The following is a 113404-nucleotide window of genomic DNA, read 5'->3' as shown; positions in this document are numbered from 1 at the left end:
GGCATCCGGGGATTGCGGATTGGTGCCGCAAAAGGAGCGCGCTGACGGTTCACAGACCCGGCCGTCTGTGGTCACATAGGGAGATGGGTCCGTGAAGATTGGGGTCTGGCGGACATATTGCGGGAGTCACATCGTGGGAAAACACTGGGGAAACTCATCGAGTGAGCAGGCAGTCAGGGCACGGACTATTGCCGCGCGCTGTGTATCCGGGGGTCTTTGCCTGTCCCTGGCCGTTCTTGCGTTCGGCGGCTTTCAGGGGCTGAGCGCACAAGCGCCCTACGGGGCCTCCGCCGTCATTGCGACCGCGACCATGCAGCCTTCTGGAGCCGTGGGACCTGAAACCCTGGACCCGCTGGCCGCCACCGGCGCGACGAATGCCGCGGGGTCCCCGGGGTCCCCGGGGGCCGTCACTGCGGATGCCCAGGCGCTCCTGGCCTTCAGCAGGACCACGGTGGGCACGGTAAACCGTGAAGGCGTGGGCGGCGAGCTCAATGTGGCCTCGGCGTCGCTGAGCCGGCCCGCGGCCGGTTTCCTCATGGCCCCGCTGGAGTCGCTGGTGCCGTCGTCCCCGTTTGGGCTGCGCACCAGCCCCCTGACGGGGGTCGCGGGCGAATTCCACTGGGGCCAGGACTTCGCGGCGCCCTGCGGCACCCGGGTCTACGCGGCCGACGCCGGTGTGGTGAGGGCCGTCGGGTGGCATCCGTGGGGCGGCGGAAACCGGGTGGAAATCGACCATGGCAACGGTCTCATCACCACGTACAACCACCTGGAGGCGATTGCGGTCCACAAGGGAGACTCCGTGCGGGTGGGGGAGGTCATTGCCCGGGTGGGGACCACCGGTTCCTCCACAGGCTGCCACCTTCATTTCGAAACGATCCTCAACGGCTCCCACACCGATCCGAGGGACTGGACGTGGCTCCCGATCAAGCAGGTGGACCAACTCGGGCCGATAGAAATGACCAGCTACGCGCCCGACGCCGGTAAGGAAACCAACGCGGGGATTGGCTGGGCGATCCCTGTCCGCGAGGACCTGACCCACGTGGTGGCCGGCGGCGTTCAGGAACAGCCTGCCGCGGTGGCCGCCAAGCCGTCCGCGAGTGCCTCGGCGGCAGCCACCGAAGCCGCGGCCAACAAGCCATCCGGCAAACCATCGCCCACGGCTAAGCCAACCGCTTCGGCCACACCGACGCCGACAGGCACCGTTTCCGCGAATCCGACGCCGACGCCGACGGCATCGCCCTCCGCATCGCCGACCGGATCCGCCGCGCCGACGGGACCCGCCACCCCGACTGCGACGCCGACTGCGACGCCGACGCCGTCGGCAACACCCTCCGCCACAGCAACGAAGGCGACGACTCCGAAGCCGACACCAACCCCGACACCCACGCCAACTCCAACCCCGTCGGCAACGGCTTCCGCCAAGCCAGCCCCTCCGGTGGCCGCAGTGCCATCAGTCACCATGTCTGCACCCGCGAAGGCGACGGCCTCTGCGACGGCGACAGAGGCTGCCAGCCGGTCGACGGCCACGAAGACGGCCACAAAGCCGGCGACAACAAAGCCCTCGCCCACGGCAACGCCTAAGGCAACGCCGACAGCAACGTCGACCCACTAGCCGCCACGAGGTCCTTGCCGGTAGGCAGGCAGGCCCGCCCGTCCGCGACGGCAGCCGGGTGCCCGCGCGGCCCCTCTGCGATCCGAACCCATACTGTCGCGCCTCTGTGACGAATAATGGAAGTGACCAGTTCCGGACAATTGCTCCAGACCACAGACATCGCGAGGACACGCCCCATGACAGCTCTGCACTCCATCCCCCTGACCCTCATCGACGGCACCGAGACCGACTTTGGCCGCTTCAAGGGAGAGGTGGTGCTGGTGGTCAACGTGGCGTCCGAGTGCGGTTTCACGCCCCAGTACTCAGGACTCGAGGCGCTGCACAACAAATTCCGCGAACAAGGGTTCCAGGTCCTCGGCGTCCCCTGCAACCAGTTCGCGGGGCAGGAGCCCGCCGGCGACGCCGAGATCGCCGACTTCTGCCAGCGCAATTTCGGCGTGACCTTCCCGCTGACAGCCAAGGCCAACGTCCGGGGAAAGAACCAGCACCCGCTTTACGCCGAGCTCACCAAGTTCAAGAACGGAATCCTTCCCGGCCTGGTGAAGTGGAACTTCGAGAAATTCCTCGTGAACCGCGACGGCGAGGTCATCGCCCGCTTTGCGCCCACCGTGGAGCCGGACGCGCCGGAAATCATCGAAGCTGTTGAGGCTGCCCTGAAGTAGGCCCGTCCGCCCAGTCCCTGAAGCCACTATCCCTAAGCATGCTTAGCGTCTAGACTGGCCGAACCCTCCACCAATCCGGGCATACCCGCGGCCTAGTCATCCCTGACGGCGGCCGGTCGGCAGTGCTGCCGAGGTGTCCGTGCGGAGGGCGCATCAAAGAACTTCGTCAATCACATCAGGGCCCCGCGTGCGGCCCGTGAAAGCAGGAGGAACGAGATGACAGGGAACAAGGCCGTTGCCTACAAGGGGCCGGGAAAAGTCGAACTGATCGACATTGACTACCCCAGCTTTGAACTCAAGGATGGTCCGGGGGTCAACCCCGCCAACGTGGGCCGGCAGGTGCGCCACGGCGCCATCATCAAGACGGTAGCCACGAACATCTGCGGCTCGGACCAGCACATGGTCCGGGGGCGCACCACGGCCCCCACTGACCTGGTACTTGGACACGAAATCACCGGCGAAGTAGTGGAAGTTGGCCCGGACGTTGAATTCATCAAAGTGGGGGACATCTGCTCCGTCCCGTTCAACATCGCCTGCGGACGCTGCCGGAACTGCAAGGAACGCAAGACGGGGATCTGCCTGAACGTCAATCCCGACCGGCCGGGAAGCGCCTACGGGTATGTGGACATGGGCGGCTGGGTAGGCGGCCAGGCCAACTACGTCCTGGTACCGTACGCCGACTGGAACCTCCTGAAATTCCCGGACAAGGACCGGGCCCTCGAAAAAATCATGGACCTGGCGATGCTCTCGGACATATTCCCGACCGGATTCCACGGAGCGGTCACCGCGGGCGTGGGAGTCGGCTCCACCGTGTATGTCGCCGGCGCGGGACCGGTGGGCCTGGCGGCGGCGAGCAGCGCCCAGCTGCTGGGCGCCGCCGTCGTGATTGTGGGGGACATGAACGCGGACCGGCTGGCCCAGGCGCGCAGCTTCGGCTGCGAGACCGTCGACCTGAGCAAGGGCGGGCCGGCGGAGCAAATCGAGCAGCTCCTCGGCGTCCCGGAAGTCGACTGCGGCGTTGATGCTGTGGGATTCGAGGCCAAGGGCCACGGTGCCGGAGCCCAGGAAGCCCCGGCCACGGTGCTGAACTCCCTGATGGAAGTGACGGCCGCCGGCGGAGCCCTGGGCATTCCCGGGCTGTACGTCACAGGGGACCCGGGCGGCATAGATGAGGCGGCTCAGAAAGGCTCGCTGTCCCTGAGCCTCGGAACGGGCTGGGCAAAGTCGCTCAGCTTCACCACCGGACAGTGCCCGGTCATGAAGTACAACCGGCAGTTGATGATGGCGATCCTGCACGACAAGGTGCACATCGCCAAGAACGTCAACGCGAAGGCCATTGCCCTGGAAGACGCGCCGAAAGGTTACGCAGAATTCGATGCCGGCGCGGCGACCAAGTTCGTGCTTAACCCGAACGGCTACCTCAGCTAGCGGAAGGCCGGCCCGGCGGAGCTGCCGTCCCCGCTGACGTGGGGATTCGGGGTGCGCCGCCGGGCGGGGGCGGCCCGCATATGCCGGCAGGAGCATGTGAGGGTGCGCCACCTGTTAACGCCCATTTTTCCAATATGCCTGTCCCAGTTTTAACATTGTTTGCCTAATGTCTGATTGGATAGTTCTTACTGAGAGGGACCCTGGGAGCACCGCTTCCACCCAACCAAGAAGGCAGCAATGGAGCGCATCGAGGCCGAACACCCCCGGCCACGTCATTTCCTACTTCACCTGAGTGACCCCCACTTGCTGGGGGGTCCGCAACCGTTGCACGGCGTCGTGGACAGCGAAGCCCTGCTCAGGCAACTCTTCGACGAGGTCCATGCCTCCGGTGCCCGCCCCGAAGCCGTGATCTTCACCGGCGACCTGGCTGACCTGGGGGAACCGGAAGCCTACGCCAAGCTCCGCGCGATCGTTGATCCGGCCTGCAAGGCCCTCGGGGCGAAGGTCATCTGGGCGATGGGCAACCACGACGACCGGGCCAATTTCCGCGCCGGGCTCCTGGACCAAGCCGACAATGACGCGCCGGTGGACCACAGCTACTTCGTCAACGGGCTGCGCATCATCACCCTGGACACCTCCGTTCCCGGCTTCCACCATGGCGAATTGAGCCAGGACCAGCTGGACTGGCTCGCCGCCGAACTGGCCACCCCGGCCCCGGACGGGACCATCCTTGCCCTGCACCACCCGCCGGTGCCCTCCGTGCTGGATCTTGCCGTGCTCGTTGAGCTCCGCGGCCAGTCGGCGCTCGCCGGCGTGCTGCGCAACTCCGATGTCCGCGCCATCCTGGGCGGCCACCTGCACTACTCGACCACCGCAACGTTCGCGGGCATCCCCGTGTCCGTGGCCTCAGCCACCTGCTACACCCAGGATCTAAACGTTCCCGTGGGCGGCACGCGTGGCCGGGACGGCGGCCAGGCGTTCAACCTGGTCCACGTCTACGAGCACACGATCGTGCACTCCGTGGCGCTGCTCGGCGACACGCCGGTCGTCGGCGAGCTTGTCTCTCCCGAGGAAGTCCAGCGCCGGCTCTCGGCCGCGGGGATCGTCATCCCGGAAAAGGCCAAGCTCGAGGCGCCGGCCCGTACGCCGGCACACCGCCGGTTCACCACCCTGAACTGAGTCGCACCCTGAACTGACCTGAATTGCGACCGGGACAGTTCCGTGACCTGGTCACGGAACGTTACTTCTCCCAGGGCGCCTTGATCGGGTAGTACTTCTCCAGGAACCCCGTGACCAGTTCGGCCCGCTCTTCCGCCGGGACCTCCGGGAAGCTGCCGTCGTTGAGGCAGAAGAAGTCCATGTTCCGCTTGGCCAGGAGCTTGGGCAGGTAGTTCAGGCCGGCCCGCGCCGTGGTGTCCACGTATTTCACCCTGGCCGCGGTCTGGGTTACGGCCCGGCCGGTGAGCAGCGCGTAGTAGTGGTAGAACGAGTTGGTCACGGAGATGTTGTCCGCGGCCCGGAACCTGCTCGCGGCGGTCTTGGCGAACTCGGCCGGGAACTCCTGTTCCATCTGTTCCACCACGCTGCGCCGCAGCGGCGCCGCCGTGTGCTCCAGGTGCCGGGTGGTGATCCGGCCGAAGCGGTTCCAGAGCAGCTTGCGGTTCACCCGGGCGGCGTTCTCAAAGCCGCTGCGTTCGGCGTCGTTGTCGCCCAGCCCGATCCGCGTCTCGGCCTCAATGAACTTCGTGATGCCGCCCGGGGTGAAGAACATGTCCGGCCCGACCGCGCGGCCAAAGAACATGTCGTCGTTGGAATACAGGAAGTGCTCGGAGAGCCCCTCGATGTGGTGCAGCTGGCACTCCACGGCCTGCGAGTTGTGTGTCGGCAGGACCTCAGGATCGGCGAAGAACTCTTCGCTGCGCACGATCGTCACGCCCGGGTGGTCCGCCAGCCACGAGGGCGTGGGGGAATCGGTGGCGATGAAGATCCGGCGGATCCACGGCGCAAACATGTAGATCGAGCGCAGGGCGTACTTGAGCTCATCGATCTGGCGGAAGCGGGCCTCGTGGTCATCTCCCTCGCCCACCACCACGCCGGCCATGCGCGCGCGGCGGGCCGCGATGTACTCCGGGGAGCTGCCGTCAACCCACGAGAACACCAGATCGACGTCGAAGCTGATGTCGCTGGCATGGTCCGCGAACATGTTCTCGATGGTGGGCCAGGTGTGGCCGTAGCGTTCCACCGTGCCGCGCACCGCGTCCTGGGCGAGCATGGTGCGGCGCGTCAGGGAGTTCTCGATCGGCAGGATCAGTTGGTCGCCTTCGAAGCTCCAGAGCTCCAGCTGCACGCCGGCCGAAGCACCGAACTCAAGACCGCCCTCCGGCTCCACCCTGGGCCGGTACAGCCGGAAGATCCGGGCCTGGCGGTTCGGCGAAAGCTCGCCGTCGGCCACCAGCACGGAGGACTTCTTCTTGGCGTCCACGCTCATGGAATAGAACGGCTCGTTGCGGCACGCCTCCACAAGGGCGTGGCGGAGTTCTTTGCGGTCTTTCCAGTCGACTGCCACGACCGGGCGGTGGTTGTTGCCGCGGACCAGCAGGTAGCTGATGCCGGCGTCGGCCAGGACGGAACGCAGGAACATCAGGTCCTCGACCATGGCCTGGAACGGCGTGCGGTTCTCGTTGATCAGCGCGAAACGGCCGCGGTGGCGGACAACGTCGGAGCGGGTCCGGAATCTGGCGACGGCGGCCGCCGACGTGATCTCGGCGTGGGCGTCCGCGGATGCCTGGCTGCCATAGTAAATCTCGTCTTGGATCGCTGCGTCGGTGATGTCTGGATCTCCCGTTTCTTTGAGTGCGTTGGCGTCTACTTGCATGATAACGCGGGCCTCAAAATTGTTGCGGATAACCGGTCGCCGCCTGGCGTGTGTGACGGCGGAATGTGACGGCAGAAGGCGCCGGCGAACGAGCCGCCGGAACCGCCGGCGGAACCTGGCGGCGGAACGGGCCTCAGCCGGTGACGACGGCCAGCCAGCGGTGCAGGAAGGCGGCACCGGCGTCGTCGTGGATCACGTCCTCGCCGAGCCCCAGATCGGCGGCGGTGAGAACCTCGTAGGGTTTCACCGGGATGCCGTCCGCGGGCCGGACGTCCACGTGCTTCACGGCGTGGTCGTTGTGGTGCAGCCAGTCGGCCATGGCGTAGTCGGTGCGGGAATCGCCCACCGTCCGCCAGGCCTGCGGCGTGATGCCCTGTGCGGCCAGGAACTCCACCGCCCGGCTCGCGCCCAGGTCCTTGCCCAGCCGCACCGACTCGATGTCGGTGGAGATGATGGTCGGATCGACGCGGAAATCGACCTGGTCATCAGAATCGGGGACGTGGTGGTCCAGCCGCACCACGCCGAGTCCGTGCCGTGACATCAGGCCCATGGCGTCGGCGTCGAAGAGTTCCTGCTCGGCCCGGTAGTCCGGGTTGGCGACGGCAATGTGCTGCTCCACGGAGACCATGGCGCGCTTGGTTTCGTCGTAGAACATGTGGGCGGAGTAGTCCTCGGCCACCAGGCGGCGGACGTCGTCGCCGAAGGCCTGCGGGATGGCGAGCTCGTGATCCACGTGGACCGGGCCGGGGCCCTCGGCGGTGTAGCTGAACCAGACGGCACCCTTCTCGCAGATGGCGTGGATGAGCGTGCCGGCGGGCATGCCGGCGGCGATCATCGGGTCCATGACCTGCTCGCGGATGAACGCATCCGACCGGCCCGTGTTGAAGATGACCGGCACCCCGGCGGCGGCCAGGGCCAGGAGGTCCGCGATGATTCCGGGCTGCACATCGCGGGTGACCGGGCTCGCGATCGGACCGTCGACGTCGAGCAGCAGCGCCAGCAGAGGGGCCGACGGCGACAGAACAGGGGCAGTCTCGGGTGAAGTCATACGGCTATTCTGACAGCCGTCCGGGGCCTTTGCGTGAACTGTGCAGAAGATCGCAGGCCTGGTGCCGGATGCGAGCGGTGGCGGCCGTGTGACAAATGGTTACCGTTTGGCCACAACCTCACGCCGCCCGTGGACATTGATTCCTTCGGGCGGCCAAGTTCCCTAGGCTGGCATGGTGATATTCAAAGCTGTGGGCGAGGGACGCCCGTACCCCGACCATGGTTACACCACGCCCAAGGACTGGGCCGCCCTGCCGCCGCGCCCTGTCAGGCTCGATGAGCTGGTGACCACGAAACGCACGCTGGATCTGGAGGCCCTGCTGGCCGAGGACTCCACGTTCTTCGGTGACCTGTTTCCGCACGTCGTGGAATATCGCGGAGTCCTCTATCTTGAAGACGGCCTGCACCGGGCGGTCCGCACCGCGCTGCACCAGCGCACCGCAATTCACGCCCGGGTCCTCGTGATAAATGGCTAGGAAGCCGCGAGACATCACCGTCCTGCACGGGCACCGCGTGGTCAGTGGCTCCGAGCTGCGGGCCACGTTCGTGGAGCAGGAAAATGCGGCGGACAACCCGGTCCGGCTGCGCCGCAGGATCGTTCATGGCGTTGTCCTGGTGATGCTTGTGGGCCTGCTTGCGGCGGCGATAATCGTGGCCGTTGCCATCATGAACGGCCAGATCAAGCTTCCCGTGGCGGAGCGGAGCAAGGCGGCGGTCTCGGTGTGCCCGGCGGCCACGTACGACTACACCCCGCCGGAGAAGGTCAACGTCAACGTCTACAACTCCACAAGCCGTCCGGGCCTGGCGCGCAGCGTCGCGGACCAGCTCGCCGCCCGGAAATTCGTTGTCGGCGCCATCTCGAACACGACGTCGAGCTACCGCGGCGTGGCGCTGGTCGTCTCCGGTGCTGCCGGCCAGTCGGCTGCCTTCAGCGTCCAGCGCAATGTGCCGGGTTCGGACTATTTCCAGGACGGCCGCACGGACCCGAGCGTGGACGTCATCATTACCGGGGACTTCAAGGAACTGGCCAAACCGGAACTCGTGGACCAGACGCCGGGCCGGCTCAGCTGCCCTCGCGAGGAGCGGCGGATCGTCGATGACTCCACGGTGCCCCTCTCGCCGACGGCGACACCCACCGGGGGCTAGCCGCGCACGTCCGGCGCTCCGCAGGTCGTGGCGGGCCGGGACCCCAGCTTAGCTGCTGGCTGCCCCGCGGACGGGCCGGCCGGCGTCGTCGAACCTGGCCCCGGCCCCCAGCTGGATGAACCGCACTGTCCGGGCGACCCGCGCCTCCGCCTCGGCGTCCTGGCCGGCCCCGTCGCCCCGGGCGGCACTCGAGGAGAGCGTGCCGTGGATGAGCTGGGCGAGCTGGGCGATGTCCGACTCGGGCAGGTAGCCCTGGGCCATGCCGTCGCGCAGGATCCCCCGCAGGAGCACGCTGAGCTCGCCCACGTGGTCGGCGAGCTTGGCGAACGACGACGGCGAAAGCACTGCCGCCATGGCCGGCCCCGGCGGCAGGTGGCGCCGGCTCAGGTCCTCCACCTGGGCCCGGACGTAGACGGCCAGCCGTTCCACCGGGTTCTCCAGTGCCTCGAGCGATTCGCGCAGATCGAGCAGGAACCGCTCCGTCTCGTCCAGTGCGTAGGCGATAAGGAGCTCTTCGATGTCTGCGTAGTAGTTGTAGACGGCGGTACGGCCGATCCGGGCATGGCGCGCGACGTCCGTCATGGTCAGGCCGGGCAGCCCGTGGGTGAAGAGGAGTTCCCCGAAAGCGGTCAGGATGCGGCGCTGGGTCTCGGCACGTTGGGCGGCGTTACTCGCGGCCGAAATCCTAGGCATACGGACACTTTAGCGCGATCTGTCACTAAATCAGGCGGGTGGCGGACTGTGACACGGCCTTCGCGGCTCGGCTCAGTCATCGCTCCCTGAATGCTTGTCGTCGCCCGGCTCGGATTTGCCGTGGCCGCCGTGGTCATCTCCGGGTTCGCTGGCCCGGGTGGGAGCCGGTGCCGGGACAGGGGAGCGGGCAGTGGTCTGGTCATCGGGCGCGGGAGGGCTGGTGGGGACGGAAGTGTGGCGGGACCGGTCATCGCTGGCCGAAGGGCTCGGCGAAGGTGCCGGGCTTCGGTCTTCGACGGTCGTCGAAGGGCTGGGCGTCGACGCGGGGGACGCGGACGTGGTGCTGGTGGAGTTCTGCGGCAGAAGGACGGTATTGGCGGGGGAGGTCGTCCCGGGCTGCGGGCCGTTCAGGGTCTGTACGTTGACTGCGAGGGCAGCTGATCCGGTGAGGAGGATCCCCGCTGTGGTGAGGACGATGATTGTTTTTGTTTTCATGACTCAACCCTAGGAATTCAACGGAAAGGACAGGTCTTCGGGAAATCCAAGATCTGTCCAAGTTTGCGCACATGGTCGGCCAAACCGCGTGGATTGCCCCGCGAATGGCAACGGGCAGGAACATAATCAGGTATGCAAATCCTGGTAGTGGAGGATGACGAATCGGTGGCCGCCGGAGTCCTTGAAGGGCTGGGCCGTGCCGGCTTCGGGGCCAGCCACGTCGGAACGGGCGGCCAGGCCCTGGATGTGGTCCGTACGGCCAGCCCGGATTTTGTGCTCCTGGATCTGGGATTGCCGGACATGGACGGAACCGATGTGTGCCGTGGAATTCGTGCATTGACCGCCATCCCGATCATCGTGGTCAGTGCACGGGACGAGGAGATCGACCGGGTGCTGGCGTTGGAACTGGGCGCCGATGACTATCTGGTCAAGCCGTTCGGGATGCGGGAACTTATCGCCAGGATCCGGGCAGTGGCCCGCCGCTCCGACGAGCGGCTCCCGGACGGCCGGACCGGGTCGGTATTGAGCAGGAACATCGGCGGCCTGAGCATTGACCAGCGGTCCCGCCGAGTGGTCCTCGACGGCGCCGAGGTTTATCTGACGGCAAAGGAGTTTGACCTCTTGTACTTCCTTGCGGCGGAGCCGGGCGCAGTGTTCGAGCGGCGTGAGATCCTTCGCGCCGTGTGGGACGGGGACTGGTACGGGACGACGAAGACGGTGGATGCCCACATAGCGGGGATCCGCAAGAAGCTCGGTGATCCCGGCTGGATCGAGGCGGTCCGGGGCGTCGGGTTCAGGCTTGGGGTGCCTGGATGAGATGGAGGCTGATTGGTGCGTTCATGCTCATCACTTTGCTGGTGGTCTTGGTGCAGGACATTCCGCTGGGGAACTATCTGGTCCGCGTTGAGCGTGAGCGCCTGACCACCTCCCTGGAACGCGACGCGTTCCTGTTGGCCGGAAGGGCCGGCGATGCGTTGCGGGCCGGCGGTCCCGTGTCTCCGGAGGTGGCCGCCGACGTGCGCCGGTACGGCGAGGCGGGCGGCGCCCGGGTGGTGATCGTCGACGCCGCCGGGACGGCAGTGGCGACCTCGGATGACGACCAGGCCGCCACCGGATCGCCCTACAGTTCAAGGCCCGAAATTGCCGCCGCGCTGGCCGGACAGATCAACGCCGGGCAGCGGTATTCCCAGACACTCGGCCTGGATCTGCTCTACGTCGCGGTCCCCGTTCTCAGCGGTGAGAAGATCTCCGGCGTCGTCCGCCTGACCTACCCTGCCTCGGTGGTGGCCGATCAGGTGAACGGGCAGCTGCGGACCATCTGGACCGTCGCCGGAACCACGGTTTTGCTCGCCGGCATCCTGGCCTACGTCATGGCCGGTGCGGTGACCAGACGACTCCAGAGGCTGCGGACCGCCACGGAGCTCCTCGCCGACGGGAACCTGGACACCCGCACCGATGAAGGGGGAGCGCCCGAACTCAAGGCCTTGGCGGGATCCTTCAACCGCATGGCAGATCGGCTCAAGGACCTGCTCGAGCAGCAACGAGGCTTCGCCTCCGATGCCTCCCACCAGCTCCGCAACCCATTGACGGGGCTGCGGCTGAGGCTCGAGAACGCGGTCGACACAATCCCGACCGACCCTGAAGCCGGCCGAACCATGGTGGCAGCCTCCCTGGAGGAGACCTACCGCCTGCAGCGCATCATCGACGGCCTGCTGTTGCTCAGCAAGGCTGACGGCAACTCCGCTGTCCCTGTCACCACGGATCTCGTCGCCGTGGCGAAGGCCCGCAAAGAGCAATGGGAAGCGCTCGCGGAGGAGACAGGCGTGCGCCTGAGCCTGGACGGCCCGCCTGCAGCGGACGTCCTGGTCCTGCCCGGGGCCGCTGAACAGATCATCGACAATTTGATCGATAACGCCCTTGCCGTCGCCCCGCCGGGGTCGCTGATCCAGCTCATGGTGTCCCACGGTGAACAGCCAGGCATCATCGAACTGCACATCCTGGACGAGGGGCCGGGCCTGTCCCTGGAGGACTGCCACCGGGCCTTCAGCCGGTTCTGGCGTGGGTCTCAAAGCGGCGAGGGCAGCGGCCTCGGATTGTCCATCGTGCACCAGCTGGCCCGGGCCAGCGGCGCCGACGCTTCGCTGTCGCCCAGAACGGCCGGAACGACTAGAACACCCAGAACGCCCGGAACGCCCGAAACCGGACCGGGAACCGCCGGCCTGGACGCCTGCGTGACGTTCAGATCAGCCTAAGATCACAAGCGGGTCCACCTTGATGCCGGAGCGGCCGGGCGGAAGCTGGCCGCCCGCCATCGGACGCGTCATCCGAGGATTTCGGCACGCTGTTTGACGGCCGCCACGAACCCGGCCAGGTCCTCCTCGGCGCCGAAGGGGGAGAGGATGAAGGCCCGCAGCGGACCGCTGATCTCGTCCCTGACTGCCAGGAGTGTCATGGCGTCCTGGGGCGCTAAGACAAAAGTGCGCTTGAACGCCCCGAGCCGTGGCAGGATGCCCCACGTCCAGGTCATGACCTCGCCGGGGATCTGTTCAACCCGGAAGCGGACGCTCGTGCTGCCAGCATGCCGGGTGCGGACCCGGATGGTTCCTCCGTTGCGGAGCTCGCCCGTCACTTCCGTGATGCCGGATGGCCACACCGCGAAGTTGCCCGAATCGGTGATGATCTCCCAGACGGTGGAGCCCCGGGCATTGATCAGGCTTTGGGCCTCAAGGGGTGCCATGCGCCACAGGGTACCGGGCGCTGGTGAACAGCTGGGGGCAAGGGCGGGCACCAGCCCATCTGCGATGGCGGACGGCTCGAGGGTAGGCGTGACGGCGTGACGGTGGCGGTGGCGTCAGGAGGCCGAGGTCCGTCGTAGGCTGAATCCACACGTGACGGACAGGAGGCTGAGATGGCGGAGACGCTGACGGAGACGACGGTGGCCGAGGTGATGGCCGAGCTGGCCGCGCTCGAGGACCCGCGGGCACGCGCGGTGAACGAGAAACACGGGGACGACCACGGTGTGAACCTCAGCAAACTGCGCGCGGTCGCGAAGCGGCTGAAGACCCAGCAGGAACTCGCCCGGCAGCTCTGGAAGACCGATGACACGGCGGCGAGACTCCTGGCCATCCTGGTCTGCCGCCCGAAGGCGTTCGAGCGTGACGAACTGGACGCCATGGTGCGCGAGGCGCGCATCCCCAAGGTCCACGACTGGCTCGTGAACTACGTCGTGAAGAAGAACCCGCACGCCGAAGCCCTGCGCGTCGCCTGGTTCGCGGATCCGGATCCGGTGGTCGCGAGTGCCGGCTGGGCGCTGACCACCGAGCGCGTGGCGAAGGAGCCCGGGGACCTCGACCTCGCAGGACTGCTGGATGTCATCGAGGCGGAGATGAAAGACGCCCCGGATCGCCTGCAGTGGGCCATGAACCACTGCCTGGCCCAGATCGGGATCGAGCACGCCGGGCACCGCGCCCGTGCCCTCGACATCGGTGAGCGCCTGGAGGTGCTCAAGGACTACCCGACGCCGCCGAACTGCACCTCTCCCTTCGCGCCTATCTGGATCACCGAGATGGTGCGCCGCCAGCAGGACACGTAGGACGGTTCAACGCCGCAGCAGGTAGTTGGCCACGCCGTCGGGGTTTGCCAGGGCGATGAGGTGCCCGCCGGGCACGACGTCAGGCTCCACGCGGAGGCGTTCGCGGGCGATCCGTCGCTGGAAATCCAGTGGAAAGAACCGGTCTGCCTCCCCGGTAAGTACGCTCGTGGGGATATCGGGCCAGCCCGCAAAGTCGCATACCGATTCGAAGACAGCGTTTGCTTCCGGGCGTTGATACGGTGCCCCTTCGGCCGCGACCTCCGGCGGAACGTCGTGCAGGAAGTAGGTGTCTGCGTCGAACTCGGTGCTGTACCCGTGGGCCTTCGCAGCGTCTTGCTGCGCTGCGGCCCAGCCGGTTTCGTCCCACCAGGAGCCGGGGGTCTCGCCCGGTACGGGGATCATCGCATTCACCAGGACGAGGCCTCCGACGGAAGCCCTTTCGCACACGAGCGGGGCGGTGAAGCCACCCAGCGACTGGGCAACGAGGACCACGTCGCGGCGCCCGCCGATGGCTTCGAGAACCAGCCGGGCATACTCAGGGAGCCCCGCGCCTTCATCGTCGCCGGGCAGATCGACCGCCAGGGCTTCGTGGCCGGCCTGCTGAAGCAAAGGAACGACGCGGCTCCAGTACCAGGCTGAGCCGCCCGCTCCCGGTACCAGCACGAACGCGCTCACTGCAGTACCAGCCAAACGCCGACGGCGGGACCCAGGTCCCGGACCAGCATGCGGCGGCCATTGGACCGATTTCGTTTCAACGCCGATCTCATCTCCCCATTCTTACCCCGTTCACAGGGACACCGGCACCCTGTAATCGACTCTGCCCGCAGCGGGGACGCACATCCCGCAACAAGTGACACCACAAATGCTTGACGTGACACCACTCTGGTGTCACCATGGTGTTCATGGAACTCGGACAGTACGTCATCGACCTTCAACGCCAGCTAGTGGATGCCGCGGAGAACGGCACGGAGGACACCCGCGCCGTCGCCGAGCGGCTCGTCGCCGGACTCGATGCCGCGGCGCGGCTCGTGCTGCTGGACGTACTGTCGGCCGCGGCGGGCGAGATCACGCGCGAGCTCGCACCCGGATCGGTTGACATGCGGCTGCGCGGACGCGAGGTCGAGTTCGTAGTTACCCAGCCGAATACCGAAGCTGACAACGACGAGCGGCCCGCTGCGACTGTCGACCTCGACGACGTGAGCACCTCGCGCACCACGCTCCGCCTGCCGGACGCGCTCAAGGCGCGGGTAGACGAAGCGGCAGCAGCCGACGGCATGTCCGTCAACACCTGGCTGGTCCGTGCGATTGCAGCCGCAATCCAGCCCAAGCAACGACGATCCGCGCAGCGCACGCTGCGCACCGGTGACAACTTCGCCGGCTGGGCCCGCTAACCCGCCCAGCACACTCACCACCCACCAACCACGCGAACCCGCGGGGTAGTACGAACACGCGCAGAGAAAGGTAACTTCAGCATGCCCACTTTCAACACCACCGCCCCAATCGACCTGGCCATCAACCTGCAGGTCGGCGGGATCGAAGTCTTCGCCAGTGACCGCGCCGACACGGTCGTGACCGTATCGCCGACCAACCCTGAGAAGGCGGTCGACCGCCGAGGCGCGGAGGAGACCACGGTCGACTTCGACGGCCAGCGGCTCACCATTGTGGGCCCACGGCCCCGCCTCAGCTGGTTCGGCCCCACCGAGTCGGTCGACGTGAAAATCGAACTGCCGGCGGGGTCGCGGCTCACTGCCGAGATCGCCGTCGGCGGCGTGCGCACGGTGGGACGCCTCGGCGCAACCCGCATCAAGAGCTCCATGGGCCGTGTGGATGTCGACACCACCGGCGACCTGTGGCTGCGCGCCTCGCACGGCAACGCGACCCTCGGTACCGCCGAGGGCGGGATCGAGATCACGGCCGACCACGGTCAGATCCGGGTCGGCACCGTCACCGGAGACGCGATCCTCAAGGCCTCGCATGGCACCATCATGGTCGGCCAGTCCGGCGGCGACCTCGACGCCAAGCTCTCCTACGGCGACCTTGAAATCACGAAGGCGCTCGCCTCCGTTGCGGCGAAGACCGCGTACGGCAGCATCCAGCTGGAAGAGGTCTCAAGCGGTTCCATCCAGGTCGAGAGCGGCTTCGGCCAGGTCACCATCGGCGTGCGGCCCGGCGTCCCCGCTTGGCTCGACCTGTCCTCGAAGGAGGGGCACGTGCGCAACGAGCTCGCTGGCGACAGCGCTCCCGACGCGTCCGTGCAGACGGTCGAAGTGCGTGCACGCACCCAGCACGGCAACATCCACATCCAGCGCGCCCGGTGACCCCGGGCATCCAACGGAAGGGAACGAATCACATGAACACCCCAGCAATCGAAGTCCGCGGACTGCGGAAGTCCTACGGCGGAAAGACCGTGCTCGACGACGTCGACCTCACCGTCAACGCGGGCACCGTCACAGCGCTGCTCGGCCCGAACGGCGCAGGCAAAACCACCACCGTGCACATCCTGTCCACGCTCGTGCGGCCCGATGGCGGCACGGCGTTCGTCAACGGGCACGACGTCGTTCACAACCACGACGGCGTGCGCGCCGCGATCGGCCTCACCGGCCAGTTCTCCGCAGTGGACAAGCTCCTCACCGGCGAGGAAAACCTGCTGCTGATGGCACGCCTGCGCCACCTCGGGGCGAAACGCTCCAAGGCCCGGGTGGCAGAGCTGCTCGAGCAGTTCGACCTCGTCGAGGCCGCGCGCAAGCCCCTCGCCACCTACTCCGGCGGAATGCAGCGCCGCCTCGACCTCGCGATGACCCTCGTCGCCACACCGAGCGTGATCTTCCTCGACGAGCCCACCACGGGCCTGGACCCGCGCAGCCGCCACACCATGTGGGACATTGTGCGCAGCCTTGTCGCGGACGGCACCACCGTCCTGCTCACCACCCAGTACCTCGACGAAGCGGACGAACTCGCGGACCGCATCGCCGTGCTCGACGGCGGCCGGATCGTCGCCGAGGGGACGCCCGAGGAACTCAAGCGCCTGGTGCCCGGCGGGCACATCCGGCTCCGGTTCGCGGACGCCGCGGCGCTCGAGACCGCCTCGCGGCTCCTCGAGGGGTCTGCCCGCGACGACGCCGGGCTCGCGCTCGCCGTACCGAGCGACGGCGGGGTGGGCACGCTGCGCACCGTACTGGACCGCCTCGATGCAGCAGACGTCGACGTCGATGACCTCAGCATTCACACCCCGGACCTCGATGACGTGTTCTTCGCGCTCACCGGCCGGATCGACACGAAGGGAACAGAGTCATGACCACCATCACCGCCCAGCGCCAGGCCGCCCCCGGCACCCGCCGGCAGTCGCACGTCGTCGCCGACTCTGCGACCATGCTGCACCGCAACCTGCTGCACATGGTGCGCTACCCGGGCCTGTCCGTGTTCACCATCATGGGGCCGGTGGTGCTCCTGCTGTTCTTCGTGTTCGTGTTCGGCGGCACGCTCGGGGCCGGTCTGCCCGGTGCGGATCCGGCCGGCGGGCGGGACGCCTACGTCGCCTACATCATGCCGGGCATCCTGCTGTTGACCATCGCGGGCAGCGCCGGCGGCACCGCGACGACGGTCGCGATGGACATGACCGAGGGCATCACGGCGCGGTTCCGCACCATGGCCATCTCGCGGGCCGCGGTGCTCGCCGGGCACGTGCTTGGCAACACCATCCAGGCGATCATCGCCGTCGCGCTGGTGCTCAGCGTCGGCTTGCTGATCGGCTTCCGCCCGACGGCGGGACCGATCGAGTGGCTCGCCGCCGCCGGCCTGCTCGTGCTCATCGCGTACGCGATCAGCTGGCTCGGGGTCGCCATGGGCATGCAGGCGAAGTCGGTGGAGACAGCCAGCAACTGGCCCCTCCTTCTGACCTTCCTGCCCTTCCTCGGCAGCGGCTTCGTGCCGACCGAATCGATGCCGGAGTGGCTGCAGTGGTTCGCGCAATACCAGCCGTTCACACCGTTCGTCGAGACCATCCGCGGGCTGCTGCTCGGCACCCCGCTCGGCTGGAGCCAGGTGCTCGCGATCGGATGGTGCGTCGTGATCGCGGTCGCCGGCTACGCCTGGTCAACGGCGATCTACGAACGGAAGTCAGTCCGCTGAACCCAGGTCCCACGAGATACAGGTCCCACCCGATAACAGCGGGCGGTCGCGAGTCCATCGCGGCCGCCCGCTGTGTTGCTGCCTTACTCGTAGATGGTGGGGATGGCCGGCTCGCCCGGTTGCAGCCGGTCCACTACCCGGGGCAGCTCGGCCATGGACGCCGTGTGCCGCTCCCGGGCCCGGTCCACGGCGGCTGGCCCGGTCCAGCCGGGCAGGATTTCGCCGTCCTTCATGAACTGCTGCAGGAGGGGGCGCCCCTTCCGTCCGTCGGCCGGCGGGTGGCCCACGCCGATGACCTCGTGGGTGGCGACGCCGCGGTCATCCAGGCGGCGCACCGCGAACTTGCGGCCGCCCTTGTTGATCTTGTCCAGCGACGTCTTCGCCACAGCCACGAGCTCACCGGAGTCATCGGCCCGGCCCACCAGTTTGTACACCATGCCGGCCGTCGGCGCCCCGGACCCGGTGACCAGCGAGGTGCCGATGCCGTAGGAATCGGCCGGCGCGGCCCGGAGCGCGGCGACGGAGAATTCGTCCAGGTCCGAGGTCACCACAATCCTGGTGTGCACATTGCCCAGACTGTCCAGGAGCTCGCGGACCCACCGCGCCTGGGCCACGAGGTCTCCGGAGTCCAGCCGGACGGCCCCGAGGCCATTTCCGGCGAGGCCGACGGCGGTACGGACAGCCGTCTCGACGTCGTATGTGTCCACGAGCAGCGTGGTTCCGGGCCCCAGCGAGGCCAGCTGCGCCGCGAAGGCGTCCCGCTCGGAGTCATGGAGCAGCGTGAAGGAGTGGGCCGCGGTGCCCACCGTCCGGAGGCCGTAACGCCGCCCGGCGGCCAGGTTGGACGTGCCGGCGAAACCTGCGATCACGGCCGCGCGGGCCGCGGCGGCGGCCGCTTCCTCGTGCGTGCGGCGGGAGCCCATCTCCAGGCAGGGCCTGCCGCCGGCCGCGCTGGTCATCCGGGACGCGGCCGACGCGACGGCGCTGTCATGGTTCAGTACCGACAGGACGTAGGTCTCCAAGACGCAGGCCTCCGCGAAGGTCGATTCGACGATCAGGACGGGGGAGTGCGGGAAATAGGCCTCACCCTCCGGATATCCCCAGATGTCGCCGGAGAACCGGAAGGCGGCCAACCGCTCCAGCGTGGCCTCCTGGACCACGCCGGTGCCGGCGAGGAAATCGAGGTCGTCCTGGTCGAAGCGGAAATCCGCGATTCCCTCCAGGAGCCGGCCGGTGCCGGCAACGATCCCGTACCGGCGCCCTGCCGGCAACCCGCGGGCAAAGGCCTGGAACACGGACCGGCGGTGTGCCGTCCCGGAGTGCAGAGCCGCCTGGAACATCGTCAGCTCATAGTGGTCGGTAAACAGGGAGGTCCGGCGTCCGCCCGGGCCGGCCGATGTGTCCATGATTCACTCTAGGCCGGGGATCGCCGCGAGTTCGCCGGAAAGCTGCAGGGTCGCCGGAAAGCTGCGGGGTCGCCGGAAACTTCCGGCGTACTCGCACGCTTCCGGCGAATTCGACGGCGCCGGGGTTCAGACGCCGGCGGGGCTCAGACTGGGCTCAGACGGGGCAGCCGTCCGGGCCGCACTCGCCGGCCGCCGCAGCGGCCGCGTCCTCGGCAGCACCCACCATCACCAGCGGGTGGCTGTCCTGCCAGGCCTGCTCCAGGGCCGCGGTGAACGTTTCCGCGGGCTGGGCGCCGGAGAGGCCGAACTTCCGGTCGATCACGAAGAACGGGACACCGCTGATGCCCAGGGCGCGCGCCTCTGCGATGTCGTGCCGGACGGCGTCGGCATAGCTCTCCGTGCTGAACAGTTCCGCCAGTTCGCCGGCGTCGAGCCCGAGATCCAGGCCGAGGGCGGTCAGGTAATCCTGGCTGCCGATGTCCTTGCCGTGCTCGAAGTGGTCGCTGAGCAGGCGTTCCTTCGCGGCGTCCTGCTGGCCGTGGGCGGCGGCGAGGTGGATCAGCCGGTGGGCCGTGAAGCTGTTGGCCACCACGACGGCGTCGAACCGGTAGTTCAGCCCCTCGCCTTTGGCCTGGGCCGCCACGTGCTCGAACATCTGCGAGACCTGCGCCGGTGCCATGCCCTTGCGCGTGCTCAGGTAGTCCAGTTCGGTGCCGTCGTAGTGATCGGGGAGCGTGGGGTCCAGCTGGTAGCTGCGCCACTGCACCTCCACCGAATCGCGGTGCGGGAAGGCCTCGAGGGCGGTTTCGAAACGGCGTTTGCCGATGTAGCACCAGGGGCAGGCGACGTCGGACCAGATCTCAATCTTCATGTCGTCGACAACTCCGGCGGCACAGGGTACATTCCCCGGCGGGCGTGTCGGCTTCGTCACGGCCTCTCACAGACCCCAAGGCCCGCGCTCACGGCGCGACCCGGCGCTCCATCACGAAGTCGTGCTCCACGGTGGTACCCAGCTGGAAGGACTTGGTGCCGACCTTGCGGAAGCCGGACTTCTCGTAGAACCGGATGGCCCGGGAGTTCTGGCTGTTCACGCCGAGCCAGAGTCCGCGGGCCCCGGCCTCAGCTGCCGAGCCGATGCTGGCGTGCATCAGTTCGGCCGCGGCGCCGAGTCCGTGGTGGTCCGGGTGGACGTAGCACTTGCTGAGCTCGGTGCACGGCAGTTCGCTCAGGACCGCGGCCACATCCGGGTCCCGGGTGGGGCGGGCCACCAGCAGGCTGTAGCCGCGGAGGTCGCCGTCGGCGTCGATCACCAGCACCGTTACGTCGGGATCGGCCAGGTAGGCCCGGAAGTGGCTCTCGCTGAGGGTGTTGGCCATGTGCGCGGCGATGTCCTCGGGCCGGGATTCGGGCGGGCACGCCAGAGGGAAGGTGATGGCCGCGAGGGCGGCCAGCCTGCCGGCGTCGTCCGCGGTTGCTGTCCTGATCTGGTGCGTCATGGCTAAAACCCTAGCCCGTGCACACGCCCGTGCCCACGGACCTAAACGGCGACTGTCGTGAGGTAGTCCCTGATGGCCTCGATCACGAGCCGGTGGTCGTCGTCGGAGGACAGCCCGGATGCCGTCACGGCGGCGACGACGCCCGTGCCCCGGACGCGGATGGGGAACGAGCCCCCTGCCAACGTGTAGTCCTCCGGGGCGAGCCACCCGCCCTGCGTGGGGTCGAAGTCCTTGGACGCGAACTCCTCGGCGAGCAGGGCCGTGCTGCGCTCAAAACGCAGGGTGCTCGCCGACTTGCGGCGGATCCATTCCTCCTGGTCGGCGGTGGCTCCGGGCAGGACACAGCGGAAGAGGACCAGGTTGTGGCGCCGGATGTCGATGGCCACGGGATGGGCCGCGGCCACGGCCCGGGAGGCGATGAGCGAGCCGAGGCGCCAGGCGTCGTGGTGGTCAAAGCCCGGGAAGACGAGTTCTTCCTCGTGCTGCTGCAGTTCGGCGAGCCGGGATGTGGCCGTGTCAGTCACGGGCGCTCCGCTCCGTTGCGGCGTCGGCGTCGTAGCTGAGGCCGATCTGGCGGCGGATCTCGTCCATTGCTGCCATGATGGCTACCGTTTCGCGGGGCGGAAGGATGGTGCCGGCGGTTGCGCCTTCGCTGACCAGTCGTTCCAGTTCGGCGGCCTGGTACTGCATGCCGCGGCTGGTGACAGGCTGCTCATAGCGTTCAACAACGCTGCCATCCACGGCAAGAACGGTGAAGGGCGTGGGGTTGTACCAAGTGGATTCGATATCGATCCAGCCTTCGGTCCCGATGACCATGGCCCGGTTGGCGCTGGCGGCGTCCAGTTCGCAGTCCACAATGGCCTGCTGACCGCCGACATATTCAAAGATGGCGGCAGTCTGCCGGTCTACCCCGGTAGCGGTCATGGACGCACTGGCGCGAATGGTCTCCGGGGTGCCCAGGATGTCGAACGCAAAGGAGACCGGGTAGATGCCGAGGTCCAGCAGCGCTCCGCCGCCCAGTGCAGGATCGTTCAGCCGGTGGGCAGGGTCCTTGGGCAGGTTCTGGTTGTGGCTGGCGACCACCTTCCGGACCTCGCCGATGGTGCCTTCCCCGATGATTTCGCGGATGCGGATCATGTGAGGGAGGAATCGCGACCACATGGCTTCCAGCGCCACGAGCCCCTTGGATTCCGCCAAGTCAACAATGTCCTGTGCTTCGCGGGCGTTCATGGTGAACGACTTCTCCACCAGCACATGCTTGCCGGCATTCAAGGCCAACAAGGCATTGGCGTGATGGAACGGGTGCGGCGTGGCGATGTAGACCACGTCAACCAGCGGGTCGGCCACCAAGTCCTCGTAGCTGCCGTGCGCGGTTGCCACGCCGTATTCTTCAGCGAACGCCTTGCTCGAATCCAGGGTCCGGGAGCCGACGGCCTGGACGGTGAAGCCGTTCTCGTTCAGGTCCTGTGTTTGCAGCCCCGCGATGAATCCGGTGCCGAGGATTCCCCAGCGGATGCTGCCGTCAGAGGTGCCGGTGGGTTGATTAGTCACGTGCTTGGTCCTTTGGTGTGTCGGTGTTGGCGAGGGGGTAGGCGACGTACGCGAAGCGCGCGGAATCCGGCGACCAGCTGTTGACGTTCATTGTCCCCTGCCCGCCGAACAGCGGCCAGGTGTTGACGGGGGCGGTCCAGTCGCCGGTGGGGACCAGCACAACCTCGACCGGCAGGTCCGCGGGGTGGCCCTCCGTGCCGGCGGGGAAGCGGACGTAGCTGGCCAGTTGCCCGTCAGGAGAGAGATGGGGGAACCAGTCGACGGTTTCGCTCTCAAGGAGGCGCTCGAAACCGCTTCCGTCAACCTGCACGCGGGCAAGCTGCGCGTGGCCGGGGAGCGAGCTGAAGGACTCCGTGTTCAGGTAGAGCCACTTTCCGTCGGGCGAGTATTCCGGCCCGTCGCAATGGCCGGGGCCGACATCGACGCCGGCGGTAGCGCCGCCGTCGGACGGTATGGTCCTGAGGCGGCCCGGCTGCGTAAAGTCGCCGGCCTCGATGCCGACGTAGGCCAGCGCGGATCCATCCGGGCTGACGCCGTGCAGGAAGTGGAAGGAGCCGTCGTCGTCGGTGATCCGCTCCGCCGCACCCCCACTCAAAGCGGCCCGGTAGATGTGGCCGTCGTTCGCCGAGAGGAAGATGCCGGTGCCGTCGGGCGCCAGGACATGGTCGTTGTTGAGGTCGGGGATGCCGGTCAGCGGGACCTGGCTGATGCTCCGGCCGGGCACCTCAAACCGCCACAGCTTCCCGTCCCCGTTGAGGATGAGGGCCGAGCCGTCAAGGGTCCAGTTGGGCGCTTCGAGGAGGAGCTCGTCGGTGCTGTAGACAAGTTCGGTTTCGCCTGTGACGGACGCTATCCAGATCTCGCAGCGCTGGCCGGGCTGAAGGGTACGCAGCATGGTCAGAGCTCCTTGATCCGGATGTTCCGCCACCGGCACTGCGCGCCCTTGCCCCAGCGGGCCTCGCCGAACATGGAGTCGTTGTCGTGGACTTCCAACGCGACGTGCCCGCGCTCTCCGAGAACTCCCAGGACATCGGCCGGGTTGCAGTTCGGCGAGTCCAGCGTAGCGGTGTCCAGTTCGGCGATCTTGAGGCCGTTGACCCAGGTGGTGATGACCGGCAGGGCGCCGACGCAGCGGATGCGCAGTTCGTTCCAGCCGTCCCAGCGCCACACGTTGAGGAAGTCCTCGACGTCGGCCGCGTGGCTCAGCCGGGCACGCTTTTCTTCCGTGACAGGCTCCACCGACGTGGCCGGGTTGTCCGCAATCAAGCCCGTGGGCCGCCCGTCGGCGTCCATGGCCACGTTGACGGCGAAGGGGACGGCGGAGAAGCTCGCCAGCCCGTTGCCGAAGAACCCGCCGATACCCCCGGAGGGACGGTGGTCCACCAAGACCTGGAAGCCTTCCCAGGTATCTGGCCGGCGCCGGATCATCACGCCGGTGTCTGCGGGCCAGTCGGGGCGCATTTCCAGCACGAGTTCGAAGTCGCCGAATGCCTGCTCGCTCACCAGGTAGCCGCCGTAGCCGCTGCCGGGGGAGTCCTGCTCGCCGACCAGGACGCCGTCTTCGACGAACCAGCGGGCCGGGTGCTTCTCGGGTTCCACGGGCGGGGTCAGACCCAGGGCGGCGAAGCGGTCCGAGAGGGCCGGACCGCCCGGATACTCGGTGCCATAGACGCGGGGTACCGATCGCCAGCCAGCCAGGCTGGTGCCGTCGAACAGCGGGACAAAGCCGTCGCCGCCGTCGGGCGTTTCGATGCCTGACATGAACTGGTCCCTACTGCTTGAAGGCGGCGTCGAAGGAGGTGTTCGAGGCCGGGAAGTCGAACTTCTTGAGCGCGGCGAGGGCTTCGGGGGCGCCGTGGAGCCGGTCCATGCCGGCGTCCTCCCATTCGATGCTGATGGGCCCGTCGTAGCCGATCGCGGTCAGGGCGCGGAACGATGATTCCCAGGGCACGTCCCCGCGGCCGGCGGAGACGAAGTCCCAGCCGCGGCGCGGGTCGCCCCAGGGCAGGTGCGATCCCAGGACGGTGTTGCGGCCGGTGGGCCTGAGCTTGGTGTCCTTGCAGTCCACGTGGTAGATCCGGTCCTTGAAGTCCCAGATGAAGGAGACGGGGTCGATGCCCTGCCACATGAAGTGCGACGGGTCCCAGTTCAGGCCGAACGCCTCGCGGTGCCCGATCGCCTCGAGGGTCCGGACGGTGGTCCAGTAGTCGTAGGCGATCTCGGAGGGGTGGACCTCGTGGGCGAAGCGGACGCCGCATTCGTCAAAGACATCCAGGATGGGGTTCCAGCGGTCGGCGAAGTCCTGGTAGCCGGCCTCGATGACCTTCTCCGGGACGGGCGGGAACATCGCGACGTACTGCCAGATGGAGGAGCCGGTGAACCCGACCACGGTGTCCACGCCCAGGGCCTTGGCGAGCCGGGCGGTGTGTTTCATTTCCTCGGCGGCGCGCTGTCGGACGCCTTCGGGGTCCCCGTCGCCCCAGACCTTGGCCCCGACGATCGCCTCGTGCCGGAAGTCGATCGGGTCGTCGCACACGGCCTGGCCCTTGAGGTGGTTGGAAATGGCCCAGACCTTGAGGTTGTACTTTTTCAGCACGGCGAGCTTGGACTCGACGTAGCCGGGTTCGTCCCAGCGCCAGGCGTCCAGGTGGTCGCCGGAGACGGCGATCTCCAGGCCGTCGTAGCCCCAGCCGGAGGCCAACTTGGCGACTTCCTCGAAGGGCACGTCGGCCCACTGGCCGGTGAACAGGGTGTAGGGGCGGGGCATGTCAGGCTCTTTCGGCTGGGGTCTGGATGGCAGGAGATTGGGTGGCAGGGATGGACGGGGTGAGCTGGATGAGCGAGCTCTTGGCCGCGGCGCTCTCTTCGACGGCGGCCAGGATCCGCTGGACGTTCAGGCCGTCCTCGAACGACGGCGAGGGCTGGGTCCCGTTGCCGACTGCCAGGAGGAAGTCGCGGATCTCGTGCGTGAACGTGTGTTCCCAGCCGATCACGTGGCCCTGCGGCCACCACGCGTCAACGTAGGGGTGCTCGGGTTCGTTGACCAGGATCCGGCGGAAGCCCTGCTCGCGGACCGGCAGCGTGGCGTCGAGGAAGCCGAGCTCGTTCAGGTCCTCCAGATCGAACAGCAGGGCTCCCTTGTCGCCGTAGATCTCCAGCTTGAGCGAGTTCTTCTGCCCGGTGGCCACCCGGGAGACCTCCACCGAGGCGATGGCCCCGGAGGCGAGGCTCAGCGTGGCCCAGGCGGCGTCGTCGACCGTCACGTCCTCCAGCCCGGCAGCGCCGGGGCGCTGCGAGGTGAAGGTGTGGAGCCGGCCGGAGACCTCGGTGACCTGGTCGCCGAGGAGGAACAGCACCTGGTCGATCGCGTGGGAGGCGATGTCGCCCAGCGCCCCGGACCCGGCGGTTTCCTTGTTCAGCCGCCAGGTCATGGGCGAGTCCGGGTCCACGAGCCAGTCCTGCAGGTACGCGGCACGGACGTGCCGGACCGTGCCGAGGCGGCCTTCGGAGATCAGTTCCCGGGCCAGCGCCAGGGCCGGGACCCGGCGGTAGTTGAAGCCGATCATGGACTGCACACCCCTGGACCTGGCTGCTACGGCAGCGTCCGCCATGGCTTCGGCCTCGGCCAGGGTGTTCGCCAGCGGCTTTTCGACCAGGACGTGCTTGCCGGCGGCCAGGGCGGCGATGGCGATCTCTGCGTGCATCCAGCCCGGCGCGCAGATATCGATGATGTGGATGTCATCGCGGGCGATCACCGCGCGCCAGTCCGTGGCGGACTCGGCCCAGCCGTACTTCGCTGCGGCCTCGGCCACCCCGTCGGGGTCGCGTCCGACCAGCACGCGCTGTTCGAAGGCCGGGACGTCGAAGTAGCTGGCAACGTTGCGCCAGGCATTCGAGTGGGCCTTGCCCATGAACGCGTACCCGATCATGGCCACACCCAAGCGTGAACCGGCGGGCTGGCCGGGGGTGGTTTCGTGGGGGTTCATTGCGGGTTCCTAGAGTGTGGAGGCGGTCGGGTCCCAGTCCTCGGGGAGGGCTGCGGAGGCGGGCGCGGAGCTTTCGACGTCCACGAAGGTTCCCGATTCCACGGACTCCGAGATCGAGACCATGGTGTCCAGGACGTGGTACGCGAGGTTGCCGGTGGCGCGGTGCGGGACGCCGGCGCGGATGGAGCGTGCCATGTCCAATACGCCCATGCCGCGGCCCTGGCTGGGGCCGGTGGCCGGCATGATGGTCCAGTCCTCGTCTCCGGCGCGCCAGAGCTTGATGTCCCCGTCGAAGTAGTTCGGGTCCGGCAGCGAGAGGGTGGCCTCGGTGCCGGTGATCTCCACGAAGCCCATCCGCAGCCGCGGTGACTCGAACGAGAAGACGCTGTGGGATGACGCGCCGGACTCGAACTGGGCCATGGCGGAGACGTGGGTGGGGACCTCGACCGTGAATTCCTCGCCGGCCTTGGGTCCGGAGCCGATGACCCGGACCTCTTTGGCTTTGGACCCGACGGCGGCGACCTTACGGATGGAGCCGAAGGTCTGCACCAGGGCGGTGAGGTAGTACGGGCCCATGTCGAACAGGGGGCCGGCGCCGTACTGGAACAGGAACGCCGGGTTCGGGTGCCAGGATTCCGGCCCGGGGGTCTGGAACGTGGTCATGGCGGTCAGCGGGGTGCCGATGTCGCCGCGCTCGATCAGCCGCCGCGCGGTCTGCAGCCCGGCGCCCAGGAACGTGTCCGGGGCGCAGCCGAGCCGCAGCCCGGCAGCGTCGGCCGCTTTCAGCAGGCCCAGGCCCGATTCGCGGTCCAGCGAGAACGGCTTTTCCGTCCAGACGTGCTTGCCCGCGTTGACGGCGGCCGTGGCGACCTCCACGTGGGCCGCGGGGATGGTCAGGTTCACGATGATCTCGACGTCGGGGTGATTCAGGGCGGCGTCCACGCCGCCCCATTCGGCAATGCCGTATTCCTTGGCCCGCGCCTCGGCGGCGTCTTCGAAGAGGTCGGCGATGACGTGGACCTTGAGGTCGGGGAAGACGGTCAGGTTGTCCAGGTACTGCTTGCTGATGTTGCCGGCGCCGATGACGGCGACGCCCACGGGGCCTTTCTGCGTGGAAGGGGTGCTCATGCCCGTGCTCCTTCGCTTGCCCCGGCGTTCAGGTAGTCCAGGCTCTGGGTGATGCCGTCGAAGATGTCGCCGGAGTAGTCGTCAAATTCCACGACGCCGACTTCGAGGGACTGCGCGGCGTTGATGACATCCCAGACGGCGATCTTGCCCTGGCCGGCCGGCTGCTGAGCCTTGGTGTCCGTGGAGACGGGGCCGTCCTTGATGTGGATGAACTTGACGCGGTCACCGAGGCGCTTCAGCAGCGCCACCGGGTCCTGGCCTCCGACGGCGGACCAGTAGGTGTCCACTTCCAGGACCAGTTCGGGGTCCAGGAGTCCTTCGAAGTATTCCAGGGCGGTCTGGCCCTCGATGCTGGACTCCAGTTCCCAGGCATGGTTGTGGTAGCCGACGCGGATGCCGTATTCGGCGCCCTTCTTGGCGGCGGCGTTGAGCTTTGCGGCGGTGGCCTGGATGTCCTCGGCGGACTGCCAGTGCTCGGCCGGGAGGTAGGGATCGATGACCGTGGAGATGCCCAGCTCCTTGGCGGCGGCGAAGATCTCGTCCTGGTCCTGGCTCAGCAGCGGGGCGTGGCCGGACGGGGCGGTCAGGCCGTTTTCCTTCAGCGCCGCGCCGAGCACGGCGGCCGTCGCCACGAAGTTGTAGGGCTCAACCTGGGTGAAACCGAGCTCGGCCACCTTCTTGATGGTGCCGGGCAGGTCTTCGGCGATGGCGTTGCGGAGGGTGTACAGCTGCAGTGAATAAGACACGGGAATCCTTTGCTGGGAGTCGGTTGTTTTCAAGTTGGGGAGGGGCCCGCCTGCCGGTGATCCGGCGTCGGACGTGAAGCTGATGTGGAGGAGGCCGCTAGCGGCCGGCGAGGGAGCCGCCGATGCCGCCGACGCTGAAGTATTTGTTCAGGGTGGCGAAGACGATGATGGGCGGGAGCATCATGATCACGGCCAGGGCCATGACCCCGGACCAGTCGGTCTGGTTCTGCTGGAAGAAGGACTGGACGCCCATGGGCAGGGTGAAGATTTCGTTGGAGCGCAGGAACACGATGGCCACGAGGTAGTCGTTCCAGGCAAGCAGGAAGGCGAAGATCGCGGTGGAGAGCACGCCCGGGAGGGAGTTGCGCAGCACCACCTTGGTGAAGCTGCCAAAGACGGAGCAGCCGTCGATCCAGGAGGCTTCCTCGAGGCTGATCGGGATGGAGTCGAAGTAGGCGGCCATCATCCAGGTGGCAACGGTCATGGTGGAACCGACGTAGATGATGGTCAGGCCCATCAGGTTGTCCACCAGGCCCATGCCGGCGAACAAAATGAACAGCGGCACCACCGAGGTGATGATGGGCAGGGACTGCATGACGAACAAGAGCAGGGAATAGCCGGAGACTGCTTTGGACCGGCCGCGGGAGAGGACATAGCCGGCCGGGGCGGCGACGGCCACCGATACCACCACGGTGGAGAGGGTGGTGATGAGGCTGTTCTGCAGCCAGGTCGCGGCGAGGGTCTTGGAGAACACGTTGCTGATGTTCTCAAACGTCAGCCCGGTGGCGGTGCTGTTCGGTCCGGGCGTGAATGCGAGGAGTACGGTCACCATGATCGGGACGAGCATGATCGCGGTGATGGCCAGGATGGCGGTGAACCGCCACCAGCGGCCGCGCAGGCCTGCCTCGGAGAGAGTGCGGCGGGGCTTGCCGGTGTCGGCGACGCCGAGGGCGGGGCCGGACTCGGGGTGGGCGTGGAGGACTGCGCTCATTATTCGACGCTCGACTTTCGGATCTGGCGGTACAGGATGACCGAGACCACTACCAAGGTGATGGTCATGAGGAAGGCGATCGCGACGCCGGGTCCGGTCTGGAAGTCCTGGAAGACGGTCCGGTAGGCCAGGACCACCAGGGAGGTGGTGGCGTCCACGGGTCCGCCGCCGGTGAGCAGGTAGATGGTGGGGAAGTCGTTGACGCAGAAGATCGTCATGAGGATCCAACTGATGTAGGTGGACCGGGCGATCAGCGGAAGGGTGATCTGGCTGAACTGCTGCCAGCGGGTGGCGCCGTCCATGCTGGCGGCCTCGTACACGGTGGAGTCCACGGAGGCCAGGGCTGCCGAGGTCATCATCATCATGAAGGGGAAGCTGACCCAGACCTTGAAGACCATGACCGTGATCGCGGCGAGGGTCGGGTCGGCGAGGAAAAGCGGGGTGCCCAGTCCGAGGTTCCGGAAGATGCTAGGGACGAGGCTGTCCGGAGTGCCCACCAGCCAGTTCCAGGCCGTGGAGGAGACCACGATCGGCACCACCCACGGGAGCAGCAGCAGGACCTTGAAGGTGCCGCCGGCGGGGATTTTGGTGCGCAGCAGCAGGGCCAGGCCAAGGCCCAGGAGCCAGGAGCCGAAGACGCCCACGATCGTGAAGACCAGCGTGAAGCGCGCCGCCTTCCAGAAAGCCTCGGAGGCCAGAACAGTGGCGAAGTTTTCCAGTCCGACGAACTGGCCGGTCTCCAGGAGGGAGCCGTCGTGCGTGGCCTGGATGCCGGCGTAGATGAGGGGGTAGCCGTGGATCAGGATCAGCAGGACGACTGAAGGCAGCAGCAGCCAGAAAAACGTCTTGCGGGTCTGCGAACTGAGCTTGCTCTTGCGGTTGACGGGCTTCCCCGGCCCGCCGGGGGCAACGCCCCGGCGGGCCCGGCTCAGGCCGGTTTGGGCTGTGGTCAATGCCATTGGAACGCCGCTTACTTCTTCAGCACGGATTGCAGCCCGGACTGGAAGGTCTGCAGTGCCGACTTCGCGTCGGTCTTGCCCGTGAGGATGGTCTGCGTGAACTGGTTGAGGGCCTGGCCGCCGTCGAGGACGGCAAGGTTGGCGTTAAGCGTCGTGCCCTGGGCGGCGAACGTCTTCGCGATCGGCACGTACTCCTTGACGATCTTGACGTTGTTGGGATCGGACGTGAACTCGGGAAGCTCGGTGATGGACTTGAACACCGGCAGCGCGTTCATGAGCTTCTGCTGCCAGAGCGTCTTGAGCTGGCCCATGTAGGCCACCAGGAAGGCCTCGGACGACGCCTGGGAGGGGGTGTTGGTGTACATCATGATGTTGTTCGGGAAAATCAGGGCGGCCTTGTCCCCGTGCGGGCCGGCAATGGGGCTGGCGACCACAAGGTCGCCGGAGGTGTCGCCAACACGCTCGGGAACTCCCAGCGTCAACATGCCGTACGCGGCCTTCTTGTTCTTCCACTGGGCGTTGAGGTTGTCCGAGGTGTAACTGACCGCGGCGGGGTCGATGATGCCGTTCGAGACCAGTTCCAGCAGGAATTCGACGGCCTCGACGTTGCGGTCGTTCATGACATCGAGCTCACCGGAGGGGGTGAACACGCCGCCGCCGTTGTTGAGCATCATCATGATCATCAGGTGGTTGCCAATGTTGTTGCCGGCGCCGGAGCCCGTGGCAAAGCCGACGGCGCCCATGCTCTTGAACTTCTTGCCGGCCTCAAGCAGGGACGCCCAGTCGGTGGGAACCGCGACGCCGGCCTGGTCGAACAGCGACTTGCGGTACCAGAGCGGACGGATGTCCAGCTGCCACGGAACGGCAACATAGCCCTTGTCAGCCTTGAACGGCTCCAGGACGCCCGGCAGGAAGTCATCGAACTGGCCGTTCTTCTTCAGTTCCTCCACCACCTTGTCCGCGTAGGCGATCTGGCCCTGCTGCTCGAACTGGAACGCCTGGAAGCCGCCGCCGGTGGACACCGCCGGTCCGGTCTTGGAGGCGATGGCCGAGGAGAACGTCTGGTAGAAGTTCGCCCACTGGATGGTCTGGTAGCTGGCCTTGAGGTTGCCCGAGGCCGGTGCGTAGCCCTCTGCGATCTTCTTAGCGGCGTCGTTGTAGGCCGGCGTGGCCCACGGCATGTCCCAGAACTTGATGACGCCGCTGCCGCCCCCGGACTGGGATGCGGAGCCGCCGCCGCACGCTGCGAGGAGGGGGGCGCTGGCCGCGGCTGCGGCAAAGCCCAGGAATCCCCGGCGGGAGAAAGCGGTGGAGGTAACAGAGGACTTGATCGTCACGATGATTTCCTTTCGTGGCCGGTCCGCGACGTCGCGGGCCGGTCTTCTCGACAGTGAGTTGATGCGGAAGGTGTTGCTGGCGGTGCAGTTAGTGCCTGTGCAGTGATTGAAGTAGTGCAGTGATTGAAACAGTGCAGTTGTTGAAGTGGTGCGGTGGTTGAACTGGTGCGGGTTAGTCGTGGAGCTGCCCGACGAGTGCGGTCAGGGCGGCAAACTGGTCCAGATCGGCTTCCTGGGCGCCGGAGTCGACGGCGGCGCGGAGCCGCCTCCAGCTGTGGCGGTGGGCCGATTCGTAGATGGTGGGGAAGGTGGCGGCCCCGTCGGAGGTGACCGAGCGGACCTCTGCCGGCCAGCCCGCTGAGGCGTCGGGCAGGGTGATGTCCGCCCGTCCCGTGGAGGTCAGGATGGAAACGGCGGCCGTCGCCGGGACCGAGGAAGTAGTGATTCCCTGCAGGGCTGCCGGTGCGCCGCCGGGGAGGCTGCCGATCACGGTGTAACCGTTGGCGTTGCGCTGGATGACGCGCAGGCCGGCCAGTTCGACGCCGCAGGCCAGGACTGCCGCCAGGTGCCGGGTGAGCAGGAGCTCCGGGTCGGTCCCCGGGGCGCCCCACGCCACGGAGTCCAGCAGGACGGCGTCGGCCAGGGCATCGGCGATGGCGGTCCGGACCGCGGCCCGGGACTGGGCGAGGGCGGGGTTTCCGGCCCACACCTGGTCAAGGACAACGGTGGTGCCCGCCTCGGCTGCAGCCGCGGCCAGTGCCGCGGTGTCTTCGACCACGGGGTCAACGACGACGACGCCGCGGACGCCGCTGCGGACTGCTGCGGTGGCGCTGGTGGTCCAGCCGGGGACGCCGGCGACCGCGACGACGTCGGGCCGGCCGTCCGCCGGGGCGAAGGAAACAGGCAGGGAAGCGACGACGGCGCCGACGGTACCGGCTTGTTCGGCGTCGGGGCCGGCCTGGACGAGAAGCGGGGTTGTCATGAGCGGGCCTCCTCGAAAGCGGCGTCGCCGGCATCGACGCGGGCGGCGGCGGCGTCGGCGATCGCGAGGGCGAATTCCAGGTCGTGGATCAGCGTCTCCGGGTCCGGGGCCGTTCCGGTGCCGCGGGCGATGTCGGCGAGTTTGCGCCATTCTCCCTCGTAACCGTTGTGGCCGAACGGGCCGAGGACAGTGGTGCCCGCAGCGGTCCGGATCCGGGCCGTTGCCGAGCCTGCGTGGACGTAGGACGGTGTGAAATCGATGGACAGCGACGCGTCATCGCCGATGGCCTCGAAGGTCCAGGACGGCTCCCAGGTGCCGTTCATGGCGGCGCGCAGTTCAATGACCACGTTTCCCGCCCGGAGGGAGATGACGTAGCCGAACGGCAGGACGGTTTGGGCGTGCAGCACCTCGACGGACGCGAACTCCGGGACAAACCGGCGGACCAGCGGGAGGTCGTGGATGGCCAGGCCCATGACGCCGCCGATCAGTTTGGCCTTCTCGGCGGCAATGTCAGCGGCGTGATCGTCGGCGGGTGCGCCAGCGCTCGCCGACGGCGGGGGAGTGCGGCCCACGATCTCGGTCGCGAAGTCCTCGAACCGGGGGTTGGGCGGCAGGACGATCGAGGACCGGACGGTGTGGACCTGGTCCGGCAGGCCGCCCCAGGCGGCCTCCGCGGCCAGCCAGCCCGGGTCGAAGGTGTGCATGGCGCCGACGATGATCGGCACACCGGTTTCGGCCGACACGGCGGCGATGGCCGCGGCTTCCTCGCCGTTCATGGCGAAGGGCTTTTCACACAGGACGGCTTTCTTCCCGGCGCGGCAGGCAGCGATCACCTGGACGGCGTGGAACTGGTGGGGGCTGCAGATCGCGACGATCTCGACCCCGGGATCGGCCAGCAGTTCGTCCACGCTGGTGCTGAAGCGTGCCCCGACCCTCGCGGCGACGGATTCCGCTACCGCCGGGTCGACGTCCATGATGTGCCGGACTTCCAGGATGTCCCGAAGTCGTGCGAGGGATGGCAGGTGGATCGCCTGCGTTACGGGCCCTGCCCCCAGGATCCCCACCCCCAGCGGCGCCAGTGCCGCTTGTTCTTGGGCCGCTTGTTCTTGGCTAGACAACTTCCACACCCTTCGTAGTCCCTGCAGTGACCGGTGGAGGCCGGACTGCCCGGCCCGGTGATCCGGCTCACACCCAAAGCTAGAGATACTTTTGACGAGCGTCAAGCAAAAGTTGCAAACTTCGTTCCAAACTTTCTGTGGCGTGACATGCAGAAGGCCTTCGTGCTATCACTTACTCATGAGTTCGACGACCGGTACCGAGTCCGCAGCCCTAGAGGCCGGCGGCAGTCTGTCCCGCGCCGGCGACCTCTTCCAACTCCTGCGCGACGGCAGGGCACGGACCCGCGCGGAACTTGCGCTGACCACCGGCCTGGCACGCTCCACCGTCGCTTCCCGCATCGACGCGCTGATGGTTTCAGGCCTCGTGGGACCCGCCGGGGAAGCGAGCTCCAGCGGCGGCAGGCCGCCGTCGCGCTTTGCCTTCAATCCCGCCGCCCGGGTCGTCCTGGCGGTCGACGTCGGGGCCACGCACGTGATCATCGCCGTCACGGATCTCGGCGGGACGGTCCTCGCGGAGCGCCGGCTGGCGCAGGACGTCGCGGACGGCCCGGTGGTTGTCCTGGACCGTGTGATCGAGGAAGGGCTGCGGCTGCTCGGTGAGGCCGGCCGGAGCACCGCAGAGCTGGCCGGCGCCGGGATCGGACTCCCGGGTCCCGTGGAGCACGCCACCGGCATGCCGGTGAAGCCGCCGATCATGCCCGGCTGGGACGGGTTCGACGTCGTCCGCCATGTCCAGCGGTCCCTTCCGGTCCCGGTGCTGGTGGACAACGATGTGAACATCATGGCGCTCGGCGAACGCACTGCACACTGGCCCGGGGACGAGAACCTCCTGTTCATCAAGGTTGCCACCGGCATCGGGGCGGGCATCATCAGCAGCGGCGAGCTCCAGCGCGGGGCCAACGGAACGGCCGGCGACCTCGGCCACGTCCGGGTTCCGCGCGGCGATGATGTGCTGTGCCGCTGCGGCAACTACGGGTGCCTCGAAGCCCTGGCCTCGGGGCCCGCCGTCGCCAAGGCGCTGACGCAGCAGGGCCTGCCGGCGCACGACGGCGGCGACGTGCTGCGCCTCGTCGCGGAGGGAAACCTGCAGGCCATCCAGGCGCTGCGGCAGGCCGGCAGGGACCTCGGCGACGTCCTCTCCACGGTAGTGAACCTGCTGAATCCCTCGGTGATTGTGATCGGCGGAAGCCTCGGCCAGGCCGGGGAACACCTGATGGCCGGAGTCCGCGAGGTGGTCTACCGGCGCTCGCTGCCCCTGGCCACGACGCACCTGCGGATCGGACTGTCCCGGGCCGGGGACAAGGCCGCCATCCTCGGCGCCAGCCAGATGGTCACCCAGCACGTGCTCTCACCCGCCGTCATCGAGGCGACCCTGCAGGCCACGGGCTAGGGGTGTCCAGGGGAGCGTCACATTCGGCCGGGGCGGCGGGAGCGTCACATTGGGCCGGTGCGGCGGACGCCCGTGATAGCAATGGGACTGATGAAATCATATTTCTGCCTGCTGGCCGGGGAACGGCCCACTCCATGAGCGAGGTGGGCCGGGCACCGCGCGGCTGGCTCCTCATGCTCGCGATCGGGCTCATCGCCCTGAACATGCGCGGACCCCTGGTGGCCGTGGCCCCGGTGGTCGCCCAACTCGAGGCCGATCTCGGCTTCACTCCGGTGGAACTGGGATTCCTGACCGGGATCCCGGTCTTGTGCTTTGCCCTGGCCGCGCCGCTGGCCTCACTGGCCGGGCGCAGGCTGGGCCCCGAGTTCGCCATCACCCTGACCCTGCTCGGCGTGCTTTTGGGCGTCGTGGTCCGCTCGGCCGGCGGCGGCGCCCTGGTCATGCTGGGCACCGTGATCCTCGGCGTAGCCATCACGATCGGCAACATCGTGGTCCCGCTGATCATCCGGCGGGACTTCACCCCGGCCCGGCAGGGCGCAGCGATGGGCACATACACCGCGGCGCTGAACATCGGCTCGTTCCTGACCTCCATGGTGTCTGCGCCGCTGGCTGAGCTACTGGGCTGGCGGCCCGCGATCGCCGCGAGCGGCCTCTTCGCGCTGTCGGCACTCGCGGTCTGGATGATCGCCGTGGGCGGCCAGCGGGCCTTCACTCCTGCTGCCGTCCCCACGGCCGACCCTGGGCGTCCGGCCGGCAAGCTCACGTCCCGGTGGATCACGGCAGCCCTGACCTTCGGGTTCGCCGGCCAGGCCTTCTCCTACTACGGGGTGACCGCCTGGCTGCCGAGCCTGCTGGCGGACGAGCTCGGCATGGCGCCCGCGGCCGCCGGGGCAGGGTCCTCGCCCTTCCAGATCCTGGCCATTGTGGGCGGGCTGGGCGTGCCGCTCGCGGCCCGTTTCGCCAGCACGACGGCGGTGGGCCTCACCCTGGGACTGCTGTGGCTCACCGTTCCGCTGGGCCTGCTGATCGCACCGGAGCTGTGGTGGCTCTGGTGTTCCTTCGGCGGTGTGGCCCAGGGCGGCGGCATCACACTGATCTTCCTCGCCATCATCCGGCTGGCCCGGGACCAGGCCTCGGCGGCCCGGATGTCCGCCATAGTCCAGGGGACGGGATACTCCTTCGGCGCGGTGGCGCCGACCCTCCTGGGCTACGTGCACGGGGTATCCGGGGCCTGGACCGGCCCGCTGCTGATGATCCTGTGCTCTGTGGCCGCTTTCATCCTGGGCACCGCGCTGTCCCTGCGCAAGGTGCCGAAGCCGCACTAGATCTCTTGCCGCACTAGATCTCCCCGCCCGGGCCTGTCGCGCCGAGACTACAGATTTCGAGACCACAGATAAGGCCCATGTTCGCGAGGAACATGGGCCTTATCTGCCACATCAAAATCTGGCATCTCGACGCCGTTGTCGAGTGCACGGGATCTTCCGTTGCTGGGCTGCCACCCGGATCTCGGGGTGCCTGTTGCGAAGGGCATGGCAGCCCAGCTAACGGAAATCGTTGCGGACCCGGTCGCCCGGGGCCATTGGGTCTAACGCCGGGGTCCTGGGCGAGGGTCCTACGCCGGGATGAGGGCGGCCGCCGCGCGGACGGGATCGGCGCCGTCGCGCGCTTCATGCAGGAACCGGTCGTAGGCCGGGAGCGTCAGGAAAGCCGGGAACTCGGTGGCGAGGGTGACTTCCTCGAAGATGTCCCGCGCGTCGGCGAAACGGTCCCCTTCGAAGCGTTCCAGCCTGGCGAATTCCTCGTCCAGCATGTCCTCCACCCACTCGCGGGTGATCACATCGCCGTGGTCCGTGATGGCCCGGGAGAAGATCCACTGCCACAGCTGGGAGCGGGAGATCTCTGCGGTGGCGGCGTCCTCCATCAGGTTGTGGATGGCCACCGCGCCGTTGCCGCGCAGCCACGACTCGATGTAGCGGATCCCTACTTCGATGTTGTTCCGGATGCCCTGTTCGGTGATGGTTCCGGTGGTCGTGGAGATGTCCAGGAGGGCGCGGTCATCCGGGGTGACGTCTTCGCGGAGGCGTTCGAGCTGGTTCGGCCGGTCGCCGAGGACGCCGTCGAACACCTCGCGGCAGACCGGCACCAGGTCCGGGTGCGCCACCCACGAACCGTCGAAGCCGTCGCCGGCCTCACGGGTCTTGTCGGCACGGACCTTCTCGAAGGCGATCGCGTTGGCGTCCTGGTCCTTGCGGTTGGGGACGGCCGCCGCCATGCCGCCGATCGCCATGGCACCGCGCTTGTGGCAGGCCCGGACGAGCTGTTCGGTGTAGGCCCGCATGAACGGCTGGGTCATGGTGACCTGGCCGCGGTCCGGCAGCACGAAGCGGGGGCCCCGGGTGCGGAAGTTCTTGATCAGGGAGAAGATGTAGTCCCAGCGGCCGGCGTTCAGGCCCGCGGCGTGGTCCCGGAGTTCGTAGAGGATCTCCTCCATCTCGAACGCCGCCGTGATGGTCTCAATCAGCACCGTGGCGCGGATGGTGCCCTGCGGGATGCCCAGCAGGTCCTGCGCCAGGATGAAGATGTCGTTCCACAGCCGGGCCTCGAGGTGGCTCTCGATCTTCGGCAGGTAGAAGTACGGCCCCTTGCCCTGGGCGATCAGGCGGCGGGCATTGTGGAAGAAGTACAGGCCGAAGTCCACAATGCCGCCGGCAATCGGGGTGCCGTCGATGAGCATGTGCTTTTCCGGCAGGTGCCAGCCGCGGGGCCGGACCACGATGGTGGGCAGCTCCCCGGCCGGGCGCAGCTTGTACTCCTTGCTGTTATGGCCATCGGTAGAGGTGAAGTCGATCCGCCGCTCCAGCGCGTCCGTGAGGTTCAGCTGGCCCTGGATCACGTTGCGCCAGGACGGGGTGGAGGAGTCTTCCATGTCCGCGAGCCACACTTTGGCGCCGGAGTTCAGCGCGTTGATGGTCATCTTCTTGTCCACCGGCCCGGTGATTTCCACCCGGCGGTCCTCCAGTCCCGGGGCCGGGGGAGCGACGCGCCAGTTGGGGTCGTTGCGGACGGACTCGGTCTCGCGCAGGAACCGCGGATCCTGGCCCTTGGAGATCTGGTGGCGGCGTTCCTGCCGTGCCTGCAGCAGCTCCTGCCGCCGCACGGCGGTGGCCCGGTGCAGCTTGGCAACAAAGGCCAGCGCGTCCGGGGTCAGAACCTCGCTCTGCCGGCAAATCGGCTGCGCGGTCAGCGTGATCCCGTTGATGGTGAAGTTGTCAGTGAAGCTGTTCATGGGAGTTGCTCCTTGAAAGTCCGCTGTTGCTCTATCACTTTTGGTCCCTAAAAGCGGTCAATGAGGACCAAAAGTGATAGAGCAACGAGCGGGAAAGGTGTGGGGCCACGGCCGCCGGGTTCCCTCGCGAGCTTGCGAGCGGAGGGGCGGCTGGGGATTAGTGGAACTGGCCTTCTTCGGTGGATCCCACCAGGGCCAGGGTGGATGCGTTCGGGTTGAGCGCGGTGGCGATGTCGTCGAAGTAGCCGGTGCCGACTTCGCGCTGGTGCTTGGTCGCGGTGTAGCCGCGGGACTCGGAGGCGAATTCCTTCTCCTGCAGCTCGACGTAGGCGCTCATGCCTTCCCGGGCGTAGCCGTGGGCGAGGTCGAACATCGAGTAGTTCAGGGCGTGGAATCCGGCCAGGGTGATGAACTGGAACGTGAAGCCCATGGCGCCGAGTTCGCGCTGGAACTTCGCGATCGTGGCGTCGTCGAGGTGCTTGCGCCAGTTGAACGACGGCGAGCAGTTGTAGGAGAGCATCTGGTCCGGGAACTCGGCCTTGACGGATTCGGCGAACTTGCGGGCCAGCTCCAGGTCCGGGGTGCCGGTCTCCATCCAGATGAGGTCCGAGTAGGGGGCGTAAGCCTTGGCGCGGGCGATGCAGGGTTCGATCCCGTTGCGGACCTTGTAGAAGCCCTCCGGGGTGCGAACCGGCTGTCCGCCTTCGCGGAGGATGAATTCCTGGTCGCGCTCGTCGACGTCGGAGGTGATCAGGGTGGCCGCCTCGGCGTCGGTGCGGGCGATGATGACCGACGGCGTGCCGGCGACGTCGGCGGCCAGGCGGGCCGCGTTCAGCGTCCGGACGTGCTGCTGGGTGGGGATCAGGACCTTGCCGCCGAGGTGGCCGCACTTCTTCTCCGAGGCGAGCTGGTCTTCCCAGTGCACGCCCGCGGCGCCAGCCTGGATCATGGATTTCATGAGCTCGTAGGCGTTCAGCGGGCCGCCGAAGCCGGCCTCGGCGTCGGCGACGATCGGGACCAGCCAGTCCTCGACCGTCTGGATACTCTCGGAGAACTCGATCTGGTCGGCCCGGAGCAGCGCGTTGTTGATGCGGCGGACCACCGTGGGGACCGAGTTCGCCGGGTAGAGCGACTGGTCCGGGTAGGTGTGGCCGGAGTTGTTGGCGTCGGCGGCGACCTGCCAGCCGGAGAGGTAGATGGCGCGGAGTCCGGCCTTGACCTGCTGCACGGCCTGGTTGCCGGTCAGGGCGCCCAGGGCGTTGGTGTACTTGCCTTCCTGGTGCTCCTGCGTGAGCTGCTTCCACAGCTTTTCGGAGCCGCGGCGGGCCAGGGTGTGTTCTTCGGAGACGCGGCCGCGGAGGCGGACGACGTCGGCGGCCGAGTAGTCCCGAGTGACACCTTCCCAGCGCGGGTTGGCGGCCCACTCGAGCTCCAGTGCGGCGGCCTGCTGTGTTGTGTCCTGGCCGGACGGCTGCTGGGTGGGCTCAAATGCTGCAGTCATCTTTGTCTCCTTGGTGGGTCCGGGACTGGTGGTTCCGGGAGCGGTGCCTGCGTCTCTGCAGGTCCCGGCCGGTTGTTCCCGGATGGTGAATCTTTCCGTGAGATCTACTTTTCTGCACTTTCAAGAGGCTTTCTAGATAAAAAGCATGGAAAGAAACGCACTTCTTAACGTATTCTTCAGAAATGTCGCTTACGAGCTGGAACAGCAAAGCCGCAACCCCGCCGTCGTCCGCCGCGCCCGAGGTGGACGTCATCAGCCTGGGCCGCCGCGTCCGTCATTTGCGCAAGGCCGCCGGCCTCACGCTGGACGACCTGAGTGCCGCCGTCGGGACGGCCCCGAGCCAGCTGAGCCTGATCGAAAACGGCAAGCGCGAGCCCAAACTCGGTCTGCTCCAGCAGCTCGCCGCGGCCCTCGGCGTCAGCATCGACGAGCTCCTGGGGGCCGAGCCGCCCAACCGCCGCGCTGCGCTGGAAATTGAGCTGGAACGCTACCAGCGCAGCCCACTCTACGAGTCCCTCAACCTGCCGAAAATCCGCATCAGCTCGCGGCTTCCCATGGATGTGCTGGAGTCCATGGTGGGGCTGCAGCACGAACTCGAGCGCAGGCTCAATGAGCAGGTGGCAACCCCGGAAGAGGCCCGCCGCGCCAACGGCGAGCTGCGGGCCATGATGCGGGAGCGGAACAACTACTTCCCGGAGTATGAGGCGGAGGCGCAGAAGGTCCTGGCCTCGGTGGGCCACACGAGCGGTCCGCTGTCCCACCACGTCATCGCGGACATCGCCGGCCACCTCGGTTTCAGCCTCCACCACGTGGCCGATCTGCCGCATTCCACCCGGTCCGTGACCGATCTTAAGAACCACAGAATTTACCTCACGCAGAACCAGCGCACCGATCACGACCCCCGTTCGGTGCTGCTGCAGGCCCTGGGCCACTACGTCCTGGGCCACCAGACGCCGTCGAACTACGGGGATTTCCTGATGCAGCGCGTGGCCACCAACTACTTTGCCGCAGCGCTCCTCCTGCCCGAGCAGGCGACCGTGGAGTTCCTGCAGCGCGCCAAGCAGGCGAAGGAAATCGCCGTCGAGGACATCCGGGACGCCTTCGCCGTGTCCTACGAGACCGCCGCCCACCGGTTCACCAACCTCGCCACCCAGCACCTGGACATCCGCACCCACTTCCAGAAGACGCACAAGAGCGGCATCATCTACAAGGCCTACGAAAACGACGGCGTGACGTTCCCGCAGGACCACACCGGCGCCATCGAGGGGCAGCCCTCGTGCAAGAACTGGACGTCCCGGGTGGTGTTCGACGTGCCGGACAAGTTCAGCGCCTACAACCAGTACACCGACACCCCGGCCGGGACCTACTGGTGTACGGCCCGGACGGAACGCTCCGCCAACGGCGAGTTCTCGCTCTCCGTCGGCGTCCCGTATGCGCACGTGAAGTGGTTCCGCGGCCGCGAAACAACGGAGCGGTCCAAATCCACATGCCCGGACGAAGGCTGCTGCCGCCGCCCGCCGGCGTCGCTGACCGCCGAATGGGCCGGCAACGCCTGGCCCTCGGCCCGGGCCCACTCCCACCTGCTGGCCGCGATGCCGCCGGGCGCGTTCCCCGGCGTGGACGAGACCGAGGTCTACACCTTCCTGAAGGCGCACTCCGGGAACTGACGCCCGGGCTCGCGTTCACAGGCCAGTAGAAGGGCCCTTCCCGCATCCCTCCCGGCGCCCCGGGGCGCCGCGGGAGCACGGACGCGGGGTTCCTGGGCGTGGCTGACAGCGGTGCGGACTATATTGGCCTGTGTCAGCTCATCGATCCTTCTTCCGGGAGCGTGCACCCATGGCCAAGGAACTTGCCACCCAGCTCATCGAACAACTCCAGGCTGCCGGCGTGCAGCGGATCTACGGGATCGTGGGGGACAGCCTCAACCCGATCGTCGACGCCGTCCGCAAGACCGGCGGCTCGCAGCAGGGCGGCATCGACTGGATCCACGTCCGGCACGAGGAGGCGGCCGCCTTCGCCGCCGCGGCCGAAGCCCAACTGACCGGCCGGCTCGCCGTGTGCGCCGGCTCCTGCGGGCCCGGCAACCTGCACCTGATCAACGGACTCTACGACGCCAACCGCTCCGGCGCGCCCGTCCTGGCCATCGCCTCGCACATCCCCAGCGCGCAGATCGGCAGCAGCTTTTTCCAGGAGACCCATCCTGACCGGCTCTTCAACGAGTGCTCGGTCTACTCCGAGCTGATCAGCACCGCGGAGCAAGCGCCCCGCGTCATGCACAGCGCCATCCAGCACGCGATCGGGCTCCGGGGCGTCGCCGTCGTGACCCTGCCCGGTGACATCGCTGCCCTGGAGGCGACGGCCGAAACCCCGGCCCCGGCAGCGTTCCGGCCGGCCACGCTAACCCCGGACCCCGCCAGTGTGCGGGAACTGGCGGAGGCCATCAACGCCGCCGGGAAGGTCGCCATCTTTGCCGGCGCCGGCGTGGAAGGCGCACACGACGAGGTGATTGCCCTCGCCGAACTGCTCGCGGCGCCGATCGGCCACAGCCTCCGCGGCAAGGACTTCATGCAGTACGCGAACCCCTACGACATCGGCATGACCGGGCTGCTGGGCTACGGTGCCGCGGCCGAAGGCATCGAGGACGCGGACCTGCTGATCCTGCTGGGCACCGACTTCCCCTACAACCAGTTCCTCCCCGGAACCCGGACGGCGCAAGTGGACCGGGCCGCGCACAAGCTGGGCCGGCGGACCGACGTCGACATTGCCGTCCATGGGGACGTGCTGCCCACCCTGGCCGCCCTGATGCCGCAGCTGCAGCCGAAGAAGAACCGCCGCTTCCTGAACCAGATGCTCAAAAAGCACGACCGGCTCATGAACAAGGCCGTGGGGGCATACACCCGCAACGTCGGGAAAAAGCAGCCGATCCACCCGGAATACGCGGCCTCTCTGCTGGACCAGGTGGCGGCAGAGGACGCGGTCTTCACGGCCGACACCGGCATGTGCAATGTCTGGACCGCCCGGTACATCAACCCGCTGGGCACGCGCCGGCTGATCGGCTCGTACCTGCACGGGTCCATGGCCAACGCGCTGCCGCACGCGATCGGCGCCCAGCTGGCCTACCCCGGCCGGCAGGTGGTCTCCGTCTCGGGCGACGGCGGCCTGTCCATGCTGCTGGGCGAGCTCATCACCGTGGCCGCGCACCGGCTGCCCGTCAACGTGGTGGTCTTCAACAACTCCACCCTGGGCATGGTCAAACTCGAAATGCTGGTGGACGGGCTCCCCGACTTCGGCGTGGACGTCCCGGACGCCAACTACGCGGACGTTGCCCGGGCCCTGGGCTTCCACGCCGTCCGCGTCACGGACCCGTCCCGCATCGAGGCAGCGTACCGGGCCGCTTTCGCCCACCCCGGTCCGTCGCTCGTGGAGCTCATCACGGACCCCAAGGCGCTGTCCCTCCCGCCGAAGATCAAGGGCGCACAGGTCCTGGGCTTCGCCACGGCCATGTCCAAGGTGGTCCTCAACCGGGGCGCCGGCGAGGCCGTCAGCATGGCACGGAGCAACCTGCGGAACATCCCGCGGCGCTGAGGGGTCCTTCGAGTTCGCCGCAACCTCGCCAGTTCGCCGGAACCTCGCCAGTTCGCCGGAAAATTCCGGCGAACTGGCGAGGTTTGCGGCGAACTGGGCACCGAGACGTGGGTGGACGGGCTGGAGCGGTGCACGGCACGGACAAACGGCGTCAAATCGTGACCCGGACGTGGTCGCGCTTTACCGGACCCGCTGGTTGACTGGCCCTAGGCGGTTCCCCGCCGTTCCACCGTCGCTGTTGTTCGGGCCTTGGGGGCGCGATGAAACTGAAGTCCTCGGCACGGATTGTTGCAGCCGCGGCGGCCGTGGCGCTGGCATTGTCGGCCTGTTCGGCATCGCCGCCGGCGCTTTTAAAGGCCGACGGCGTCGAACGCCTTTCGACGGACCGGGCCGCCTATCCGGCGGAGCTGGCTCAGCTCCGGGCTTCGGCGCGGAAGCTGGGCGCCGCGCTCCTGGCAGACGGCGGGGACGCCGGAAACGGAAACGTTGTTGCCTCCCCGGGCAGCCTGCTCATTGCCCTGGCCATGCTGCGGACAGGAGCGACCGGGAAAACGGCTGCCGAGATGGACGGTGTCCTGGGCCTCCCCACGGAACACCGTGACGAAGCCGTGAATGCGCTGCTCGCGTCCTTGGAAGCCTTCGACGGCGATCCCGGCTCGGTGGACGAAAAAAATCCTCCGCGCCAGCCGGTCCTGCACAGTGCAAACGGCTTGTTCGTGGACAAGGGTGTACCCACCGGAGAGGGCTATCTGCACTCCCTCGCCCGGTATTACGGGACCGGCGTGTACCCGGTGGATTTTCAGGACGAGGCCGCCACCAAGCCCGCGATCGACGCCTGGGTGGACAAGAACACCGGCGGACGGATCAAGAAAGCGCCCGCGGAGTACGATCGCAAAAATACCTTCAGCGTGCTCAACGCCGTGTATTTCGCCTCGGCCTGGAACGTCCCCTTCGACCCGGCCGACACCTCCGAACTGCCCTTCACAACGGAGGGCGGCAGGCAGGTTTCCGTCCCCACCATGTCCGGCGTTCAGGACGTTGCCTCAGTTCAGGGTGCGGGCTGGCAGGCGGTGGAGCTGCCCTATGCCGAGGGGTTCGTGATGCGGCTCGTGCTGCCGGATGCCGGGGCTGCCCTGCCCGGGGCAGAAGTCTTCGCGGACGTTGCCCAGGCCCTTAACTCCGCGGCCCCGTCGCCGACGCAGCTCTTCTTGCCGAGGTGGGATCACAAGAGCAGATTTGAGCTGCGCAAGGTCTTCGCTTCCCTGGGGCTGCGGGAAATGCTCCAAACCGAGACCGACTTCGATTCGATCCAGACCGGCCTCAAGATCAAGCAGGCCGGGCAGTCCGCCAACATCACCGTGGTGGAGAAGGGCACCGTTGCCGCCGCCGTAACCCAGATCAACGCGGAGGCGACGAGCGGCGCGGCCCCGATGAAGGTGATCCGTTTCGACCGGCCCTTCCAGTACGAAATCGTCCACGTCGAGACCGGGCTGCCTCTGTTCATGGGCAAGGTGTCCGACCCGCGCTGACGGGCGGCCGGCCGGGATCCAAACCGCCGGAAACTCTCCAGTCCGCCGCAAACTTCCGGCGAACTGGAGGGTCTCCGGCGAACTCGGCGCCTTAGCGTGCTGCTCCGGCGACCTTGAGGTCAGGAACCCCGGCGTTCCCGGGCCAGGGCCGCGGCCACCTTTCCGATCAGCTCGTACGGGACGGGCTTCTGCAGCGGGAACTTCAAGGTGCCTTTCGCGGCGCGGTACGGCGCGAGTTCCGCGCTCAACGACTCGTCGTCGTCGGGCACAGGGTAGACGGAGATGTGGTGCGCCCAGCCCGCGAAATACACCACGTATTTGCCGTCGAGCGTGATTATGGGGATGCCGTAACTGATCGCCTCCCCTGATCCGGGTACCGCGGCATGGCACCGCCGCCGGATCTCCTGCAGGATCTCCTGCACGCCGGCGGGAAACGAGGCGATGTACTCCTCCACGGACTCAAAGTGCTGTGCCATTGCCGCCTCTCCACCCATACCCTTCAACGTTCACGTCTGAGGATCCCATGCAGCGGGCTAGCGCGGGCCGCCCTGCCACAGGGCATCGAACGGGGCACCCGACGCCACCCGGTTCCGGATTCCGGCGGTCACAAACGCCTTGGCCGTCCGGGCGGCCGCCAGCGGTGTCGCGCCCTTGGCGAGTTCGGCCGTCACGGCGGCGGCCAGCGAGCATCCGGCGCCGGACACGGCCACCTCGCCCACCTTCGGGGCGGACAGGACTTCCAGGGTTTGCCCGTCGTAGTAGATGTCGACGGCGTCGGGGCCTTCCAGCCGCACGCCGCCCTTGGCGAGGACGGCGGCGCCGCTGAGCTCGTGGATGCGGACGGCCGCGGCCTTGAGGGACTCGACGTCGGTGATTTCCAGTCCGGAGAGCGATTCGGCCTCGAAGTGGTTCGGCGTGACGAAGGTGGCCAGCGGCAGGATGTGGGACTTGAGCGCCTGGTCGGTGTCCAGGGCATGGCCTGGCTCCTGGCCCTTGCAGATCAGGACCGGATCCAGCACCACGTTGGCGAACTGCCCGCCGGCCAGCGCAGACGCCACGGTCGAAATCGTCGCGGGGCTGCCCAGCATGCCGATCTTGACGGTGTTCAACACGGCCGGTGCGCCGGACGCGGCACCGTAGGCCGCCGTCGTCGCCTCCAGCTGGTCCGCGATGACCTGCTGGTCCACCGGAACGAATCGGTGGTTCCAGTTGTCCTTGGGGTCGAAGGACACGATGCAGGTCAGGTTCGCGATCCCGAACACGCCGAGTTCCTGGAAGGTCTTCAGGTCAGCCTGCGCGCCGGCGCCGCCGGTCGCTTCGGAGCCGGCGATGGTCAGTGCGACGGCGGGCGAGGACGCGGCGTCGGAGGCGGTCTCGGCAACTGCCATGGCAGCGGAATCGAATGCGGTAGAAGTCATGGTCCCATCCTGCCATCCCGCCAAAACCAACCGCATTGTGCTCATGAACAGGCAGCCCGTGAACAGTATGAACAAAACCCGAGTGTTCCGGATCACTCGGACTAGGGTGGCGGGCGGTGTTGCTTACAGGCGGCGCCGGATCCAGGAAGGTTCATTGATGAGCACCCAACTGTCCGAAGCGGCCCAGACCCGGAAAGCCGTTAGCAACATCCTTAAAGGCTCGGCCGGCAACCTTGTCGAGTGGTACGACCTCTACGTCTACACCGTCTTCGCAGCCTACTTCCAGGCCCACTTCTTCAATTCCAATGACGACCTCCAGGCCGGCCTTGAGGCGATGGCCGTATTCTCGACGTCGTTCCTGATGCGCCCGATCGGCGCCTGGTTCTTCGGCCGCTACGCCGACCGCAAGGGCCGCAAGGCCGCCCTGACCCTGAGCGTGACCATGATGTCCGCCGGTTCCTTCGCCATCGCGGTGCTGCCCACCCAGGACGTGATCGGCCTGTGGGCAATGATCCTGCTGGTGCTCATCCGGGTAATCCAGGGCTTCTCGGTGGGCGGCGAGTATGGCACCAGCGCCACCTACATGTCCGAGGCGGCCACCACCAAGCGCCGCGGGTTCTTCTCCAGCTTCCAGTACGTCACCCTGATCGGCGGCCAGATGCTGGCCCTGCTGGTCCTGGTCATCCTGCAGAACGTGATGCCCAAGGCCGACCTGGGCGAGTGGGGCTGGCGGATCCCGTTCGCGATCGGCGGCGTCGCGGCCCTTGTGGTTCTGTGGCTGCGGCGCTCCATGGAGGAGACCGTCTCGGCCGAACAGATCGAGGCCGCCAAGGCCCCCGCGGTGGCCGGCCAAGCGCAGCCGGGCACCATGAAGCTCCTGTTCACAAGTTATTGGAAGCCGCTGATGATCTGCATCGGCATCACTCTCGGCGGCACCGTGGCGTTCTACACGTACACCAACTTCATCCTGAAGTTCATGAATGACACCTCGGGTATCGCCAAGACCGACACCTCGGTGATCAACTTCTGGGCGCTGTTCATCTTCATGCTGCTCCAGCCGGTCTACGGCATCATCTCGGACAAGGTGGGCCGCAAGCCGCTCCTGCTCTGGTTCGGCATCACCGGCGTCCTGTTCACCTGGCCGCTGCTCTCCACCCTGGCCGGCACCAAGGACCCGTTCACGGCGTTCCTGCTGATGATGGGCGGCCTGTTGATCGTCGGCGGCTACACCTCGATCAACGCCCTGGTGAAGGCCGAGCTGTTTCCGGCCTCCATCCGCGCCCTCGGCGTCGGCCTGGGCTACGCGATCGCCAACTCCCTCTTCGGCGGCACCGTGCCGCTGATCGGCGCGGCCCTGCAGAAGGCCGGCCAGGAGGAACTGTTCTTCACCTACGTCACGGTTGCGATCGGCATCTCGCTGCTGGTCTACATCTTCGCGCTGAAGAACAAGAAGTCCACGCACCTGGACCACGAGCAGGGCCACGCCTGGGAGCCCGCCGCGGGCGCCGTTGTGCCGGGCGACGGACGCAGGGACGACGGTAAGGACCTCATCGACTCCTCGCGCCGCTAGGACGGGCCTTCCCCAGCCTGCCGCCTGCCCGCCGCCTGCGAGCCGCCCGCCGTCCGCGCGCCCGCTGCCCGCGCGCCCGCTGCCCGCGCGCCCGCCGTCCGCGCGCCCGCTGCCCGCGAATTCGCCGGAAGCGTGCCGAGGCGCCGTAAATTTCCGGCGACCTGGAGAGCCTCCGGCGAACTCGCGGCACTGGCCATGGCAGGTTCCCAATCCCAGGGAGGGCAGCCCAAGAGGCCATGGCAGGTTCCCAATCCTGGTGGGATTCGGCCCGCCACGCCCTGCCCGGACCTCCGGGTGCGAGAATGGGGGCGGTTCCGGCGTCGTGTGTCACCGGGGCCGTCCAGTGCTAATACAGCCGGCAGTCCTGCCTCTTCCCCTTGGGGATACGGGCCGCCGAGCGAACCACTAAGAATGGAATGCCCATGACTTCCGCCAAGACTTTCCCGGCGTCAGCCCCACCGAAATTCGCCTCGATCGGTTCCCCGTATTTCGGCATCATGCTGGCCGTCATGGCAGTGGTGCTGATCCTGTCCAACATCGGGGCGTCAAAAGGCGTGGCAATTGGCCCCATCATCACGGACGGCGGGTTCTTCCTGTTCCCGCTGGCCTACATCCTGGGCGACGTCATCAGCGAGGTCTACGGTTTCAAGGTGGCGCGCAAGGCCATCGTCACAGCGTTCGCGCTCTCCGTCTTTGCGTCCCTCTGCTACTGGGTCATCATCGCCCTCCCGGGGTTCAACGACGAGTACGGCGCCTCGAAGCAGGCAGCCTTGGAAGGCGCCCTGGGTCCGGTCCCGCAGATTGTGCTGGCATCGCTGCTGGCCTTCCTCGCCGGCCAGACCATCAACTCCTGGATCCTCGTGAAGATGAAGGCCCGCACGGGGGAACGGTCCCTGTGGGCCCGCATCATGGGATCCTCCGTGGTGGGCGAGTTCGTGGACACCCTGATCTTCTGCAGCATTGCCGCGTCCGTGATCGGGATTTCCGACGCCGGTATGTTCATGAACTACGTGCTGGTGGGATTCCTGTACAAAACCCTCGTCGAATTCGCCTTCGTGCCGCTGACCACGCTCGCCATCGGCTGGGTCAAGAAGCGCGAACCGAGCTACGGGGCCTAGGACTCCGACGCACCCGCCCGGCCAGATCCCGACGCCGGCACACACGCGCACCTCGTGGGCTTCCGGCGGTGGCGCGGACTCCCGAGGCCGCCCGCCTATTCCGCCGGCCACGGCCACCCAGTTCGCCGGAAACCTCTGGGCTCGCCGTAAGTTTCCGGCGGCATCGTGGGCTTCCCGCGATTTCGACACTCAGGGGTGCGGGCGGCCGGCCAGCCAACGAACCAGACAGTCCGGCGACCTCGACGCTCAGGGTGCGGGCGGCCGGCCAGCCAACGAACCAGACAGCCCGGCGACCTCGACGCTCAGGGGTGCGGCCGGCCGGCCAAGGCACTGAGCAGGCGGTTCTTGAATTCCTGCTCGCGGAAGAGGTCCTTCCACTCAACGCGGACGAACAGCCAGCCTTCTTCCGTGAGGGCCTTCTCCCGGCGTCGTTCCTCGAACAGCACCTCGGCTGTGGGACTGTAATCGAAGTACTTGATCTTCCCGTCGAACTCGAGAGCGACCTTCTCCTCCTTCCACGCAAAGTCCAGGCGGTGGCGCCCGGCGCGGCTAGAAACCTCCAGCTGAAGCTCAGGCGGCCTGATCCGGAACCGCAGTATCAGCTCGCGGGTCAGGGTTTCGCCTGGAGATTCGGACCGCGGATCGGCCGAGGCGAGGACCCGGCGGAATGTCCGGATCCCCCGCCGGCCGTCCAGTGCATCCGCCATGGCCTGCAGGGCGGCTCGGTCCGCGCCCAACCGAAGCGCATTATCGGTGAGGATCAGCGCCTGCCTGTAGCCCAACATCATGGCGCAGTCGGCCGTGGTGCGCTCCAGGGAAGTCGTCCGGAGTCCGTTCACCACAGCGACGTCGTGTTCGGCGAACGGGCGCGTGTGGCAGCGGACGTCCTTGCCGTGCCGCTCGTTCGAAGGGTGCACCTTCTGGAGGAGATGGATCCTGTCATCGACGTCCCAGAGGTAGAGGTGGCGCAGGCGCGCTCCGGAGGTGTGGCTGTAGAGGAAGGCGCCTGTCGACGTCGTACGCGTTGCGTGGGCATGCGCGTAGATGAGCTGCCTGCTCCGGGCGGCCGAGGACTGGGCCTGCCAAAGACTGGTGCGGATATAGCAGCCGTGCCTGAGCCGGACGAGGGTACCTGCATCCAGGAGCGAGCGGATGGCCCTGGACCCGTATCCCAGATCGAGCAGTTGTTCAGTGCGCCAGAGATTGCCCGATGGTGGCAACTCCAGCAAAACGGTGGATGGCATGCCTCCAGTGTCGGATGCCCCGAAAGCGACCGAGAGGCTCCGCCGCTGCTATGTGGAAAAGGCACTACTCGGTACGCGGGGTCGCAGCCCGCGGCCGCGGAGCCGGCACTGCCCAGTTCGCCGGTTCGCTGCCGAGACGCCGTAAATTTCCGGCGAGCTCGGGAGCTTCCGGCTACTTCGGCAGCGAGGGGGAGGCCGAGGGGGCGTGGGGCCGCGGGGGAGGCCGGGCTGGCGGCGGGGGAGTGCGAGGCAGGCGGGGGAGGCTCGCGGGAGGCGCCCGGGCGGCCCGGGTCAGCCCGGAACGCGGGCCGTGGTGCCGCGGAGAATGAGGGCCGGTTCGATCAGCTTGCGCCGCGGTTCGAGGGTGGGGTCCTGGATCCGTGCCAGCAGGGTGCTTGCGACATCGGACCCGACAACGTCGCTGCGGTTATCCACAGAGGTCAGATCCAGATACCGCGATTTGGCCAGCTGGGAGTTGTCGTAGCCGATCACGGAGAGCTCTGAAGGGACGGACAGGCCACGGGCCTTGGCAGCGGCGAGGGCACCCAGGGCCATGGTGTCATTGGCCGCGAAAAGGGCGGTCGTGTCGGGGTAATTCTCCAGCAGCCAGCAGGCTGCGGCATATCCGTCTTCCTCGGAGGTGCCCTGGGATTCGCCGGCGATCCGGACCTCGACGCCGGCCTCCACGATGCCGCTGCGGAAACCGTCGCGCCGGTGCGCGGCGGCGCCGCCGGAGCCCGAAAGATGTCCGATCCGTGTGTGGCCAAGCCCCAGCAAGTGCTCCGCCGCCATGCGGCCGCCGCCGTCGTCGTCGTTCGTAATGAGGTCGGCACCGGCGGGAACACCGTTTCGCCAGCCGGCGACGACGGCGGGAACCCAGGTCCCGGCCATCATCGAATCGCTGGGCTCCGCGGCAATGACGAGGCCCTCCACATGCATGGACAGCAGCCCGTCCACGGCTTCGGTGATGCGGTTTTCGCCGGGGCGGGAATCCGCGAGGGTGACCTGGTAGCCGTGCGGGGAGAGAGCGGACTCCATGCCGCGCAGGAGGTCCACGAACCAGAGGTTCCGGAAGTCGTCAATGACCAGTCCGATGCTTTTGGTCTGGCTGCTGGCGAGCGTGGTCGCCGCGCGGCTGGGGCGGTATCCCAGCTCCAACATGGCGGCCCGGACGGCCTGCCGCCGCTTCTCGCTGACTTTGGACGGGTTTTGCAGCACCAGTGAGACCAGTGACGGGGAAACTCCGGCGCTCTTGGCGACGTCGTAAATCGTCGGGCGGCGGGTTCGAGGGGTGTTCAGCGACATCTGCAGGGCCTTTCAAGTCTCATCCGAGGATAACCGTTCAAACATTGACAGGACATATGCACATAGCTACGCTCTTATCAGCGCCAGTTTTTGTAGCGCTCCAATTTTAGAGGACCGGGCCGGTGGCCCGGCCGAATTTCAAAGGAGAAATCGATGGCTGACAGCTTAGGAGTCGCCGTAATCGGCGCAGGCATGGCAGGGAAGGCGCACGCCGCCGCTTACCGGACGGCCTCTGCGCTGTACAGCCCGGTTCTTCCTCCCATCCGGCTGGTCTCGATCGGCGACGTCAACGCCGAGTTCGGTTCCCTGGCCGCAAAGCGTTTTGGTTACGAGCGCAATGACACGTCGTGGCAGGCGATCGCCGAGGCCGACGACATCGACGTCGTGAGCGTCGTGATCGCGAACTCCCTGCACCGCGAAGTCGTGGAGGGCCTGCTGGCCGCCGGCAAGCACGTGCTGTGCGAGAAGCCGCTGAGTGACACCATCGAAGACGCCCGCGCCATGGCGGACGCGGCCCGCAGCGCCAGCTCGATTGCCCGCATCGGGTTCACCTTTCGCCGCACGCCGGGCATCGCGTACATCCGCGACCTCATCCGAAACGGTGTCCTGGGCAACGTCCTGCACTTCAGCGGCCGCTACTGGACCGACTACGGCTTCAGCCCCTCGGCGCCGATGAGCTGGCGCTACAAAGGCGGCCCCGGCTCCGGTGCGCTGGCCGACGTCGGCAGCCACCTCACGTACGTCTCCGAGTTCCTCTGCGGCGACATCAAGTCCATCACCGGTGGCCGCCTCAGCACCGTGATCGGCAAGCGCCCGCTGCCGCTCGGCGCCGTCATGGGACACGACCATGCAGCGGTGAGCGACACGTTCGAGCCGGTCGAGAACGACGACTACGCGGCGTTCTCCGCCGAATTCGAGAACGGCGCAGGCAGCTTTGAAGTCTCCCGCGTCGCGGCCGGCCACGCCAACAGCCTCAACTTCGAAGTGTTCTGCGAGAACGGTGCGGCCAAGTTTGACCAGCGCCGCCCCTCCGAAATCCAGCTGTTCCTCAACGACGGTTCCGGTAACGAGAACGGGTACCGCCAGGTCATCCTCGGCCCGGGCCACCCCTACATCGCCGGCGGCCTGGCCATGGACGCCCCCGAGGTCGGCTTCGGCCAAAACGACGCCTTCGGCTACCAGGCCCGGGCGTTCCTCGAAGAAGTTGCAGGCCTGAGTGAAGAAGAATCCCTGCCCCGTTGCGCCACGTTCGACGAAGGCGTTCGCAACATGGAACTCCTCGGCGCGGTCACCGAATCCGCTCTCAACAACGGAAAGAAGATCACGCTATGAAACTCGGGGTCTACAACGCAATCCTGCACGACCGGCCGCTTCCCGAGGCGCTGAAGGTCATCGCCGGCCTGGGCCTGACCGGCATCGAAATCAATACCGGAGGATTCCTGCCGGCGGTCCACGTCCCCACCATGGACCAGATTCTCGAATCCGATGCGGCCCGCGATGACTACCTCGCGATTTTCGAGGGGACCGGTGTCTCGATCGCGGGGCTGAACTGCAACGGCAACCCGCTGCACCCCAAGCGTGAAATCGGCGAGAAGCATGCCGAGGACATCCGCCGCTCCATCCGGCTGGCGCAGCGGCTGGGACAGGACCGCGTGGTGACCATGTCCGGCCTGCCCGGCGGCGAACCCGGGGCCACCACGGTCAACTGGGTAGTCAACGCCTGGAACTCGGCCGCCCTGGACGTGCTCGACTACCAGTGGAGCATCGCGGCGGACTTCTGGAAGGAAACCGACCGCCTCGCCGCCGACCATGGCGTGAAGGTTGCCCTTGAACTGCACCCGCAGAACATCGTGTTCAACACAGCCGATGTCCACAGGCTCATCGAGCTCACCGGCGCCACCCATGTCGGCGTCGAGCTGGACGCCTCACACCTGTTCTGGCAGCAGATGGATCCGGTGGCGGTGGTCCGCGAACTCGGTCCGCTGGTGTTCCAGGCTGCGGCGAAGGACGTCCGCGTGAACAAGGACAATGCCGCACTCTACGGTGTCCTGGACAACAGCTTCCGCCGGCTCTCCCCGGAGGAAAACCGCACCAACCTCGGCGGCGACGAGTGGGCCAACGAGTGGCCCAAGGCCTCGGCGTGGGACTTCGTGGCGCTGGGGCGCGGGCACGACACCGCCTACTGGACCGAGTTCCTGCGCGCCCTGTACGAGGTGGACCCCAACATGCTCGTCAACATCGAGCACGAGGACGTCTCCCTGGGCCGGATCGAGGGCCTCCAGGTGGCGGCCAAGGTGCTGCGGGACGCTGACGCTGCGCTCTCGGCGTCGCTGCACCTTACGAACTGACAGCCCGGCGGCCTGGCGGGCTACGGCCTGCCTGCCCTCGCAACCGCGAGGTCGCCGGAACGCTGCGGGGTCGCCGGAAACTTCCGGCGATCTGGCACGCTTCCGGCGACCTCGACGGCGGCAACCGACGGCGGGACGGGTCGGCGGCGGGACGACCCTACGAGTAGTAGCGGCCCAGGGTTTCGGCCTTGAACTCGAAGAAGTCGCCGGCCTCGATGGCGAGCCGGGCGTCGTCGACCATCTTCACCACGAAGCGCTCGTTGTGGATCGAGATCAGGGTGGCCGAGACCATCTCCTTGGCCTTGAACAGGTGGTGGATGTAGGCCCGCGAGTAGTTCAGGCAGGCGTAGCAGTCGCAGCCTTCCTGCAGCGGGCCGAAGTCGCGCTTGTACTTGGCGCCGGAGAGGTTGTACCGGCCGGTGGGGTGGTAGAACGCCGAGTTGCGGGCCACCCGCGTGGGGGAGACGCAGTCGAACGTGTCTGCGCCGTTCTCGATGGCGGTGAAAATGTCGTCCGGTTCGGAGATGCCCAGCAGGTGGCGGGGCTTGTTCTCCGGCAGTTCCTCGTTGCACCATCGCACGATCGTGCCGAGGTTCTCTTTCTCCAGAGCCCCGCCGATGCCGAAGCCGTCAAAGTTCATGGCGCCGAGGTCGCGGCAGGCCTTGCGGCGCAGGTCCTCGTACTGGGCACCCTGGATGACGCCGAACAGGGCCTGGTAGGGCTTGCCGGTGCGCTCGTCCGTGAGCCGGAAGTGCTCGGTGATGCAGCGTTCGGCCCAGCGCCTGGTCCGTTCCAGGGACTCCTCCTGGTAGCCGCGGGAGTTCTGCAGCGTGGTCAGCTCATCGAACGCGAACATGATGTCCGCGCCGATCTGGTGCTGGACATTCATGGAGATCTCGGGGCTGAAGCGGTGCCGGTCGCCGTTGAGGTGGCTCTTGAACCACACGCCTTCCTCGTCCACGTGGGCCAGGCGCTCCTTGCCGGGGGCTACGGCGTCGTCGGGTCCTGAGCTGTCCACCGATTTCATGTCGATGACTTTTTTGAACCCCGAGCCCAGGCTCATCACCTGGAAACCGCCGGAATCCGTGAACGTGGGTCCGCGCCAGTTCATGAACGCGCCCAGCCCGCCGGCCTCGTCCAGGATGTCCGCGCCCGGCTGCAGGTACAGGTGGTAGGCGTTGGCCAGCACGGCCTGCGCGCCGAGATCGGCGATGGATTCCGGCAGCACGGATTTGACCGTGGCCTTGGTGCCGACGGCGATGAACGCCGGGGTCTGGATCTCCCCGTGCGGGGTGGCGATGGTGCCGGTCCGGCCCAGGAATTCACCGCCGTTTTCGGCTACCTGCGCGGACGACGGCGGGCACGCCTCGCTCAGGCGTTTGCCCACGCGGAAGGAGAATTCGGACTGCCGGGCAGGCGCGGGCGAAGACTCGGGCAGAGACCCGGGCAGAGACTCGGGCAAGGACTCGGGCAGAGACGAAGAGTCAGGATTGGCTGGCACGGTTCAAGTGTGCCAGCTAACGCTGCCCTTGCCTTAGTGGACGGGATCCGATGTGGGGTAGTTCTCAGCCCGCCACTTGTCCCAGTAATTGCGGACAGCCTCCAGCTGGTGGGCCCCGAGGTCGTAGGTGGAGACGATCGCGAGGGATCCGCCGTCGGGCCGGACGTCAGCGATGGCGGGCTGGTCAGCCACGATCAGCAGCCCCTCTCCGTGCTCGGCGTAGTGGTGCACCGTCAGGCCGACCTGGTGGTTGCTGCGGAACCACACCTTGCCGGAGAGCTCCTCGCCCGTGGGCAGGGTGAGCGAATACGCGTCCCCGGGCGACGGGACGTCGCTGAGCCCGAGTTTTTCTATTGCGGACCCGCCGGTGCCGGGCACGGAGAAGAAAAAGGTCCGGCGCTTGCTGTGCGGGTGGCGTTCCAGGGCAAAGCGCAACTGGTGCAGGAAGGTCAGCCAGCCCTGGGTGATGTCCTCATCCCAGGCCGCCCACTCGGAATTGTGGTCGATCGCCGCCCGGGTGACGCTGACTTCCGTGCCCGTGGGGACGGGTTTCAAGGTAAAGACGTCTCCGCCGTCGACCACCAGGGAGGTGTGGTCTGCGCCTTCGACCACATTGGGGCCGAAGTAGATTTCCTTGATTTCGGCCTCTTGGTCATCGGCCACCCAGCCGTGCCATTGGGCGATCAGGGCGGGTTCGCGCAGCATTGTCCAAACTTGCTGCGCGTCAGAATTAATTACAACGCTCAGATTGTTCGTCATGGGGTGAATCTATAACGCCCGGGCCCCGAACGGGTAGGGCCGGACCGTAGGGCCATCCACTGAGGGCCCAACGGGCGGGGGGCCGGCTTCAGGCGCGGACCGACTCGAGCTCGTTGCCGATCCGGCGGTCCAGCTCGGTGGCGCCGATGGTTTCGGAGCCGCCATGCGCGCGCAGGAACAGGAGCGCCTCAAGCCGCAGCAGCCGCCATTCGCGTTCCGCGTCCGGGTTCGCGTTGTCGATCGAGCGGAAGATTTCCTTGTCGTACAGGTTGGGCTCGTTGAGCGAGCGCTGACGGACCTTGGCGTTGATCCTGGCCTTGAACGGGTCCATTTCCATGTCCTCGGGCGCGCGGAGGAGTTTCTCGTAGATCCCGGCGCGCTGGTCCTGCCCCAGCTGGCCGCAAATGTAGCTGGAAAGCGCCAGCGTTGACTCCACCGAGGCCCAGCGGTCGGGGTTGCCGTCGAACGGCAGGACGTTGAGGAGGTCGGCTACCGCCAGGGCGTTCTCGGCGTCCTTGAGGATGATGAAGAGCTCGTGCGCGAGGTCGCTGAGGTCCTTCAGGCAGCTTCCGGACTTGGTGTTGATGCCCTTGGCGAGCCGTTCGCCGAGCAGTTGCACGCCGACAGAGCCGGGATGGGCCTCAGCCACGGCCTCCACCACAGACTCCGGCGTGCCGTCCGGGACCGGGATGAGCGCCAGGTCCGCCTCGCTGGGCTGGCTCACCGCGGGCGGTGCAACCGGCAGCGGAGGAACGACGACGGCGGCCGCGGCAGGCGCCTCAGCTTCCGGCTCGGAGGACTGCCCGGACGCCCGATCGTCGCCGCCGTCGGAAGCGGCACCTCCGTCGGAATTGCCGCCGCCGTCGGAAGCGCCGTCGGAAATAACTGCGTTGCCCGGCTCGGCATCCGCCGCGAGCCGGATCGTGGACCCTGCCGCGATCCGCAGCATGCCGCCGCCGCTGAGGGTCGCCAGGACCATCGCGGGAGTGCCGAAATCGTCGGCTTCGACGTCCACGCGCTGGACCTCGGCGGAGCGGTTTCCGTCGGGCAGGATCAGGTGGTCGCCGGCCTGCAGAGAGCCAGCCTGCTGTTCACTGTAGTTCCGGGAGGCTGGGGGGTGGGTCATCGGGAGTCCTTAAAGTTCTCTTGCGGTCCGCCCAACAGTCTACAAAATCGGGTGCGTGAAGTCGGGGACGCAGCGGAGCCCCCGAGCGTCCCGGCCGTCGCCGGACCCAGAGGAGCCGGCTAGTTGCCGACGCCCGCGAAGGCCAGCGCCTGCCGGATCAGGGCCCCGCGGCCGCCGCTGAATTCGAGCTGCACGTCCGAGCTCATGACCTCCTGCGGGGTCATCCACGTCAGCTCGAGGGCGTCCTGCCGCGGGGAGCAATCGCCCGTGACAGGAATGACGTACGCCAGGGAGACGGCGTGCTGGCGGTCGTCCGTGAAGCCGGTATGGGACGGCGACGGGAAGTATTCGGCCACCGTGAACGGCACCGGGCTGACCGGCAGTTGCGGGAAGGCCAGCGGGCCCAGGTCCTTCTCCATGTGGCGGAGGAGCGCGGCGCGGATGGTCTCGCGGTAGAGAACGCGGCCGGACACCAGGGAACGGACCATGGTGCCGTCCTCGTCGGCCTGCAGGAGGGTGCCGACCTCGTTCACGAACCCGAGCGGGTCCAGCCGGACCGGAACAGCCTCGACATAGACCATCGGCAGCCGGCCACGGGCTTCGAACAGGTCGTCGTCGGAGAGCCAGCCGGGATTCGGGTCAGGGGTGCGCACGTTCATGGTTAAGTTCTACCCCATCCCTGACCCGAACCCGGTTCCGTCACTCAGATCGCCAGCACCGATTCCAGCGGCTCGCCGGCCGCGATCCGTGCCAGCATCGCCGGTTCGGCGGCATCGGAGGCCAGTGCCTGGCCCAGGACCCCGGCCGCCGCGTCGGGGGACAGGACGATCACGCCGTTGTCGTCCCCGAGCACCCAGTCGCCCGGATTGACTTCGACGCCGCCGCACTGCACCGGGACGTTCACGGCGGAGCCGCCGCTGCGGACCCTTTTGGTGGTCAGGCACGAGGTACCGCGGGCGAAGACCGGCAGGCCGGTGGTGCGGAGCTCCAGGATGTCGGTGGCCACGCCGTCGACGACGACGCCGGCGGCGCCTTGCGCGCTGGCTGCTGCCGCGGTGACCGCGCCCACCGGTGCGTGCCGGTGGTCACCGGACATGTCCACCACCAGCACGGCGCCCGGGTACAGCTCAAGGAGGGCACGGTTCATCGCGTAGGCGTCATTCTCCGCGATCCGCACCGTGACCGCTGGGCCCGCCACCTTGACGCCCTCGAGCAGCGACCGGATGGCCGGATCCGCGAATCCTTCCTCCAGGAAGTGCCCGATCGTCGGGTAGCTGACTGCGGCGAGCCCTTCAGCTAGCGCCCCGCTCACTGTGCTGACGGCGCTCACTCAGCCTCCCGCGTCGTCGTGCGGGCAACCACGGCCACGCATTCGATTTCCAGCGCGACGCCCCACAGGCTGACGCAGACGGTGGTCCGCGCAGGCTTGGCGGTGCCGAAGAACTCGGAGTAGACCCGGTTGTAGGGCTCGAGCTGGTCGGGATCCGTGAGGTAGCCGTTGACCTTGACCACGTGTTCCAGGCCGGATCCGGCCTCCTCAAGCACGGACCGGAGGTTGATGATGGTCTGGCGCACCTGGTCCTCGAACGTGTCCGGCTGGTCATCCAGGCCGCTGATCGCGGGAATTTGGCCGGCGGTGAACACGAAACCGTTGGCGGCCACAGCCTGGGAGAACGGCCCGACGGCGGCCGCGCCGCCCGGGATCTGGGCGATCCGGCGGACGGCCCCGTCTACGGGAAGATCAGCGGACAGTTCAGCGGACAGATCTGCGGACAGTTCAGCGGGAAGAACTTCCTGCGGAACGCTCATTTGGCGGCCACCGCGTCGGCGGAGGAGTGAGTGGCTGCGTCGGTGGCTGTGTCCGTGGGGGCGGAGTCGACGGCGTCGATGTTGCCGTGCCGGGTTTCGGTCAGGACAAACAAGGCTCCCAGCGAGACGAGGGCGGCGGCCATGATGTACCAGGCGATGGAGGAACTCTGGTGGGTCATGCCGAGCAGCCAGGTGGTGATGAACGGAGTGGCGGCGCTGCCGAGGAGCCCGGAGAGCATGTAGGCCACGGACAGCCCGGAGTAGCGGACCTTGGAACCGAAGAGCTCGGCGAGGAACGTGGCGATAGGCCCGTAGTTGGCGGCGAAGGCCGTCATCATGGCGAGGTAGGCGACGAACAGCAGCGGCACGGACTTGGTGTCCATGAGCCAGAACATCGGGAACGCCAGGGCAGCCTCGGCGGCGACGCCGGCGTAGATGATCGGCTTGCGGCCATGCTTGTCAGAGAGCCGGCCGAAGAAGGGGATCAGGACAAAGCACAGGGCGCAGGCGGCCAGGACCACCCACAGCATCAGCGCCTCCGAGTGGCCCAGTTCCTTCTTGCCGTAGGAGACGCCTGAGGCGACCAGCAGGGTGAAGGTGCTGCCGGTGGACAGGGTGGCGACGCCGCCGAGGATGACCTGCTTCCAGTACTTGGCCATGAGGGCCGCGAAGGGCAGCTTGGCCTTGGCGCCGGCATCCTTGACCGCCTGGAACGACGGGGTTTCCTCGATGTGCAGCCGGATGTAGATGCCCACGGCCACAAGCAGTGCGGAGGCCAGGAACGGGATGCGCCAGCCCCAGCTGAGGAGGGCCTCGCTGCTGACGCTCGAGGCGACAATGAGGAACGCGACGTTGGCGATCAGGGTTCCGGCGGGCACACCCACCTGGACCAGCGAGCCGTAGAACCCGCGCTTGGAGGCCGGAGCATGCTCCACCGTCATCAGCACGGCGCCGCCCCATTCGCCGCCAAGGGCCAGGCCCTGGATGACGCGCAGGAAGAGCAGCAGCAGCGGAGCCATGATCCCAATGCTGTTGTAGTCCGGCAGCAGGCCGATGGCGAAGGTGGCGGCGCCCATGGTCAGCAGGGAAATCAGGAGCATGGATTTGCGGCCCAGCCGGTCCCCGAAGTGACCGAAGATGATGGCGCCGACCATGCGTGCGATGTAGGCGGAGGCGAAGGTTCCGAAGGCGAGCATGGTGCCCACGATGGGGTCGAAGCTGGGGAAGAAGATCTTATTGAACACCAGGGCGGAGGCGGTGCCGAATACAAAGAGGTCGTACCACTCGACGGTGGTGCCGATGACGCTGGCGAGGGCGATTTTGCGCATTTTGGCCAGGTCCAGGCGGGCAGCCGCGTGGGACGTGGTTTCTACCGATTGAGCCATCAATATCTCCAGATGGGGGTGCGGGGACGAATGTCCAGTGCAAGGTAGTAGCCAACTATTCTGTGTTGGTGATCACAGCTCAATGGCGAAAACCCCACCAAAAAAGGCCCCGAAGTGTGTGTTCACACAACCCTTACGCCCAGGCGACCACCAGCCGTGCGGCCTGGGCCGGGATGGTCAGGTCGATTCCAGTCAGTTCCTGGAAGCGGTTGAGCCGGTTCAGGATGGTGTTCCGGTGGCAGAACAGCTGCTCTGCCGTGGCGGTGATGTTCCCGGTGGAGAGGTAGTGCTGCACCGTTTCCCTGAGCCGTTCCCGTTCCCCGCCGCGGCATTCCTCCAGCGACTCCTCCAGCTGGGCGGCGAGGTCCAGCCCGGCGTCCTGGAGGTTTTGCTGGGCCAGCCGGCTCCACGCGGCGTCGGCGGAAAGGGGGCCGGCGTCGCCCGGGCGAAGCAGCGCAGCGAGGCTCTCCGCGGTGCGGGCCGCGGCGGGGAGGCCGCGCAGTCCGTGCACCTGGGGGACGTAGCCGCAGGGAATATCGGCCACGAGCGGCGGCAGCTGCGGCGCGCTTCGCGCATCCCGGGACCTGCCCGCGGCCGGCGGCCCCGGCAGCAGCGGCCAAAAGAGATAGGTGTTTCCGCCGGATTCGTGCAGGAAGATCTTTTGGCGGCGCTGGGCGGCGCCGAACTGGGTCGCGGCCGCGTGAAGGCGGGCCCCGGCCTCGCCGCTGGCCGCCACCAGACCGCACCGGACCTCCGGCCCGATGCCCAGGGCGGCGCCCACCTGCGACGACGTTTCGGCCGACGGCGTGCTCTGGTTGAACAGCCGGGCGATGAATTCGTGCTGGATGCTGGACTCTTCCTGGGCCATGCGCACGCGCTCGGTCAGGTAACTCATATGGGTCCGGGTGGCGAATTCATCGACGACCCGCCACACCAGGTCCACCCGGGAGGCGAGCAGGCCCGCGTCCTGGGGCGCGGCGATCTCCAGGAGGTCGGCCCAGAGGATGCTGAAATCCAGCCGCACCGCCGAGGTCAGGGATTCCGGCGGGATCCCGGCCCGGGCCCGCTTGGAACCGAGGTCCGAGGCAAAGTCGAGCAGCCCGTCCCGCGCCGTCTCCGCCGGTCCCCGGAGGCCGTGGATGAGCCGACGGAACGTTTCCCGTGCCGTGTCCCGGATTTCCAGGACGGTCACCTGGCTTTCGCCGTACTCCGGGATTTGCCGGACCCGGGCCGTGAAAGCCTGGGCCAGGATGTCCAGCCGTCCTTCCAGCTGGTCCACGAGTTCACTCCAGCGGAACGCATCCCCCGGCGATTCAAAATTGTGCATTCTCACATTCTAGAGGCTGTAATGCGTGGCGCACTGCTAGTCATTTTGGGAAAATCTACTGGCAGAATGGAATGACGCACCAGGGGTGAGCCCAATCACACCCGCCGGAGGCGTCCCGCCCGCATCGTCTCGGCCGGAATCGTCGCTGGCCAAGGGGATGACCGCACGGGACCGCCGCCGACCAGTCACATTTATTTGGAGTAAATCATGGCAAGCAGCGCAAGCAACGCCACCACCATCGCCAGCCCGCAGTTACCCGGGGTTGTCGATGAGAGCGTGGCCAAGAAAGTCGCCCTCGCGGCCCTCGTCGGGACGGCGCTGGAGTGGTACGACTTCTTCCTGTTCACCACCGCCGCGGCGCTGGTGTTCAACGCGCAGTACTTCGTGTCGCAGGACCCGTTCGTCGCGGCCATGAGCTCCTTCGCCACCCTGGCCGTGGGCTTCGTGGCCCGCCCGATCGGCGGCTTCATCTTCGGAGCCCTGGGCGACAAGGTGGGCCGGAAGAAGATCCTCATGGTCACCATCGTGGGCATCGGCCTCGTGACCGGGCTCATCGGCCTGCTGCCGAACTACATGGCGATCGGCGTCGCAGCCCCCATCCTGCTGGTCGCGCTGCGCATCCTGCAGGGCCTCGCCGTCGGCGGCGAGTGGAGCGGCGCGGTAATCATCGCCGTCGAAAACGCCCCGGTCGCCAAGCGCGCCCGCTACGCCGCTCTCCCGCAGCTCGGCTCGCCGATCGGCACCATCCTGTCCTCGGGCGGGTTCTTCGGAATGCTTTACCTGGTGGGCCAGGCTAACTTCGACGCCTGGGGCTGGCGCATCCCGTTCATCGCGGCGATCCCGCTGCTGGCCGTCTCGATGTGGATCCGCAGTAAGCTCAGCGAGTCCCCGGAATTCGAAGCCCTCATGGAGTCCGGCGAGACCGAGCACGCCCCCATCCGCGGCGTCCTGACCAAGAGCTGGCGCCAGATCCTGGTAGGCATGTGCTCCGCGTTGCTGGGCATCGGCGGTTTCTACCTCATCACCAGCTTCGTGGTGTTCTACGGCACCAAGGTGCTCAAGATGCCCTCCGAAACGCTGCTGCTCGGCTCGCTGCTGGCCGCCGTCGTGGAAATCTTCGCCCTGATCTGGGCCGGGCGCATGGGCGAGAAGTTCGGGGCCAGCAAGGTCATCCTCTGGGGCGGCATCGCCTCGGCCGTCATCGCCGTACCCGTCTTCCTCGCCATCGACACCGCCAACCCCGTCCTGGTCGTCCTGGCCATGATCGTTGGCGTGTCCACCCTGTCCATCCCGTACGCGGTGTCCGGAACGGCCCTGACCGCACTCTTCGCCACCAAGGTCCGCTACACCGGCGTCGCCATCACCTCCAACAGCGCCGGCGTCATCTCCGGCTTCGTGCCGCTGATCGCCACGGCCCTCGTCGCCGCCAACGGCAACTCGTTCTGGCCCGGCGCCATCATCTTGCTGGTGGTGTCCGTGCTGACCGCACTGTCCGGCATTTTCCTCCCCGCGCTGAGCATTGAAGAAAAGGGAATGAAGCATTGAGCACCACTACAACCGCAGGGCACCTGATTGTTGCCCAGCTGGAACGGGCCGGCATCCAGCGCGTCTACGGCGTCCCCGGCGAGAGCTTCCTGGATGTGCTGGACGGCCTGCACGGCTCCTCGATCGAAACCGTGGTGACCCGCCACGAAGGCGGCGCCGGGTTCATGGCCCTCGCCGAGGGTCGGCTGACCGAACTTCCGGGCGTGGCCATGGTGACCCGCGGTCCCGGCGCCGCCAACGCGTTCATCGCCGTCCACACCGCGCACCAGGACGCCACCCCGATGATCCTGTTCGTCGGCCTCATCCCGGTGGCGGACCGCGGCCGGGAGTCGTTCCAGGAATTCGACATCAACGCCTGGTTCGGCAGCACCGCCAAGAAGGTGGTGACACTCGACGACGCTGCCTCCGCCGCCCGCGTGGTGGATGACGCGATCTTCACTGCCCTCAGCGGCCGGCCGGGTCCAGTGGTGATCGGCCTTCCCGAAGACGTGCTGGTCCACGCCATCGAGTCCGGCACCGTGGACCCCCGCACCGTGGCCCGGACCGAACCGGCGGCGGCGGACCTCGCCGGCCTCGAAACGAAGCTGGCCGCGGCCAGGAAGCCCCTGATCGTGGTGGGCGGCGAAGGCTGGGACCAGGCGTCCTCCGACGCGCTGGCCGGCTGGGCCTCCCGGCACGGTGTCCCCGTGCTTGCGGACTTCCGCGCCTACGACGCCGTCCCGCACTCCAGCGACTCCTACGCCGGCTACCTCGGCTACGCCCGCAGCGACGCCAACGCCCGCCGCCTCGACGAGGCCGACCTGCTGGTGTTCGTCGGCTGCGTCCGCGCCGACGTCCTCTCCGACGGCTACAAGCGCGGACTGGATGCCGTCACCGTCGTCGTCCACCCCGGCGCCGACCTGCTGGGCCACTTCGGCCGGCTGGACCAGCACATTCCGGCCCACGTCGCGTCCTTCGCCACGGCACTCGCCGGCACGGAATCCGCGGTGGAACCGGCGGCCGGCTGGCTGGCCGCGGCCCGCGCGGACTACGAGAAGTTCTCGTCGGCGCAGCCGGACGGGGGCACCGGCGTGGATCTCGCCGTCGTAATGGAAATCCTCAAGCAGGAAATGGACCACGACGCCGTGATCACCTACGGGGCCGGGAACCACTCGCTGTGGCCGGCCCGCTACCTCAAGCACACCACCGCGAACTCCCTCGCCGCGCCCCGCAACGGCGCCATGGGAATGGGGATCCCGGCCGCAGTGGCCGCGTCCCTGGCCTACCCCGGCCGCCAGGTGATCTCCGTGGCAGGCGACGGCTGCTTCATGATGAACGGCCAGGAAATCGCCACCGCCATGGGCCACGGCGGGAAGTTCATCGCCCTGGTGGTGGACAACGGCATCTTCGCCACCATCCGCGAACACCAGGAAGGCCATTACCCGGGCCGTCCGTCGGGCACCCACATGACCAACCCGGACTTCGCCGCGTTGGCCCGGTCCTACGGCGGCTACGGCGAGCGCGTGGAGAAGGCCGAGGACTTCGGCGCAGCCTTCCGCCGGGCCGTCGACTCCGGACTGCCGGCGGTCCTGCACCTCCCGCAGGACCCCGCCACCCGCTCACCCAAGACCGCCAGCAACTGACCGGAGCCCGCCATGATCACCCTGCACAACATCATCAACGGCGAGATCGTCCAAGGCCGCGCCGCGGACGGAACAGTCGCGGACGGCTCGGCCGAAGCCACCCTGCCGTTCTTCGACCCCGCCACCGGAGCCCAGCTCGGCACCGCCCCGGACAGCGACGCCGCCACCGTGGACCGGGCTTTCCAGGCCGCCCACGCTGCCTTCAAGAGCTACAAGCGGACCACGCCGGCCGAACGCCAGGCCATGATGCTCACCCTCGCCGACCTCATCGAGGCCAACGTGGACAGGCTCCTGGACGCCGAGGTGGCCTGCACGGGCAAGCCCCGCGAGGTCACCCGCGAGATCGAGATCCTCCGCGGCGCCGACCAGTTGCGCTTCTTCGCCGGCGCCTGCCGCGTGGTCTCCGGGACGGCGCAGACCGAATACGTCCGCGGCTTTTCCTCGACCGTCCGGCGCGAGCCCCTCGGCGTGGTCGCCCAGATCACCCCGTGGAACTACCCGTTCATGATGGCCATCTGGAAGATCGGTCCCGCGCTGGCCGCCGGCAACACCCTGGTCCTGAAGCCCGCGGACACCACCCCCTGGTCCACCCTGATCCTGGGCGAACTGGCGCAGGAGGCCTACCCGGCCGGCGTCGTGAACGTCATCTGCGGCGGCCGCGGGACCGGCGCCGCCATGGTGGATCACGAGATCCCGGAAATGGTGTCCATCACCGGCTCCACCCGGGCCGGGGCGCAGGTCATGTCCGCGGCGTCCAAGACCCTCAAGGACGTCCACCTGGAACTCGGCGGCAAGGCGCCCGCGATCGTCTTCGCCGACACCGACGTCGACCAGGCGGCCAGGGAGATCGCGCTCGGCGCGTTCTTCAACGCCGGGCAGGACTGCACCGCCGTGACCCGCGTGCTGGTGGAGGAACCGATCCACGCAGAGTTCGGCGCCGCGCTGGCCGCGGCCGCCGCAGCGCTCAAGGTCGGCGGCGACGCCGCTGACCTGGGCCCGCTGAACAGCGCCGCCCAGCTGGACCGGGTGGAGGGCTTCATGTCCCGGCTCCCCGCGAACGCCAGGGTCCTCGCCGGAGGCAAGCGGACAGGCACCGGCTTCCACTTCGAACCCACCGTGATCGACGGGGTGTTCCAGGCCGACGAGGTGGTGTGCGAGGAAATCTTCGGACCCGTCGTCACCATCCAGGCCTTCCGGGACGAGGCGGAAGCCGTCGAACTGGCCAACGGGACCAAGTACGCGCTGGCCTCCAGTGTCTGGTCGAACAACCACGGCGTGGTCACCCGGGTGTCCAACGAACTCGACTTCGGCGCTGTCTGGATCAACTGCCACCAGGTGATCCCCGCCGAGGCCCCGCACGGCGGGTTCAAGCACTCCGGCACCGGCAAGGACCTCTCCGTCTTTGGCTTGGAGGACTACACGCGCCTCAAGTCAGTCACCACCTCCCACCGCTGAGAAATCCGCTAGGTAATCCCATGAAACTCGATCTGCTGCTGCGCAACGCGGACATCATCACCATGGACGCGCGCCGCCCGCATGCCACCTCGCTGGGAGTCTGGCAGGGCCGGATAGTGGGCCTGGACGATGACCTGGACGGGTTGGAGGCCGCCGAGGTCCTGGACCTGGCCGGCGCCACCGTGACGCCCGGGTTCATCGACGCGCACTGCCACACCACCTGGTTCGGGCTGGGCCTCGGCGAACTGGACGTCTCCGGGGCCCGTGGACTGAACCAGCTCTACGCCCTGCTGGAGGCCGGCATGGCAGCCGACGCCGCTGACGGGTCCGGGGACGGGGACGGCCAGACGCCGGGCTGGCTGCTGGCCACAGGGTTCAGCCAGACGCAGCACGGCGGCGAGTTTCCGGACATCACCGTCCTGGACCGGATCACGGGAGACCGGCCGCTGTTCATGCGGCACAATTCCGGCCACATGGCCGTGGTCAACACCGCCGCGCTCCGGCTGGCCGGCGCCGAACCGGCGTCGTTCCCGGACCCCGACGGCGGCGTGATTGTCCGCGACGCCGGCGGCCGCCCCACCGGGCTGGTCCAGGAAACCGCGCAGCAGCTGATCCAGCAGCTGATCCTGCCGTACTCCACCGAGGCGATCGAAGAAGCCCTGGACCGGGCCACCCGCCACTACGCCGCGGAGGGCATCACGAGTTTCACCGAGGCCGGGATCGGCGGGGGCTGGATCGGGCACAGCCCGGTGGAGCTGGCCGCCTACCAGCGGGCGGTGTCCGCGGGCAGGCTCCACGCCCGGGCACAACTGATGCCGGTCCTTGATGTGCTGCACCCGCTCGGCGGACCGCACACCCTGGATAAGGCGCTGGCCGGCCTGGACCTTGGCATCGCCAGCGGATTCGGCAACGATTTCCTGTCCCTGGGCCCGGCGAAGGTGTTCCTGGACGGGTCGCTGCTGGGCGAAACGGCGGCGGTCAGCCAGGACTACTGCAGCCACGGCGGGACGGACAACACCGGCAACACCGGCTACTTCCAGGCGGACCCGGAGGCGCTCCGGACCAAGATCGAGGCCGCCTACGCCGCCGGCTGGTCGATCGCGGCGCACGCCATCGGCGACCGTGCCGTTGACCTCGCCATCGACATCATCGCCGGCTGCGCCGCTAAGTACGGCCCGCGGGCGGTGCCCAACAGGATCGAACACGCCTCGATGACCCGGCCGGAGCAGCTGCCACGGCTGGCCGCCGCGGGCATCGCCGTCACCCCGCAGGCCAGCTTCTTCGCCGACGGCGGGGACGGCATGACGCTCTCCCTCGGCCCGGACCGGCTCGGCTGGGCCTACCGGGCGGCGTCGTTCCTTGCCGGGGGAGTCACCCTCGGCGGCAGCTCCGACCGTCCCGTGGCGGACGGAAACGTGCTCCGCGGAATGCAGGCCTTCGTGGACCGGCGCACCGCCTCCGGGGCCGTGTTCGGGAACCCGGACGAGCGCCTGAACCCGCTCCAGGCCCTGGCGGCGTACACCACCGGAGCCGCCGCAGCCACCGGCACCTCCGACGTCAAAGGCTCGCTGACCGCAGGGAAGCTGGCCGACTTCACGGTCCTGTCCGGTTCCCCGCTCACCGCGGACAGCATCGCCGGACTCAAGGTGCTGGCCACCGCCGTCGGGGGGAGCTTCACGTTCCGGAACCCCGACCCCACATCCCCGGTTGCGGCCGATCCGGCCGCAACCGGTCCACTCTTCAGCACTGCTACCAACCGTTCATAGGGGAACACCGTGACTACTCAGACCACTTTCAGCACCCGCGACGCAGCCTTCGTGCGGGACTTCCACATCATGAGCGAATTCGGCGCGACCGAGAACGGCGGCGTCGAACGGCAGGCCGCCAGCGTGCCGGACGGCCAGCAGCGACAGTGGCTCACGGGCCTGCTGGAGGCCAGGGGCTTCACCGTCCGGTTCGACCGGGCCGGCAACCAGTGGGGCCTGTACGAGGCCGTGCCGGGTGCTCCCTTCGTGGTGGTGGGATCCCACATGGATTCGCAGCCGACGGCGGGACGCTACGACGGCGCATACGGCGTCCTCGCTGCCGCCCACGCGGCGTTCCGGCTCGTGGAGCAGTGGGCCGCGGCCGGACCCGCCGGGCAGCCCCGGTTCAACATCGCGGTGGTCAACTGGTTCAACGAGGAAGGCTCCCGCTTCAAGCCGTCCATGATGGGCTCCTCCGTCTACACAGGCAAACTTGATCTCGACACCGCGCTGGCCACCACGGACGCGGCCGGAATCTCGGTCCGCGAGGCCCTGGACGCGATCGGCTGCCGCGGCAGTTACGAGGGCCCCGAGGCCGCGTATTGCGCCGAAATCCACATCGAACAGGGCCGCAGCATGGAGCGCGAAGGCATCACCATCGGCCTGGTGAACTCCAACTGGGCGGCCAACAAATACGAGTTCGTGGTCCACGGCGAGCAGGCCCACACCGGGTCCACCGTGATCGCGGACCGGAAAGACGCGCTGCTGGGCGCGTCCATGATGGTGGTCGCCGCCCGGGAACTCGCCGACACCTTCCCCGGCGTGCTGCACACCTCCGTGGGACAGCTGAACGTCTACCCGAACTCGCCGGTGGTTGTGCCGTCCCGGGTGAGCCTGCTGCTGGATCTGCGCAGCGCCGATGAAACTGTCCTGGCCGAGGCGGACACCCTGCTCCACGAGCGGATTTCAAAGATCGAGCGGCTGGCGAACGTCACGGTGGAACGCAACCACTCCCACTCCTGGCCCGTGACCCCGTACCAGCCCGAGGGCGTCGAGCTCGCGGCCAAGGTGGCGGCGGACCTGGGCCTGGCGAACAAGCCGGTCATGACCCTGGCCGGGCACGATTCGACCAACATGAAGGACCTGGTCCCGACGGTGATGCTGTTCGTGCCCAGCGTGGACGGAATCTCCCACAACGAGCACGAATACACCACGGACGAGGACATCGTGGCAGGCCTGACAATGCTCACCGAAGTAGTGAACCGGCTCTGCAACGGGGCGCTGGAGGACTGATAGCGGGCCTGGCGGGCGTCTCAGATTTGTCGGGGTGTTCTCTATCTATCCGCAGTTATCGATTCAAGGACGGCCTGGAACGCTGGACTTACCCGTATCGCCAGGCCACCATCGTCGGACACTTGGGTGAGTTGCTCGTAGCTTGTCCCGTCCCACCAAAAGACGTGCGGACTCAGCGGGGTAAGAGAATCGCTGTATCCCATAGCGGCGAAGCGGGCCATTCCGTTGACCGCCCCGACGACGGTGGCGTCTTCGATGATGTGCCAAACGACTTGGTGTCGATTTGGGACGCTCATGAGCCATCCGAACTCTTCTCGGACGCGCTTTCCGGAGAGTTCTGAGGCCAAGCCGGGAAGAAGGAGAGCTCGGCTCGCCGTATAGACAGAGTCGCCTAGGAGGGCAGTGAACGAGCCACCCCCCTGCATGGGGAGGGTTTCGAGTTGTTCGACTTCCAACCGACGAAGGTTAGCCATTCCCCGAGTTCTGAGGGCTTCGAACCCGCCGAACTTGTTCGCGTTGTTATGACTGAAAACCGTAACGGTGTCCGGGAGATCCAGCGCGAGCATCTCGACGATGCCCGGCGCGAACTCCCGGTGCGGGTAACCGTCGATCCCTGGCATGCTCGCTTCTTCGTAAAGACGAGCGAAGGTCTGCCTCGGTACATCAGTGGGGGTAAGGCTGTCGAAGGGATCGGGGGCATCGAAGCTCGTCAGCACGCGTTGAAGGTGTTCTCGTATCGCGCCGCGCCATGCATACGGGGGCTGGTCGTGACAGGCGGCGGCCACGTTCCACAATCCGAATTCACGTTCGGAGTCATCGACAGCATGACCGGGGTGCATAACGACTTCGAGCCCCATCTCGGCAAAGACTTCGCGCGTGATAGTTCGGAAATTGTTCGCGCTTGACGCCGTGAAGAACGTGAGGTGCGAATCAGGCGTTTCCGGTAAGGGAGACTTCTTCCTGAAGATGCCCACAATGACTCGCTTTCGTTGTGGCCGTCGATCGGCTCAAATCGATAATGCTGGTCCACCGACGGGTCGAGCTGAATGAACGGAAAAATTCCGGGGTCTCTTGAGTGAGAAAGTCTTGCGTCCCGCCTGCCCGCTATCTAGCTTGATCGCGAAGTCGAGGGCCGGATGTTTCTCTGCGCCCAACCAAGAACCACAGAACCGAGCCAAGCACCGGTACCGCAAGAACGATGAGGGCCCAAACGACAGTACCGCCGGTGGCGTGAGTCCTATTGCGCGCAATGCTCACGAGCGCTGCAATGAACAGGATTGCGTTCAGGATCATCAGGAGTCCCAGAATGCCCCAGGACGGCACCAGTGGACTTACTTCCGAATTAGTGAGCGCCAGTATCATTTTTCCCCCAAGATAGTGCGGCTGACGATGCTCAACCATATCGCCAGCTCTTGGCACTATCTGGAAATACCAACAGCGCAACTGCCACGGCAGTCAATTGCACAAGCTCGCACGGAATTCCGTTAGGCAACGGGCTTCCGATGAGCTGGCACCGAGCCGTCAGGAAGTCCAGGCTGCCTGTCGTCGTTTCCAGTCCCGGACAGTCCATGCGATGAGGGCAGCGAAAACGATCACTGCCAGAGCCGCGGAAACCCCCACCATGACGTCAATAGGCAGCAGATAGACCAGGACGGCCCGTGTGCTGGCCGCCGCACCCCAAACGGCGGAAATCTTCAGGTGCCAGCGGTGCACTGCCGGGTTGCGGTGGAATTCCCGGTCCATTTCCCCGGCACGCTCCGGACTCCAGGTCTTGGCTGCATCCAAAGTCAAGGGATGTCCCAGAGCGGCCAAAACCAGGAACGAAATACCCACGCCACCGGTGATCGCCGAGTCCTTGAGCAGCAGAAACCGTGGGTCACCGGTGAGGAAAGACAGGCCCAGGCCGAGCCCGAAGACGATGAACATCAGCATGGCAAACGGGTTCAGGGATTTTCCCCTGAACGCCGTCCACAACAGCCGGCAGGCAGCGGCTCCCGTCGCTGCCAGCAGCGCGGCCCAGTCGGTGGCACCGGCCAGGTGCAGGACGTAGTAGGCAGCGAGCGGTATCCCGACGTCCCAAGCCAGGCCGCGGACCAGCGCACGCGTCACCAAACCAGGACGTTCCTGTCCCGAAGCCTGCTCAGCGTTCATCGGGTTGCTCCATCCCTTTTCCGGACGCGGATTCTTTCAACAGCGCACCGGCAAGTTCTAGACACCGCATCCGATACCGCGCACCCGTTTCCGGGGACCAGGCCCTCCGTTGGCCGAATTCGGGGAATCGCCACACCGGGGATCGCCGAAATCGGTGAGCACAGGAGCCGCCATCTTCAGCTCCCCTCCGCTTATGACCAAGAGCTTCACCGGCCAGCAACGCCATGCTAGGTCCGAGCAGAAAGCCTCGTCAACGGGCACGGAAACCAGGTTGAATCGTCCCCGGAAGCTCCTATTGCTGTCGATTTGAGCGACCTCGCGCTCGCCAGGCATTGCGTTAAATTACATGCAAGGTCGAGCAACGTCGTCAGTCTGCTTTCCCGCTTCGCCCGGCAAAGGATCCCTATGCGGGTCTCGGGTAGATTCATGTCCTGCATGGAAGAACCGCAGCATGGATGCGGAGCAGCGGAGGCAGGAGGGGTACCTCCTGAGATTGTTGGACGGGCTCGTGAAGGCGGTGGATCGGCGGGAGGATGTCTTCCAAGTGGTCGAGGATTCAGAGGACGTAGACGAAGCGATCCGTCGTCTGATGGAACTGTTGGAGCTGGACGAATTTTCCTGCCGGGCAATCGTGGACACGCAACTCAGAAGGTTCACTCGCGAACAGCGTCACGCTATTGCTGCTCAAGCGGAAGAACTCAGATCGAACCTGTCGTCTGGCGGGGAGCCATAGAGAGTCGACTATTCCCCGCCGGGGCCCCGCCGGAGCAACGGACTCAGGCGCCTGCCGGCTTGTGCGAGATCCAGAGCATCGCGCCGTTGGGGTTCTCCGGCAGATCGGCCGCGTCCGGGTTGGCCACGTGCAGGGTCCGCCCGAACGCCTCTTCCGTCAGGCTGACCTGGTGGCCCGCGTCCGCCAGGCGGTCCCGAAGGGCGGTGAGGTCGCCGGTGTATTCAAAGCCCAGGCCGGACCGGGCGGCGCCGCTGGCCGGGCGCACCATCAGCACGCCGCCGTTCTTCGCCGTGAAGTCCGCCGTTTCGTCATCGTCCGGGGCCGGGCGCAGCCGGGCGCCCATGTTCCGCAGGGTTTGGGCCGCGGCGGCAGCGTCCGGTGTGAACCAGACTTCGACGACGGCGAGCGCCGGATCGGCGTCCGCGCACTGCGCGCCGTGGGCGGCCTTGTCCGCGAAGAAACCGAATCCGTCCTCACCGGTAATGCGGCAGGTATCGCCGTGCTCGGCAGTGACCAGCTCGGCCGGGGCGGCCCCGGCCTCCACTCCGGCGAGGTTGGTGCGGCGCGCGAACTCCGCAAGGTCTCCGACCTCGACGCCGAAGTCCGTCCTGCCGTCCAGCGTCGTTGAGTCCTGCGCGATTCCTGGTCCTCCGGGGCCCGCGGCTACGGCTCCCGCAACCACTCGGTGCAGCGCAAGCCGGCCCGAGCCGGCGTCGAACTCCTGCCAGTCGCCGTCGTCGACCGTCCGCACCATGCCGAGGGCGGACAGCAGGCGTCCCCACTGGTCCATGCGGGAGGTGTAGTGGATCGGGCGGGCGCGCAGCATGGGATCTCCTTGCTAGGACGGTTGTGGCTCCACAAGACATGGTGCCACCAAAGCACTCATCCGGTCAGCCCCGCGGGGCACAATGGGGCCATGGCTGTTGAACTCGAGGAATTGCTGGTGAAGGATGCCGCCCAGTGGCGGGCCTGGCTGGAGCAGCACCACGCGCAGAGTCCTGGTGTGTGGCTCGTGCTGCACAAGAAGGGCGGCTCGGTGACCGAGCTGGACTACGAGGCCGCGCTGCAGGAGGCGTTGTGTTTCGGCTGGATCGACGGCCAGGGCAGGCGGCGGGACGAGGAAAGCTCCTTCCAGCGGATGACCCGGCGGGGACCCAAGAGCGTGTGGTCCGCGCGGAACGTGGAGCGGATTGAACGCCTGGAATCGGCGGGGCGGATGGAGCGAGCCGGACAGGCCGCCGTCGCCGCGGCCAAGGCGGACGGGCGCTGGGAGGCCGCCTATTCGGGCCCCGCGACGGCGGAAGTCCCGGACGACCTCGCCGCGGCCATCGCGGCGGAACCCCGGGCGCAGGCGATGTTCGAGGTCCTGACGTCCGTGAACCGGTTTGCCCTGATCTACCGCACCAACTCGGTCAAACAGGCCGCCACCCGGGAGCGGAAGATCGCCGGGTTCGTGGAGATGCTCGCCCGGTACGAAACGGTGTACCCGCAGGTCAAGCGGCCCACGGAACCCTAGCCGCCGGCACCCTAGCGGCCAGCACCCCAGCGGTCGGCACCCTAGCGGCCGGCACCGCCGCCGCCCATCCGCGCGCATCCACAGAATTCCAGAGAATTCCCAGCGGCCGTCCGGGTTGCAGGTAGTTGGGACTGGCAGGATTGGGCGATGCTCTTTGCCCAGCGCGCGCCGCATCCCCCTGACCGCCTGCCGCTGCCGTCCCAGCGCCGGCTCTTCTTCGTGGCCGCGGGCCTCCTGATCGCGGGGGAGACGATCTTCTGGATCGTGCTCGCCGCAGTGCAGTCCAAGAGCGGCGTGGCGGCCCTGGACGTCCCCGTCCACGACGGGCTTATGGCGTCCCGGAACCCCGTCGCCACCGCCCTCCTGACGGCCGTGACCACGGTGACGTCGCCGCTGTGGATGACCGTGATCGGGTGTGCGCTCGCTCTGGCCTGGGCGGCCTGGAAACGCGAGGTCTGGCGTCCCGGCCTGCTCATCGGCGCCATGGCCGCAACGTTCGCGGTGTCCACGCTGATCAAGGACGACGTCGGCCGCGGCCGGCCCGCCGCCAGCGACTTCCTGCTGGGACCGGACGACGCCCTGTCCTTCCCGTCCGGCCATACCTTCGGCGCCGGCGTCTTCCTGGGCGTCCTGTGCTACCTGCTGATGGCGGCCCGCGGGACGCGGACGAGCAAACAGTCGACGACGGTACTCGGCTTCGCGGCGGCCGCCGCGGCGACTCTCTTGGTCGCCTTCTCCCGCCTGTACCTGGGCTATCACTGGCTGACGGACGTGCTCGCCTCGATGGGCCTGGCGCTTGCCGTGACCGGGGTCGTCATCCTGGCCGACGGGCTGCGGGCCGCCATGGCCCCGCGGTGGGCAGAGCCAATCCCGTCCGGGTCCGACCTGCCAGGGTCCTATCCGCCAGAGCCGTATCCGTTGGAGCCCGACCTGCCAGAGCCCTACCTCTCAGAGCCCGACGCCCATCGCCTGGGCGATCACCACCGCCGAGGCTGAGGACCACGCCTGCGGGTGGCACGACGCCGGATAGGGCACCGCAACGCCGGAGTCCTCGGCCCGCACCCCGGCGAAGACCTCCGGCAGCCGGTGCCCGAAGGAGGCTGCCGCCGCGAGCAGGCCATCGGACAGGGTCCGTGCCTCGGCGATGAAACCCTCGGCCAGCAGGCCCCTGATCGCGATGGCCGTGTCGTGGCTCCAGACCGAGCCGCAGTGGTAGCTGAAGGGCCAAAACCCTGCGGCCCGCCGCGAAATCGTGTGCACGCCGTAGCCGGAGAACAGCTCGGGACTCACCAGCCGGTCCGCCACGATCCGGGCTTCGGCGGCATCCAGGATGCCCGTGCCCAGCAGATGGCCCATGTTTGAGCCAGGGATGTCCAGCGGAACCCCGTGGCCGTCCAGGGCCATGGCCGGGAACGGCCCGCCGTCGTCCGCAACCCAGAAGCGCTCACGGAACCTGAGCCGGAGAGCCGCGGCGAAGTCGCGCAGCGCCTGGCCGCCCGGTTCGCCGACGGCGTCGAACAGCTCGGCCGTTTCCATCGCTGCCTGGTATGCGTAACCCTGCACCTCGGACAGCGCGATCGGCCCCTCGGCCTGCCGGCCGTCGCGGAACTGCATGGCGTCCCGGGAGTCCTTCCAGCCCTGGTTGCTCAGGCCGTGCCCCGACGCGTCTCGGTAGCTGAGGAACCCGCCGTTGCCCGCTGCCCCGCCCGGTACCGCTCCCGGTGCCCCTCCCGGCCCGGTTGCGCCGGCGGCGAGCAGCCACTGGGCGGCCCGGGCGGCATTCGGCAGCAGGGACCGGACGGCGGCCTCGTCCCGGCCGGAGCGCCAGAGTTCACCCAGCAGGCACAGCCACAGCGGGGTGGAATCCACGGCCCCGAAATACACCGGCGGCAGGCGCAAGCCCTGGCTCTCCAGCACGAGCTCCTTGGACCGCAGCTCGTGCAGGATCTTCCCGGGCTCCTCGGCGGCCGCCAAATCCGTGTTGGTGCCCTGGAAGGCCGCCAGTGCCCGCAGTGTTCCCGCCGCCAGCCCCGTGTCCGGCCCGGTCTCCAACCCAGTGTTTAGCGGCAGCAGCAGCCGCGCCGCCCACAGCGAATCCCGGCCGAACAGCGTGAAGTACCAGGGTGCCCCGGCGGCAATGAACGGCGCGTCCGGCAGCTGTCGGGTAGCAAGTCGGAGCCCCGCCACTTCATCGAGGGAGTTATCCAGGAGCAGGCCCAGGGCACCGGCCGGCCCGGTTCGCGGCAGCCTGGCCGCGGGAGGGTTGGCCGCCACCACGGCATCATCATCGTCGCTGACGACGGCCTGCCATTCGGCCTCGAAGGGCCGGCCCCGGCCCACGGTCCCGCGCCAGGCGAGGCGGCCTTCCGGGGTGACGGCGCCGGTGGCCGCCACGGCCAGGGCCTTGCCACCCTCCCTCCAGCGCAGCGCTGAGTCGTCGGCGGCGATTGGCGCGGATGCGTCACGGAAACGGCTGAGGCGGATCTGGGCCATGTCGGTGAAGTCGGCGGCGAGCTCGATGTCGATGTCGACGTCGAGGGAATCCAGTGAGGTCCGCAGCTGCAGGGCGTGCCGCACCAGGCCCGGAGTCACGGTCCAGGTCTGCAGGAGTTCGACGGCGGGATCCTCCGTGGGGCCAGGGATGCCCCGGACCAGGCCTCGGACGCGCAGGATGCCGCCGGGCTCGGCCTCGACCGTCGCCGGTTCCGGTTCCAGGCCGTTGACACGCACCAGTGCCCGGGACAGCATACGGGTGTCGCCATGGAGGAGCCCCGTAAACCCTGACGGATCAGCCGGGTCACCGGCGCCGGGCGGCTTGAACTCGCCGGCCAGGCGGCCGTCCGGATCAAGCCACAGCTGCGTGGGGGCGGCAACAGAGCAGTATTGGCGGTGCAGGCCGGGCTGAACAGTCATGCGCCCCACCCTATCGCCACGGCATATTTAGGGGGACGGCGGCCCATCCATGGGGAAGGCCACGGCCTCGCCCACCACGCGGAGCCGGAGCTCGGTGCCGGGGCGGGCGATCGAGGCGTTCCAGTGCCGGATGGTAATGATTTCCCCGCCGCCGGGGTAGCGGTGGTCTGGAACGGTGCCGGCGGCCAGGACGGGCGGGACCGGGAGCTGGAGCCGAACCGTGGTCTCGGGGCCGAAGTAGTCGGTGTCCACCACGGTGCCGCGGATGGGGCCGTCCTCGGAGATGCGGATCTGCTCGGGCCGGAGCATCAGCTGGACCCGGCCCTGGGCCGGCGGGCGGCGGACGGGGATCCCGCCAAGCGAGCACGTGGCCAGGGAGCCTTCCATCCAGGCATCCAGGATGACGGCGTCGCCCAGGAATTCGGCGGTGGCGCGGTCCGCCGGGCGGGTGTAGACGACGAACGGGTTGCCGATCTGGGCCAGCCTGCCGCCGCGCATCACGGCCACCTGGTCGGCGAAGGACAACGCCTCGGCCTGGTCGTGCGTGACCAGGATGGTGGTCACGCCGGCGTCCTTCAGGACCTGGGCCACGGCGCGGCGCGTGGCCACGCGCAGCCCGGCGTCCAGGGCGGAGAACGGCTCGTCCAGCAGCATGAGGGCGGGCTTGCGGGCCAGCGCCCGGGCCAGGGCCACGCGCTGCTGCTGGCCGCCGGAGAGCTGGTGCGGGCGGCGCTTGGCCATGGCAGGGTCCAGGGAAACCATCTCGAGCAATTCAGCAACCCGCGCCTTGACGCCGCGGTGCCCGCCGGGCAGCTGCGAGGCGTCCAGGCCGAAGGAGATGTTCTGCCCGACTGTCAGGTGCGGGAACAAAGCACCGTCCTGGGCCACGTAGCCGACGTGGCGCTTGTGGGCGGGGACCCAGGCGTTCTCTCCCGCCACTTTGCTGCCGTTCAGCGCGATGCTGCCGGTGTCAGGGTGTTCGAAGCCCGCAATCAGGCGCAGGAGTGTGGTTTTTCCCGATCCGGACGGTCCCACGATCGCCGTCGTTCCGCCTTTTGCGACGGAGAGGTTGACGCCCCGGAGGACGGCCTGGGACCCAAAGTTCTTGGTGACCGCGTCGATTTCCAGGTGGCTGTTGGTGCTGGGGGCCACGGATGCCGCGATCCGCGGCTCGGGGAGACGCGAATGGGCCTCACGCGACGGGTAAACATCGGTCACTGTCCGGCTACTTTCTTGGACTGCTGGAAGAGGAGATAGGTCATGGGCGCCGAGATTACAATCATCAGCAACGCATACGGGGCGGCGCCAGCGTAGTCGATTTCGCTGCTCTTGCTCCAGAACTCGGTGGCGAGGGTACGCGTCCCGTTGGGCGAGAGCAGAAGCGTCGCGGTGAGCTCGTTGACGATTCCCAGGAACACCAGGGCAGCGCCACCGGCCGCGGCGGGAGCGGTGAGGCGAAGGGTCACGCGGAGGAAGGCCAGCAGCGGCGGCTTGCCGAGCACCTGGGCGGCCTCGTCGAGTTCCTTCGGTGCCTGGGACAGCCCCGAGCGGATGTTCACGAGGGCCCGGGGAAGGAACAGCAACACGTAGGCGGCGATGAGCAGCGCCGAGGTCTGGTACATGCTGGGCACCATCCGGATGCTCACGGTCACGAAGGCCAGGCCCACCACAATCCCGGGCATGGAGCTGGTGATGTAGTTGGAGAGCTCCAAGGATTTGCTGAACCAGCTGGGGCGCCGCACGGCGAGGTAGGCCATGGGGAACGCGACCACGGTGGTGACCACGGCAGCGGTGAGACCATAGGCCAGGGTCTGCAGCAGGGCCGGCATGAATTCCTCGGCAGCCCAGATGTCCGGGCCGCCGGTGACGATCCAGCGCAGCACGAACGTCAGCGGCAGGCCGAACGCCAGCCCGACGAGAACGATCAGGGACAGCTGGGCGGGGAGCTGGTAGGCGTGCAGGGGCAGGCGCAAGGCGCGCGCCTGGGCGCCGGAGCCGATCCGCGCGTACCGGGCACTGCCGCGGCTGCGGACCTCCACGAGCAGCAGGATCAGGCACAGGAACACCAGGACGCTGGCCAGCATGTTCCCTGCCGTGCCGTTGAACGTCGACTGGTACTGGACCATGATCGCGGTGGTGAAGGTGTCGAACCGGATCATCGCGAACGCCCCGTATTCGGCCAGCAGGTGCAGCGCGACCAGCAGCCCGCCGCCGGTCATGGCGATGCGCAGCTGTGGGAGCACCACGCGGAAGAAGGCGCGCCAGGCGCCGAGGCCCAGGGATGCGGCGGACTGTTCGATCGCCGGGTCCAGGCGGCTGAGCGTCGCGGCGGCCGGGATGTACACGAGCGGGAAATAGGACAGGGTGGCGATCAGGACACCGGACCACAACCCGCCGAGCGAAGGCACCGCGGACACCCAGGCGTAGCTGTTGACGAAGGCGGGGATGGCCAGCGGGGCGGCGAGCAGCACGGCCCACCACTTGCGGCCCACGAGGTTGGTGCGCTCGACGAGCCACGCGCCGCCAACGCCCAGGACCAGGCACAGCGGCACCGTCACCACGGTCAGCAGCACGGTGTTCAGCAGGAGCTCGCCCACGCGCGGGCGGAGGATCAGGGCCGCAGCCGTGTCCCACCCGGTGGAGGCCGTCATGACAATCACGTAGGCCAGCGGCACCAGTGAGAACAGGGCGATCAGGACCGCAATGATGGATACAACAGAAACGCCGAAAGGCGGGCGGGGGCGCTTGCCCCTGCCCGCCGTCGTCGTGTCCCCCGAATTTCCGGGGGCCGCCAGCTTGCTAGTCACTTCAGTTACAGCAGTCCTGCCTGGGTCATCAGCTCGGTGACCTTGGAGGAGTTAAGCTTGGCCGGATCCACGGTGGGGGCCTGCAGATCCTTGAGCGGAACCAGCTTGTCGTTGGACGGGACGTCCGAGGCTACGGCGTACTCGAAGGACGTGCCCTTCTGGAGTACTTCCTGGCCCTTCTTGCCGGTGATGAACTTCAGGAAGGCCTGGGCCGCTGCGGCGTTCTTCGAGGACTTCAGCACGCCGCCGCCGGAGATGGAGACGAATGCGCCGGGGTCCTGGTTCTTGAAGTAGAACGGCGTGACCTTGTTGGAGTTCTCGCCGGTCTTGGCCTGGTCGCCGTAGTAGTAGTAGTGGTAGATCAGGGCGGAGTCGACTTCGCCGGCGTTGACGGCCTTCATGGCCGTGCTGTTACCCTTGTATGCCTTGGAGTTTTCCTTCATGCCCTTGAGCCAGGCCTGTGTGGCGGCTTCGCCCTTGAGTTCGAGCAGGGCCGAGACGATCGCCTGGAAGTCGGCGCCCGACGGCGAGGCTGCCCACTTGCCCTTCCACTCGGGGTTGGCCAGGTCCAGCATGGACTTGGGCAGCTTGTCCTCGCTGATCTTGGTCTTGTCATAGACCAGGACGGTGGAGCGGGCCGCGATGCCGGTCCACTTGTTGGTGGAGGGGCGGAACTCGGCGGGGACCTGGTCCACGGTGGCCTTGTCCACGTCCGCGAACAGACCGGCGTTTTCCACCTGGGCCATGGCGGGGGAGTTCTCGGTGAGGAAGACATCCGCCGGGGAGGCCTGGCCTTCCTGGACGATCTGGTTCGACATCTCGGTGTCGTCGCCCTGGCGCAGGGTGACCTTGATACCGGTTTCGGCCGTGAAGGCGTCCACCCACTCCTTGGTCAGGGACTCGTGCTGGGCGTTATAGACCGTGATCTCGCCGGCGGCCGAGCCGCCGGCCGCTGCACTGCTGCCAGCCGGGGCAGCCGAACCGGTGCCGCAGGCGGCCAGGCCCAGAGCGGCGGTGGCTGCCAGGGCGATGCCCGCCAGTGCGTTGTTGCGGATCTTCATGGGGCTACTTTCTGCGAGGAATTCGTCGTTGGCGCCCTGACCCCCGTGAGCGGGGGAGTTAGGGCATGCTCACTACGAAAGACTGTAGGTTAGCCAAACCTAAGCGACCAACCTGAAGCCCCTATAAGTGATGAGGATCACATGAATTACGAAACTGTTGCGTGACGTAATTGGTTTCCGGTCAGCGGGTGGGCGCCGGGGCGATCGATGCGGCCGCCTCCAGCACCATCCAGGCCTGGAGTTGGGTGGACAGCTCGACGGCGGCGCCCTCCGGATAGCTGCGGCGGGCGGGCAGGTCGGTGCTGTCGGAGAACACCAGGTGGCTTCCCGGGCGCGCGAGCCGGTCGTGCGGCGGGAGGATCCGGCGGCCCTCCCAGAGGGCTTCGGCCGTATCGTTCACCAGTGCCGCCGCCGTGGCCCGGGTTTCGGCCGGCAGCCGCTCGTCGGCGGCGGCAAGGGCCAGATAGCGGACGAGGATCCCGGTGAAGAGTCCGCCGTCGCCCGTTCCCTCGCACCGCAACACCGCGGCGGTGCGGCCCAGCAGCGGGGCCGGCTGGGTGAGGTTGTTCGCCACGGCGGCCACGAGCGCTGCCGCGCGGGTGAGGTTGGCCTCGCCGCCGAGTTCCAGCAGGGCGCCGAGGACTGGACCCTGGTTGTAGGTGTAGATCGTGTCCTCCAGCACCACGTCCCCTGTTCCGGAAATCCGCAGGCCGTCCCGGTAGAGGCCCTGTTCGGGCTCGTAGAGCCGGGCGTCCAGCCAGTCCAGCAGGGCCTGCGCCTTCGCCGGGTTGCCCGTCCGTGCGTAGTAGAGGGCCACGGGTGCGGTGGCGGGCGTGTTCTTGAAGTCGCGCTTGGTGCTCCAGAAGGTTCCGCCGCCCAGGTCGTCCGTGGAGGCGGAGTCGAACTGCAGGGTCAGGCTCTGCAGGACCTTGGCGTTACGGCCCCGGCCGGCGTGCTTGCGGGTGTCCTCGGCCAGCTTGTCCAGCCGGTGCGTGGCCAGGGCCAGCCAGGCCATGTCGTCGTAGTAGTTGTTGACCACCGTGAGGAAATTGCGCAGCCGGATGCCGGTGACGAGCCGGGAGGCGAGCTGGCCCGCGCTGGGCCGGTTCTCGCCGTCGAACCTGCCCCCCGGGTGCTCGGGCGAGCCCAGTTCGCGGCGGCCGGCGTCCACGAGGCAGTCCAGGTAGTGCGCCTGCCACCAGTAGTGCCAGGGCCGGGACAGGTTCTTCAGTCTCCCGGAGGGCCGGAGGATGGCGGCGATATGGGTCCGCGGCAGGAAGAAGAGCCGCTGCCCGAAGAGCCTGGTAACCGAGCGGGCGGCCTCGTCCGCGCGGAAGGACCAGTTGGGGGCGGCGTCTGCTCGGGTCATGGCTCAAGCGTAATCGCGGGAGCGCGCTCGGTCGGGGAGCGTCGCCGCGCCCGGTGGCTGCCGATCCCCGCGGCGGTTCCTGCGCCTTACCGGGCTCGGTCCAAAGGTGCGGAACCGCCGCATTCCAGTTAACATTCACTAACTAATGTTCCCCGCGGGCGGTTGCTGCAAGCGCAGCCTGCGTCAAGGCTTCACGGCCGGGGTCCGGTTCCACATCAAGGAGGATGCATGGACATCAAAGGTACTGTCGCGCTGATCACGGGCGGGGCCTCGGGTCTCGGAGCGGCCACGGCCAGGCGGCTGTTCGACGCCGGCGCGTCGGTGGTGCTCGTGGACCTGCCGGGTTCTGCCGGGGACGCCCTTGCCGCCGAACTGAACGCTGCCGCCGCCCGCTCCGCTGGGGAGTCGGCCGGAGACGGCCGCACAGCCGTCTTTGCTCCCGCCGACGTTACCGACGAAGCGCAGGTCCAGGCCGCCGTCGAGGCCGCCGCTGCCGTGGGCCCGCTGCGCATCGTGGTCAACTGTGCCGGGATCGCCACCCCCGGCAAGGTCCTGGGCCGCGAGGGCGTGCTCCCGCTGGAGAACTTCAGCCGCGTCATCCAGATCAACCTCGTGGGCACCTTCAACGTCATCCGCCTCGCCGCGGCCGCGATGGCCGCCACCGAGCCGGCAGCCACGGATCTTGGCGGTCCCGAACGCGGCGTCATCATCAACACCGCCTCCGTTGCCGCGTTCGACGGCCAGATCGGCCAGCCCGCCTATGCCGCCTCCAAGGGCGCCGTGGCGGCCATGACGCTGCCGATCGCCCGCGAGCTCGCGCGCTCGCTGATCCGGGTGGTCACCATTGCCCCGGGCATCTTCGAGACCCCCATGATGGCCGGGCTCCCGCAGGAGGCGCAGGACTCCCTGGGCCAGCAGGTGCCGCACCCCTCGCGGCTGGGGCGCCCCGCCGAATACGCGAACCTCGCCGCCCACATTGTGGAGAACGCCATGCTTAATGGCGAGACCATCCGCCTCGACGGCGCCATCCGCATGGGGCCGAAATGACCAGTTCAGGAAGGGCCGGGGCCGAAATGACCGGTTCAGGAATTTCTGCTGCGGCCGCGCCGGCTGTTGCCGAGCTGCCCTCGGCGGACTTCTTCGACTACGAGTCCCTGCTCAGCCCGGTGGAGCGGGCCAAGCTGGCGCAGCTGCGGGAGTTCCTGGCCGCGGAGGTCGCCCCGTTCGCCACAGACTGGTGGAACAAGGCCGAATTCCCGGCCCATATCCTGCCCAAGCTGGCTGCCCTGGAGCTCAGCGCCCCCGCCCAGCGCGGCTACAGCAACCTGTTCGCTGGGATCGTGATCGCCGAGATGACCCGCGTGGACACCTCGCTGGCGACCTTCTTCCTGGTCCACCACGACCTCTTCGTCGAATCGCTCTACGGCTTCGGCTCCGAGGAACAGAAGGCGCGACTGCTCGAGGACGCGGCGAACCTGCGCACCACCGGAGCCTTCGCCCTCACCGAACCGGACCACGGCTCGGACGTTGCCGGCGGCATGGAAACACGGGCCCGGCGTATCCCCGGTGGCGCCGCCGACGGCGGCGATGCCTGGGTGCTCAACGGCGCCAAGCGCTGGATCGGCAACGGCACGTTCTGTGACTACATGCTGGTCTGGGCCCGGGACGAGACCGACGGCGGCATCCGCGGCTTCATCGTCGACGCCACCTTGCCGGGGGTGAGCCGGAGCCGGATCGAGAACAAGATCGCGCTGCGCACGGTGCAGAACGCGGACATCGTCTTCACCGACGTCCGGGTGGCCGAGTCGGACCGCTTCGCCGGCATCAGCAGCTTCGAGGACACCAACGAGCTCCTGCGCGGTTCCCGGATCATGGTGGCCTGGCAGGGTGTGGGGCAGCAGCTCGCAGCGTTCGACGTCGCGCGCCAGTACGCCGTCGAACGCCAGCAGTTCGGCCGTCCGCTGGCGAAGTTCCAGCTGGTCCAGCAGCAGCTGGTGACCATGCTCGGCAACGCCGTGGCCAGCATGGGCATGATGGTCCGGATCGCGCAGCTGCAGGACCAGGGGGACGCGGACATGCCGCAGGTGGCGCTCGCAAAGTCCTATGTCAGCGCCCGGATGCGCGAAACCGTGGCGATGGGCCGGTCCCTGCTGGGCGGCAACGGGATCGTGACGGACTACCGGATGGCCAAGATCTTCTCCGACGCCGAGGCGATCTACACCTATGAGGGCTCGTTCGAGATCAACACCCTGATCACAGGGCGTGCCGTCACCGGAGTGTCGGCGATCGTCTAGGAATCCCTAGAGGACGCCGTCTAGAAAAGGCCGTCTAGAAAAGGCCGGGTTCCTTCTCGCCGGCCGTGATCCGGTAGTCCAGGCTGTTGTTCTTCACCGGCATGGGGCAGGTGCCGTACGGGGTGAAGGCGCTGGGGTAGTTGATGGCCCGGTTGAAGTCCAGGACCACCGTCCCATCCGGCCGGGGTTTCGCTGTGGAGACCTTCCGCCACTCGTCTGTACTCTCGCCGTTGGTCTCGTCGTGGAATGTGACCGTCAGGGCGCCGAGCTTCTCCTCCTCGGCCTGCAGGTGGAACTCGTGGTCCGTGCCGGGCAGCCGGAAAACCAGTTCGCCGACCGAGCGGTGGATCCCGTCCACCAGCGGGTTGGCGGTGCCGATCGGCACGTCCACGGGCTCGGGATAGGGCGCGAACCGGGCCTCGATCACCAGGTCCGGGCGGAAGTCGAAGGTGGGCACGCCGTCGAACTCGGTGAACGCAGGTGACTGGGAGTCCCGCGTGCGGATGGCGTACTTGTCCGCGCGCATGGCGAGCTCCACCACCACATGGCGGCCGTCGTCGCCGCCGTACTGGACCCACATGAGTGATTCCTCATCGGCGAGCACGGCGCTGATGGTCCCGTCCACGGGTTCGCCGGTTTCCACGAGGGTCAGGCCGTCGGACGCGGCTGCGGTGAGGAACGCCGCGGTGCCGTCGGTGGACCAGAGTCCCGGGGCGAGCTCGACGGCGGCGGGCCGGTCCTCGAGCCACTGGAAGGAGGTCAGCGTCAGCCAGCCGTGGTCGCTGGCGAGTGCCGCGTTCCGGCTGTTGCGGAAGCGTTGCCAGCGGGCAAGCTGCGGGTCGGCGGCGGGCTCAGTGGTGTTCATGGGTTCCTCCAGGGAGTCTCAGCCCAACTAGCTGGCAGCAGGGGCCGTTCTGAGGCCTCATAACGGCCCCTGCTGCGAGTCAGTTGGGGTGGGTGGAATTCCGAGGCTGGCCGCGACGAGTTGCGCGGCGGTGGCCTTGGCGGCGGTGGCCGCGTCCGGGTCGCCGTCGAGCACACCGCTGGCCAGGCCGCCGTCCAGCAACAGGGTCAGGCTGCGGGCAAGCCGGTCCGGGTTCCCGGCGCCGGCGCGGGCAGCCAGGTCCCGGATCCAGGCACGGATCTGCTGTTTGTGCGCCACGGTCCGGTCGTGGACCCTAGTGCCGGCAGCGGACTCGGCGGCCGCATTGATAAAGGCACAGCCCCGGTAGCCGTCCCGCCGGCAGGCCGTTGTCAGGGCATCGAACAGGCCAACAAGCTGTGCCGCCGGGTCCTCGCCGGCGGCGCGGGCTGCGGTGTGAAGCTGCCCTGTCCAGACGCCGTCGACCTTCTCCAGATACGCCAGGATGAGGTCGTCCTTGGCCGGAAAATACTTGTAGAACGTGGCCTTCGCGACGCCGGATTCGGCGATGATCGTATCGATGCCGGCGGCCCGAAAGCCCTGCGCGTAAAAGAGCCGGAAGGCCGTGGCCAGGATCTTCTCCCTGGCATGCCCGGCGGGGGCACGGGGTGCCGGCTGCGCGATGGCTGCTGGCAGGGTCATGGCACCATGCTACACAGACAAGTCTGTCTATGCCTGACTGCCCGCTGGGCCGCCCACCCGCTCGGCCGTCCGGGGCGCCTTGTTGCCGACCGGCCGGTCTGATAGCTTCATGTCCAGCGGTAGACGGATCTGTCTACCTGTGGATTTCGGACTGAGCTCCTGGTGGGCGGAATCGAGGATGCCATGAAGATTGCGGTAATGGGAACCGGCACGGTGGGCCGCACGATTGCCGGCGCGCTGGCGGGCCTGGGTCACGACGTCGTGATCGGCACCCGCGACCCGCAGGCCACGCTCTCCCGGACGGAACCGGACGCGATGGGTGCCGCGCCGTTCGCGCAGTGGCACGCCGCGCACACCGGAGTCGGGCTCGCCCCCTTTGCCGAGGCCGCGGCCGGCGCCGAGCTGATCGTCAACGCCACGAACGGCGGCGGCTCCCTGGCGGCTCTCGCCGCCGCGGGCACGGGGAACCTGTCCGGCAAAGTCATCATGGACATCGCCAACCCGCTGGACTTCTCGCAGGGCATGCCGCCGTCGCTGAACCCGGTGAACACGGACAGCCTTGGCGAGCAGATCCAGCGGGCCTTCCCGCAGTCCCGGGTGGTGAAGACCCTCAACACCATGACGGCGTCGGTGATGGTGGATCCGGCGCGTGTGGCCGGCGGTGACCACTCGGTGTTCGTCTCCGGGGATGACGCCGACGCCAAGGCAGCCGTGACGGAACTGCTCAAGGGCTTCGGCCACCGCGACGTGATCGATCTGGGGGACATCACGAGTGCCCGCGGCGCGGAAATGATCCTGCCGGTCTGGCTGCGGCTCTGGGGCGCGCTGGGCACCGGCGAGTTCAATTTCAAGATAGCCCGCTAACCCAGCTGAAGTGTTGCGTGACACTATCTGAGACGGAATTCCAGCCGGGAGTGCCTGCGGGTAACATCCCATGGGAAGAAGTAATCGGGCTCACAGTATCCAGCGCAGTGTACGAGCCAAGTCGAACCCTCGAAAGATAGTTTCCATGGCTAACACTGCAATGCATTCCGACACCGATCTTGCCGCCGAACTCCGGGCCGATGTCCGCCGGGTCTCCACCCTCCTGGGCGAATCCCTGGTCCGCCAGCACGGGCCGGAACTCCTGGACCTCGTCGAGCAGGTGCGCCTGCTGACCAAGGAATCCAAGGAGGCAGCCCGCGGCGGTGCCGATGCCACCGGTCCGTGGAGCTCGTACGACGTCGTCGCCCAGGTCCGCGAACTGCTCGGGTCCCTGCCCCTGGACCCGGCCACCGACCTGGTCCGGGCCTTCGCGTTCTACTTCCACCTGGCGAACGCCGCCGAGCAGGTCCACCGCGTCCGCGGGCTGCGCACCCGGCAGGAGAAGGACGGCTGGCTCGCCAAGGCCGTGGAGGAGATCGCCGACCAGGCCGGGAACTCCGTGCTGCAGGAAGTCGTCAACGAACTCGATGTCCGGCCCATCTTCACCGCCCACCCCACCGAGGCCTCGCGCCGCTCCGTGCTGGACAAGATCCGCCGGCTCTCGGACATCCTGTCCGAATCCACGCTGGAGGGCACGTCCGCACGCCGCCGCCAGGATCGTCAACTGTCCGAGGTCATCGACCAGATGTGGCAGACGGACGAGCTGCGCCAGGTCCGGCCCACCCCCGTGGACGAGGCCCGGAACGCCATTTACTACCTCACCGGCATCCTTAGCGACGCCATGCCGGAGATGCTCTCGGACCTCTCCGAACTCCTCGCCGACCACGGCGTTACGCTGCCGCCGCAGAAGGCTCCGATCCGCTTCGGCTCCTGGATCGGCGGGGACCGGGACGGCAACCCCAATGTCACGGCCGCCGTCACGCGCGAAATCCTGCAGATCCAGAACCAGCACGCCGTCCGGATCAGCATCGGCCTGATCGACGGTCTCATCTCCATCCTGTCCAACTCGACCGCGCTGGCCGGCGCAGACCTGGAACTCCTGGACTCGATCGACGTCGACCTCAAGAAGCTGCCTGGCTTGGACCGCCGCGTCCTGGAGCTGAATGCGCAGGAGCCGTACCGGCTCAAACTGACCTGCATCAAGGCCAAGCTGATCAACACCGGCAAACGGGTTGCGGCCGGATCCGCGCACGAGCCCGGCCGCGACTACACCGCCACTGGAGAGCTCCTCGCCGAGCTCGGCCTGCTGGAACGCTCGCTGCGGAACCACCACGCCGCCCTCGCCGCCGACGGCGCCCTGTCCAGGGTCCGCCGCGCCATCGCCTCCTTCGGCCTGCACCTGGCCACCCTCGACATCCGCGAGCACGCCGACCACCACCACGACGCCGTCGGGCAGCTCATGGACCGCCTGGGCGGCCCGGGCGTCCGGTACGCGGAGCTCAGCCGCGCCGAGCGGCTCGAGGTGCTCGGGTCCGAACTCGCGTCCCGGCGCCCGCTCTCCGGCCACCCGATCAAGCTCGACGGCGTCGCTGACGGCACGTACGACGTCTTCCGGGAGATCCGGCGGGCCCTGCGCACCTACGGCCCCGACGTGATCGAGACCTACATCATCTCCATGACCCGCGGCGCGGACGACGTCCTGGCCGCGGCCGTGCTGGCCCGCGAAGCCGGCCTGGTCAGCCTCTTCGGCGAGGCGCCCTACGCCAAGATTGGGTTCGCTCCGCTGCTGGAGACGGTCGACGAGCTGCGCGCCTCCGCCGAGATCGTGGACCAGCTGCTCTCTGATGCGTCCTACCGCGAGCTGGTCCGGCTCCGCGGCGACGTGCAGGAGATCATGCTCGGCTACTCGGACTCCAACAAGGAATCCGGCGTCATGACCAGCCAGTGGGAGATCTACAAGACCCAGCGCAAGCTGCGGGACGTGGCCGCGAAGCACGGCGTCCGCGTGCGCCTCTTCCACGGCCGCGGCGGCTCCGTGGGCCGCGGCGGCGGGCCGACCTACGACGCCATCATGGCGCAGCCCAACGGCGTGCTCGAGGGCGAGATCAAGTTCACCGAGCAGGGCGAGGTCATTTCGGACAAGTACTCCCTGCCGGAGCTGGCCCGTGAGAACCTCGAGCTCTCCCTTGCCGCGGTGCTGCAGGGATCCGCTCTGCACCGCGCGCCGCGCACCTCCGAGGACCAGCGCGTGCGCTACGGCGACGTCATGGAAACCGTCTCCGACGCCGCGTTTGCCCGCTACCGCTCGCTGATCGAGGACCCGGACCTGCCCGCCTACTTCATGGCGTCCACGCCGGTGGAGCAGCTGGGATCCCTGAACATCGGATCGCGTCCGTCCAAGCGGCCCGATTCCGGCGCCGGGCTTGAGGGGCTGCGGGCCATCCCGTGGGTGTTCGGCTGGACCCAGTCGCGGCAGATCGTTCCGGGCTGGTTCGGTGTGGGCTCCGGCCTCAAGGCCGCGCGCGAGGCCGGAAACTCGGCCCAGCTCAAGGAGATGATCGAGGGCTGGCACTTCTTCCGTTCGGTGCTTTCGAACGTGGAGATGACCCTGGCCAAGACGGACATGGACATTGCCGGCTACTACGTCTCCACCCTGGTCCCGGAAGAGCTGCACCACCTGTTCCGCGCCATCCGGGTCGAATACGAGCTCACCGTGGAGGAAATCCAGAACCTCACCGGCGAGCACGTGATCCTCGATGCCCAGCCCACGTTGAAGCGCTCCCTGGAGATCCGGGACCAGTACCTGGACCCGATCAGCTACCTGCAGGTGGAACTGCTGCGCCGTGTCCGGGCCGAGGCCGCGGAAGGCATCTCCGGTGCCGAGATCGACGAGCGCCTCCAGCGCGCCATGCTGATCACCGTCAACGGCGTCGCCGCCGGCCTGCGCAACACGGGGTAGCCCTCTCCGGCCCTGTCGACGCTCCCTCGCCTTGTGGACCAGTTCACTGGACGGGGGAGCGTCTTGGGTTGGGGGGAAAATGGGGGCGTGCGGGGCGTCGCGGCTAGGGTTGTTCCATGCCGTCGTTCCAGACCAGACTCAAGATCACCGGGCTCAAGCCGGGCACAGCTCCGGAGGCTGTCATGGCCGCAGCCATCGAGGCGCTCGGGACGCGGCACCATGTTGAGTCGCACCAGCTCGAGCTCGCCGGCGGCGTGCCGCAGCTGAACCTGCGTTTCCTGGTCGATGCCACCGCGTACAGCGCCGAAAACAGCCAGGCGCTGGAGTCGGCAGCGATGATGCGCGACGCCGTCGAACGCGTTGCGCTCACCGGAAACATGACCGTGCTGCGCCGCAGCCGCGGCCGCTGGGCACCTGTCTAAAAAATCGGGCGTCTGGAAGTCAGGCGTCTGGAAGCCGGGCGTCTAGAAGTCCAGTTCCTCGTCCGGGTCCGCCGCGGCGGACTCCACGGGGGAGGCACTGCCCCGGCGCCGCGTGACGATCACGCCCACGACGGCGCCGATCACCAGTCCGACGCCGACGCCGATCAGGGAGCTCGCCCAGAACGGGAGCCCGGTGGCGGATCCCGTGAAGTAGCCCAGCGCCACCGACCAGCTGGCCCAGAGCAGGCCGCCGATGGCCGCGCAGAGGCTGAACCCGCGCGTCGAGACGTTCGCAATGCCCGCCGCCGCCGTCGTCGCCAGCCGGCCGCCGGGGATGAAGCGGACGCCGATAATCGCCCCGTACGTGGAGGATCGGCCCGCCCTCGCGATCGCCGCGTGGACGGCGGCGTGGAAGTGCAGGCCCCATTTCCAGCGGTCCAGCACGTGGCTCAGGCGCCGTTTGAACAGTTCGAAGACGAGCAGGTCACCCAGCCATGAGGACACCGTGGCCAGGAGCACCACGAGGAACGCGTTGACGTGGCCCTCCGCGGAGAGCGCCCCGCCGGTGATGACGAGCATTTCTGAGGGGACAGGCGGGAAAATCGCGTCGCCGATCACGAAGGGGAAGATCCAGAAATAGATCGCGGCGCCCCAGCTGTCCGCATTTCCGAAGTCCATGGGCACAAGGTACCGCACTTCGCGCTGCTAGCGTGCCTCGCTCAGTTCCAGCCTGCTGCGGTACTCCACCGGGCTCCCCGAGATGGGGTCCACGAAGCGGATCCCGCGGGCCAGGAGCTGCAGCGGCCTGGCGTAATTGTCCGGGGCTTTGTCCAGCAGTTCCGGGTAGAACGTGTCGTTGACAATCCCCAGCCCCAGCGACGCCATGTGCACGCGGAGCTGGTGGGTCTTCCCCGAGTGCGGCTCCAGCCGGTACAGCGCACGGCGTGGGGGCCCGCCGTCGGGTTCTCCGCGGAATCCGGCAGCGGGCTCGCGCGAGACGTGTTGGCCTTGGGCGGTTCCGCCGGCCGGGTCAAAAGTGCGCAGCCGCTCGATCCGGGTTTCGGCGTTGGGTTCACCGTCAATCACCTCGGCGAGCAGGTAGCTGCGGGACTTGGTCATCCGGTTTCGGACCACCACCGGGAACTCCACGGCGGGATGGCCGGGTGCCGGCTCCACGGCGGACACGCACTCGTATTCCTTCTGGACCTGGCGCTTTTCGAAGAGCACCTGGTACTTGCCCCGCGTCTCGGGGTTGGTGGAGAGCAGCAGGATGCCGGCCGTCATGCGGTCGAGGCGGTGCATCGGGATCAGGTCCGGGAGGCCGAGCTGGTTCCGGAGCCGGACCAGCGCCGATTCCTGGATGTACGTCCCGCCGGGGGTGGTGGGCAGGAAGTGCGGCTTGTCCACGACCAGCAGGTGATCGTCCTGGTGCAGGATGTTCAGCTCCACTGGGATCCGGGTCTCCGGCGGCAGGGTGCGGTAGTACCAGATGAAGGTGTGGTCCTGCAGCGGGGTGGTGCGGTCCAGCGCCACCCCCGCCTCGCCGACGATCTCGCCGGCGTCGAACCGGTCCTCGATGCCCTGCGGATCGATATGCCCCCAGCGGTGCATCATGTAGTCCAGCGCAGTCGTCCAGGGCCCCTCATCCGGCAGGCGCAGGCGGGTCGCGTTGACGCCGTCGCGCACGGGGAGGGGGGATTGCATCACCGGACTATTCTACGTGTCCGGCCTCCCGTCCCGCCCCGGCTGCGCTGCGCCCGCCCCCTCAGCCACCGAGCCCACCGCCCGCGCCCACGTCCTCCGCCCCGCCAGGCCCACCTGTGCTCGAGTTCGCCGGTAGCGTGCCGGGTCGCCGTAAACGTCCGGCGACTTCGCACGCTTCCGGCGAACTCGCGGGGCCGCGCCCACATCCTCAGCCGCCGAGCCGCCGCCCCCGCCCACGTCCGCCGCCCCGCCTGGCCCACCTGTGCTCGAGTTCGCCGGTAGCGTTCGGGTTCGCCGGAAAGGTCCGGCGACTTCGCACGCTTCCGGCGAACTCGACGGGCCGGGCCCACATCCTCAGCCACCGAGCCCGCCGCCCGGGCCCACGAGCTCCCGCTGCCTCCCGCCACCGAGCCGCCCCCGCGCCCACGTCCTCCGTCCTTCCGGCCCACCTGCGCTCGAATTCGCCGGTAGCGTTCCGGGTCGCCGTAAACGTCCGGCGACTTCGCACGCTTCCGGCGAACTCGCGGGGCCGGCCCACGAGGAGCCGAACAGAAAAAAGTTCTTGACAAATAAAATTGTCGGCGGGCAGACTGGAAGCATGTTGGACATCGAAGTGATCGAGGATCCGGCCGCGGCGGAGGCTTCGCTGGACCCGATCCGGACCAGGATCTTGCACGAGCTGGCCGAGCCCGGATCCGCCACGCAGCTCGCCGCCAAGGTGGGCCTGCCGCGGCAGAAGGTGAACTACCACCTCAAGGCCCTCGAACGGCATGGCCTCGTCGAGCTCATCGAGGAACGGCGGCGCGGCAACGTTACCGAACGCATCCTGCAGGCGACGGCGGCATCGTACCTTATTTCGCCGGCGGCGCTGGCTTCCGTGGCGCCGGACCCGCACCGGTTCTCGGACCGCTTTTCCGCGTTCTGGCTGCTGGCGCTGGCCGCCCGCATGGTCCAGGAGGTGGGGCAGCTGATCGCCGGGGCAGCCGCGGCCAGGCAGAAGCTCGCCACGTTTGCCATCGACGGCGAGATCACCTTCCGCTCGGCGGCGGACCGGGCAGCCTTCGCCGAGGAACTCGGCGTCGCCGTGACCCGGCTCGTGGACAAGTACCACGACGGCGGACATGGCGCACAGGGCTCCCCGGCGGGATCGCCGCCGCTGGGACGCAAGCACCGGCTCGTCGTCGCGCTTCACCCGTCCCTGAAGGCGCCGGAAGCCAACGCAGCACCCGCAAACGCACAAACTGCAAACCGACAAGAGACAAACCCACAAGCTAAGGAGCAGGACAATGACTGACAAGCGGAACTTCGAAATCGTCTACGACGCCGAGCTGCCCGGCACCCCCGAACGCGTGTGGGAGGCCGTCACCAAGGACACGCCGGCCTGGATGTTCCCCACGGACCAGTGGCCGGCAGTGCGGACCGTTGACGAATACCCCTCCCATCTGGTGTCCCGGATGGACGGACCGGACGGCTGGTTCAACCAGCTGGAGCATGTCCTGGAACCGCTCGACGGCGGCCGTGCCCGGCTGCATTACGTGCACAGCGGAATCTTCGCGGACAACTGGGACGAGCAGTACGACGGCGCCAGCAAGCACACGGCGTTCTATCTGCACACCCTGGGCCAGTACCTGAAGCACTTCGACGGCAAGCCAGTGGTCTTCACGGACATCCAGGCCCCAGCTGCCTCGCAGACCCCGGACGGCTTCGACCGGCTCAAGAAGGCACTTGGCGTCGCCGGCTTGGCAGAGGGGGACACCGTGGTGGTGGAGCTCGACGGCGTCGGTCCGCTCGCCGTCGAGGTGGACTTCTCCAACGAGAACTTCCTCGGGCTGCGGACCGCGGACACGATGTACCGCTTCTTCGGCCGCAACGCCTTTGGCGCGCCGGTCGGGATGACCGTCCACGACTTCAGCGGCGCCGGGGACAGCGCCGCGACGGCGGAGGCCTGGGCCGGGTTCCTGGACAACGTCTACGCCTAGCCCGCGACGCACTTCCTCTCTGGCGACGCGCACCTGCCCTGTCGACACCCGAACTCGGGAGGCGACAGGGCATATGCGCAGCGCAGGAACAAAGCCGCGTCACCGGACGGGTCCGAGAGGGTGCCGCGCCATGGGATTTACGCGATAGCGACGGCGGGTGGGCTGGTGAGGTCCCGCCGCAGCTGCGGGGACGCCTCCAGCCGGTCCTGGGCTGAGCGCAGCGCCAGCACGGCGGTCCCCAGCTGCTTAGGGGCCAGGGTGAACGGCACGCGGAGGTAGTGTTCGAAGGCGCCGCCAACACCAAACCTGGGGCCGGCCGCGAGGCGGATGCCGAAGTCCGGGGCGATCACCGTCAGCGCCGTGCTGAGAGGAGAGGGCAGCCGGCACCAGACCGACAGCCCGCCGCCGGGCCGTTCCGCCTGCCACGTCGGCAGGTTCTCGGCTATGAGCCCCAGCAACGTGTCCCGGCTGGTACGGAGCGAGGCGAGCCGTTCGGGCAGGGGCTCCCTGAGGTCGTTGACCAGATGGGCCGCCGCAAGCTGCTCCACGACGGGACCTCCCAGGTCCATGGTGGTTCGGGCGGCGGCGAAGCGCTGGATGAGTGACTCGCCGGCCCGGATCCACCCGGTCCGCAGGCCTGCCCAGTGTGACTTGCTCAGCGAACCGATGGACACCACGGCCGGACCGAATGCGGCCAGGGGCGTGGAGGGCGCGCCGTCAAGGTTGAGCTCCCGCATGGTCTCGTCCACCACCAGCACGGTGCCCGACGCGGACGCCGCCCGGACCAGCTGCCGGCGCTGGGAATCCGGCATCAGCCGGCCGGTGGGGTTGTGGAAGTCGGGGACCACGTAGGCCATGGCCGGGCGTTGCTGCCTCAGCGCGGTCTCCAGAGCATCGATGTCCCAGCCGGCGCGGCCGCCATGGTGTGCCGGGGGCATGGCCACCGGGACCGGCCGGCAACCCGCAGCCCGGATCGCGTCGAGGGCGTTCGGGTAGCTGGGATGTTCCACGAGCACCTTGGTCCCCGAACGGCCGGCCAACGTGCGGAGCACAATGTTCAGGGCATGCTGAGCGCCGGACGTGACCAGGATCTGCCCGGCCGTGGTCGGAACCCCCGCTGCGGTGTACCGGGCCGCAATCGCTTCGCGGAGCGGGCCCACACCCAGCGCGTCGTAGCCGAAGCCCGGCAGCAGCGCCGGCAGCTCGGTCAGTGCCGCGGCAAAAGCCCGGTGCACCACCTCGCCGCTGGCCGGCAGCGAGGCGTAGGCAAGGTCCAGCAACCCGTCCGGAACGGCCAGTCCGGGCGCCCCGCTGAGTTCGGACCGGCCATCCGTTGCGGTTCCCCGCGGCCCGCGGTGCGGAATGCAGGTCCGGCCGCGGCTGCCCTGGCCGCTGCTCAGGAATCCCTGGTCGCGCAGCAGGCTGTAGGCAGCGGTCACCGTGGTGCGGCTGATGCCGAGCGTGGCGGCCAGCGACCGCTCGCTGGGCAGGGCAACGTCGAGGGCGACGCGGCCGTCGAGGATGAGCAGGCGGACGACGTCGGCGAGCTCGCGGTAGGCGGGGGCGGCGCCGAGGTTCCACTGGCCCAGCAGGCGAGCCAGGGACCCCGGAGTCAAAGAGACGGACATCAGGCCAGTATTTCAGACTGGCTATGGATTGCAAGGCCAGTTTTCGAGGAGGATGGACACCATGTTGACCCGCAGACTCCTCCAGCTCCTCATTGGCCTGGCCATGTACGGCGTTTCGCTCGCCATATTCATCCGCGCCGGACTGGGCCTGGACCCCTGGGACGTGTTTCACCAAGGCCTTGCCATCAAGACCGGGCTGAGCATCGGCACCGTCGTGGTGATCGTCAGCTTCCTCGTGCTGCTCCTGTGGATTCCGCTCCGGCAGTGGCCCGGCTTCGGTACTCTGTGCAACGCCGTGCTCGTGGGAGTCTTCGCCGATATCGGTTTGGCCCTCATTCCGGAGGTCACGCATCTCGTCGGGCAGATCGGCATGCTCGTGGGGGCCATCGTGCTCAACGGCATTGCCTCGGCCTGCTACATCGGCGCACGGCTGGGGCCCGGGGCGCGCGACGGACTCATGACGGGACTCGCCCGCCGGACCGGCTGGTCGTTACGAACGTCGCGGACCGGCATCGAAATTGTGGTGCTCGGTGCCGGCTGGCTGCTGGGCGGGTCGGTGGGTGTGGGCACGGTGCTCTATGCCCTGGCGATCGGACCCCTGGTACAGCTGCTGCTGCCGCGGTTCACCGTTCCTGAGGCGCGTCCTGCCGAAGCGGTCGGGGCTGAAGCGGCCGGGGCTGAACCGGCGGTGGTTGAACCGGCGACTGCCGAAGCGACGGTGGCTGAATCAAGCGCGGCCGAACCAACCGGGGCTGAACCGGCGGCCATTGCCGGGACGGTCGTGCCCGCGGCGGCAGCCGGCGGTCCTGCGGGCTGATCCGCCGCTCGGAGCGCCGTCAGTTGTCGCCCTCAGCCGGCGGTCCTGCGGGCTAATCCGCCGCTCGGAGCGCCGTCAGCCTGCTCCCTCAGCTGGCGCCCTCCGGCACGGCGTACGGCTGGCACGTGGGGCAGTAATAGATGTCCCGTTCCTCGATGCCGGCGCCCTTGCCGAGGACTCCGCGGCGGATGGGGGTGCCGCATTTGAGGCACGGCTGGTGCTCGCGCCGATAGACCCAGTAGCCCGGGCGCCCGGCGGTGCGGCCCACGGGTACGCCCCGGGCGTTCAGCACGGTGGTGCGGCGGCCCGCGCCGAGATTGGCCGAGAGCAGGATCTGGGCGTCGGTGATCAGGGCCGCAAGATCCGTCACCGCGGAGACCGGGGATGCCGGATGGACTCCGGCGAGGAAGCTGGCCTCGCAGCGGTAGATGTTTCCGATTCCCGCCAGCTTGCTCTGGTCCAGCAGGGCGATCCCGATGGGCACGTCCGGGGACGCGAGCAGCCGGCGTTCGGCCTCGGCCGCGTCCCAGTCCGGGCCCAGCAGGTCCGGGCCGAGGTGCCCCACGATGGCGTCCTCCTGGTCGGTACGGACCACCTCAAGAATGCCGAGCGAGAACCCGACGGCGTCGGCCGTGGCGGTGCGCAGCACGCAGCGGGCCGTGAAGCCGGGCTTCCGCCAACGGCCCCCGGACGGGTAGACCTGCCAGCTGCCTTCCATCTTCAGGTGTGAGTGGATTGTGAGCCGGTCCTTCGCTTCCGGGCCCTGCACCCGCATCAGCAGATGCTTGCCGCGGGGCACCACCTCGTCCACGGTCCAGCCGCCGAGTTTCAGCGTGGCGAAACGGGGGACCCGGAAATCAGAGGACACCAGTTCCTTGCCGGCAAGTGCGGCATGCAGCTGCGCCGCGGCGCGGAAGACGGAATCGCCCTCAGGCACGGATCCTCAGTCCCTTCGGCGTGGAGTAGGCCCCGGCCTGGGCGAGGGCGGCCGCTATCGGAGTGTCCAGGATGCCGTGGCCGTTGACCTTTTCCATGATCAGCTTGTCCACCGCGCCGCGGGTCACCACTCCCACCAGCGCCGCACCGGCCGCGGCCAGGACCTCGGGGTCGTCGCTGAACGCGAGCAGGGTCTTGCCGCCGCGCTCCACATAAAGGGCCAGGGCGCCATCGACCAGCACCACCAGGGCGCCGGCCTTCCTGCCGGGCCGGTGTCCCGTGCCGGCGTCGACGTTCAGCGCGGGCCACGGGAGGGCGGCGCCGTACGGGTTGGCGGGATCGGTCGCGGCGAGGGCCAGTGCCACGGGCTCGGCCTTGTGCAACTGGGCGTCCTCGACGTAGGACCGGAGCCGGTCCACCGTGGCCGGCACCGCGAACTGCGCCGCGCCAAGGTGCTCGATGAAGTACCCGCGCCGGCAGCGTCCGGCCTCTTCAAGCCTGGCTAGTACCTTGTACATGAGGCCGAAGCCGCCGAGGATGTTCTCCGCCATAACCGAGCCGCGGGTGACCACGCCGTAGCGGTCCAGGAGCAGTTCCGCGGTTGCCCGGGCGTGGATAGTGGGGTCGAGCTCGGGGGCGGGCAGCGCGGACCAGCGGCCGGCGGCAAGCGCTGGCGCGGGGGCGGTGCCGGTCACGGAACCGTACCGGCCGCCCGTGAGGCCCGGCGATCCCAGCAGGCCGGTGCCGTGCGCCCGTCCGAGCCGGCTGAGCCTCGGCGCCCGTGCCCGCGGTGCGCGCCCCACCTGCCGGTGGGCCGTGTGGCCTCCGGCGATCAGGGCCCTGACGGGGGCAAAGGTGTCGCCGGTAATCCGGCCCGCCCAGGCGAGATCCCAGAGCGCCGTCACCACGTCCTGGTCGCTGAGCACCGAATCCATGCCGCCGGCTATCTCGGTCAGCTGCCGGAAGAAGTAGCCGCCGCCGTTGTTCTGCAGGTGCTCCAGGAGCCGCTGCTGCGCGTCGCCCGGTTCGAAATCGACCGCGGGGTTCAGCGTCAGCTCGGCGGAATCAGCGAGGTGCAGGCTGACCCAACCGTCGTTGCCCGGTAGTGATCCGGCACCGGACCAGAGGACTTCACCGGCTGCCATGAGTTCGTCCAGCATGGCCGGCTGGTAATTGGAGACACGGCTGGCCAGCACCAGTGGCTCCCATGCCGAGGCAGGAATGGGGACGCCGGAAAGCTGGTCGACGGCGGTGATGATGCCGTCCAGGCCGCGCAGGGCGGACTGCCCGCGGTTGCCGGTGGTCCGCACGTTTTGCCAGGCGGGAAGGAACCGGCCGTACGCGGCAGTGTCTACGGGTTCGACTTCGGCGCGGAGCGCGGCGAGCGAACGCCGGCGCAGCTTGCGGAGGACCTCGGCGTCGCACCATTCGCTTACGGCCGCCAGAGGCAGAACGACGGCCTGCGCGGCGGCCGATGCCACTGCAGCGCCGGAGTCTTCACTGTCGGATCTCTCATGACCGGATCTCTCAAGTCCGGTTCCCTGAACGCCTGATCCGGCAACGCCCGCTGCTGCCGTGCCTGCCGGCGGCGACGCGTGCGGACGGAACTCGCCTTCCACCACGCGGCCGTCCGCGGCCAGCCGCTTCAGCGCCGTCCCGACGACGGCGACGCCGAGTCCCAGCCGCGCCGCGGCTTCCGCGGCGGTGAACGGTCCGTGCGTGCGGGCATAGCGCGAGACGAGGTCCCCGAGCGGGTCCGCGACCGGTTCGATGAAGGCCAACGGCACGCCCATCGGCAGGGGGACGCCGAGGGCATCCCGGAGCCGGGCGGCGTCCTCGACCGCCGCGTAGCGTTCGGCGCCGCCGATGTTGACCTTAATCGCCCGGTTGGCCCGCTGCAGGGCGTTGAGGTGGGCCTCGGCGTCGGCTTCGGTCGCCGGAGTCTCCACCGGCCCAACCGACGGGGTTTGGTCCGGACCGGCGGACTCGGCTGTCTCCGTAGCCTCGGGCGCGGCCGGGCCCGCCGCCGACTCCAGGCGGGCGGCAACTTCGCGCGGCGCGAGCGGACCCAGGAGGCGCAGGAGGTCCGCGACGCCCTCGAGCCCACGCACCTGCCGGTCCCGGGCCAGCCGCTGCAGTTCACGCTCGGTGGCGTCGATGACCTTCGCGTCCAGCAGTTCGCGCAGCTCCACGCGGCCCAGGAGCTCATTGAGCAGGGTGGAATCGAGGGCCAGGGCGGCGGCACGGCGCTCCGCCAGCGGCGAGTCGCCCTCGTAGAGGAACTGGGCCACGTAGCCAAACAGCAAGGACTTCGCGAACGGGGAGGGCTGCTGCGTGGTGGTCTCGACGATCCTGAGCTCGCGGCGCTCCACCGAAGCGGCAATTTCCTTCAAAGCGGGAAGGTCGTAGACATCCTGCAAACACTCCCGGACCGTCTCGAGCACAATCGGGAACGTCGGGTACTTCCGGGCAACGTCCAGCAGCTGCGCCGAGCGCTGCCGCTGCTGCCACAAGGGCTGCCGCTTGCCCGGATTCTGCCGCGGCAGCAGCAACGCGCGGGCGGCGCACTCACGGAACCGGGAGGCGAAGAGTGCGCTGCCGCCAACCTCCGCCGTCACAATCTGCTCGAGTTCCTCTGGGTCGAAGAGGAACAACTCGGCGCCCGGCGGCTCGTCTTCCATCATGGGAACGCGCAGCACGATGCCGTCGTCGGCGGCCATGGCCGAGCCGTCCATCCCGTAGCGCTGGTGCAGGCGCTGGCCCACGGCCAGGGCCCACGGTGCATGTACGGGCAGGCCGAAGGGGCTGTGCAGCACCACGCGCCAGTCGCCGAGCTCGTCGTGGAAGCGTTCCACCACGAGGGTGGTGTCGCTGGGGACCACGTCGGTGGCCAGCCGTTGTTCGGCGAGGTACTGGATCAGGTTGTTCGCGGCGAAGTCGTCCAGGCCGCTGGCCTTGCAGCGCTCGGTTGCCGGTCCGACGTCGGACGCCGCCAGTTCGCGCATGAACGCACCGAGGGCACGGCCCAGGTCTACGGGCCGGCCGAGCGAATCGCCCTTCCAGAACGGGAGCTTGCCGGGCTGTCCGAACGCCGGCGAGACCAGGACACGGTCGTGGGTGATGTCCTCGATTTTCCAGCTGGTGGCGCCGAGGGCGAAGACGTCCCCAACCCGGGATTCATAGACCATTTCCTCGTCGAGTTCGCCCACCCGGCGCCCGCCCTTGGCCGCGGCGGCGGCCGGGCTGGCGGCCCTGCCGTCCGCGCTGGCACCGCCAGACCCTGAACTGCCGGACCCCGAACCGGCGGTGCCCTCGACCTCGGTGCCGATGATGTACACGCCGAACAGCCCGCGGTCCGGGATGGTCCCGCCGGAGGTGACGGCGAGCCTCTGCGCGCCGGGCCTGCCCTCGATGGTCCCGGCGTTCCGGTCCCAGATGACCCGGGGTCGCAGCTCCGCGAATTCGTCGGAGGGGTAGCGTCCGGCCAGCAGGTCCAGGGTGGCCTCGAACGCGGAGCGGGGGAGCGAGGCGAAGGGCGCTGACCGCCGGACCGTGGCGAACCATTCCTCCACGTCGATGGCACCAAGGGCGGTGGCTGCGACCGTCTGTTGGGCCAGGATGTCCAGCGGGTTGGCCGGCACGCTGAGCCGCTCGATTTTGCCGTCAAGCATTCGTTCCACGGTGATGGCCGTGTGGACGAGGTCTGCCCGATGTTTCGGGAACAACACGCCCTGCGAGATTTCGCCGACCTGGTGGCCGGCGCGGCCCACCCGCTGCAGGCCGCTGGCCACCGAGGGCGGCGACTCGACCTGCACCACCAGGTCCACGGCGCCCATGTCGATGCCAAGTTCGAGGGAGGACGTGGCCACGACACAGCGCAGCCGCCCGGATTTAAGGTCATCCTCGATTAGGGCGCGCTGGTCCTTGGATACGGAGCCGTGGTGGGCGCGGGCCAGCACGGGATCCGCGCCGGCCGTGCTGCCGGCCTGCGCCATCATGTGTGCCGGTGTGGCAGTGGACGTGGGCAGCGCAGCGGCACCTCCGGACGGCACTCTGTTGGGCGAGGCGGTATTGGGCACGGCAGCCGGCACGGCATCCGGCGCGGCTTCGAAGTCCGGAGCGCCGGCGCCAAACTCGGCCCAGCCGCCGCCGGCTGCCATGAGCTGGCGTTCGGTGTAGATCTCGTTGAGCCGGGCGGTCAGCCGTTCGGCGAGGCGGCGGGAGTTCGCGAACACGATGGTGGACTGGTTGGCCAGCACCAGGTCCACGATCTTTTCCTCCACATGGGGCCAGATGGAGGCCTGGGGCTGGAGCCCGGAGGCCGGACCGGAATCGAAGGCCGCGGCGGCGCCCTGAAGATCGGACATGTCCTCCACAGGAACAGAGACGGTGAGGTCCCAGTTCTTCCGCGACGGAGGGGCCACAATTTCCACCGGCGCCGACCCTGCGAGGAACTGCGCCACCAGTTCCTTGGGTTCCACGGTTGCCGACAGGCCGATCCGCTGGGCGGGCTTGGGCAGCAGCGCGTCCAGGCGTTCCAGGGACACGGCCAGATGCGCCCCGCGCTTGGTGCCGGCGACGGCATGGACCTCGTCGACAATGATCGTGTCCACCTCGTCGAGGGTTTCCCGGGCCCTCGACGTCAGCATCAGGAAGAGGGATTCCGGGGTGGTGATGAGGATGTCGGGCGGGTGGCTGAGGAGCGAGCGGCGGTCGGCCGCCGTCGTGTCCCCGGAGCGGACGCCCACGGTAATGAGCGGTGCGGGCAGGTCCAGGCGTTTGGCGGTCTGCGTGATGCCGATCAGCGGTGCGCGGAGGTTGCGTTCGACGTCGACGCCGAGGGCCTTGAGCGGCGAGATGTACAGCACCCGGGTCTTCCGCTGGGCTGCCTTCCGCTGGGCTGAATTCGTCCGTGAGCCCGTCCGGCGCCCGCCCTTGGCGGCGGTGTCCAGGCCGGGCAGGGCCTCGGGCTCGGCGGGGGCGGAGGTGAGCAGCCGGTCCAGCGCCCAGAGGAACGCAGCGAGCGTCTTGCCGGAGCCTGTGGGGGCGACGACGAGGGCGTGCGCACCGGAGGAGATGGCATTCCAGGCGCCGTTCTGGGCCGGGGTGGGCGTGGAAAAAGCGCCCAGGAACCACTCCCGGGTCGGTCGGCTGAACCGGTCCATGGCGTTGACCGCAAGTGCGCCGCCGGCGAGCTCCTGCCCCTTCATTCCTCCATCATGCCCTACCCCACTGACACTATTGCCGGGCACATCGACGGCCGCCATGCTGGCCCGGAGGCCCGGAAGCTCCGGTCGTTCCCTGGCGCTCGATGCCGGGAGGCCGGCGGGCCCGGAGCTACTTCGGTTGGAAGGCCCCGATGATCAGCAGGTTGATGTCGGTGTTCGTGCAGGCGTCCAGCTGCTGCGCGACGAACAGCGAAGCCGTGTCATCGGGCGGGTAGACCCGGAATCCAGCCGCCGGCGTGCGGGTGCAGTCCGGATAGTTGGCGGCCTGGGTGTAGCGCAGCGTGGCGGAGCCTGCCTTCCCGGGGGCGAGCATGACATCGGAGACCGGGGTTGAGTCATCGCGCGTGGCGGCAGCGCCGATCGGCTCTCCATCCGCCCCGGCTGTGAGGGAGACGCCCGCATAGCCCTTCAGCAGGCACGGTTCGGTGCCGGAGTTGGTCAGGATCAGCTGCATGTAGATGCTGCCCGCCGCGCCGCCGCCGCTGGAGTCGGTGGTTGCCGTCAGGCTGGCGGCCTGGCACAGCGCGGGGCCGGTCTGGGCCGCCTGCGAGGACGCGGGGGCGGGCGAGGATTCCGTGGCCGTCGCGGAGGCCGAGGGCTCGCTCGAAGTGCTGGCGGAAGCTGTGGGCGGGGAGGTGGCTGGCTGGGGCTGCGCGGAACTGCCCCCGCAGCCGCTAAGGAAGAGAGCCGCCGCGGCAGCCGATGTCACAACCAGTGCGTGCTTCATTCGCTGAGACCTCATGGCTCAACAATTATGCCCGCCGTTGCCTTAGTCAACGATGCCACGGCAACCGGGCCTGATTGATGCCCGGATTGTGATTTCCGGGCATCAGCCGAGGTCAGGTGGCCAGGGAGTCGCTGCTGCTAGTCGGTCTCAGGGCCGGAGCAGTAGTGGCAGTCCTCCGGGCAGGAGGCGGTGACGGCGGATAGTGGATCCGTCCAAGCGGCAGCGCCGGCCGTGGGGTTTGCCCACTGGATTGGCTGCTGAACCTTGTTTACCGGCTGAAGCCTGTTTAGCGGCTGAGCCGTGTTTACCGGCTGAAGCGTGTTTAGCGGCTGCGCCGTGGCTTCCCGTCGATCAGTCATCAGCATGGCGTGCTCCTTCGGGGTCTGCGGCGCTCAGTTCGAAGCCGTCGGCGACATGGAACAGCCTCCGGTGTCCGCCCTTGGAGACCACCCACACGACGGCGCCGTCGGCGGTGCGGGTGTCCACGCGTCCCGCGTGTTCCAGGCGGCCGTCCCGGTGGACGTGGACGGCGTCGCCGATCTCGACGTCGTCCCACTGGGCGGGGCGGCTGGAGAACCGGTTCTTCTGCAATGTCATGAGGATTCCTGAACGGTCACGGGCAAACGATGATGTGATCCAGCTAACCGTGGGAAGCCACTTACCCTCAATGGCCAAGTGAATGAAGCATTGCCGCCCCGTTGTGCAGGAGTCCAGACGCCCGGTGCCCACCCGGCGTCCAGAACCCGGCACTAGCCGTTCCGGTGCGCGTCAGCGCCGGCCGCTGGAGTGCGGCTGGCCCGGCGGGCCAGCCACGCAAATGTGGGCGGTGGCGGCGGTGGAACAGTGTGGGCTCCCGGCCCGGCGCTCCCGGCCGCAGACCGGCGCCGGCGCAGCTCCAGGGCAAGGCTCTGCTGGCCGCGTGCCATCGCCCAGCGGTGGTTGGCGGCGAAGCCGGGCTTGAAGAGCCAGCTCAGCCGGCGCAGCAGGGCCTTGGCGGCGCTGACCCGCCAATCGTAGGTGATGACGGTTTCCGGTCCGTCCGGCTCGAAGGTCCACCGGCCGGTGCCGTTGAGGTCGCCGGCCGCGGTGAGGGCGAAACCGCGGGCAGTGACCGGCTCCGTGACCGTGAGGGTCCAGCGAAGCGTATAGGGCAGCCAGCCCTTCGTGTGGAGGCGGCAGGGGCGGGGAAAGCCGGGACCAAGCTCCGGCCCGCCAGCCTCGGGCTCGGCGCTGAGATAGACGGAGGGCCACCAGCGGGGCATGGCCATGGCATCGCCCAGGACGGCCGCGACTTCCTCCGGCGTCCCTGCCACCCGCCAGACGGTCTGGAATTCGTAGTCTGTGCTGCCCATCGGGGCCTCCCGGCATGTTCTCCGTCCGCGGGTGCAGCCGCGGCCGGCGCGGATCGATGCAGGCGACCGTACTCAGAAGGACGTGCCCGGTCAATGGGCCCGGCGGAAGCGCCTTCGCGGCCTCCGGACCGGGGATCTCTGCATCGTGTCCCGCGGCGAGGGCGTGGACGGCGCGTCGCCGACCCGTGCGGCCCGGCCGTCCAGCGGTCCGGCTTTGGCCCGAAGGTATGAAAAAATGAAGGATCAGTTCTCCTAGAGGAAGCAAAGGGAACGTGCCTAGAGAAAGCACCGCGGACGCAGGGGTGGATTCAGCCCCGAGCATGAACGATGTGGCGCGCGTGGCACGTGTCTCGCTGGGCACTGTTTCCAATGTCCTGAACAAACCCGAAATCGTGGCGGAGCGGACCCGATTGCGCGTCCAGGCCGCCATTGATGAGCTGGGCTTTGTCCGTAACTCTGCGGCGCGTTCACTGGCGGCCGGCAGCAGCCGGACGATTGGCCTGGTCCTGACGGATGTTGGCAACTCCCTCTTCGTGGACATTGCCCGCGGCGCAGAAAGTGCCGCGCACGAGAACGGCCATGCCCTGCTGCTGGCGAACAGCGACGTCGACCTGCAGAAGCAGGAAGGGTATCTCGATATTTTTGATGAGGCCCGCGTCGCCGGGATCATCCTTGCCCCGCTGGACGCAGGGTTGGAAGGCGTGGACCGGGTGCGCCGCCATGGCCGCCACATCGTCCTGGTCAACTACGCCGGAGGCCGCACCGACTGCTGCAGCGTGCTGGTTGACGAAGAGCATGGCGGGTATCTCGCGGCCCGGCACCTCATTGACCTGGGCCGTCAACGGCTGGTGTTCGCCGGCGGCCCCGATAACCTGCACGCCGTAAACGATCGTCGCAAGGGGGCCATGCGCGCCGCGTCCGAGACCCGGGGGGCTGTCTCGCTCGAGGTGATCATGGGCCGGAGCCTCAACAGCCCTGAGGGGCGCCGAATTGCGGGGGACCTGGCCAGCCGGGGCCGCAGCAGGATGCCCGACGGCATCATCGCGCCGTCGGACCAGTTGGCAGCGGGCATCATTCACGAACTCACGGGAACGTACGGGCTGCGGGTGCCGCAGGATATCGCGGTGATCGGGTACGACAACAACCAGTTCGCCACCGAGGGCGCCATACCGATGTCCACTATTGGCCAGCCGGGTCGGGAGATGGGCCGGGTGGCCACAAAGCTACTCCTGGAGGAGGTCAGCCAGGGCGGCCAGCACGTGCACCGCAACTTGATGCTGGAACCTACCCTGTTTGCCCGGGCAAGCACCTTGGGCCGCTGAGCCCCGAACCGCTGAGCCCCGAACCGCTGAGCCCCGAACCGCTGAACGCCGAACAGCTGAACGCCGAACCGCTGAACGCCGAACAGCTGAACGCCGAACAGCGCCGGGGCGGTATTCCGCCCCGGCGCCGCCGTGAGTCCTAAGCCGCCGTGAGTCCTAAGTCGCAGTGAGTCCTAGGCCACTGGCTCCACGGCGTAGCTGAACGCCCCCGAGCCCACCTCAAACGGCGCCCTGCCGGGGAGCTCCACGCGGGCCGTGCAACCGGTGGGGACGTCCACCTGCACGTTCAAGCCACTCTCGTCCAGGGTCCAGGAGATGCTGGCTGTCCCATACGGTGTTTCGTGCCGCGCCGAGGCGTGGCTGAGTCCTCCACCGGGCCGGGGTTTGAAGAGGATTCCGCGGTAGCCCGGTTCCAGCGGCGAAATTCCGGCCACCACGCGGTGCATCCAGTCCGCCACCGCGCCCAGCGCGTAGTGGTTGAAGGAGGTCATGTTTCCCGGGTTGACGGTGCCGTCGGGCTGCATGGCGTCCCAGCGTTCCCAGATGGTGGTGCCGCCCTGTTCCACGGCGTAGAGCCAGGAGGGGCATTCCTTCTCGAGCAGCAGATCATAGGCGGTGTCCAGCGCGCCCACGTCGGTCAGTGCATCTGAGATGACCGGCGTGCCCGCGAAACCGGTCGCAATCCTGTTTCCGCCGTCGGCCACCAGTTCGGCCAGGCGCCCCCCGGCCAGCTGTTTCTGCTCTTCACTCGGGAACAGGTCGAAGACGATGGCAAGTGCGTATGCTGTCTGCGCGTCCCCGGCAACGGCCCCAGTGGGGTAGACGTATTCGGCCGCGAAGGCCTTGGCGACGGCCCGCCCGAGCTCGGTGTAGTGCAGCTCGTCTGTCGTGTATCCCAGGACGCTGGCGATCTTCCCCAGGTGGGCTGCAGACCAGGCAAAGTAGGCCGTTGCCACCAGGTAGGGGTCCGTCTTGGCCGCGGTGGGGTCGTGCGGCGGGGCCGTCGGATCAAGCCAGTCGCCGAGCTGGAAGCCGGTGTTCCACAGGTGGCTGCCGCCGGCCTTGGCGTCCATGAGGTCCACCCACGCTTTGGCGCTGGCGTACTGGTCCCGGAGCACCTGGGTGTCCCCGAAGCGCTGGTAGATGGTCCACGGTGTCAGGACCGCTACGTCGCCCCATACGGCGCCGGGACGGATGGGAGTCCACTCCTCGCCGCCGGGGATGACCGGGACGTACCACGGAATGGTTCCGTCCGGGAGCTGTTCGACGGCGACGTCCTTGAGCCAGGAGGTCAGCATTCCGGAGCAGTCGTATAGGAACGAAGCCGTGGGTGCGAAGACCTGGATGTCTCCGGTCCAACCGAGCCGTTCGTCGCGCTGCGGGCAGTCGGTGGGGATGTCCACGAAGTTGCCGCGCATGCTCCAGCGGACGTTTTCGTGGAGGCGGTTGAGGTCCGGGTTGGAGCTGTCGAACCAGCCGGTGCGTTCCATGTCCGTGTGGTAGACGCGGGCCACCACGTTTTCACTGATGTCCCCGCCGGTCCAACTCCCGATTTCGGCGTAGCGGAAGCCGTGGATGGTGAAGCGCGGCTCCCAGGTTTCCGGTTCCGTGCCGGCAATCGTGTAGGAGTCGGTGGAGACGGCCCGGCGGAGCGGGCGGGTGAAGAGTTCACCGTCCTGCAGCACTTCGGCATGGCGCAGGGTGACCTGGTCGCCCGACTTGCCCTGCACGGTGACCCGCAGCCGGCCCACCAGATTCTGGCCAAAGTCCACCAGCACCTTGCCTGCCGGGCTGGTGAAGACGCGGACGGGGCGGACTTCCTCAGTGCAGCGGACCGGCGGGCCGTCCGGAGCAACAAGGGTTGCCGGATCGCGTTCGACGGTTGTGACCGGACTCCAGCCGCCGTCGTCGAATCCGGGCTGGCTCCAGCCGGCCGGCAACTGCCGGGCGTCATAGCTTTCGCCCTCGTAGAGGCCGGTGAAGCCGATGGGACCAAACCCGGCCTTCCACGACGCGTCGGTGCCCACCACGGTGACGGATCCGTCGTCGTGCGTGATGTGGAGCTGCGCCAGCAGGGCCAGCTTGTCCCCGTAGAGGTTGCGGTAGCCGTCGTGGAAGCCGATCCGCCCGCGGTACCAGCCGTCGGCGAGCCAGCTTCCGACGGCGTTGCCCCCTTCGCGGACCAGCTCCGTCACGTCGTAGGTGCAGTAGCGCAGCCTTTCACCGTAGACGGTCCAGCCGGGGGAGAGGATGTCCGCGCCCACCCGCGTGCCGTTGATTTCCACTTCAAACAGGCCGTGGGCCGTGACGTAAAGCCTGGCTTTGGCGATGGGGGACTGTACGGAAAACTCGCGCCGGAGCAGCGGAGGCCGGCGGTCCGATTCCGGGTCTTCATCCCACGCCGGCGTGATGGCAGAGGCGATCCAGTCCCCGGAATCCAGAAGACCGGCCTCAACAGTGGCAGCCTCACTCCAGTCACTGGGCTCTCCGTCAGTTCCGGTTGCCCCTGCCTCCGCTGTGCCCCAGACACGGACCCGGACGGATGCTTCTTCCCCGGAGCGCAGGGGGTCTCCGGACCAGGGCACCAGGACGGACTCTCCCGACGCGATGGGACTGCTGAGGACAGCTCTACCGTCCCGGGTGGTTTCGACCTGGTATGCCGTTTGGGTCCAGCCCGGGGCTCCCGTCGTCTTCCACGAGATGCGGGGCGAGCTTTCGCCAATGCCGAGGGCCTCGCGGTGGTGTTCGAAGGTTGCCGGCATAACTGTGGTTGGCATGGTGTGTTTCTCCAGAATAAGTTTCGGACGGAAATTCGGGTTGCCCGCGGTGGGACCGGACGGACATGGCATCAGGGCAGCCGATCAGCCTTTGACGGCGCCGCCGGCGAGGCCCTTCATGACGCGCTGGTTGAGGAACAGGTAGAGAACCAGGGTTCCCAGGACGTTGATGCAGATGGCGGCGAAAAGGGGACCGTACTGGACGGCACCGAATTCTCCGGTGAAGTTCAGGAGCCCGACCTGGATGGTGCTCAGGTCCGCGTTGTTGGTGAAGGTCAGCGCGATCAGCAGGTCGTTCCAGATGAAGAAGAACTGGACCAGCGCGACCGTGAACACTGCGTTGCGGACCATGGGGAAGCCGATGGAGAAGAAGGCCCGGATCATGCTGGCACCGTCCAGGGTGGCGGCCTCGAAGACTTCCCGCGGCACGGCGCGGAAATAGGTGGCCATCATGAACACCGTCAGCGGCAGCCCGGTGGCGGTGTAGGTGATGATCAGCGGCCAGAGCGTGCCGGTGAGGCCGACCTGGAAGTAGGCGGAAAACAGTGGGAGCAGGATCATCTGCCCGGGGACCATGATTCCGGCCAGGAAGACCAGGAGGACCGTGCTACGGCCTTTCCAGACGAGGACTTCCAGGGCGAACCCGGCGGCCACGCCGAACAGAACGATCAGGAACAGCGAGGGGATCGTCGCGATGAGGCTGTTGCCCACATAGGTGGCGATATTTCCGGTCGTCCAGGCCTCGACGTAGTTGTCGAAGTTGAAGTTTTGCGGCAGGGCCCAGACCGGACTGTTGAGGAACTCGTCCTGGGTCTTGAAGGAGCCCATGAACAGCCAGAGAAGGGGATAGATTTCGACGACGAGCAGTATGGCGATCAGGATCTGGACCGGTGCGCGCTTGATGAACTTGACCGGTGAGGTGCGGGTCCGCTGGGGGGCGGCCGGGGGCTTCTGGCTGGCGCGGGTGGGCAGCGTGGTTTGTGCGGTCATCGTCGGTCAGTCCTTGGTGAGGTCGCGGCGGGACGAGCGGAAAATGAAGAGTGTGACGATCAGGCACAGGATCGTCAGCAGCAACGCGATGGAGCTGCCGTACCCGTAGTCGCCGTAGGTGAACGAGGTGCGGAACATCAGCAGCGTCAGGGGAGTTGTCGCGCTGCCGGGGCCGCCGTTTGTCAGGGCCACGATGGAGTCGAAGACCTTCAGGGTGCCGTTGATGCTGAAGATCACCGACGAGAGCAGCACCGGCAGGGACAAGGGCAGGACGATATGCCGGAGCAGGTGCAGTCCCCGGGCGCCGTCGAGGCGGGCGGATTCGAGGATGTCTTCGGGGATGTCGACCAGGCCGGTGTAGAGCAGGACCGCGTAGAAGCCCATGGACCGCCAGAGGTCCATGATGACGATGACCAGGAAGGCCGTGTTGCCGTCGCCGAGCCAGTCGATCGAACCGAGGCCCACAGCGTTCATGGCCGAGTTCACCAGGCCGTTTTGCGGGGCGATTTCGAACATCTTCTGGAACAGCAGGGCGACGGCGACCGTGGGGAGCACCACTGGGAAGAAAACCAGGGTGCGGACCAGGGTGGATCCGCGTTTCAGGGCGAAGACGTAGAGCAGGGACAGCATGTATCCGAGCAGGACCTGGCCGATCGTGATGACGACGGCGTAGCGGAGGGTGAACCAGAGGGCCTCGCCGACGGCGGGGTCGGTGAAGAGCTTTTCGAAGTTTGAAGTTCCGGCGAAGGTGAAGCCTGTGATGGCGTTGCCGGAAAGGAAGGTGTAGCCGGCCGACCAGAATACTGGCAGCAGCATGGCCACGGTGTAAACCAATAGGGCCGGGCCGAGAAGGACGACGATGGCCTTTTTGTCTCCCAGGACGTTGTTCATGGTGCTTCTTTCATCGGAATATGAGTGGCTGACCGCCGGGGCCGGCGTGCGCCGGCCCCGGCCGGGCAGGCTACTTCGAGTTCAGATCGTTCTGGACGAGTTCCATGAACTTCTGCGGGGTGATGCTGCCGGACGCGAGGCCGGCGGCGTTGGTCTGGCTCGTGGTGGTGGCCTTGGTGCTGAAGAGCGCCTCGAACCACAGCACGCTTTCCTTCGTGTTGTTAACCGTTTCCTGGGTGGACTTGACCAGCGGCGGAATGCTGTCCACCGGGGTGTTCAGCTTGAACCCGGAGATCGAGTTCTTGTCCTTGAGGGCCGCGCTGCCGTAGTTGCTGGCGATGCACTTGAGCCAGGCGGAGGCGTTGCTGTCGTACTTCTTGGCGTTGAACGTCATGGGCAGGCCGACGTTCGCGGCGTACTGGCTGTCGATGCCCTTGCCGCCGCTGACCTTCGGGAACGACATGAAGCCGATGTTCTCTTCGCCGATCTTGTTTTGGGCCTTGTCATTGAAGTTCGAAAGGATCCAGCTGCCCATGTAGAACATGCCGGCTTTCCCGCTGAGGAACTGCGACGCCGCGGTGTCGTAGTCGATCGAGCCGACGCCCTGGCCGAAGTAGCCCTTGGCGCCGAGATCGGCCACGGCCTGGGCGGCCTTGACGTATTCCGGGTCGGTAAGCTTCGCCTGGCCGTCGGCCACCTTCTTCAGGGCATCCGGACCGAGATCGCTGAACAGGTAGCCGCTGACCAGGCGGGTGAGCGGCCAGCCCTGCTTTCCGGACGCGGCAAGCGGCGTGATGCCCGCGGCCTTGAGTTTTTCACCTGCGGCAACGAAGTCATCCCAGGTCTTCGGCTCGCTAATGCCGTTGTCGGAGAAGATTTTCTTGTTGTACCAAATGCCCTCCACGTTGTACTGGTACGGCAGCACGTTCAGCTTCCCGCCGTACAGGGACTTGATGGTGGCCGCCGCTCCCGGAAGGATGGCATCGGAGATGTTCAGGTCCTTGAGCGCCTTTTCGAAGTCCAGGACGTTGCCGGACTTGTCCAGGTCCTGCGTCAGGGCAGGGGCGTTGCCGGCCGCAAACTGGGCCGGCAGGGCGCTTTGCCCGGCAAGCAGCTGCAGCTTTTGGTCCAGGCTGGTCTGCGGGACGGTCTCGACCTTCAGCGGAGCAGCAGCGTTCTCTGCTTTGCATTGATCCTTGCTCAGGGCCTCCAGCTCGCCACGGATGGTCGTGTTCTCGACATTGGTCAGATAGCCGAAGTCCTTCGACCCCTGGGCGGACGACCCTCCGGCTGCGCCGCAGCCGGTGAGCAGCAGGGCCAGCGCACCGGCTGACGCGACGAGCGGGGCAATAGCGCGGGCCTTGGGCCGCGACAGTACAGAAACCACAGTTCCTCCTTGAAGTGTGCTCCGAATTGAAGCGTTTCAAGAATCGAGTATGGAGCCCTGTCCGGAATGTGTCAACCATCACCCCATCCCCGCCATTTCTGATGACGCCGCCCAAGATCCCTTCGAACTGTTGACCATCGGGCCGGGTAGGCCATAAAGTTGAATCGATACAAATTAAAGCGTTTCAACTCTTCGGCGGGACGCCCGCAGCGTGGCACCGGGCGGTTCCGTCGGGAGTCTCCGGACGGCGTCGGAGATCCTGGAACAGAGATTCAAGGAAGAATCCATGACTAGCTCTACCGATGTCCTCTCGTCCCGCCAGGTCTGGTGGACAGCCACCATCGCCGGAATGGCCTCGTACCTGGACGCAGCAGCAATCGTCACGACGGGCACGGCACTTGTCCTTTTTCAAAGCGCATTCCGCCTCGGTCCGGCGGAGATTGGCCAGCTCTCAGCCCTGCTGACGGTCATGATCGCGGCCGGCGCCCTGGTGGGCGGCCGGATGGGGGACCGGTTTGGCCGGCGCAAGGTCTTCACGTGGACCATGTGGGTCTTTGCGCTCGGCGGCCTTTCCCTCGTCCTCGCGACAGGTCCAGGCATGTTGTATGCCGGAGTGGTCCTGCTTGGCTTCGCGGCCGGCGCGGACCTTCCTGTATCGATGGCGATGATTTCTGAGAGCGCTCCCCCCGGAAAGAAGGGCAAGATGGTCACCTTCTCCCACGTTTTGTGGATGGCGGGTGTCCTGGTGGTCATGGTCCTGGGAATGGTCGTCGGTGACCTCGGGGAGGTTGGCGCGCGGATCCTGTACGGCCACCTGCTCGTGGTTGCACTCGTTGTCCTGGTGCTGCGTGCAGGGCTTCCGGAATCGCGGGAGTGGACTAAAGCACGCCTCGAATCTGCTGGGGAGCAGGTGGATCTCGGTTCCCTTCGGCACCTGGTGCGCTCCCGGTACCTGGGTCCGCTCGTAGCGACCGGACTCTTCTACGCGATCGCCAACGTGGCCGCAAACACCAACGGACAGTTCAGCACCTACCTCTACACGAACGTTGCCGGGGCCAGCGTGGCCACAGCCTCTGCTTTCGGTTTGCTCGGCTTCGGCTGCAGCTTCATCGGCATGTTCGCCACCATGAGGGTTGTTGACACGCGCTGGAGGATGCCTGTTTTCACGGTGGCAACCTCCATTTCCATCGCCGCGTTCATCATCCCCGCGACACTCGGCGTGAGCACGTGGACACTGGCCGTCATGGGTGTCCTTTATTCCGTTGGCGGCGCAATCGCAGGCGAACCGATGTTCAAGGTCTGGTCCCAGGAGCTATTCCCCACCAAGCACCGCAGCAGCGCCCAGGGGATCACCATCGCCTTCACCCGGGTCGTGGCAGCGGCCATTGCCCTCGTCACTCCGCAAATCATCGCGGGAGGAGCCCAGGCTTTGTTCATCTTCCTGGTCGTGACGACGCTGGCCTCATGCCTGATCGGAATCCTGTGGCTCGCCAGGATCCCCAAAGCTACCGACGCAGCCGCAGCGCGGCGCACAGGGATACAGGTCGGCGCCCGGTAGCCGTATTTCATGCGAACGCAGAAAACGGACTGCAGGGCGGTGCCGATCATCCGGGAAGAAGTTCGATGCCGCTAGATGTACTGCGCCGGGACGTTGTTGACACTTTGGGCTTGAAAACGAGGAGGACCTCCGGGCTTAGTGGAGCTGTCTAGTTCACACACTTTGCGCTCGGAGGTCCTCGTGTCCCACGTTAATGCCCGACTGACAGTTCATGGA

99 protein-coding genes are annotated in these 113404 nt (G+C 67.7%); 40 read left to right on the top strand and 59 right to left on the bottom strand.

Annotated elements, in window-relative coordinates; all coding sequences use genetic code 11:
* The first annotated feature begins 328 nt into the window (after positions 1 to 328).
* The 4 genes from AB4089_RS04165 to AB4089_RS04150 all read left to right on the top strand — a co-directional run bounded on the left by AB4089_RS04165 (position 329) and on the right by AB4089_RS04150 (position 4881).
* On the top strand, positions 329 to 1612 hold the full coding sequence (locus tag AB4089_RS04165; protein ID WP_441408040.1) for a M23 family metallopeptidase: 1284 nt from the start codon (positions 329 to 331) through the stop codon (positions 1610 to 1612).
* Positions 1613 to 1788: 176 nt separating this feature from the next.
* Positions 1789 to 2274 carry a glutathione peroxidase gene (locus AB4089_RS04160; RefSeq protein ID WP_441408039.1) on the top strand — a complete coding sequence of 162 codons (486 nt, stop codon included), beginning with the start codon at positions 1789 to 1791 and terminating at the stop codon, positions 2272 to 2274.
* Between the two features lie 216 nt (positions 2275 to 2490).
* Positions 2491 to 3702, top strand: coding sequence for a formaldehyde dehydrogenase, glutathione-independent (gene fdhA, locus AB4089_RS04155; RefSeq protein WP_441408038.1), 1212 nt, complete (start codon positions 2491 to 2493; stop codon positions 3700 to 3702).
* A 237-nt stretch (positions 3703 to 3939) separates the two neighbouring features.
* Positions 3940 to 4881, top strand: a complete 942-nt coding sequence (locus AB4089_RS04150; protein WP_441408037.1) for a phosphodiesterase — start codon at positions 3940 to 3942, stop codon at positions 4879 to 4881.
* Positions 4882 to 4942: 61 nt separating this feature from the next.
* On the opposite strand, the gene AB4089_RS04145 is transcribed toward AB4089_RS04150, so the two are convergent.
* Positions 4943 to 6577 carry a stealth family protein gene (locus AB4089_RS04145; protein WP_441408036.1) on the bottom strand — a complete coding sequence of 545 codons (1635 nt, stop codon included), beginning with the start codon at positions 6575 to 6577 and terminating at the stop codon, positions 4943 to 4945.
* Between the two features lie 133 nt (positions 6578 to 6710).
* On the bottom strand, positions 6711 to 7625 hold the full coding sequence (locus tag AB4089_RS04140) for a hypothetical protein (RefSeq protein ID WP_441408035.1): 915 nt from the start codon (positions 7623 to 7625) through the stop codon (positions 6711 to 6713).
* A gap of 175 nt (positions 7626 to 7800) precedes the next feature.
* Here AB4089_RS04140 and AB4089_RS04135 point away from each other — a divergent pair, with 175 nt between their 5' ends.
* Positions 7801 to 8100: a type II toxin-antitoxin system VapB family antitoxin gene (locus tag AB4089_RS04135; RefSeq protein ID WP_026266597.1), complete on the top strand. Its 300-nt coding sequence runs from the start codon at positions 7801 to 7803 to the stop codon at positions 8098 to 8100.
* A complete protein-coding gene (locus AB4089_RS04130; protein WP_441408034.1) occupies positions 8093 to 8770 on the top strand; it encodes a LytR C-terminal domain-containing protein in 678 nt (225 codons plus the stop codon). Before AB4089_RS04135 ends, AB4089_RS04130 begins: the two co-directional genes overlap by 8 nt.
* A 48-nt stretch (positions 8771 to 8818) precedes the next feature.
* On the opposite strand, the gene AB4089_RS04125 is transcribed toward AB4089_RS04130, so the two are convergent.
* Both AB4089_RS04125 and AB4089_RS04120 read right to left on the bottom strand, forming a co-directional pair.
* Entirely contained in the window at positions 8819 to 9463 is a 645-nt protein-coding gene (locus AB4089_RS04125; protein WP_441408033.1) for a TetR/AcrR family transcriptional regulator, read from the bottom strand.
* Between the two features lie 72 nt (positions 9464 to 9535).
* Complete coding sequence (locus AB4089_RS04120; RefSeq protein ID WP_441408032.1) at positions 9536 to 9958, bottom strand: hypothetical protein; 423 nt, start codon at positions 9956 to 9958, stop codon at positions 9536 to 9538.
* 132 nt (positions 9959 to 10090) lie between these two features.
* On the opposite strand from AB4089_RS04120, the gene AB4089_RS04115 reads away from it, so the two are divergent.
* Positions 10091 to 10774, top strand: coding sequence for a response regulator transcription factor (locus AB4089_RS04115; protein WP_441408031.1), 684 nt, complete (start codon positions 10091 to 10093; stop codon positions 10772 to 10774).
* A 23-nt stretch (positions 10775 to 10797) separates the two neighbouring features.
* Positions 10798 to 12210: an ATP-binding protein gene (locus tag AB4089_RS04110; RefSeq protein WP_441408030.1), complete on the top strand. Its 1413-nt coding sequence runs from the start codon at positions 10798 to 10800 to the stop codon at positions 12208 to 12210.
* 68 nt (positions 12211 to 12278) lie between these two features.
* On the opposite strand, the gene AB4089_RS04105 is transcribed toward AB4089_RS04110, so the two are convergent.
* On the bottom strand, positions 12279 to 12695 hold the full coding sequence (locus AB4089_RS04105; protein WP_441408029.1) for an SRPBCC family protein: 417 nt from the start codon (positions 12693 to 12695) through the stop codon (positions 12279 to 12281).
* Between the two features lie 171 nt (positions 12696 to 12866).
* On the opposite strand from AB4089_RS04105, the gene AB4089_RS04100 reads away from it, so the two are divergent.
* On the top strand, positions 12867 to 13550 hold the full coding sequence (locus AB4089_RS04100) for a DNA alkylation repair protein (RefSeq protein WP_441408028.1): 684 nt from the start codon (positions 12867 to 12869) through the stop codon (positions 13548 to 13550).
* Between the two features lie 6 nt (positions 13551 to 13556).
* Here the strand turns inward: AB4089_RS04100 and AB4089_RS04095 are convergent, their stop codons facing one another.
* Positions 13557 to 14225, bottom strand: coding sequence for an alpha/beta fold hydrolase (locus AB4089_RS04095; RefSeq protein ID WP_441408027.1), 669 nt, complete (start codon positions 14223 to 14225; stop codon positions 13557 to 13559).
* A 218-nt stretch (positions 14226 to 14443) separates the two neighbouring features.
* Here AB4089_RS04095 and AB4089_RS04090 point away from each other — a divergent pair, with 218 nt between their 5' ends.
* From AB4089_RS04090 to AB4089_RS04075, 4 genes are all read left to right on the top strand, one after another.
* Positions 14444 to 14941, top strand: a complete 498-nt coding sequence (locus AB4089_RS04090; RefSeq protein ID WP_441408026.1) for a histidine kinase — start codon at positions 14444 to 14446, stop codon at positions 14939 to 14941.
* 81 nt (positions 14942 to 15022) lie between these two features.
* Positions 15023 to 15868, top strand: coding sequence for a DUF4097 family beta strand repeat-containing protein (locus tag AB4089_RS04085; protein WP_441408025.1), 846 nt, complete (start codon positions 15023 to 15025; stop codon positions 15866 to 15868).
* A gap of 32 nt (positions 15869 to 15900) precedes the next feature.
* Positions 15901 to 16845, top strand: a complete 945-nt coding sequence (locus tag AB4089_RS04080; RefSeq protein ID WP_441408024.1) for an ATP-binding cassette domain-containing protein — start codon at positions 15901 to 15903, stop codon at positions 16843 to 16845.
* Positions 16842 to 17678, top strand: a complete 837-nt coding sequence (locus AB4089_RS04075; RefSeq protein ID WP_441408023.1) for an ABC transporter permease — start codon at positions 16842 to 16844, stop codon at positions 17676 to 17678. Before AB4089_RS04080 ends, AB4089_RS04075 begins: the two co-directional genes overlap by 4 nt.
* 83 nt (positions 17679 to 17761) lie before the next feature.
* Here the strand turns inward: AB4089_RS04075 and AB4089_RS04070 are convergent, their stop codons facing one another.
* The 16 genes from AB4089_RS04070 to AB4089_RS03995 form a co-directional block, all read right to left on the bottom strand.
* Positions 17762 to 19084, bottom strand: a complete 1323-nt coding sequence (locus AB4089_RS04070; protein WP_441408022.1) for a nicotinate phosphoribosyltransferase — start codon at positions 19082 to 19084, stop codon at positions 17762 to 17764.
* Positions 19085 to 19238: 154 nt separating this feature from the next.
* Positions 19239 to 19955 (bottom strand): DsbA family oxidoreductase, encoded by a 717-nt coding sequence (locus tag AB4089_RS04065; protein ID WP_441408021.1) that lies wholly within the window; start codon positions 19953 to 19955, stop codon positions 19239 to 19241.
* Positions 19956 to 20043: 88 nt separating this feature from the next.
* Positions 20044 to 20580, bottom strand: a complete 537-nt coding sequence (locus AB4089_RS04060; protein WP_441408020.1) for a GNAT family N-acetyltransferase — start codon at positions 20578 to 20580, stop codon at positions 20044 to 20046.
* Positions 20581 to 20621: 41 nt separating this feature from the next.
* Positions 20622 to 21104 carry a heme-degrading domain-containing protein gene (locus AB4089_RS04055; RefSeq protein ID WP_441408019.1) on the bottom strand — a complete coding sequence of 161 codons (483 nt, stop codon included), beginning with the start codon at positions 21102 to 21104 and terminating at the stop codon, positions 20622 to 20624.
* Positions 21097 to 22131 (bottom strand): Gfo/Idh/MocA family protein, encoded by a 1035-nt coding sequence (locus AB4089_RS04050; RefSeq protein ID WP_441408018.1) that lies wholly within the window; start codon positions 22129 to 22131, stop codon positions 21097 to 21099. Before AB4089_RS04050 ends, AB4089_RS04055 begins: the two co-directional genes overlap by 8 nt.
* Positions 22124 to 23026: a TolB family protein gene (locus tag AB4089_RS04045; protein WP_441408017.1), complete on the bottom strand. Its 903-nt coding sequence runs from the start codon at positions 23024 to 23026 to the stop codon at positions 22124 to 22126. Before AB4089_RS04045 ends, AB4089_RS04050 begins: the two co-directional genes overlap by 8 nt.
* 2 nt (positions 23027 to 23028) lie before the next feature.
* Positions 23029 to 23892 carry a 3-keto-disaccharide hydrolase gene (locus AB4089_RS04040; RefSeq protein WP_441408016.1) on the bottom strand — a complete coding sequence of 288 codons (864 nt, stop codon included), beginning with the start codon at positions 23890 to 23892 and terminating at the stop codon, positions 23029 to 23031.
* A gap of 10 nt (positions 23893 to 23902) precedes the next feature.
* Positions 23903 to 24898 carry a sugar phosphate isomerase/epimerase family protein gene (locus AB4089_RS04035; RefSeq protein WP_441408015.1) on the bottom strand — a complete coding sequence of 332 codons (996 nt, stop codon included), beginning with the start codon at positions 24896 to 24898 and terminating at the stop codon, positions 23903 to 23905.
* 1 nt (position 24899) lies between these two features.
* Entirely contained in the window at positions 24900 to 26117 is a 1218-nt protein-coding gene (locus AB4089_RS04030; RefSeq protein WP_441408014.1) for a Gfo/Idh/MocA family protein, read from the bottom strand.
* A gap of 9 nt (positions 26118 to 26126) precedes the next feature.
* Complete coding sequence (locus AB4089_RS04025; RefSeq protein WP_441408013.1) at positions 26127 to 27245, bottom strand: Gfo/Idh/MocA family protein; 1119 nt, start codon at positions 27243 to 27245, stop codon at positions 26127 to 26129.
* On the bottom strand, positions 27242 to 27991 hold the full coding sequence (locus AB4089_RS04020) for a sugar phosphate isomerase/epimerase family protein (protein ID WP_441408012.1): 750 nt from the start codon (positions 27989 to 27991) through the stop codon (positions 27242 to 27244). Before AB4089_RS04020 ends, AB4089_RS04025 begins: the two co-directional genes overlap by 4 nt.
* Before the next feature lie 97 nt (positions 27992 to 28088).
* Positions 28089 to 28982 carry a carbohydrate ABC transporter permease gene (locus AB4089_RS04015; protein WP_441408011.1) on the bottom strand — a complete coding sequence of 298 codons (894 nt, stop codon included), beginning with the start codon at positions 28980 to 28982 and terminating at the stop codon, positions 28089 to 28091.
* Entirely contained in the window at positions 28982 to 29941 is a 960-nt protein-coding gene (locus AB4089_RS04010) for a carbohydrate ABC transporter permease (RefSeq protein ID WP_441408010.1), read from the bottom strand. The genes AB4089_RS04015 and AB4089_RS04010 overlap by 1 nt, the downstream gene beginning before the upstream one ends.
* Positions 29942 to 29952: 11 nt before the next feature.
* Complete coding sequence (locus AB4089_RS04005; protein WP_441408009.1) at positions 29953 to 31278, bottom strand: ABC transporter substrate-binding protein; 1326 nt, start codon at positions 31276 to 31278, stop codon at positions 29953 to 29955.
* 172 nt (positions 31279 to 31450) lie between these two features.
* Positions 31451 to 32260, bottom strand: a complete 810-nt coding sequence (locus AB4089_RS04000; RefSeq protein ID WP_441408008.1) for a hypothetical protein — start codon at positions 32258 to 32260, stop codon at positions 31451 to 31453.
* Complete coding sequence (locus tag AB4089_RS03995; RefSeq protein WP_441408007.1) at positions 32257 to 33378, bottom strand: Gfo/Idh/MocA family protein; 1122 nt, start codon at positions 33376 to 33378, stop codon at positions 32257 to 32259. The genes AB4089_RS04000 and AB4089_RS03995 overlap by 4 nt, the downstream gene beginning before the upstream one ends.
* Before the next feature lie 178 nt (positions 33379 to 33556).
* Between AB4089_RS03995 and AB4089_RS03990 the strand changes: the two genes are divergently transcribed.
* A complete protein-coding gene (locus AB4089_RS03990; protein ID WP_441408006.1) occupies positions 33557 to 34768 on the top strand; it encodes an ROK family transcriptional regulator in 1212 nt (403 codons plus the stop codon).
* A 134-nt stretch (positions 34769 to 34902) separates the two neighbouring features.
* Positions 34903 to 36093: an MFS transporter gene (locus tag AB4089_RS03985; protein WP_441408005.1), complete on the top strand. Its 1191-nt coding sequence runs from the start codon at positions 34903 to 34905 to the stop codon at positions 36091 to 36093.
* Positions 36094 to 36380: 287 nt separating this feature from the next.
* On the opposite strand, the gene aceB is transcribed toward AB4089_RS03985, so the two are convergent.
* Both aceB and aceA read right to left on the bottom strand, forming a co-directional pair.
* The gene (gene aceB, locus AB4089_RS03980) at positions 36381 to 38054 is read right to left on the bottom strand and encodes a malate synthase A (protein ID WP_441408004.1); all 1674 of its coding nucleotides are present in this window, start codon (positions 38052 to 38054) and stop codon (positions 36381 to 36383) included.
* 157 nt (positions 38055 to 38211) lie between these two features.
* Complete coding sequence (gene aceA, locus AB4089_RS03975) at positions 38212 to 39555, bottom strand: isocitrate lyase (RefSeq protein ID WP_441408003.1); 1344 nt, start codon at positions 39553 to 39555, stop codon at positions 38212 to 38214.
* A gap of 182 nt (positions 39556 to 39737) precedes the next feature.
* On the opposite strand from aceA, the gene AB4089_RS03970 reads away from it, so the two are divergent.
* From AB4089_RS03970 to AB4089_RS03960, 3 genes are all read left to right on the top strand, one after another.
* Positions 39738 to 41222, top strand: a complete 1485-nt coding sequence (locus AB4089_RS03970; RefSeq protein WP_441408002.1) for a helix-turn-helix domain-containing protein — start codon at positions 39738 to 39740, stop codon at positions 41220 to 41222.
* Positions 41223 to 41391: 169 nt separating this feature from the next.
* Positions 41392 to 43140, top strand: coding sequence for a pyruvate dehydrogenase (locus AB4089_RS03965; RefSeq protein WP_441408001.1), 1749 nt, complete (start codon positions 41392 to 41394; stop codon positions 43138 to 43140).
* Positions 43141 to 43400: 260 nt separating this feature from the next.
* Positions 43401 to 44669, top strand: coding sequence for a serpin family protein (locus AB4089_RS03960; RefSeq protein WP_441408000.1), 1269 nt, complete (start codon positions 43401 to 43403; stop codon positions 44667 to 44669).
* A 119-nt stretch (positions 44670 to 44788) separates the two neighbouring features.
* Here AB4089_RS03960 and AB4089_RS03955 read toward each other — a convergent pair whose 3' ends face one another.
* Together AB4089_RS03955 and AB4089_RS03950 are read right to left on the bottom strand one after the other, a co-directional pair.
* Positions 44789 to 45145, bottom strand: coding sequence for an iron chaperone (locus AB4089_RS03955; protein ID WP_441407999.1), 357 nt, complete (start codon positions 45143 to 45145; stop codon positions 44789 to 44791).
* Between the two features lie 57 nt (positions 45146 to 45202).
* Positions 45203 to 46087 (bottom strand): hydroxymethylpyrimidine/phosphomethylpyrimidine kinase, encoded by an 885-nt coding sequence (locus tag AB4089_RS03950; RefSeq protein WP_441407998.1) that lies wholly within the window; start codon positions 46085 to 46087, stop codon positions 45203 to 45205.
* A 157-nt stretch (positions 46088 to 46244) separates the two neighbouring features.
* Here AB4089_RS03950 and AB4089_RS03945 point away from each other — a divergent pair, with 157 nt between their 5' ends.
* Positions 46245 to 47657 (top strand): MFS transporter, encoded by a 1413-nt coding sequence (locus AB4089_RS03945; RefSeq protein ID WP_441407997.1) that lies wholly within the window; start codon positions 46245 to 46247, stop codon positions 47655 to 47657.
* A gap of 422 nt (positions 47658 to 48079) precedes the next feature.
* Positions 48080 to 48775 carry a queuosine precursor transporter gene (locus tag AB4089_RS03940; RefSeq protein WP_441407996.1) on the top strand — a complete coding sequence of 232 codons (696 nt, stop codon included), beginning with the start codon at positions 48080 to 48082 and terminating at the stop codon, positions 48773 to 48775.
* Between the two features lie 302 nt (positions 48776 to 49077).
* On the opposite strand, the gene AB4089_RS03935 is transcribed toward AB4089_RS03940, so the two are convergent.
* Positions 49078 to 50019, bottom strand: a complete 942-nt coding sequence (locus AB4089_RS03935) for a type IV toxin-antitoxin system AbiEi family antitoxin domain-containing protein (protein WP_441407995.1) — start codon at positions 50017 to 50019, stop codon at positions 49078 to 49080.
* Between the two features lie 291 nt (positions 50020 to 50310).
* A complete protein-coding gene (locus tag AB4089_RS03930) occupies positions 50311 to 51324 on the bottom strand; it encodes a LacI family DNA-binding transcriptional regulator (RefSeq protein WP_441407994.1) in 1014 nt (337 codons plus the stop codon).
* A 153-nt stretch (positions 51325 to 51477) separates the two neighbouring features.
* Between AB4089_RS03930 and AB4089_RS03925 the strand changes: the two genes are divergently transcribed.
* Complete coding sequence (locus tag AB4089_RS03925; protein ID WP_441407993.1) at positions 51478 to 52656, top strand: Gfo/Idh/MocA family protein; 1179 nt, start codon at positions 51478 to 51480, stop codon at positions 52654 to 52656.
* A complete protein-coding gene (locus tag AB4089_RS03920) occupies positions 52653 to 53672 on the top strand; it encodes a sugar phosphate isomerase/epimerase family protein (RefSeq protein ID WP_441407992.1) in 1020 nt (339 codons plus the stop codon). Before AB4089_RS03925 ends, AB4089_RS03920 begins: the two co-directional genes overlap by 4 nt.
* 157 nt (positions 53673 to 53829) lie before the next feature.
* Here the strand turns inward: AB4089_RS03920 and tgt are convergent, their stop codons facing one another.
* The 8 genes from tgt to AB4089_RS03880 all read right to left on the bottom strand — a co-directional run bounded on the left by tgt (position 53830) and on the right by AB4089_RS03880 (position 61579).
* Positions 53830 to 55122 carry a tRNA guanosine(34) transglycosylase Tgt gene (gene tgt / locus AB4089_RS03915; protein WP_441408359.1) on the bottom strand — a complete coding sequence of 431 codons (1293 nt, stop codon included), beginning with the start codon at positions 55120 to 55122 and terminating at the stop codon, positions 53830 to 53832.
* A gap of 84 nt (positions 55123 to 55206) precedes the next feature.
* The gene (locus tag AB4089_RS03910) at positions 55207 to 55932 is read right to left on the bottom strand and encodes an SRPBCC domain-containing protein (RefSeq protein WP_441407991.1); all 726 of its coding nucleotides are present in this window, start codon (positions 55930 to 55932) and stop codon (positions 55207 to 55209) included.
* Between the two features lie 88 nt (positions 55933 to 56020).
* Positions 56021 to 57058 carry a DUF6707 family protein gene (locus AB4089_RS03905; protein WP_441407990.1) on the bottom strand — a complete coding sequence of 346 codons (1038 nt, stop codon included), beginning with the start codon at positions 57056 to 57058 and terminating at the stop codon, positions 56021 to 56023.
* A 119-nt stretch (positions 57059 to 57177) separates the two neighbouring features.
* On the bottom strand, positions 57178 to 57717 hold the full coding sequence (locus AB4089_RS03900; RefSeq protein WP_441407989.1) for an NUDIX hydrolase family protein: 540 nt from the start codon (positions 57715 to 57717) through the stop codon (positions 57178 to 57180).
* Between the two features lie 44 nt (positions 57718 to 57761).
* A complete protein-coding gene (locus AB4089_RS03895; protein WP_441407988.1) occupies positions 57762 to 58388 on the bottom strand; it encodes an RraA family protein in 627 nt (208 codons plus the stop codon).
* Complete coding sequence (locus tag AB4089_RS03890) at positions 58385 to 58867, bottom strand: RidA family protein (RefSeq protein WP_441407987.1); 483 nt, start codon at positions 58865 to 58867, stop codon at positions 58385 to 58387. Before AB4089_RS03890 ends, AB4089_RS03895 begins: the two co-directional genes overlap by 4 nt.
* Complete coding sequence (locus tag AB4089_RS03885) at positions 58864 to 60252, bottom strand: MFS transporter (protein ID WP_441407986.1); 1389 nt, start codon at positions 60250 to 60252, stop codon at positions 58864 to 58866. The genes AB4089_RS03890 and AB4089_RS03885 overlap by 4 nt, the downstream gene beginning before the upstream one ends.
* A gap of 133 nt (positions 60253 to 60385) precedes the next feature.
* Entirely contained in the window at positions 60386 to 61579 is a 1194-nt protein-coding gene (locus AB4089_RS03880) for a PucR family transcriptional regulator (protein WP_441407985.1), read from the bottom strand.
* 207 nt (positions 61580 to 61786) lie between these two features.
* Here AB4089_RS03880 and AB4089_RS03875 point away from each other — a divergent pair, with 207 nt between their 5' ends.
* From AB4089_RS03875 to AB4089_RS03855, 5 genes are read left to right on the top strand one after another with little or no spacing between them, the layout of a single operon-like run.
* Positions 61787 to 63124 carry an MFS transporter gene (locus tag AB4089_RS03875; RefSeq protein ID WP_441407984.1) on the top strand — a complete coding sequence of 446 codons (1338 nt, stop codon included), beginning with the start codon at positions 61787 to 61789 and terminating at the stop codon, positions 63122 to 63124.
* On the top strand, positions 63121 to 64746 hold the full coding sequence (locus AB4089_RS03870) for a thiamine pyrophosphate-dependent enzyme (RefSeq protein WP_441407983.1): 1626 nt from the start codon (positions 63121 to 63123) through the stop codon (positions 64744 to 64746). The genes AB4089_RS03875 and AB4089_RS03870 overlap by 4 nt, the downstream gene beginning before the upstream one ends.
* A gap of 12 nt (positions 64747 to 64758) precedes the next feature.
* A complete protein-coding gene (locus AB4089_RS03865; RefSeq protein ID WP_441407982.1) occupies positions 64759 to 66201 on the top strand; it encodes a gamma-aminobutyraldehyde dehydrogenase in 1443 nt (480 codons plus the stop codon).
* 20 nt (positions 66202 to 66221) lie between these two features.
* Complete coding sequence (locus AB4089_RS03860) at positions 66222 to 67967, top strand: amidohydrolase (RefSeq protein WP_441407981.1); 1746 nt, start codon at positions 66222 to 66224, stop codon at positions 67965 to 67967.
* A 9-nt stretch (positions 67968 to 67976) separates the two neighbouring features.
* Positions 67977 to 69239 carry a M20 family metallo-hydrolase gene (locus AB4089_RS03855; protein WP_441407980.1) on the top strand — a complete coding sequence of 421 codons (1263 nt, stop codon included), beginning with the start codon at positions 67977 to 67979 and terminating at the stop codon, positions 69237 to 69239.
* Positions 69240 to 69280: 41 nt separating this feature from the next.
* Here AB4089_RS03855 and AB4089_RS03850 read toward each other — a convergent pair whose 3' ends face one another.
* The 3 genes from AB4089_RS03850 to AB4089_RS03840 all read right to left on the bottom strand — a co-directional run bounded on the left by AB4089_RS03850 (position 69281) and on the right by AB4089_RS03840 (position 71390).
* The gene (locus AB4089_RS03850; RefSeq protein WP_441407979.1) at positions 69281 to 70213 is read right to left on the bottom strand and encodes a hypothetical protein; all 933 of its coding nucleotides are present in this window, start codon (positions 70211 to 70213) and stop codon (positions 69281 to 69283) included.
* Between the two features lie 130 nt (positions 70214 to 70343).
* Positions 70344 to 70532: a PLD nuclease N-terminal domain-containing protein gene (locus AB4089_RS03845; protein ID WP_441408358.1), complete on the bottom strand. Its 189-nt coding sequence runs from the start codon at positions 70530 to 70532 to the stop codon at positions 70344 to 70346.
* Positions 70533 to 70760: 228 nt separating this feature from the next.
* A complete protein-coding gene (locus AB4089_RS03840) occupies positions 70761 to 71390 on the bottom strand; it encodes a VC0807 family protein (RefSeq protein WP_441407978.1) in 630 nt (209 codons plus the stop codon).
* Between the two features lie 451 nt (positions 71391 to 71841).
* Here AB4089_RS03840 and AB4089_RS03835 point away from each other — a divergent pair, with 451 nt between their 5' ends.
* The gene (locus AB4089_RS03835) at positions 71842 to 72123 is read left to right on the top strand and encodes a DNA gyrase subunit A (protein ID WP_441407977.1); all 282 of its coding nucleotides are present in this window, start codon (positions 71842 to 71844) and stop codon (positions 72121 to 72123) included.
* 43 nt (positions 72124 to 72166) lie between these two features.
* On the opposite strand, the gene AB4089_RS03830 is transcribed toward AB4089_RS03835, so the two are convergent.
* Positions 72167 to 72949, bottom strand: coding sequence for a VOC family protein (locus tag AB4089_RS03830; protein ID WP_441407976.1), 783 nt, complete (start codon positions 72947 to 72949; stop codon positions 72167 to 72169).
* 90 nt (positions 72950 to 73039) lie between these two features.
* On the opposite strand from AB4089_RS03830, the gene AB4089_RS03825 reads away from it, so the two are divergent.
* The gene (locus tag AB4089_RS03825) at positions 73040 to 73639 is read left to right on the top strand and encodes a YdeI/OmpD-associated family protein (RefSeq protein ID WP_441407975.1); all 600 of its coding nucleotides are present in this window, start codon (positions 73040 to 73042) and stop codon (positions 73637 to 73639) included.
* A gap of 147 nt (positions 73640 to 73786) precedes the next feature.
* A complete protein-coding gene (locus tag AB4089_RS03820; protein ID WP_441407974.1) occupies positions 73787 to 74635 on the top strand; it encodes a phosphatase PAP2 family protein in 849 nt (282 codons plus the stop codon).
* Here AB4089_RS03820 and AB4089_RS03815 read toward each other — a convergent pair.
* The 5 genes from AB4089_RS03815 to AB4089_RS03795 form a co-directional block, all read right to left on the bottom strand.
* Entirely contained in the window at positions 74588 to 76552 is a 1965-nt protein-coding gene (locus tag AB4089_RS03815; RefSeq protein WP_441407973.1) for a glycogen debranching N-terminal domain-containing protein, read from the bottom strand. The genes AB4089_RS03820 and AB4089_RS03815 overlap by 48 nt on opposite strands.
* A gap of 27 nt (positions 76553 to 76579) precedes the next feature.
* Complete coding sequence (locus AB4089_RS03810) at positions 76580 to 77770, bottom strand: ABC transporter ATP-binding protein (protein ID WP_441407972.1); 1191 nt, start codon at positions 77768 to 77770, stop codon at positions 76580 to 76582.
* Positions 77767 to 79359 carry an ABC transporter permease gene (locus AB4089_RS03805; protein ID WP_441407971.1) on the bottom strand — a complete coding sequence of 531 codons (1593 nt, stop codon included), beginning with the start codon at positions 79357 to 79359 and terminating at the stop codon, positions 77767 to 77769. The genes AB4089_RS03810 and AB4089_RS03805 overlap by 4 nt, the downstream gene beginning before the upstream one ends.
* 5 nt (positions 79360 to 79364) lie before the next feature.
* A complete protein-coding gene (locus tag AB4089_RS03800) occupies positions 79365 to 80420 on the bottom strand; it encodes an iron ABC transporter substrate-binding protein (RefSeq protein ID WP_441407970.1) in 1056 nt (351 codons plus the stop codon).
* A 181-nt stretch (positions 80421 to 80601) separates the two neighbouring features.
* The gene (locus AB4089_RS03795) at positions 80602 to 81789 is read right to left on the bottom strand and encodes a glycoside hydrolase family 76 protein (RefSeq protein WP_441407969.1); all 1188 of its coding nucleotides are present in this window, start codon (positions 81787 to 81789) and stop codon (positions 80602 to 80604) included.
* Between the two features lie 228 nt (positions 81790 to 82017).
* Here AB4089_RS03795 and AB4089_RS03790 point away from each other — a divergent pair, with 228 nt between their 5' ends.
* Positions 82018 to 82836, top strand: a complete 819-nt coding sequence (locus AB4089_RS03790; RefSeq protein ID WP_441407968.1) for an SDR family NAD(P)-dependent oxidoreductase — start codon at positions 82018 to 82020, stop codon at positions 82834 to 82836.
* Positions 82837 to 82862: 26 nt separating this feature from the next.
* On the top strand, positions 82863 to 84083 hold the full coding sequence (locus AB4089_RS03785; RefSeq protein WP_441408357.1) for an acyl-CoA dehydrogenase family protein: 1221 nt from the start codon (positions 82863 to 82865) through the stop codon (positions 84081 to 84083).
* Between the two features lie 34 nt (positions 84084 to 84117).
* Here AB4089_RS03785 and AB4089_RS03780 read toward each other — a convergent pair whose 3' ends face one another.
* Together AB4089_RS03780 and AB4089_RS03775 are read right to left on the bottom strand one after the other, a co-directional pair.
* Positions 84118 to 84948 (bottom strand): DUF1684 domain-containing protein, encoded by an 831-nt coding sequence (locus AB4089_RS03780; protein WP_441407967.1) that lies wholly within the window; start codon positions 84946 to 84948, stop codon positions 84118 to 84120.
* A 57-nt stretch (positions 84949 to 85005) separates the two neighbouring features.
* Positions 85006 to 85647: a TetR/AcrR family transcriptional regulator gene (locus tag AB4089_RS03775; protein ID WP_441407966.1), complete on the bottom strand. Its 642-nt coding sequence runs from the start codon at positions 85645 to 85647 to the stop codon at positions 85006 to 85008.
* A 183-nt stretch (positions 85648 to 85830) separates the two neighbouring features.
* Here AB4089_RS03775 and AB4089_RS03770 point away from each other — a divergent pair, with 183 nt between their 5' ends.
* The 3 genes from AB4089_RS03770 to AB4089_RS03760 all read left to right on the top strand — a co-directional run bounded on the left by AB4089_RS03770 (position 85831) and on the right by AB4089_RS03760 (position 89892).
* On the top strand, positions 85831 to 86511 hold the full coding sequence (locus tag AB4089_RS03770; RefSeq protein WP_441407965.1) for an NADPH-dependent F420 reductase: 681 nt from the start codon (positions 85831 to 85833) through the stop codon (positions 86509 to 86511).
* A gap of 145 nt (positions 86512 to 86656) precedes the next feature.
* The gene (ppc, locus tag AB4089_RS03765; protein ID WP_441407964.1) at positions 86657 to 89470 is read left to right on the top strand and encodes a phosphoenolpyruvate carboxylase; all 2814 of its coding nucleotides are present in this window, start codon (positions 86657 to 86659) and stop codon (positions 89468 to 89470) included.
* Between the two features lie 116 nt (positions 89471 to 89586).
* Positions 89587 to 89892 (top strand): hypothetical protein, encoded by a 306-nt coding sequence (locus tag AB4089_RS03760; protein WP_441407963.1) that lies wholly within the window; start codon positions 89587 to 89589, stop codon positions 89890 to 89892.
* Positions 89893 to 89934: 42 nt separating this feature from the next.
* Here AB4089_RS03760 and AB4089_RS03755 read toward each other — a convergent pair whose 3' ends face one another.
* Positions 89935 to 90570 (bottom strand): DedA family protein, encoded by a 636-nt coding sequence (locus tag AB4089_RS03755; protein WP_441407962.1) that lies wholly within the window; start codon positions 90568 to 90570, stop codon positions 89935 to 89937.
* 27 nt (positions 90571 to 90597) lie between these two features.
* Positions 90598 to 91596, bottom strand: coding sequence for an RluA family pseudouridine synthase (locus AB4089_RS03750; protein WP_441408356.1), 999 nt, complete (start codon positions 91594 to 91596; stop codon positions 90598 to 90600).
* A 598-nt stretch (positions 91597 to 92194) separates the two neighbouring features.
* On the opposite strand from AB4089_RS03750, the gene AB4089_RS03745 reads away from it, so the two are divergent.
* The gene (locus AB4089_RS03745) at positions 92195 to 92890 is read left to right on the top strand and encodes a helix-turn-helix domain-containing protein (RefSeq protein ID WP_441407961.1); all 696 of its coding nucleotides are present in this window, start codon (positions 92195 to 92197) and stop codon (positions 92888 to 92890) included.
* The gene (locus tag AB4089_RS03740) at positions 92883 to 93575 is read left to right on the top strand and encodes an SRPBCC domain-containing protein (RefSeq protein ID WP_441407960.1); all 693 of its coding nucleotides are present in this window, start codon (positions 92883 to 92885) and stop codon (positions 93573 to 93575) included. The genes AB4089_RS03745 and AB4089_RS03740 overlap by 8 nt, the downstream gene beginning before the upstream one ends.
* Positions 93576 to 93712: 137 nt before the next feature.
* On the opposite strand, the gene yczR is transcribed toward AB4089_RS03740, so the two are convergent.
* Positions 93713 to 95203, bottom strand: a complete 1491-nt coding sequence (yczR, locus tag AB4089_RS03735) for a MocR-like transcription factor YczR (RefSeq protein ID WP_441407959.1) — start codon at positions 95201 to 95203, stop codon at positions 93713 to 93715.
* Between the two features lie 61 nt (positions 95204 to 95264).
* On the opposite strand from yczR, the gene yczE reads away from it, so the two are divergent.
* On the top strand, positions 95265 to 96020 hold the full coding sequence (gene yczE, locus AB4089_RS03730; protein ID WP_441407958.1) for a membrane protein YczE: 756 nt from the start codon (positions 95265 to 95267) through the stop codon (positions 96018 to 96020).
* A gap of 88 nt (positions 96021 to 96108) precedes the next feature.
* Here the strand turns inward: yczE and AB4089_RS03725 are convergent, their stop codons facing one another.
* The 5 genes from AB4089_RS03725 to AB4089_RS03705 all read right to left on the bottom strand — a co-directional run bounded on the left by AB4089_RS03725 (position 96109) and on the right by AB4089_RS03705 (position 104263).
* Positions 96109 to 96957, bottom strand: a complete 849-nt coding sequence (locus tag AB4089_RS03725; RefSeq protein WP_441407957.1) for an Fpg/Nei family DNA glycosylase — start codon at positions 96955 to 96957, stop codon at positions 96109 to 96111.
* Positions 96950 to 102166: an Lhr family ATP-dependent helicase gene (locus AB4089_RS03720; RefSeq protein ID WP_441407956.1), complete on the bottom strand. Its 5217-nt coding sequence runs from the start codon at positions 102164 to 102166 to the stop codon at positions 96950 to 96952. Before AB4089_RS03720 ends, AB4089_RS03725 begins: the two co-directional genes overlap by 8 nt.
* 127 nt (positions 102167 to 102293) lie before the next feature.
* Complete coding sequence (locus tag AB4089_RS03715) at positions 102294 to 102911, bottom strand: DUF4232 domain-containing protein (RefSeq protein WP_441407955.1); 618 nt, start codon at positions 102909 to 102911, stop codon at positions 102294 to 102296.
* A gap of 351 nt (positions 102912 to 103262) precedes the next feature.
* A complete protein-coding gene (locus tag AB4089_RS03710; protein WP_441407954.1) occupies positions 103263 to 103508 on the bottom strand; it encodes a hypothetical protein in 246 nt (81 codons plus the stop codon).
* 152 nt (positions 103509 to 103660) lie between these two features.
* Positions 103661 to 104263, bottom strand: coding sequence for an SRPBCC family protein (locus tag AB4089_RS03705; RefSeq protein WP_441407953.1), 603 nt, complete (start codon positions 104261 to 104263; stop codon positions 103661 to 103663).
* A gap of 320 nt (positions 104264 to 104583) precedes the next feature.
* On the opposite strand from AB4089_RS03705, the gene AB4089_RS03700 reads away from it, so the two are divergent.
* Positions 104584 to 105585 (top strand): LacI family DNA-binding transcriptional regulator, encoded by a 1002-nt coding sequence (locus tag AB4089_RS03700; RefSeq protein WP_441407952.1) that lies wholly within the window; start codon positions 104584 to 104586, stop codon positions 105583 to 105585.
* Positions 105586 to 105758: 173 nt separating this feature from the next.
* Here the strand turns inward: AB4089_RS03700 and AB4089_RS03695 are convergent, their stop codons facing one another.
* The 4 genes from AB4089_RS03695 to AB4089_RS03680 form a co-directional block, all read right to left on the bottom strand.
* Entirely contained in the window at positions 105759 to 108362 is a 2604-nt protein-coding gene (locus AB4089_RS03695) for a family 78 glycoside hydrolase catalytic domain (protein WP_441407951.1), read from the bottom strand.
* Between the two features lie 84 nt (positions 108363 to 108446).
* Entirely contained in the window at positions 108447 to 109352 is a 906-nt protein-coding gene (locus tag AB4089_RS03690; protein WP_441407950.1) for a carbohydrate ABC transporter permease, read from the bottom strand.
* A gap of 6 nt (positions 109353 to 109358) precedes the next feature.
* Complete coding sequence (locus AB4089_RS03685; protein WP_441407949.1) at positions 109359 to 110243, bottom strand: carbohydrate ABC transporter permease; 885 nt, start codon at positions 110241 to 110243, stop codon at positions 109359 to 109361.
* Positions 110244 to 110313: 70 nt separating this feature from the next.
* Positions 110314 to 111630, bottom strand: a complete 1317-nt coding sequence (locus AB4089_RS03680; protein WP_441407948.1) for an ABC transporter substrate-binding protein — start codon at positions 111628 to 111630, stop codon at positions 110314 to 110316.
* A 286-nt stretch (positions 111631 to 111916) separates the two neighbouring features.
* Between AB4089_RS03680 and AB4089_RS03675 the strand changes: the two genes are divergently transcribed.
* Positions 111917 to 113188: an MFS transporter gene (locus AB4089_RS03675; RefSeq protein WP_441407947.1), complete on the top strand. Its 1272-nt coding sequence runs from the start codon at positions 111917 to 111919 to the stop codon at positions 113186 to 113188.
* Positions 113189 to 113404 lie beyond the last annotated feature (216 nt).

The sequence above is a fragment of the Arthrobacter sp. 2MCAF15 genome (genome assembly GCF_052115605.1).
Classification (GTDB): domain Bacteria; phylum Actinomycetota; class Actinomycetes; order Actinomycetales; family Micrococcaceae; genus Arthrobacter.
This window is presented reverse-complemented; position numbering and strand designations above follow the sequence as displayed.

Bases quoted from the DNA above. Each gene is read 5' to 3' on its own strand.
- AB4089_RS04160 (WP_441408039.1), top strand. From the start codon at position 1,789: ATGACAGCTCTGCACTCCATCCCCCTGACCCTCATCGACGGCACCGAG.
- fdhA (WP_441408038.1), top strand. From the start codon at position 2,491: ATGACAGGGAACAAGGCCGTTGCCTACAAGGGGCCGGGAAAAGTCGAA.
- AB4089_RS04150 (WP_441408037.1), top strand. From the start codon at position 3,940: ATGGAGCGCATCGAGGCCGAACACCCCCGGCCACGTCATTTCCTACTT.
- AB4089_RS04145 (WP_441408036.1), bottom strand. From the start codon at position 6,577: ATGCAAGTAGACGCCAACGCACTCAAAGAAACGGGAGATCCAGACATC.
- AB4089_RS04140 (WP_441408035.1), bottom strand. From the start codon at position 7,625: ATGACTTCACCCGAGACTGCCCCTGTTCTGTCGCCGTCGGCCCCTCTG.
- AB4089_RS04130 (WP_441408034.1), top strand. From the start codon at position 8,093: ATGGCTAGGAAGCCGCGAGACATCACCGTCCTGCACGGGCACCGCGTG.
- AB4089_RS04125 (WP_441408033.1), bottom strand. From the start codon at position 9,463: ATGCCTAGGATTTCGGCCGCGAGTAACGCCGCCCAACGTGCCGAGACC.
- AB4089_RS04120 (WP_441408032.1), bottom strand. From the start codon at position 9,958: ATGAAAACAAAAACAATCATCGTCCTCACCACAGCGGGGATCCTCCTC.
- AB4089_RS04115 (WP_441408031.1), top strand. From the start codon at position 10,091: ATGCAAATCCTGGTAGTGGAGGATGACGAATCGGTGGCCGCCGGAGTC.
- AB4089_RS04110 (WP_441408030.1), top strand. From the start codon at position 10,798: ATGCTCATCACTTTGCTGGTGGTCTTGGTGCAGGACATTCCGCTGGGG.
- AB4089_RS04105 (WP_441408029.1), bottom strand. From the start codon at position 12,695: ATGGCACCCCTTGAGGCCCAAAGCCTGATCAATGCCCGGGGCTCCACC.
- AB4089_RS04100 (WP_441408028.1), top strand. From the start codon at position 12,867: ATGGCGGAGACGCTGACGGAGACGACGGTGGCCGAGGTGATGGCCGAG.
- AB4089_RS04090 (WP_441408026.1), top strand. From the start codon at position 14,444: ATGGTGTTCATGGAACTCGGACAGTACGTCATCGACCTTCAACGCCAG.
- AB4089_RS04085 (WP_441408025.1), top strand. From the start codon at position 15,023: ATGCCCACTTTCAACACCACCGCCCCAATCGACCTGGCCATCAACCTG.
- AB4089_RS04080 (WP_441408024.1), top strand. From the start codon at position 15,901: ATGAACACCCCAGCAATCGAAGTCCGCGGACTGCGGAAGTCCTACGGC.
- AB4089_RS04075 (WP_441408023.1), top strand. From the start codon at position 16,842: ATGACCACCATCACCGCCCAGCGCCAGGCCGCCCCCGGCACCCGCCGG.
- AB4089_RS04070 (WP_441408022.1), bottom strand. From the start codon at position 19,084: ATGGACACATCGGCCGGCCCGGGCGGACGCCGGACCTCCCTGTTTACC.
- AB4089_RS04065 (WP_441408021.1), bottom strand. From the start codon at position 19,955: ATGAAGATTGAGATCTGGTCCGACGTCGCCTGCCCCTGGTGCTACATC.
- AB4089_RS04060 (WP_441408020.1), bottom strand. From the start codon at position 20,580: ATGACGCACCAGATCAGGACAGCAACCGCGGACGACGCCGGCAGGCTG.
- AB4089_RS04045 (WP_441408017.1), bottom strand. From the start codon at position 23,026: ATGCTGCGTACCCTTCAGCCCGGCCAGCGCTGCGAGATCTGGATAGCG.
- AB4089_RS04040 (WP_441408016.1), bottom strand. From the start codon at position 23,892: ATGTCAGGCATCGAAACGCCCGACGGCGGCGACGGCTTTGTCCCGCTG.
- AB4089_RS04035 (WP_441408015.1), bottom strand. From the start codon at position 24,898: ATGCCCCGCCCCTACACCCTGTTCACCGGCCAGTGGGCCGACGTGCCC.
- AB4089_RS04030 (WP_441408014.1), bottom strand. From the start codon at position 26,117: ATGAACCCCCACGAAACCACCCCCGGCCAGCCCGCCGGTTCACGCTTG.
- AB4089_RS04025 (WP_441408013.1), bottom strand. From the start codon at position 27,245: ATGAGCACCCCTTCCACGCAGAAAGGCCCCGTGGGCGTCGCCGTCATC.
- AB4089_RS04015 (WP_441408011.1), bottom strand. From the start codon at position 28,982: ATGAGCGCAGTCCTCCACGCCCACCCCGAGTCCGGCCCCGCCCTCGGC.
- AB4089_RS04010 (WP_441408010.1), bottom strand. From the start codon at position 29,941: ATGGCATTGACCACAGCCCAAACCGGCCTGAGCCGGGCCCGCCGGGGC.
- AB4089_RS04000 (WP_441408008.1), bottom strand. From the start codon at position 32,260: ATGACAACCCCGCTTCTCGTCCAGGCCGGCCCCGACGCCGAACAAGCC.
- AB4089_RS03990 (WP_441408006.1), top strand. From the start codon at position 33,557: ATGAGTTCGACGACCGGTACCGAGTCCGCAGCCCTAGAGGCCGGCGGC.
- AB4089_RS03985 (WP_441408005.1), top strand. From the start codon at position 34,903: ATGAGCGAGGTGGGCCGGGCACCGCGCGGCTGGCTCCTCATGCTCGCG.
- aceB (WP_441408004.1), bottom strand. From the start codon at position 38,054: ATGAACAGCTTCACTGACAACTTCACCATCAACGGGATCACGCTGACC.
- aceA (WP_441408003.1), bottom strand. From the start codon at position 39,555: ATGACTGCAGCATTTGAGCCCACCCAGCAGCCGTCCGGCCAGGACACA.
- AB4089_RS03970 (WP_441408002.1), top strand. From the start codon at position 39,738: ATGTCGCTTACGAGCTGGAACAGCAAAGCCGCAACCCCGCCGTCGTCC.
- AB4089_RS03965 (WP_441408001.1), top strand. From the start codon at position 41,392: ATGGCCAAGGAACTTGCCACCCAGCTCATCGAACAACTCCAGGCTGCC.
- AB4089_RS03960 (WP_441408000.1), top strand. From the start codon at position 43,401: ATGAAACTGAAGTCCTCGGCACGGATTGTTGCAGCCGCGGCGGCCGTG.
- AB4089_RS03955 (WP_441407999.1), bottom strand. From the start codon at position 45,145: ATGGCACAGCACTTTGAGTCCGTGGAGGAGTACATCGCCTCGTTTCCC.
- AB4089_RS03950 (WP_441407998.1), bottom strand. From the start codon at position 46,087: ATGACTTCTACCGCATTCGATTCCGCTGCCATGGCAGTTGCCGAGACC.
- AB4089_RS03945 (WP_441407997.1), top strand. From the start codon at position 46,245: ATGAGCACCCAACTGTCCGAAGCGGCCCAGACCCGGAAAGCCGTTAGC.
- AB4089_RS03940 (WP_441407996.1), top strand. From the start codon at position 48,080: ATGACTTCCGCCAAGACTTTCCCGGCGTCAGCCCCACCGAAATTCGCC.
- AB4089_RS03935 (WP_441407995.1), bottom strand. From the start codon at position 50,019: ATGCCATCCACCGTTTTGCTGGAGTTGCCACCATCGGGCAATCTCTGG.
- AB4089_RS03930 (WP_441407994.1), bottom strand. From the start codon at position 51,324: ATGTCGCTGAACACCCCTCGAACCCGCCGCCCGACGATTTACGACGTC.
- AB4089_RS03925 (WP_441407993.1), top strand. From the start codon at position 51,478: ATGGCTGACAGCTTAGGAGTCGCCGTAATCGGCGCAGGCATGGCAGGG.
- AB4089_RS03920 (WP_441407992.1), top strand. From the start codon at position 52,653: ATGAAACTCGGGGTCTACAACGCAATCCTGCACGACCGGCCGCTTCCC.
- AB4089_RS03910 (WP_441407991.1), bottom strand. From the start codon at position 55,932: ATGACGAACAATCTGAGCGTTGTAATTAATTCTGACGCGCAGCAAGTT.
- AB4089_RS03905 (WP_441407990.1), bottom strand. From the start codon at position 57,058: ATGACCCACCCCCCAGCCTCCCGGAACTACAGTGAACAGCAGGCTGGC.
- AB4089_RS03900 (WP_441407989.1), bottom strand. From the start codon at position 57,717: ATGAACGTGCGCACCCCTGACCCGAATCCCGGCTGGCTCTCCGACGAC.
- AB4089_RS03890 (WP_441407987.1), bottom strand. From the start codon at position 58,867: ATGAGCGTTCCGCAGGAAGTTCTTCCCGCTGAACTGTCCGCAGATCTG.
- AB4089_RS03885 (WP_441407986.1), bottom strand. From the start codon at position 60,252: ATGGCTCAATCGGTAGAAACCACGTCCCACGCGGCTGCCCGCCTGGAC.
- AB4089_RS03880 (WP_441407985.1), bottom strand. From the start codon at position 61,579: ATGCACAATTTTGAATCGCCGGGGGATGCGTTCCGCTGGAGTGAACTC.
- AB4089_RS03875 (WP_441407984.1), top strand. From the start codon at position 61,787: ATGGCAAGCAGCGCAAGCAACGCCACCACCATCGCCAGCCCGCAGTTA.
- AB4089_RS03865 (WP_441407982.1), top strand. From the start codon at position 64,759: ATGATCACCCTGCACAACATCATCAACGGCGAGATCGTCCAAGGCCGC.
- AB4089_RS03860 (WP_441407981.1), top strand. From the start codon at position 66,222: ATGAAACTCGATCTGCTGCTGCGCAACGCGGACATCATCACCATGGAC.
- AB4089_RS03845 (WP_441408358.1), bottom strand. From the start codon at position 70,532: ATGATCCTGAACGCAATCCTGTTCATTGCAGCGCTCGTGAGCATTGCG.
- AB4089_RS03840 (WP_441407978.1), bottom strand. From the start codon at position 71,390: ATGAACGCTGAGCAGGCTTCGGGACAGGAACGTCCTGGTTTGGTGACG.
- AB4089_RS03835 (WP_441407977.1), top strand. From the start codon at position 71,842: ATGGATGCGGAGCAGCGGAGGCAGGAGGGGTACCTCCTGAGATTGTTG.
- AB4089_RS03830 (WP_441407976.1), bottom strand. From the start codon at position 72,949: ATGCTGCGCGCCCGCCCGATCCACTACACCTCCCGCATGGACCAGTGG.
- AB4089_RS03825 (WP_441407975.1), top strand. From the start codon at position 73,040: ATGGCTGTTGAACTCGAGGAATTGCTGGTGAAGGATGCCGCCCAGTGG.
- AB4089_RS03820 (WP_441407974.1), top strand. From the start codon at position 73,787: ATGCTCTTTGCCCAGCGCGCGCCGCATCCCCCTGACCGCCTGCCGCTG.
- AB4089_RS03815 (WP_441407973.1), bottom strand. From the start codon at position 76,552: ATGACTGTTCAGCCCGGCCTGCACCGCCAATACTGCTCTGTTGCCGCC.
- AB4089_RS03800 (WP_441407970.1), bottom strand. From the start codon at position 80,420: ATGAAGATCCGCAACAACGCACTGGCGGGCATCGCCCTGGCAGCCACC.
- AB4089_RS03795 (WP_441407969.1), bottom strand. From the start codon at position 81,789: ATGACCCGAGCAGACGCCGCCCCCAACTGGTCCTTCCGCGCGGACGAG.
- AB4089_RS03790 (WP_441407968.1), top strand. From the start codon at position 82,018: ATGGACATCAAAGGTACTGTCGCGCTGATCACGGGCGGGGCCTCGGGT.
- AB4089_RS03785 (WP_441408357.1), top strand. From the start codon at position 82,863: ATGACCGGTTCAGGAATTTCTGCTGCGGCCGCGCCGGCTGTTGCCGAG.
- AB4089_RS03780 (WP_441407967.1), bottom strand. From the start codon at position 84,948: ATGAACACCACTGAGCCCGCCGCCGACCCGCAGCTTGCCCGCTGGCAA.
- AB4089_RS03775 (WP_441407966.1), bottom strand. From the start codon at position 85,647: ATGACCCTGCCAGCAGCCATCGCGCAGCCGGCACCCCGTGCCCCCGCC.
- AB4089_RS03770 (WP_441407965.1), top strand. From the start codon at position 85,831: ATGAAGATTGCGGTAATGGGAACCGGCACGGTGGGCCGCACGATTGCC.
- ppc (WP_441407964.1), top strand. From the start codon at position 86,657: ATGGCTAACACTGCAATGCATTCCGACACCGATCTTGCCGCCGAACTC.
- AB4089_RS03760 (WP_441407963.1), top strand. From the start codon at position 89,587: ATGCCGTCGTTCCAGACCAGACTCAAGATCACCGGGCTCAAGCCGGGC.
- AB4089_RS03755 (WP_441407962.1), bottom strand. From the start codon at position 90,570: ATGGACTTCGGAAATGCGGACAGCTGGGGCGCCGCGATCTATTTCTGG.
- AB4089_RS03750 (WP_441408356.1), bottom strand. From the start codon at position 91,596: ATGCAATCCCCCCTCCCCGTGCGCGACGGCGTCAACGCGACCCGCCTG.
- AB4089_RS03745 (WP_441407961.1), top strand. From the start codon at position 92,195: ATGTTGGACATCGAAGTGATCGAGGATCCGGCCGCGGCGGAGGCTTCG.
- AB4089_RS03740 (WP_441407960.1), top strand. From the start codon at position 92,883: ATGACTGACAAGCGGAACTTCGAAATCGTCTACGACGCCGAGCTGCCC.
- yczR (WP_441407959.1), bottom strand. From the start codon at position 95,203: ATGTCCGTCTCTTTGACTCCGGGGTCCCTGGCTCGCCTGCTGGGCCAG.
- yczE (WP_441407958.1), top strand. From the start codon at position 95,265: ATGTTGACCCGCAGACTCCTCCAGCTCCTCATTGGCCTGGCCATGTAC.
- AB4089_RS03720 (WP_441407956.1), bottom strand. From the start codon at position 102,166: ATGAAGGGGCAGGAGCTCGCCGGCGGCGCACTTGCGGTCAACGCCATG.
- AB4089_RS03715 (WP_441407955.1), bottom strand. From the start codon at position 102,911: ATGAAGCACGCACTGGTTGTGACATCGGCTGCCGCGGCGGCTCTCTTC.
- AB4089_RS03710 (WP_441407954.1), bottom strand. From the start codon at position 103,508: ATGACATTGCAGAAGAACCGGTTCTCCAGCCGCCCCGCCCAGTGGGAC.
- AB4089_RS03705 (WP_441407953.1), bottom strand. From the start codon at position 104,263: ATGGGCAGCACAGACTACGAATTCCAGACCGTCTGGCGGGTGGCAGGG.
- AB4089_RS03700 (WP_441407952.1), top strand. From the start codon at position 104,584: ATGAACGATGTGGCGCGCGTGGCACGTGTCTCGCTGGGCACTGTTTCC.
- AB4089_RS03695 (WP_441407951.1), bottom strand. From the start codon at position 108,362: ATGCCAACCACAGTTATGCCGGCAACCTTCGAACACCACCGCGAGGCC.
- AB4089_RS03690 (WP_441407950.1), bottom strand. From the start codon at position 109,352: ATGACCGCACAAACCACGCTGCCCACCCGCGCCAGCCAGAAGCCCCCG.
- AB4089_RS03685 (WP_441407949.1), bottom strand. From the start codon at position 110,243: ATGAACAACGTCCTGGGAGACAAAAAGGCCATCGTCGTCCTTCTCGGC.
- AB4089_RS03675 (WP_441407947.1), top strand. From the start codon at position 111,917: ATGACTAGCTCTACCGATGTCCTCTCGTCCCGCCAGGTCTGGTGGACA.